This window comes from Streptomyces puniciscabiei (assembly GCF_006715785.1).
Taxonomy (GTDB): domain Bacteria; phylum Actinomycetota; class Actinomycetes; order Streptomycetales; family Streptomycetaceae; genus Streptomyces; species Streptomyces puniciscabiei.
This window is the reverse complement of record NZ_VFNX01000007.1, coordinates 1-113747: the sequence shown is the minus strand read 5'-3', so window position 1 is coordinate 113747 and position 113747 is coordinate 1. Positions and strand designations below refer to the sequence as shown.

Genomic DNA, 113747 nt, shown 5'->3' with positions numbered 1-113747 from the left:
CGCACCCGGCATGGTGCTCAACGCGGCGCTGCTGGACGCCGATCCGTACGCCCTGTGCACGCCCGGCGGCATCGTCGACCTGCGGACCGGGCTCCAGCGCGTGCCGGACCCGAACAAGGACTTCCACTCCCGCTCCACCACCGCGACCCCCGAACCGATGGCGACGCCGCGCTGGGACCGGTTCCTCACCGACACCTTCGGTGAGGGGACCGAGGGCGCGGAGATGATCGGCTTCCTGCAGCTGCTCCTCGGCTACTCCATCACCGGCGACGTCGGCGCCCAGGTGATGCCCTTCCTGTTCGGCTCCGGCAAGAACGGCAAGTCGGTGCTGCTGGACGTGGTGATGAAGCTCGTCGGCGACTACGCGGACGCGGCGCCGCCCGGGTTCCTCATGGCCCGCCCCTACGAGGGCCACCCCACCGACCTGGCCGAGCTGCACGGGCGCCGGGTCATCGTGTGCAGCGAGGTCAAGCCGGGGGACCGGTTCGACGAGGCCCGGGTGAAGCTGCTGACCGGCGGCGACCGCATCAAGGCCAGGCGGATGCGGCAGGACTTCTTCAGCTTCCAGCCGACCCACAAGCTGTGGCTGCTGGGCAACCACCGGCCCGAGGTGGGGACGGGCGGCTTCGCGTTCTGGCGGCGGATGCGGCTGATCCCGTTCGAGCGGGTCGTGCCGGACCACCGGAAGGTCGACAACCTGGCGGACGTCCTCGTGACGGAGGAGGGGCCGGGGATCCTCAACTGGCTTGTCCTGGGCGCCCGTCGCTATCTGGGCGGACAGAAGGACCTCGTGGGACCGGAGCGCGTACGCATCGCCACCACGGCCTACGCGGAAACCGAGGACCACACCGGGCGCTTCCTCGGGGAGTCCTGCCAACTGGCCCCGGCGCTGCGCACGGAGCAGGCACGGCTGTACGCCGTCTACAAGGCGTGGTGTCAGGATGAAGGGGTCCCGGCCCTGTCGTCCCGGGCCTTCGCGGCAAGGGTCCGCGAGCTGGTGGGACTGGCGTCGCCCAAGGAAATGTTCCTGTCCAACCAGCGGAAGTACTACCCAGGCATCGGACTGCTTGCCGACGAGGAGACAGTATGAGCGCCCTCATCGCCGAGGACGAGATCGTCCACGAGGTCGACTTCGTCTGGCTCGAGGACATCAGCGGGCTGGATTACGTCCGTCAGAGCCTGGACCGGCTGCCGACCCGTCGCGGCAGGCCCGCCTACCATCGTGACGGGCGCATGATCGGCTACGCGATCCTGGGGCCGGAGGCCAAGCCGTCCCGGTCCTCGGGCACGTTCCGGCGGCGGGTCTTCTGGCTGCTGCCGCACGACCGGGACACCGCCCCTGACGGTCTGTACGCCATCGGGGCACCGGCGGAGGCCGTCGATCCGCGCACGCTGGCGCCGCGCGCCAAAGGACGCAAGACGGAGCGGTCCGAGGGGGCGGCGGGCCTGTCGCAGCCGCGGCAGCGGGGATTCAGGCTTTCGCTGTAGGCGGCGGACGCGCGCAGGGGTGTCCGGACGGGTGCGCCGGCCGGACAGGTACGGCCGACACGTCACGCGGCTCCGGCAGGCGCAGGCTCTCGGACAGCCGAGTGCGCCGGCGGCCCACCGGCGTTCCGCTCCCGCACGGCAGCGCCGGCGCGTTGGTGATGAGGGTGGCCGTCGTGTGCCGGCCACCGGCGATCACCGGTGATGACGTCAGGTCGCCGCCGGGCTGCTGCCGCTTCGCCGCCACGTGTACGGTGCCGCGGGCAGGCGGTGGTGTTCACGGCTGCGCTCCGGGCCCCGGCGCCCTCACCGGTCAGCCGACCGCTTCGACCGGCTCCGCTGCCCGGCGCAGTCGCATGATCTCCTTGTGGACGCGTTCCCCCCGGTCCGGGGCCATGTCAAGCCGCACGAGCACCGCCGGGACCGCGATGCTCGCCATCAGATGCCGCTGCAGGTCCGCCACCCGGTCCATCAGATCGGCGTGGCCGGTCATGACCTTGGACAGCACCTGCACCCCGGTGAACGCGCCCACGAACATCCGCGCGACCGCCTCCACATCCGCCTGGGGCAGCAGTTCGCCGTTCTGTTTCGCCTGCGCGAGCATGGCGGTGTTGTGCTCGACCCATCCCGCCATCGGCACCCGCCGGTCCAGTCCGTCCCGCGGGCTTCCCTGCTCGACGGTGAGCCGGATGCTGCCCTGCACCAGCGAATCGCCCTCCTGGAGCAGGTGGGCGAGGAGGAATGCCTCGTCCAGGCACTGCTGGAGCTTCAGTTCGCGCGGCGGGGTCTGCGGCATGCCGGTGAGCTGGTTGGCCAGCACCGCCTGGGCCAGCTCCTCCTTGGAGGGGAAGTGGAAGTACAGGGCTCCTTTGGTGACGTCGGCCCGGCGCAGGATCTCGACGATGGTGGCCGCCTGATATCCGACCTCGGCGAACACCTGCGCAGCCGCGACCAGGATGGCCTGTCTCGTCCTGATCGCTCGTTCCTGCTGTGCCACCGGCCACCTCCGCCACCCGGCCCTTACGGGCGGTTCCGGCGCTCCCCGAACCGAAGGACGGGCCTGGGGAGATCGCCGACCAGACCGTAAAACCAGCTCCCTGGTATGTCAATCCGCTGCTCCAGGGGCGCCTGCCCAGCGAATGGGGGACCTCCAAGTGGTCGAACCAGCTTGGCTTTTGACCTCGGCGCACCTGAAAAAGCTGATGAAACAGGACTTGTTGGTGGCACGGTCCACGGATCGGGGCCGACAAGAAAACCGGCGAGCTGGTCGGAGTCGGCGATCCGCCGACCGCGCGCTGTCCGCGGCACGCGCACCGGTCGAGCGCGGCGCCGCGCGGCTGAGGACGTGGCGGATCTTCCCCGGGTCCCCGGGCCCGGCCGGAGCAGTGGGCGCAGACCTCGGGCCGCGGTCGGCAGGGCGGTCAGGCGGCGGGATCCTGTCCCTGCTCCTGACCGCCCTGGGGTGGGTGGACGTGTTCCATGTGCGGTTATGTGGTTGACGGGCAGGAACCTCCGTCGGCCGTCCGTCAGTTGCAGAAGTTGAGGAGGTTCAGGAGACCGTTGCCGCACCGGTTCTCGTCGCCCTCACCGCCGCCGCCGCCGTGGCCGTAGGCGGCCGTGGCCTTTGTGACGGCGTGCGTGGCGGGCGTCGCGGCCACCGCGGACGTGGCAGTGGCCGTCCCCGCCGCACAGGCGATGCCCACGGCGGCGCTCACCGCGAATGCTCGTGGAATCCAGGAAACGGTCTTCTTGGAGCGAGGTGTAGTGTTCATGCACTCACCATGCACAGCCTCGCAACCGGTTGCTCGCCGAGCGCATCCGAGCGGGTGAGCCACCCTCAGGGCCGGCCGGAATCCGTTTCCGGGGAAGCCCGTTGGCAGGCGGGCGCACCCCGGTGTGGAGGTCGACGGCCCCTTGGTGACAGCGGGGCTCCCTTTCAGAGGCCGGCGGCGGTGATGTTGCCGTAGGCGGTGGTGGCGTGGATGTCGAGGCCGGCCGCGGCGCCGTCGCTGTTCTTGAGGGAGTTCTTGATCCGGCCGTAGGAGGTGCCGGCGTCGAGGGTGGCGGAGACTCCCTGGGCGGCGCCGACCGTGATGTCGCCGTGCTGGGTGGTCAGGGTGACGGTGCCGTGATGGGCCTCGGTGATGGTGAGGTCGCCCTTGTCGGTGGTGATCTCGGCGGGGCCGTTCAGGCGGCCGACGGTGATGTCGCCGGTGGCGAGGGTGAGGCGGGCGCTCGCGGTCTCGTCGAACTCGACCGTGCACTGGGCGCCTTCGAAGGTGACGTCGCCGAGGCGTCCGACGCCGCGGACCTCGGCGACGGCGGCCTTGGCCTCGACCCGGGAGCCGGCCGGCAGCTCGACGGTGACCTCGAGGGTTCCGGGGTGGCCGAGCATCTGCTTGCGCTCCGCCGGGCTCTCGACCCGCAGGACGCCGTTGTCGTAGGCGACCGTGACCAGCTCCGCGGCCTTGACGTCGCGACTCCTGGAGGGGTGGGCGGGCAGGACCTCGACGGTGGTGTCGGCGCGGTCGGCGGCGACGAGCCGGATGTGCCCGATGGGGATGTCCAGGACGGCGGCGATGGGGGCGGGGGTGTCGAACTTCTGGATGGTGCCCTGGTTCTTCTGCATGGTGCGCTCCTTCGACTCGTTGTTTCCAGTGATGGAAACGCTACGTTGCTTTCACTGGATGGGCAACATGCTTATTGCGTGAAGATGCCATATCTGCAGGTAGAGTTGGGGAAATCGTTGCAATGGTGATGAGCATAATGCAACGTCCCCACTCATATTCGTTGCAATGATTTGAGGGTGAACGCTACCTTGCGACTCGGGACACTAGGGTGCGCGCATGGACATCGGAAGCGAGGAAATCGCGGGCGGAGTGATACTGCGGCTCGCCGGACCGGCGGACGCCCCGGCGCTCTGCACCGCCTATGCCGAGAACCGGAAACACCTCGAACCCTGGCAACCGCGCCGCCCGGAATCCTTCTTCACCGTGGCCGGTCAGGCACAGCGCCTGGAAGAACAGGAACGGCACCGCGCGGACGGCCGGCTCGTGCCGTGGCTCCTCGAAGCCGACGGGCGGGTCGTGGGGGCCATCACGCTGTCCGGAATCGTCATGGGCGCGTTCTGCAGTTCCTATCTGGGTTACTGGGTCACCGAGGATCAGCAGGGCCGGGGGCTCGCGACCGCCGCCGTGGAGCGGGTCTGCCGGATCGCCCGGGACAGGGTCGGGCTGCACCGGATCGAGGCGACCACCCTTCCGGAGAACACCGGCTCCCAACGCGTGCTGGAGAAGTGCGGGTTCGAGGCGATCGGCATGGCCCCGCGCTATCTGCACATCGACGGACAGTGGCGGGACCACCGGATGTACCAGCGGGTGCTGCACGACGACCACCCGGCTCTGTGACCCGGACGGCGCGCACCGCCACCGTGCGCGCGCCCAGCCCCGCGGCCGCGAACAGCACGCCCGGCACCGTCCGTCCGGCCACCCGCGACCGGCGACGGCCCGACCACGCCCCCGGCGGCCGGGCCCAGGCTGGAGTCGGGCGGCGCAGCTCCTGTGCTCGGCCTCGGCGGACAGCGTGAACCGCGGCCCCAGCGGCGTGCCGCACAGCAGGGCGAGGGGCATCCGGCGCGGGCGTGGTGACGGACAGGCCGCTCCGCGGTGCCGAGGCCGCGGCCTCGTGCAGGGCCGTGGCCTGCGGGTCTCAGGCGGACGGAGCCGGGTGCCGGCGTCGCATGCGGGAGACGCCGTCCGACCGCGCGGATGCTGTCAGCGGCGTCTCAGCGTCCGGTCAGCGGCTCCTGCCACCATGGTTCCTGTGACCGGCAGGGGAGACCGAGAGCCGGGAACAGGGAGAGGTGCCCGGAGTGGTTGATCGGGGACCAGCGAGCACGGCTCACGGTCGGGCCCTTCGGGGCCCACGCAGGTTCGAATCCTGCCCTCTCCGCAGACGGTGCTCGCCCTTGGGCCCGCACCCGCCGGTGGGCACACGCTGCGGGCGTCGCCCGACCACCCTGTGGCCGGCCAGGTGCGCGACAGCGGGGGCTGTGCGGCCGGAGTGTTCCTTCCGGCCCGCCTGACCGGGCCGGTCCGGCCCGCTGCCGAGCCTGTCCTCAGATCTTCCAGGAGCGCAGCGTCTCGGCGACGGCATAGACACCGAGGCGGGCGTCCCGGACCTTCCGGACGAGATCGGACAGGGCGCCGTACGGCGGGTCGATGCCCTCACCGCACTGGTCCATGTACTGGGCGGCCACGAAAGCGGCAAAAAGGCTGTTGCGGTGCGGAAGCGGTTCGAGACGCACGATCGTGTGCAGCAGTGCGGCCGCGCGCCAGGCGGCATCCGGATCGGCCGTCGCCAGCGTCGGCATCTTGGTCCTGTGCCGCGCGACGGCCGCCACCAGCGCCGAGTAGTCGGCCACCGTCACGTCCTCGTGCCCGAGGGCCGCCTCCTGGACGTCGAGCAGCCAGGAGACGTCGATGTGCAGAACCATCAGGCGGCCGCAGCCCCGCCGTCACCCCGGGAGGGGGGAACCTCCTCGGGGAACGCATCGTCGAACTCGCCGCGCAGCCGGTCGGCCCAGGCGGCGGCGCCGGCGACGAACCGCTTGCGGTGCATCTCCCGCACGCCGAGATCGTGCAGGTACTGCTTGAGGCTCTTGCCCTCGGCGGCGGCGGCGGCGCGGACGCCTTCCATTTCCTCGTCGGAGAAGGACACGTTCAGTGACGGCATGCCCCGATGGTACCTAGTTGGTACCGGACCCGCCAGGCGAGAACGAGAACGCGGCGATGTCCGCCAGAACCCGGGCCGCCGGGGCCGGGTCGACCAGCCACTTCAGGTGGCTGCTGGTGAGCGTACGGACGTCGTAGGGGTTCTCCGGCGTCAGTGCGTCGCCTTCACGGATCATCCGGTCCTGCATGGCGAGCGGCACGCTGGTGTCCTCGGTCAGCCGGATGTACGTCCTGGGGATCCGCCCCCAGGTGTCGGCCCGTGCCCGGTCCTCGGGTGTGCCGACGTCAAGGTTCTCGTCGGGCTGGAAGGTGTTGAGGAAGACCATGAACTCATCGTCCGTCCCGTCGGCGAGGAAGGCCGCCTTCAAGGCCGCGAGGACGCCGGGGTCGGCGGTACGGAAGTTGGCGCGCAGCAGCCCGAGTTCGGCGGGGTTGCCCACCATCGCCGAGGCCAGCCCTGTGGCGTCCACCGTGGCCATCTCGGGCTCGGCGTAGTAGGCGCTGACGTCGAGATCGACGGGGCACCAGGCGGAGACATAGACGATGCGGTCGATCAGGTCGGGCCGCTGGTTCGCCGCGACGGTGGCCGTCATGCCGCCTCGGCTGTGGGAGACGAGGATGACGGGCCCGTTCCGCTTGGCCCGCTCCAGTATGCCGATGAGGTGCGCGGCGTTGTCGGCGAGCGTGACGCCCTTGATGGCGCCGGGTGCGGTGGCGAGCCCTTCGAGGTCCTGCGGCGCCTGGTAGGCGCGCGGGTACGTCGCCGCGAACCCGTGCCCCGGAAGGTCGACGGCGACGGAGCGGTGTCCGAGGAGGCCCAGTTCGGCTTGGAGCGGCGCGAAGGAGAAGGAGTTCGCGAAAGCTCCGTGCACCAGGACGAACGTCGGTTGCATCTGTCTGCTCACTTTCTGGCCTCTACGGCATCGGCGGCACGCGTATCGCCCCTTCCGGCGCCGGAACCACCGGGGCGGCGACCTACGGTAATCGAACTGACACCCGTCGGCGGGGAAAAGCCTTGGCCGCAGGGCCCGATGAGCAGCCCGTCGGGGCGCGGTGGGGCCGGGAGCTTGGTCGCGGAAACCGCGGCGTCGGGCAGGCGCACCTCGGCCGTCGCCGCCCTGAGGTGATCCCGGCGGCAGTCGAACGCAGCCGTGAGTATGGGCGCGCAGCGCGCAGTGCAAGGCCGCCGCAGGTGCGGGCGGTTGGCGTCGGCCGAGCACGGTGTCGGGAACCGCCGCGGTGGTGCCGGTCGCGCCCGGGCGGGCTGCACAGGCGTCGGCCGGCCGCCGGACGCGGCCGCCCGCCTCGCGGGCGAGGGAGAGAAGGACCGGGCCGGCGCAGCCGCGGTGACGTGGATGCCGAAGACAGCCCTCGGCACGGCACCGGCAGATCCGCGGATGCGCCGGCAGCGCGCCGGCCCGGGCGTGACAGGCCGGACGGGTCAGCGCGTCCTACCTCGCCGACGCGATGCCGACATCATGGTGACCGGCGAACCCGGCCGCCTCCGGACGGATCGGGACTGTCTCGCCGCGAGCGACATGCCCCAGGTGTCCCCGGCGGCCGTCCGGAGGTGGCCGAGCCGCAGGAGGATCCGGTGCTGCGGGAGCCCCAAGAAGGCCCAGCACGACCCGGACGGGATCACGGCGATCGTCACCGCGCGGCCGGGCGGCTGGCGCCCGGCGGCCGTCACAGGCCCAGCAGCGGCGGCAGCTCCTCGCTGACCAGTTCGATGTTCCGGGCCGTCAGGTCGTCCGGCATGCCGGCGATGCTCGCCCAGAAGATCAGGTGTTCCACCGGCAGCCCCTCGGTCGTCTCCTTGATCTGGGCGGCGGCGTCCTCGGGGGTGAGGATCTTCAGAGCCCCCCAGGGGGCGTTGGAGGTCCGGTTGCGGAACTCGTCGGGGTGGATGATCGGCGGCCGGGGCTTGTCGGTGCCCTCCACGGACGACTGCCGGTAGCTGTTCATCTGGTGGGCGAGGTAGGGCGCGACACGCGCCCAGGCCTCGTCCGGGTCGTCGGCGAGGATGATCGGCAGCAGGCCGGAGACCCGGGCGGTCGCCGGGTCGTGGCCGCTCTCGACCAGTCCCTCGCGGTAGTGCGGGAACAGCTCGTGGGAGATGTGCAGCAGCCCGATGCCGAGCCGGCCGGCGATCCGCGCGCCGCGGGGACCGTAGAAGCCGCCCCACAGCGGAACGGAGTCCTGGACCGGGCCCGGGGTGACGCCGCCCTCCTCCCAGAGCCGGCGCACCTCGCGTATGTGCTCCTCGGTCCGCCGGAAACGCCGCGTGAAGTCCGCGCCCATCAGGGTGTATTCGGGAACCCGGTAGCCGGCGCCCATGCCCAGCTCGAGGCGTCCGCCGCTCACGAGGTCGACGATCGCCGCCTCCTCCGCGAGCTGGGCGGGCTTGCGCAGCGCGGGCAGCACCACCGCGGTGCCGATCCGGGCGTGGCGGGTGCGGGCCGCGACGGCGGCGGCGAAGGTCAGCGGCTGCGGCAGATAGCCGTCCTCGAAGAGGTGGTGCTCGGTGAACCACAGCCCGCCCGCGCCCCGCCGGTCCGCCTCCTCGCAGAATTCCAGGCTGCGCGCATAGTGGTCGGCCCACGGGCGCTTCCAGCCCTCCGGGTTCCGCAGGTCGAAGAGAAGTCCTACATCCATGCTGAAGTCCCCATCCGTGACAGTGAGTTTGCCGGGTCGCAGCTGCTGTGGACGTACGGCACCTCCCCCCATGGACACGGAGGGGAGCCGAGAATGCCGTCCCCGCTTGCACCAGCGATGAAAAAGCGGTCCCGGCACCTCCGGCGGGAGGTGCCGGGACCGCCGGTGTTTCCGCGGAACGTGATCCCCGGGTCAGGCTTCGCAGAGGCCCTCGACGGCGATCTTCTCGAAGATGTGCGCATACGACACGATGTCGTCGGGGACCTGGGCGGACATGGCCTGGAACTGCGGGTTGCCGAGCGCCTTGGCGAGGGCCTCGGTCGACTCCCAGATCGCGACGTTCATGAACAGCTGGCTGCCCGCCGTGCCCTGGTGCATCTGCAGGGAGACGAATCCCGGCTGCGCCTGCATGAACTCGGCCTGCTTCTTCCAGTGGGCCAGGAACGACTCGGACCTCTCCTTCGGGACGACGAAGGTGTTGGCCAGGACGATGGGCCCGGTCTTCTGGCCGAACTGCGCGAACAGCGGCGTGGTCGGGTCCAGGTTCTCCAGCTTGGCCATTCTTGACTCTTCCTTTCGATCCTTGTTCACAGACGCCCCGTCAGGACGCGCGTATGCCTTGCGCAAAGCTGAACAGGCCGTTCGGGTCGTAGCTGTTCTTGATCTTCACCAACCGCGGGTGGTTCTCGGCGTAATAGGAGGTCTTCCAATCCGTCAGTTCCGGGTCGATGAAGTTCTGGTAGGACTCGCCCGAGGAGAGCGGGTCGATGGCCGCGAAGCCCGCGTCGACCCAGGCCTTCGCGGCGGTCCGGAGCTCGTCGGTGACCGGCCCCTGCGCCATGAAGCCCTGGAAGTTCACGGAGAAGCGGCTGTCGCGGTGCACGAACGCCGTCGCGGCGCGGTCCAGGTCCCAGGCGGCGCCGTCGATCGGCAGCACCTGGAGCCCGTGCGTCTGGCCGCCGGACACCCGCGCGTCGTCGAAGAGCGCCAGGACGCGCGCCCAGCCGTCCCGCGGCACGGCATCACGGACCAGGCGGCTGCGCTCCAGCGCGAACGCGGTCCGGGGAAGCTGCCCCCGCGGGAAGGCGCCCGACCGGTGGCATTCCTCGGTGGTCTTCCCCGCGCAGCCGAAGATCCCCGTCATCAGGTCACGGTAGGGCAGCACCGAGGTCTGCCGCGAGGCCGGCCTGCCGGTCAGGGAGTCCAATCGGGCCAGCTCCGCGTCGAGTTCGGCCGGAGTCCCGGTGGAGACCACGATGACGGCCGGGGTCGGGACCTGGCCCGGTGCCGCGTCGGCGAGGGTGACCACCGCCGCCGAGCCGATCGTGCGGGGGCACTCGGCCAGCCATCGGGAGTAGCCGTCGAGCATGTCGAGCGCCTGGTCGTAGGCATAGGTGAGGTGCGCCGTGGCCACCTGCGACAGCGCGGTCGGCGTCAGCGTGTAGGACGTGACGATGCCGAAGTTGCCGCCTCCGCCCCCGCGCAGCGCCCAGAACAGGTCCGGGTGCTCCCGCGCGGAGGCCGTGACGATCTGTCCGCTCGCCAGCACCACCGTCGCTGAGGTCAGTGCGTCGCAGGTCATACCGAGCGTCCGGGTGAGGAACCCCAGCCCGCCGCCCTGGACGAACCCGCCGGCGGCGACGGTCGGGCACGCCCCGCCGGTGAGGGCCAGACCCGAGTCGGCCAGCGTGTTGAGCACGTCGACGTTCTGCGCGCCCGGGCCCAGCGTCACCGAGCCGCCGCCGACCCGCACCGAGTCGAGCCGGGACACGTCGACCACCAGGCCGGTGCCGGTGGAGTATCCCGCGGCGCTGTGGCCGCCGCTGCGCACCGCCGGAGCCAGTCCGTGCTGCTGGGCGAAGGCGAGGCACAGCGCCGCGTCGCGCGCGTTCGCGCAGTAGGCGACGGCCTGCGGGGCGATGGCGTCGAACTGCATCAGGTCCAGCTGCTTGGCGGTCGCGTACCGGGCGTCCGAGGGGAGCACCAGGTCCCCGGTCAGGTGCTCGCGCAGCCGGCTCCAGGGAACGGCGCCCAGACCCAGGGCACGGGTGGCGGGGGCCGCCGCCGCGGCGGCCCCCGCCGCGCCGGCCCCGAGCAGGGCCCGACGGGTGATCACGAGGGGACCTCCGCGCCGCGGTTCAGGCCCCTGGTGCCGGCGTCCAGACCGCCCAGCCGGGAGGCCAGCAGCTCTCGCACCGCCCGGTGGCCGAGGAGTTCGCCGAACAAGGAGCGCACCGGCTCGATCTCCGGACCGCCGAGCATGACGAGAGCCTGGGCGTCGATGACTGCCATGGCGCGGCGGCCGGCCCGGTGCCGCTCCTCGTGGTACGAGTCGAGGAGCCCGGCCGGCGCGGTGCCCGCGACCTCGGCGGCGAGCTTCCAGCCCAGGTCGAAGGCGTCCTGCAGGCCGAGGTTGATGGCCTGTCCGCCGACCGGCAGGTGGCGGTGGGCGGCATCCCCGGCGAGCAGTACCCGCCCCCGGCGGTACTGCGCGGCCTGGCGGCTGACATCGCCGAAGGCGTTCACCCACACCGGGGTGCCGCCGCTGATGTCCTCCCCGGTCACCCGCGACCATGCCGCCACGACCTCGTCGAAGCCGGGCGCGGCGGTACGCACCGCGGGCGCGCGACCGTACTCGTGCACCATGACCCGGGTCAGTCCCTCCCGGGTCGCGGCGACCGCGAAGCCGCCGGGCAGCCGCTGGAAGCGGCGGTCGGGGATGTCCACCCCGCGGACGTCGCAGCGCAGCAGCTCGCGGCGGGCGTCCCGGCCGGGGAACTCGAAGCCGGCCAGGGCGCCGACGGTGCTCTCCTCGCCGTCGCAGCCGACCACGTACTCGGCGGTCAGCCGCACCCGCCGCCCGTCACGCACGACGGCTTCGACGCCCACGCCGTCCGCAGCCGGATGCAGTGCGCAGACCTCGTGCTCCCGGCGGATGTCCGCGCCGAGCTCGCGCGCCCGGCCGCCGAGCAGTGCCTCGACCCGCGCCTGCGGCACCTTCCACTGGCCCGCGAACGGGGAGGGCTGGCCGCCCAGGTCGAGGGGCAGGCCGCCGAAGTGCCCCCGGGGTTCGCGGGGCACGGTGCCGAGCGGCGCCAGCAGGCCACGCTCGTCCAGGAGTTCCATGGTGCGGGCGTCCAGGGTGGTGGCCCTGGACTCCGTCGTCGGTGCGGCCAGCCGCTCCAGCACCGTCACCTCGGCCCCGCCGACGCGCAGTTCACCGGCGAGCGCCAGCCCGACGGGCCCGGCACCGACGACGATGACCCGACTGCCCATGTCAGCACCGGCCTTCGGCGTAGGTCTCGGCGTGCCCCGGGGCGGCGCGGCTGTCGCCCAGCGCGACGGCACCGATGCCGCTGATCACGGCCCGCCGCTCGTTCACCGGGCGTTCCAGTGGTAGAAACGCTGCGCCATCGCGTCGGCGGGCGACCGCCAGGTGGCCGGGTCGTAGGCGTCGATGAACGGCTTCAGGTCGGCGCTGACGTTCACGAAGAGCGGGTGGTTCTTGGCCTCCTCGATGGCCTCGCCGCCGTGCTCGGAGTCGAAGTCCTGAAGGTGGAAGTAGAGGCCGCGATAGCTGAACAGCTGACGGCGGCGGGTGCCCATCAGCGCCGGCATCTCGGTGCTGTCGAACTCCCCGAAGATGCGGGAGACCTCGCCCTGCGACGCCGGGTCCATACGAGCAACGATCAAGGTGCTGTGCATCGGTCTCTCCTCATTCGAATGCGATTACTGACGGGAGGTCGCGAGACGACTCGCCCCGAACCAGCGGTCCAGCGCGTCGGGCAGCGGCCCGCATCCGGGGTCCGCCCAGGCGACATGGCCGTCGGGGCGCAGCAGCACGGCGGACGTCCCGGCGAGCGGGCACCCGTCCGGGAGGCGGTGCGGGGCCGCCGTCACCACGTCGACGCGGTCGGCCCAGGGTTCGGCGGCTCGGCGCAGCTCCGGATCGTCCGCCAGGTCCAGCAGCACGCCGCGGCCGGTGCTCAGGCCCGCGATGGTGGTCGTCGCTCCGGACGGCCCGTGCAGGTCCCGCTTGGGGATGCGGGCACCGAGCAGCGGGTGCGCGCCGGGGCCGACGTCGTAGCGGATGTCCAGCCCGCTGACCATCCCGGCCAGATGGCGGCGGACCTCGGGAAGCTCCATCAGGTCCGCGACCACCTCGCGCAGCGGCTCGACCTCCGCTCCGCTCAGGAAGAGCACGCCCTGGGCCAGCGTGTTGAGCAGCAGCCGGGCGCCGACGGGATGGCGTTCGGCGTGGTAGGAGTCGAGCAGGTCCGGCGGCGCCGACCCGCGTACCACCGCGGCGAGCTTCCAGCCGAGGTTGACGGCGTCCTGCACGCCGACGCTCAGGCCCTGGCCGCCCACCGGGAGATGGGTGTGGGCGGCGTCGCCGGCCAGCAGCACCGAGCCCCGCCGGTACTCGGTGACCTGACGCGTCGCATCGCCGAAGGAGCTGATCCAGTGCGCGGTGCCGCCATGCATGTCCTCCCCCGTCAGGCGCTCCCAGGCGTCCGCCACCTCGGCGAACTCCGGGGGCCGGGTGCGCCGCCGGGGCGGGACGCCGTGCTCGACGACGATGATGCGGTCGACGTCGTCGCCGAGCGGGGTGGCCATCACCATGCCGGTCGGCAGCCGTTCGCCGATCGGACGCGGCCTGAGCGCGCATCCGCCGATGTCGGCGACGAACATCTCGCGGGTCGACGGGGTCCCGGGGAACTCGAACCCGGCGGCACCGCGCACAAAGCTGTGCCCGCCGTCGCAGCCGACCAGGTAGCGGCAGCGCAGCAGGCGCGGCCCGCCGGGGGTCTCGGCCTCGACCCGCACGCTGTCGCCGTCGTCGTGCAGGCCGACCACGGTCCAGCCGCGCCTGATCTCGGCGCCGAGCTCCGCCGCCCGCTCCCCGAGCACCCGCTCGGTGGTGGCCTGCGGGATGCTCCGCGCCCCGAAGTGGGCGTCCATCAGGACGCTGTAGTCCAGCGGCAGCCCGCCGAAGTGCCCTGCGGTGCTGATCCCCAGCTCGCCGAAGCGGGGCAGCAGCCCGCGCTGGTCGAACAGCTCCACCGCGCGGGCGGTGAAGCCGAGGCTCCGCGACTCCTGCGAGGGCTTCTCGAGCCGGTCGAGGACGAGGACCTCCACACCGCCGAGGCGCAGTTCCGCGGCCAGCATGAGCCCCGCGGGGCCCGCGCCGACGATGATCACCGGAGCGTCCATGGGGCCTCCTTGGCAGGCGGGAACCGCGGCAGGCAGCCGCGGACAGGAAGGGCGGTGGTGTGGGTGGCGACCGGCGGGGAATTACCGAAGAACAGGGTCGTCCATGAGCGGAATTCGAAGATATCGGGCACAGTTCTTTTGCTGCGAATTACGGTGCCACCGAGCCTGTCGTGATGTCAACTCCCCATTTCCGTCAGGCAATTCTCCACTACGGCTCCATTTCGCCTCTAGCGTGCCACTACCGCCACCGGGCATCATGGGCGGCCGAATTGCGGAATGCGCGCAACTCCATTCCTTCCCCGCCGCTGCTCGAATACACGAATACCCGAAGACGCGAAGAGGGGCCTCCGGGTGACCGTGTTATTCGAAACGACCCGAGAAGATGCGGAACCCGCGCTCGACTCCGCCCTCCTCGACGTCCGCCGACGATCCACCACCACACCAGAGGAGGCCCGGTGACCCGCCCGACCACCTTCCCTCAGGACCGCTCCTGCCCCTACGAACCGCCCGCCGGCTACCAGTCCCTGCGGCGGGAGGGCCCGCTGGCCCGCGTCACGCTCTACGACGGCAGCACCGCGTGGGCGGTGACCGGCCACGCCGAGGCCCGGAAGCTGCTCGGCGACCCGCGGCTGTCGGCCGACCGGCGCAAGCCCGGGTTCCCCATGACGAGCCATGTGCTGACGGCGCTGCGCCACTTGCCCCCCCTGCTGTTCAACGCGGACGAACCGGAGCACGGCCGGCAGCGCCGGATGCTGATCCCCGGATTCGGCGTGCCGCGCATCAAGGCGCTGCGGCCCCGGATCCAGCAGATCGTCGACCAGCTGCTGGACGCGATGATCGAGCAGGGCCCGCCCGCCGAACTGGTCTCGGCGTTCGCGCTGCCCGTGCCGTCGATGGCGATCAGCCTGCTGCTCGGGGTGCCGTACGCGGACCACACCTCCTTCGAGGAGCTGTCGCGGCTGGTCATGCGCGGGTCCGGGCCGGAAGAGTCCGCGGCCGCCCGGGACAAGATGCTGGGATATCTGGAGGGGCTTCTCCTCGACAAGCAGCAGCAACAGCGTCGGGGGTCCGAACCCGGCCCGCACTCCGGGCTGTTGGACGAGCTCGTGCGGGACCGGCTGCTCACCGGCCAGACGGATCGCGAGGAGATAGCCAGGCTGGCGTTCAACCTGCTGGTGGCCGGGCATGAGACCACCACCAACATGATCTCGCTCGGGACGCTGCTGCTCCTGGATCGTCCGGACCAGCTGGCCGCACTGCGCGCCGATCCGGGCCTGCTGCCGCAGACGGTCGACGAGCTGCTGCGCCATCTGTCGGTCGTGGACGAGCTGTTGCGGGTGGCCACCGAGGACATCCCCTGCGGCGAGCAGGTGATCCGGGCGGGCGAGGGCGTGGTCTTCAACACCTCGATGATCAACCGGGACGAGAGCCACTTCTCGGAGCCGGACGCGCTGCGCCTGGACCGCAGTGGGCAGCACCATCTGGCGTTCGGCTTCGGGGTACACCAGTGCCTGGGGCAGAACCTGGCGCGGCTGGAACTCGAGGTGGCACTCGGAACCCTGTTCCGGCGGCTGCCGCGGCTGCGGTCCGCCGTCGACGCGGGCGAGCTGCCGATCAAGCCGGGGGACACCATCCAGGGCCTGATCGAGTTTCCGGTCGAATGGTGACGGATCCCGGCGAAGGCCGACGGCGAGGAGGGGTGAGGGAGATGACGAGGATCGAGGTCGATCGCGAGGTGTGCATCGGCGCGGGGCTCTGCGCCTGGAACGCACCCGAGGTCTTCGAACAGGACGAGGAGGGGCTGAGCCGGGTCCGGGCCGGCGCCGGATCCGGGGAGGGACTGGACGAGGGCGCCCTCGAGGAGGCCCGGTCGGCCTGCCCGGCCCAGGCCATCCGCCTCGCAGACGACTGACCTGCCGGCGGCCGTGGCAAGCGGTTCCGAGGTGTGGAGTGGCCGATGCCAACCGCCCTTCAGGGCGCTGACCCGGCCCCGGGGCGGGTGACCTGCCGGCGGTCGAAGTCGATGGGGAGCCGTACCGGCCGAAGCCTCCGTGTCCGCGGTGCCGGCGGGTGGGGGTGCCCGGCATCGGCCCGCCGAGGGTGACGTGGTGTTCCCGGGCGGCGCGTGCCAGGTGGACCAGGGAGTGCGGCCGCCGCCGACCAGGGTGCTCGGCGGGCAGACAGCCCGCGACGCGTCAGGCGGGTGTGGATGCCGGGCAGGGGCCTGGGCGTCGTTCGTGGCGGCCGGGGCGGCGGCCACGTCCGCGATCACGTCGACGCCGTCGGAGGCACCGTCCCGGTGACCTGCGCGGCGAATCCCTTCCAGCGGATGATGCGCCCGTGACGGGCGTGGCGCGCCGTGGTGTCGCAGGGGAAGACGATCGCCGGGCATACGCGCCGACCGTCGCGAACCCGGCGCCACCGCGCGCCCGCGCGAGCCGTGCCGGCCTTCGTCCTGGTCGGGGTCGCCCCTCAGGGTTCGGTGTCGTCCCCAGGTATGACGTGGCTTCGCGCGGTCCGACCGAGGGTGCCCATCGGAACGGGAACTGCGGCTGACTTCACGGCCGGCTTGCGCCGGGACGATGGAACGGTCCCCGGAAAGCAGTACCCGTGCGAGAGGAAGTACCGAAGATGGCCAAGCTGCAGAGCCTGGACCCGATGACGCCGATGTTCGCGCAGTTCAAGGAGAAGAGCGGGCCCATCGTCCTGGCCAACACCTTCTTCGTTCCGAAGGAGAGGACTGAAGCGTTCCTTCCCCTCTTCCGGAGGCAGGCGGAGTACATGAAGGCTCAGCCGGGATTCGTCTCCCTGCGGATGCACAAGGGAACGGCGGGCAGTCAACTCATGATGAACGTCGCGGTCTGGGAGTCGACCGAGGCGCTCGCCACGGCGTTCGGCAGCCCGGAGTTCCAGCGCATGGCCGCCGAGTTCCCCGACGACATCGTGTCGTACCCGCACATCTTCGAGCCGGTCGACGTGTGACACAGCGTGGAGGCCGAGGCCCTCGCCCGCGCACACCGGCTCGACGCCCGGCTGGGCGGCTGCCGCTGTGCTGAGGGGTGAGTGTCCCGACAGCGTGGCGCGGGCGACATCGGCAAGGATCCGGCTCTGTCGCGGGAACGCCCTGGTGCCCAGGCTGTCCGCGCCGGCTTGGGGCGGGGTCGACCGGGCGCCCCGGGTGGTCGATCGGTGGTCGAGGGGCGCACGAGGGACCGCCTGGAAGGTGGGGAGCGGGCCCGGGCCCCGGGTCAGGACCGACGCCAGGAAGCGATGAGGAGTCCCGATGAGCGTGCAGGAGACCCCCCTGCGGGGACAGCAGTCCTCGGTGGAGCTGTACCAGCAGGTCCAGCAGTTCTACGCGCGGCAGATGCAACTGCTGGACAACGGCGAGGTGGACGCCTGGATGCACACCTTCACCGAGGACGGCGTCTTCGCGACGAACGCGCAGCCCGAGCCGACGGTCGGCCGCGAGGCGATCGGGGCGGGCGCGCGCCAGGCGATGGACCACTTCGCCGCGCAGGGCGTCCAGCGCCGCCACCTGCTGGGCACGGTGGCGGTGACCGGGCAGCAGGGGACCACGGTGACCGCACGCTCCTACGTCCTGCTCATGGAGACCCCACGCGGTGGCCGGACGACGATCCTGTGCAGCGCCACGTGCGAGGACGTCCTGGAACTCGGCCCGGACGGGCCGGCCGTGCGGCGGCGTGAGGTCAGCCGCGACGACCTGGTGTGACGGCACGGGACACGGGACACGGCATGCCGGAGGGCCTCTGCGGGCGTCGCCCGCAGAGGCCCTCCGGCATGTGCCGGGGCCGCGCCCCGGCGCGGCTCACAGAGCCGTCACCACGGTGGCCGCGTTGAAGCCGCCCTGCCCCCGGGCCAGCACCAGCGCGGTGCGCAGCGGCAGTTCGCGGGGGGCGTCCGTGACGAGGTCCAGGGCGAGGTGCTCCGGCAGGCCGTCGCCGGTGATGTGCACCGAGGGCGGGATCACGCCGTCGCGCAGCGCCAGCAGGGCGGCGGCCAGATCCAGTGAACCGCCGCCCGCGGCGAGCCGGCCCGTCATGGTCTTGGGCACGGAGACGGGCACGCCGCGCGGCCCGAACAGCGCGCAGATCGCCTCGGCCTCGGCCCGGTCGAGTTCCGGCACCCCGGCGGCGTCCGCGAACACCACGTCGACCGCGTCCGCGCTCAGGCCCGCGTCGGCGAGCGCGCCCTCCGCGGCCCGCCCGAGGCCCGGTTCGCCCCCGCTGCCGGGCCGCGGGTCGAAGGTGGCCGCGTACCCCGCGAGCGCCCCGTAGGGCCGGGCGCCGCGGTCCCGGGCGGCGGCCGCGTCCTCCAGGACGAGGATCGCACCGCCCTCACCGGCCACCTGGCCGCTGGCGGCCGCGTCGAACGGCAGGAACGCGCGGGCGGGGTCGCAGACGATGCTCATGTGGCCGCCGGCCAGCAGCGCGGCCCAGCCCCAGGGGCAGATCGCCCCGTCCACCCCGCCGGTGACGATGTGCCGGCTGCCCTTGCGCAGCTGCCGGCGGGCCTGGGCGACCGCGTCGAGCCCCCCGGCCTGTTCGCTGACGATGACGCCGCTGGGCCCGCGCAGACCGTGCCTGATGGATATCTGGCCGGTGTTGACGGCGTAGAACCAGGCGAAGGACTGGTAGGCGCTGACGTAGCGGCTGCCCTTGCCCCACAGGGCCTCCAGCTCCCGCTGGCCGAACTCGAACCCGCCCGCGGACGCGGCGGTGACCACTCCGGATGCGAACTCCGGCTCGCCGGCCGGGTCGAGTCCGCTGTCGGCGATCGCCTCGTCCGCGGCGGTGAGCGCGAGCCGTGTCATGTGGTCGGTCTGCGGCAGCAGCCGGCTGGGGATGTGCTCGGCCGGGTCGAAGCCGGGGACCTCCCCGGCGAGCTGTGCCGGATACCCGCGGGCGTCGAACCGTGACACCGGCCCGATGCCGCTCTGTCCGGCCAGGGTGGCCTGCCACCAGCGGTCGCGGCCGAGGCCGTTGGGCGCGGCGACGCCCACCCCGGTGAACACCGGGTGGGCGGGGCCTGCGGACGGCTGCGGGGGAGTCGTCCCGGTCGCCCGGGTGCTCGTCGGCGTGCTCATCGGACACTGCCTTTCCGTGTGCCGTCGGGCCTGGTCAGCACCATCGCGCTCTGGAAGCCGCCGAAGCCGCTCCCGACGGTGAGGACCCGTTCGGTGTTCATTTCGCGTGCCGTCAGCGGCGTGTAGTCCAGGTCGCATTCGGGGTCGGGTTCGTGCAGGTTGGCCGTGGGCGGGATCACCCCGTGCTCGATGGCGAGCGTGCTCGCGGCTATCTCCAGCGAGCCGATGGCCCCCAGGGAGTGGCCGATCATCGACTTGATGGAGCTGACCGGGGTGTCGTAGGCGTGCGCGCCGAGGCTCTTCTTGAACGCGGCGGTCTCGTGGCGGTCGTTCTGCTTGGTTCCCGAACCGTGCGCGTTGACGTAGTCGATGGCCGTCGGATCGAGGCGGGCCTGGTCCAGGGCGACCCGGATGGCCTCCGCCATCTCCTTGCCGTCGGGCCGCAGGCCCGTCATGTGGTACGCGTTGCAGCGCGAGGCGAAGCCGGAGATCTCGGCGTACAGATGGGCGTCGCGGGCCCTGGCCCGGCCCAGTTCCTCCAGGACGAACACGGCGGCACCCTCGCCGAGCACGAAGCCGTTGCGGGAGGCGTCGAAGGGGCGCGAGGCGTGCTCGGGGTCGTCGTTGCGCGGCGAGGTCGCCTTGATGGCGTCGAAGCAGGCCACGGTGATGGGGGAGATGGGGGCCTCGGTGGCTCCGGCCACCATGATGTCGGCCGAGCCCTCACGGATCAGCTCGGCGGCATGCCCGACGGCGTCCAGGCCCGAGGTGCAGCCGGTGGAGACCACGGCGGCCGGGCCCTGGGCGCCCACAGCCCAGGCCACCTCGGAGGCGAACGAGCTCGGCACGAAGTGACCGAAGAGGTGCCTGCTGGTGTACTGGTGGTCGACCAGCCACTTACGGCCGCCGTCGCTGACCACGTTGTACTCGGTGTCCAGGGACGTCGTGGCCCCCACCGCACTGCCGACGGTGACGCCGACGCGGTACGGGTCGAGCCCCGCGAAGTCCAGGCCGCTGTCGGCCATGGCCTCCCGGGCGCACACGACCGCGAACTGCGCCGCGCGGTCCATCCGGCTCGTCTCCTGGGGCGACAGGCCCGCCTGCTCGGGGTCGAAGTCGGCCTCGGCGGCGATCCGCGAGCGGAACTGGGACGTGTCGAAGCGGGTGATCGACCGGGTGGCCGTGCGGCCGGACGTCAGCAGTGACCAGAACTCCTTCAGCCCGATGCCGCCCGGCGCGATCACCCCGATCCCGGTGATGACTACGCGTCGTTCCATGTGGCTCCTCCGTTTGCCGGGATGGGCGTGCGGGCGCGGAGTCCTGGGTGTGCCCCCGGCGGATCCCGCAAGCAACTCGACGGTGCACCGGGGGACTCAAACCGTGCTGGAGGGCCGACCCAGCCGGGCCTCGCCGTCACCGGCGCGGGGTTGCGCCGCTGCCTGGAGGAGGGCGGCGTGATGGCCTGCCTGCCGCACCGGACGGGCGGGCGGGGCGGCCGGGGCCGGCGTCTTCCGGGGCGCACGGCGACGGCCCGCGCCGCCTGCGGGCGGGCGGGCCGGAGCGCGGCCGTCAGCGCCTGGCCTCCGCGTAGGCCTTGGCGTGGCCCAGCGTGGCGAGGCTGTTGGTGCTGAGCGCCTCGTGCACGTAGGAGCGCGCGCCGGCGACGGTGGCCCCGGGGCCGAGGACCCGCTCGATGTTGGCCGTGTTGAGGGTCACGGTGTGCTGCGAGGCGGCCCGCACCCCGTCCGGGGTCTCGGTGAACGTCCAGATGCCGGTGTGCACGGTCATCAGCGCGGGCAGGGTGACCTGCTTGTAGGCGATCTTGCCCGGCGGGAAGGTCACCCGGTACGACTTGGTGGTGTGCGTCGAGCCGTCCTTGGCCCTGGTGTCCATCTCCAGGGTCTGCAGGCCCGGCGTGTCCTCGTCGAGCCGGACGCTCGCCACGTGCGGCAGGCGCTCGCTCCACAGGTGAGCCTCGTTGACGAAGTCGTAGACGTCCTTGGCGGCGCCCTGGACGAGTACGGCGTCCTCGAAGGAGAACGTCACGTCCTCGGTCGAGTAGGCCAGTTCGACGTTCTCCTTGAGGGCGGCCAGTTCGGAGCGGGAGTTGCGGTCGACCGCCTCGTCGATCCACCGCAGGCCGGCCGGGTCGTCGTCGATCGCCCGGTAGTCGTGCAGCAGCCGGATGCGGGCCTGGGACGCGGACAGCTCCTCGATGATCCAGGTGCCGCCCATGGCGGCGACCGGAGGCGCGGTGACCTCCTGGCGGAAGGTGATGCGGCGCGCCCCGGGGTCCAGGGTGCGGTGCGAGGTCCAGTTCTTGGCCTCGCCGTTGGCGGTGGCCCAGATCCGGATGCGCTCCTCGCGCTCGCCGCGTTCGACGTGGTCGACGTAAATGGTGGGCGGGAAGATCCGGGGCCAGTTCTCCACCTCGGCGAGCAGCCGGTAGACCACATCGGCCGGCGCCGAGACCGTGATCTCGTGCGCCACTTCACGGATGGTCATCGTCGTCTCTCCTGTCGGGGGTGCGGGTCAGAAGTTGCCGAGGCCGCCGCAGACGTTGAGGGCCTGCGCGGTGATGGAGGCGGCAGTGTCGGAGGCGAGATAGCCGACGAGACCCGCGACCTCCTCGGGGGTGGAGTAGCGGCCGAGCGGGATCTTCGCCTGGAACTTCTCCAGGATCTTGTCCTCGGTGGTGTCGTACGCCGCCGCGTATCCGGCCCGCACCCGCTGGGCCATCGGGGTCTCGACGTAGCCGGGGCAGACCGCGTTCACGGTGATGCCGGTCGGCGCCAGCTCGTTGCCGAGCGCCTTGGTGAAACCGACCACGCCGTGCTTCGAGGCGGAGTACGGGGCGCCGAGGACCACGCCCTGCTTGCCCGCGGTGGACGCGATGTTGATGATCCGTCCGCGCGACTTGTGCCGCATGCCACCGGTGTTCAGCACCGCACGGGTCATCCGGAAGACGCTGTTCAGGTTGGTGTCGATCACGTCCTCCCAGAGCTCGTCGGTCAGGTCGGCGGTGACGCCGCCGCCGGACCGGCCCGCGTTGTTGACCAGGACGTCGACGGTGCCGAACCGGTCCACGGCCGCCTGCACGAACGCCGTCACGCTGTCCGCGGACCGCACGTCGAGCGTCGAGCCGTCCACGTCCAGGCCCTGCTGCTGGAGTTCCTTGACCGTCGCGGCCACGTTCTGGGCGTCGCGCGCACCGATGTACACCCGGTGCCCCTGGGTCGCCAGCAGCCGCGCGACGGCAAGTCCGATGCCGCTCGTCGCGCCTGTGACCAGCGCGGTACGGCTCTCCTGTGTCGTGTGCTGAGTCATGCTCGCCTCCTCGGGCGTCCGTCAGCGGGTGGCGGCCACGGCCTGCTCGCCGAGGTACCGGTTCACGGCCTCGACCAGCAGACGCGGGGTGACCGCCTCGGCGAGCGTGTGGTCGGCGAGCGCGACGCCGTACTCGCGCTCGATGCGGCCGCAGGTCTCCAGGAGCGCGAGCGACTCGTAGCCGAGCACCTGGAACTCGGTGTCGGAGAAGTCGCCGTCGGCGACGCCCTCCTCCTCGGTGCCTGCCGCGGCGTACAGGATGCGTTTGAGGTCGTCCTCGGTGAACTGGAGCTCGGGCATGGGTCCCCCTCCTGGCGGGTTGTTCGGCACGGTCCGTGAATTCGTCACGGGTGCCCGGACGCCGACCATTGGGCCAGAACGGCCTCAAGAAGGACTGGATCGCGCCGAGCGAGCCGGAGCACAACTCGGACGGGTGCGGTGAAAGACCCGTGATTTCCTCATGCTTTCGATGTGATCTGTTCGCTGCCGGAACCGCCGTACGCGGCTCCATACTCAAGGACGCGAGCGGGCCGGTGGGCGGGGCCGCACCTCCGCCGGTACCGCCGCATTCAGGAGGTGGTTGACCGTGACTTTCCACGCGGAAGACGCCCCCCTGCGCATCCACCACCTGTGGTCCCTGCGCGAGGACACGGTGGTCGGCTGGGACGAGGAAGGGCGGACGCTGGTGCTCAGCGGTCCGCAGGGCACGGAGCGGGTCGAGGACCCCGGTCCCGTGGTGGCCGAGGCGCTGCGCCGGATGGAACTCGGTCCCGTGCTGCTCGCCAACCTGCCGCCGCCGGAGGGCCGGACGGTCCCCGGGCACGAGACCTTCGCGGTGGTCCTGTCGGCGCTCCGCGGAATCTCCCACGTGGTGATCAGGACACTGTCCCTGGACGATCTCAGGGGGCCGGTGCTCTCCGTGGTGCCGGTGGGCCGGAGCGCCCGCTTCGCCACCGTCCGGCTGCCGGCGTGGCGCAGGGTGCGGCTGCGGCCCACCGCGACGATCACCGTGCGGGGGGACACCTTCCTGGTGCAGTGCCACACCCTGGGGCACCGGGTGGAGATCCACCGCCCGGAGGCGATGTGGGTGGTGTCGCTGCTGGCCTGGCCCATGACGCCGGAGGCGATGGTCGAGGTGCTTCCGCTGCCCGCCGAGTTGACCCTGGAGATCCTCGGCTATCTGGCGGGGGCCGGGCTGACGGTGGCCGCGCCCTGACGGTATGGCCGCGGGGCGTGCGGCGAGGCGGCGGCGGGGCCGGTCACAGCAGCCAGCCCGAGTCGCGGGCGATGCGGATCGCGTCGACGCGGTTACGCGCGTTGAGCTTGGTCACGGCGGTCGTGAGGTAGTTGCGCACCGTGCCCACGGAGAGCCGGAGGTGTGCGGCGATCTCCTGCGGTTCCGTGCCCTGCGCGGCCAGTTGCAGCACCTCGGTCTCGCGGGTGGTCAGCGGGCTCTCCGCGCCGCCCCAGGCGGCCAGGGCCAGCTGGGGGTCGACCACCCGCTGGCCGGCGACGACACGGCGCACGGCCTGGGCGAGTTCGCCGGGCGGGGCGTCCTTGAGGAGGAATCCCGCGACGTGCGCGGACATCGCCCGGCGCAGGGTGCCGGGGCGGCCCAGGCTGGTGAGGATCAGGGCCCGGCACTCGGGGAGACGCTCGTGCAGGAGTTCGGCCGCGCTGAGGCCGTCGAGGCCGGGCAGGTCGATGTCGATGATGGCCACGTCCGGCCGGTGTTCGCGCGCCGCGCTCAGGATCTCGTCGCCGCGTTCGAGCTCGGAGACCACCTTCAGGTCTTCCTCCAGATCGAGCAGAGCCACCAGCGCGCCGCGGACCATGTGCATGTCCTCGGCCAGCAGGATCCGTATCATCGTCGCTTTTCCCCGTTCCCCCGTCGACTGCATGTGCTGGATGCCACCCAAGCGCATCCGCCGTCGATTTTTTGTCAATACGTCAAGACCGAGCCGTGGTTGCTCACGCGATATTGCCGGCCCGGCCGTACGCCTCCTTGCCGGACGTGCTCCGGCCCGGCAACGGCTCGTCGGCCCGCGCCTCCTGGAGCGGTGCCTCGGCGGTGATCCGGAAGACGTCCGTGCCGGAACCGTCGAGCAGGCGCCGCACGATCAGACGTCCCCCGATGTCCTCCAGCCGCCGCTGGAGGTTGCCCAGGCCGCTGCCGCTGTGCGGCGAGGGGACCTGGTGGCCGGTCACCAGACCGTCGTTGACGATCGTGAGGCGGACCAGACCGTCCTCGACCCGCGCGGAGATCCGGCAGTACGACGCCTTGGAGTGCCGCAGCAGGTTGGTGACGCCCTCCCGCAGCACCGTGGCCAGCACGGTGGACGTCGCCGGTCCCAGCCGCCCGATGGCGTCATGGGTCTCGACGGTGACCGAGACCCTGGCGGCGGCAAGCACCGACTCGGCGGAGGGGAGTTCGGAGTCGAGGTACATCTCCCGGTAACCGCGGGCGACCCGGCGCACATCGGCCAGTGCCTGGCGGGAGATGACGAGTACCTCGTCGACCTCCTCGCGGGCCCTGAGGGGGTTGGCCGGGATGAGGCGGTGGATCAGCTCGTTCTTGAGGGTGATCGCCGAGAGGCTGTACCCGAGCAGGTCGTGCAGGTCCCTGGAGAACCTCAGCTGCTCGTTGCTGACGGCGAGTCGGGCGAGGTCGGTGCGGGCCCGGTGCAACTGGTCGACCAGGCCGGTCAGCCGGCTCAGGCCGTACACCACGAGACCGGTGAGCGCGGTGGTCTGGCACATGTACACCATGTCGACGACCGCCAGGTCGTGCAGGAAGCCGGGGACGAGCAGGCTGAGCGTCGTCAGCCCGTACACCGTCCAGCCCGCCCTGGCCGGCAGGAGCAGCAGCACGGATCCGGCGAAGAAGCCCGCCATCGCCCCCCAGGACACCCCGAACCAGATCAGCGGCAGGTACGACAGGATGCCCTGCGCGGCCAGGGTGAGCAGCTTGGTGCGCGGCCGTGCCGCGGAGGCGCCGGGTGCCGAGTGCACGAGCTGCAGCAGGAACACCAGTATCAGGCAGACCACGGCGAGGGCCAGTTTGTAGGGGCCGAGCCGCTGCGAAAGGATATTGAGAAAGGTGATGCCCAGATAACACGCGAGCGCAGCCACCAGAACGCCGCGGGCGGTTCTGGTGGCTGCGCTGCCGTGGTCCTGGGGCTGGGCGGAATGCGCTGCGCGTTTGGTCGGGTCCGTGCCGTCCATGCCTCGTCCGAGCCCCCCGTCCGTCTCTCAATTCCGGTTCAGATGAAACCGGTGTCATTCTAGGCGGAGTACGGTCAACGGCTGGCGCATTTTGTCTACTCGGTTCTCGTCCAACTGTCCGAAAATATGCGGTCACACGAAGAGAGGGATCGGATTCAGCTGCTCGTACGGTGTAGGGCCGGAGAGGCGTCCGAGCGTGACCGGTACGTCGAAGAGCCTGCCCGGCGCGTACCGGGCCCAGAAGTGCCTGAGCCCCGGCACCATCACCTTGACCACCGGCATTCCGATGTCCGGCCGGGTCTGGTCCAGGACGAGCAGTTCCATGCCCTTGGCGCGGACGAGTTCGGTGACGGCCCGGACGTCGTCGAGCAGGTCGGTGCGCACCACGTAGGTCCAGTGGCCCGGAGTACGCGGCCGGGTGGCCGGATCGGGCGCCAGATACGGCTGGTTGGCGAGCGTCGCCTCGCGCCACCAGCGGACCGGGAGGGGGTCCGTGATGCCGTACCCCTCGCCGGGGCGGCCCGCGCCCACGGCCGGCAGCAGCTGCCCCATCTCGGTGAGCGCCCTGCGCAGCGCGATGGCGGGATCGAAGTGGGCGCCGAAGCCGAAGACGATGTCCTCGGTGGGCCCGTCGGTGCGCCGGGAGAGGGCCACCATCGCGGGGATGCCGAGATCCGAGGTGAGGTCCAGTGCCCACAGCTCCCGGCCCAGCTTCCGGTATCCCTCGCGCAGCCGCCCGATGTACGGCTCGTCGAACGCGTCCAGGTCGATTGCCGGCTGCCGGGTGCGGTTGTACCACCACAGGGCCACCGCGTCCCGCTCCACCAGCTCCAGGAAACCCTGCAGCAGGGCGTCCTCCGGACTGCTGCCCGCCGCGTTGCCGTTGGAGTCGGCGTAGGGCCCGTGCGGGGCCGGGGTGCCGGACGGGAAGTAGAGCATCGACGTGGGCAGGAGCCGCCTGCGCCGCTCGGTCAGGGACCACACGGGGGTCCACTCCACCGGCCGGTTCTCGTCGAAGGGCTCGGGCACGTGGTGGAAGGGCGATCCCGAGCGGTTCCAGCGGTCCCGCTCGCGGAACTGCCGGTCCGCGTACAGCTGGCAGGAGTTGGGGTGGACGGCCTCGTCGCCGAGAGCGCGCAGGGTGTCCACCACGACCGGTTCGTCGCCGTGCCGTGTGCCGCTGTAGCGCTCCACCGCCTCGCACAGCGCACTCGTGCGGGCCTCGGTGTCGGTCAGGCCCTTGCCGCCGCTGAGCGAGCGCAGCCCGGCCAGGCCGTTCTGCCGCATCGCGAGGTTGCGCCCCGAGACGTAGGTGGTGGCGAACTCCGGTGCGCCGGGGGAGGGTTCGAGCACCGGGACGATGCCGGTGACCGGGCTCACCAGGTGCCCGTAGCGCTTCAGCAGCTGGTCGGGACTGAGTGCCCGGTGGCCGCTGCCGCCCTGTCCCGCCTTGGGCCGCGACACGGGGACGAAGGGTGCGGACACGCGCCGCGCCGTCAGCCCGGGGTCCCCGCAGGAGGGGCACTGGGGGACACGGGACACGGCGTGGACCCGGGTCTGCAGGTGGAGGGTGTCGACCGTACGGACGGACCCCTGGTCGGCGTAGCGCAGCCCGGCCAGCCACTTGGCGGCCTCGAGGACCACGCTCTGTGCGGCCAGGGCGCGTCCCGCCGGCAGCGAGGCGGCCGGCCGGCCGAGCGGGCCGTCGAGCCCCAGCGCCTGCTGGAGCGGTGCCTCGTAGCCGCGGTGCTGTGCGAGCCGGGCGGCCAGACACGACCAGCACGGTCCCTCGTCCGCCTGGAAGAACGGGCCGATCCACGGTTCGTAGCCGCACAGCCGGGCGAGCAGCCACGGCTTGCCCGCCGCCCGGTGCTCGACGTCGACCCGCTTCAGCTCCGGGGAGAGGTAGTCGTCGCACAGCACCAGCGTGAGGTCCGCGTCCGTCTCGGTCACCGTGATGCCGGACCCGGCGCCGGCGGCGAGCACCGGTCCTGCGTCCACACCGGCGAGCGGCAGGACGCGGAGCCGGGAGCCGGCGAGCCCCGCCGCCGCCCGGGCGCCGTCGAGGCCCGCCAGGTCCCAGTACGCCTCGGCGACCGGGTCGGTGTCCGTCGCGGCCGGGGCGAGGCGCTCGAAGCGGAGCAGCCCGGCCTCGCTGAGCAGGTGCAGCCCGTGCTGTGTCTCCTCGGCGGTCAGCGCGGGCGCGGCGGCACGCAGGATCTCGGCGAGTGACCGGGTGCCGTCGAGCAGCGGGACGAGCACCTCGGCGAGGGCGCCGCGCAGGGCGGTAACGCCCCGGCGAGAGACCAGGTAGGTCGCCTCGCCGGGGACGTTCGCGGGACGTAGGTGGTGCCTGAACCCCACGAGAGCGGAGCCGTCCTGTAGGGCGGCCGGTCCGGATCGCCGGGGGTGCAGCGATCCGGAAGTCATATCCAGGCCCCCGCGACCGCGTTCCCCTCGACGGCCGCGGGAGCCGCGGTCCATGCACCGGAGGCGTCGGCGGACGCGGCCTGGGCGCAGAACGTGAACAGGGGGTTGTCGGTCGCAGCGGCCTGGGCGCAGAACGTGAACTGGGGGGTGTCGGCCGGAGCGGCCTGGGCGCAGAACGTGAACAGGGGAGTGCCGCCATCGGGTCCGGGGTCCATGGCGTAGGTGTAGGTGAACTGCACGGTGGAGCCGGCGGAGTGGTCGAGGGTCTCGACCACCAGGAGCGGGCGGTTGGTGGCCGTTCCGGTGACGCGCGTCGAGCGCGGGGCGACGAGATCGACGGAAGCGATGGTGGCGTGGCTCATCGGAGAGATCCTGACTGACGTGGTCGGCTGGTGCTCCAATGGCCGGAATTCTTCGCGGGCGCGGCGCCTGACGGACAGTGTCCGGATCATCGGCGACAGGTGAAGTTCTCACTCAAGTGGAGGCTCCACCTCCATCGTCCGCTGCCTGAGGGGTTCCCACCAGGTCCGGTTCTCCCGGTACCAGCGCACGGTTTCGGCCAGGCCCTCCTCGAAGCTCCTGCGGGGTGCGTAGCCCAGCTCCTCGCGGATCTTCGTGCAGTCGACGGAGTAGCGGCGGTCGTGTCCCTTGCGGTCCTCGACGTATGCGACGCTGTCCTCCCAGGTGCCGCCGCACGCCGCGAGCAGCGCGCCGGTCAGCTCCCGGTTGGAGAGTTCGGTGCCGCCCCCGATGTTGTAGGTCTCGCCCGCGCGGCCCCGGGTGCGGACCAGTTCGATGCCCTGCACGTGGTCGTCGATGTGCAGCCAGTCGCGGACGTTGCCGCCGTCGCCGTACAGCGGGACCTTCCTGCCGTCGAGGAGGTTGGTCACGAACAGCGGGATGACCTTCTCGGGGAACTGGTGGTGGCCGTAATTGTTGGAACAGCGCGTCACACGGACGTCGAGACCGTGGGTGCGGTGGTACGACAGCGCGATCAGGTCGCTGGAGGCCTTCGTCGAGGAGTACGGCGAGTTGGGCTGCAGCGGGTGGCTCTCGGGCCAGGAGCCCTCGTCGATCGAGCCGTACACCTCGTCGGTGGAGATGTGCACGAAGACCTCGATGCCGGCCCGGTGCGCCGCGTCCACGAGCGTGTGCGTGCCGACCACGTTCGTGCGCACGAACTCGGCGCCGCCGTCGATCGACCGGTCGACGTGCGACTCGGCGGCGAAGTGCACCACCTGGTCGTGCTCGGCCATCAGCTTCCCGACCAGCTCGGGGTCGCAGATGTCCCCCTGCACGAAGGAGAACCCCGGGTGCTCCCGTACCTCGTCGAGGTTGGCAGGACTGCCCGCGTACGTCAGCTTGTCCAGGACGGTGACCGCGACGTCGCCGGGGCCCTCGGGGCCGAGCAGCGTACGGACGTAGTGGGAGCCGATGAAGCCGGCGCCGCCGGTCACCAGGATGCGGGTCGTGGCCGGTGCGGCCGGTCGGGTCGGGTGCATGGAGCGGGCTCCTCGGTCGGCAGGGGACTCTGGTCAGGCGGCGCGGACGGCCGGCCGCGGCAGGCGGCGGGAGGCCACCTCGGTGACATAGGCGCCGTAGTCCGTACCCCGCATCTCCTCGCCGAGGCTCAGGCACTGCTCGGGGGTGATGAAGCCGAGGTTGAGCGCCAGTTCCTCGACGCAGGCGATGAACTCGCCCTGCCGCTGCTCGACCAGCTGGACGTACTGCGCCGCCTGCAGCAGCGAGTCGTGGGTGCCCATGTCCAGCCAGGCGAAGCCGCGGCCGAGCGGGGTGAGCCGGGCCCGGCCCTGCGCCAGGTAGGCCCGGTTGACGTCGGTGATCTCCAGCTCGCCCCGTGCCGAGGGGGAGAGGTTCTTGGCGATCCCGACCACGTCGCTGTCGTAGAAGTACAGCCCGGTCACCGCGAGGCTGGAGCGCGGGTGGCGCGGCTTCTCCTCCAGCGACAGCAGCCGGCCCTCCTCGTCGATCTCCCCGATCCCGTAGCGCTGCGGGTCGCGCACGCGGTAGCCGAACAGCTCCGCGCCGTCGAGCCGGCGCACCGCGTCGTCGAGGAGCAGCGAGAAACGCGGCCCGTGGAAGATGTTGTCGCCGAGCACCAGCGCGACCTGGTCGCCGTCGATGAAGTCGGCGCCGATGAGCAGCGCTTCGGCGATACCGCGCGGCTGGTCCTGCTCGGCGTAGGAGATGTTCAGGCCGAGCCGGGAGCCGTCCCCGAGGAGCGTGCGGAAGCTGTCCGAGTGGTCCTTGGACGAGATCAGCAGGATGTCCCGCACGCCGGCCAGCATCAGCACGGAGAGCGGGTAGTAGATCATGGGCTTGTCGTAGACCGGCAGGATCTGTTTGGACAGCGCACCGGTGAGCGGGCGCAGCCGGGTGCCGCTGCCGCCGGCGAGGATGATGCCCTTCATCTCAGCTCTCCCTCCACTGCCGTTCGAGCCGGGTGCTCACCTCGTACTGCGGCAGCAGGCCCCGTTCCGCGGCCTCGGCCAGCGTGGGCGCCACGGTGTCGCGTTCGGAGTAGACCGGCGTGATGTCCTCGGGGATCGGCAGGCCCAGCGCCGGGTCGGTGACCGAGATCGCCAGCTCGTGCTCGGGCACATAGCTGGCGGTGACCATGTACGACATCACCGTGTCGTCCTCCAGCGCGATGAACGCGTGGCCCAGGCCGACCGGGAAGTACATGGCCCGGAAGTCGTTCTGGTCCATCAGCACCGCGTCCCACTTGCCGAAGGTGGGCGAGCCGACCCTGAGGTCCACCACGATGTCCAGGGCCGAACCCTTCGGGCAGTAGACGTACTTGGCACATCCGGGCGGGGTCAGCGTGTAGTGCACGCCGCGCACCACACCGCGCTTGGAGCGGCTGTGGTTGGTCTGGGCCACCGGGAAGTGCGTGTTGCCGGTGGCCTCGGCCCAGGCCGGTCCCTGGAAGGGGGACAGGAACAGCCCGCGCCCGTCGGGGAAGACGGTGGGGGTGAACTCCAGTGCCCCGGCGACGGCCAGTTCGCGGACCTTCATCACAGCACCTCCTTCAGGGCGGCGATGACCTTGTCCTGCAGGCCGGTCGAGAGCGACGGGTACATCGGCAGCGAGAAGATCTCGCCCGCCAGCTTCTCCGTCACCGGCAGCGAGCCCTTGGCGTACCCGAGATGGGCGAAGCCGGTCATGGTGTGCACCGGCCACGGGTAGCTGATGTTGAGGCTGATGTCGTGGGCCTTGAGAGCCTCGATGATCCGGTCGCGCTCGGGGTGGCGGACCACGTAGACGTAGTAGACGTGCGTGTTGCCCTCGTTGACCTTCGGCAGGATCAGCTCGGTGTCGCCCAGGGCCTCCTGGTAGCGGCGGGCGACCTCCTGGCGGCCGGCCACGTAGGCGTCGAGCCGGGTCAGCTTGCGGCGCAGGATCTCGGCCTGCACCTCGTCCAGGCGGCTGTTGTGGGCCGGCGTCTGGACCGTGTAGTAGACCTTCTCCATGCCGTAGTAGCGCAGCTTGCGCAGCTCGGCCTCGACGTCCCCGCGCGAGGTGACCACGGCGCCGCCGTCGCCGTACGCGCCGAGCACCTTCGTCGGGTAGAAGGAGAACGCGGCGGCGTCGCCGGTGGTACCCGCGAGCCTGCCCCGCTGGGTGGCGCCGTGCGCCTGCGCGCAGTCCTCCAGGAGCGCCAGGCCGTACCGGTCGGCCAGCGCCTTCAGCGGGTCCAGGTCCACGCACTGGCCGTAGAGGTGGACCGGCAGCAGGGCCTTGGTGCGCTCGGTGATCGCCGCCTCGACCTGCCCGACGTCCATCAGGAAGTCGTCCTCGTTGACGTCGACGAAGACCGGCGTGGCGCCGGTGCCGTCGATCGCGACGACCGTGGGCGCCGCGGTGTTGGACACCGTGATCACCTCGTCGCCCGGGCCGATCCCCAGGGCCTGCAGGGCGAGCTTGAGCGCGTTGGTGCCGTTGTCGACACCGACGCAGTGCTCCACGCCGTGGTACGCGGCGAACTCCTCCTCGAAGCCCTTGACGCTGTCGCCGAGCACCAGCGTGCCGGAGGAGAAGACCTTCTCGACGGCGTCGAGTATGTCCTCGCGCTCGCTGTGGTACTCGGGCAGGTAGTCCCATACGTAGGTGGTCATGCGCGTTCCTTCTCCTGTCGTCGTTCTGGTCCTGCGGGCGCGGGGGGTTCAGCGGTGGTCGTGCGGTACGGCGTGACTCAGGGCGGCCACCGTGCGCTCCAGTCCCTCGTCGAGCGGGACCTGCGGACGCCAGCCGGTCACCGAGCGGAACGCGGTGGAGTCGATGGTCACGCTCAGGAAGTCGGTCTTCGGGGCGTGCGCGGGCGGCTCCACCGAGACGACCGGGACGGCGGGGGCACCGGTACGGGCCGCCGCGTGCCGGGCCACCGTGCGGAAGACGTCGCCGAGCGCGTCGCCGCGTCCGGCGCCCAGGAGCCAGGCGCGGCCGGCCAGTTCGCCGGGACGGTCCAGGGCGGCGACGAACGCGGCGGCGATGTCGGCGATGTGGACCAGATCGCGGCGGACGGTGCCGTCGTGCCACAGGGTGATCTCCTGGCCGGCCAGCGCCCGGCGGGCCATCGCGGCGACCACCCCGCGGTCGGCGGTACCCGGCACGGTTCCCTCGCCGTACACCGTGGGCAGTCTCAGGCAGACGCCGCGGACCAGGCCGGCCTCGCTCGCCTCGAGCAACAGCCGTTCCGCGGCCAGCTTCTGCTCGTCGTACACCGTGCCCGGCCGGTCCGCTTCGCTGCCGTCGAGCGGCTCCCGCGGCGGGGCGCCGACCTGTGAGGCGGCACCCGCGTAGATCACCAGCGGTGGCCGGCCGGGGGCGGCGACCACGTCCAGCAGGTCACGCATCACCCCGACGTTGACCCGCTCGCCGCCCGGCTCGGCTGCGGCCCGCCAGCCGCCCTCGCACAGCAGCGTGTGGATCACCACGTCCGCATCCTCGACGGCGCGGGCCAGGGCCTCCCGGTCGGTGAGGTCGGCGGTGACCACCTCGACCTCCGCGCGGGCGCCGTCCGGCACGGCGGCGGGGCGCCGGGCCACTGCGCGCAGGCGCACCTCGCGGCCGGCCAGCGCGGCGAGCACGGCCGAACCCACGAAGCCGGTGGCGCCGAGCACGGTCACCAGGGGCCGGGCGGTCGGTTCCGTTGTCATGCGGGTGCCTCCCAGGGCGGGCGGATGGATGCGGGGCGGCCGGGACGCGAGGGCGCGCCTGTGGCGGTGCGGGCCCGGGGCCTGCCCGGGTTCCGCTGGCCCGATGCTGCTGCCGTCCGATCGGGCGCGGGCGGAGAAGCGCTGGAGGCGGCCGTGGCCCGGGCGACGCGGACCGCGGTTCGACCGGTGCTTGAGTCCGACTGCCTAGCCTCGGCGCGACGTCTTGCGCCGTCCGCATCGGGCCGGCGTCCCGTCACCGACCGCGCGATGCAAACCGTTGCCCCCCTGGTGAAGTCGGAAGGAAATCCCTGAATGAGTACTGACAAAGCCGCCGTCGGCGGCGGTGCGGCCGGGGCGGGGAAGTCGCCGGGCGCAGCCACGCTGATCACGGGCCTGATCGCCTTCATGGCGGGGCTCGACAATCTGGTGGTCGTCACCGCGCTGCCCACCATCAGGGAGAAGCTCGGTGGCAGCCTGGAGCAACTGGAATGGACGGTGAACGCCTACACGCTGACGTTCGCCGTGCTGATGTTGACCGGTGCCGCTCTCGGCGACCGGTTCGGCCGCCGCCGGGTGTTCGTCGCAGGTCTGCTGCTGTTCACGGCGGCATCGGCCGCGGCCGCCGTGGCACCGGGCATCGGTGAGCTGATCGCCGCCCGCGCGGTCCAGGGCGCCGGTGCCGCCGTCATCATGCCGCTCTCCCTCACCCTGCTCACCCACGCGGTGCCCGCCGAGAAGCGGGGCGCCGCCCTCGGGATCTACGGTGCGCTCAACGGACTGGCCATCGCGGGCGGCCCGCTGGTCGGCGGCGTCGTGGTGGAACACATGTCCTGGCAGTGGGTCTTCTGGATCAACGTGCCGGTGGGCCTGCTGCTCGCCCCGGCCGCCTGGCGCGGCCTGGCCGAGAGCCGTGGGCCCAACAACCGCCTGGACGTTCAGGGCACGCTCCTGGCCAGCCTCGGCATCCTCGGCCTCGTCTACGGCCTGATCCGGGCGGGCGGCAACGGAGGCTGGGGCGCCCCGCAGGTCGTGGGCTCCCTGGCGGCCGGCGCCGTGGTGCTTGCCGCGTTCGTCCTGTGGGAGCGGCGCAGCAGCGCGCCGATGCTGCCCATGGGCATGTTCCGCAACCGGGCCTTCAGCGCCGTCAACGCCGGCGGTCTGCTGATGTCCGTCGGCATGTACGGCGTGGTCTTCCTCATCACGCAGTTCATGCAGACCATCCAGCACATGCCGCCGACGGAGGCGGGCGTGCGGATGCTGGCGTGGACGGCGATGCCGCTGCTGGTGGCGCCCGTCGCGGGCATCCTGTCGGACCGGATCGGCGGACGGCCCGTGGTGGCCTTCGGACTCGCGCTGATGGCGGCCGCGTTCGCCTACTGGGCGCTGGTGATGAGCCCGGACGTGTCCTACGTCGGGCAACTGCCCGGCTTTCTCCTGGGCGGCGTGGGCGTCGCCTGCTTCTTCGCCCCGCTCCTCAACCTGACGATGAGCTCCGTCGCCGTCTCCGAGCAGGGCATCGCCTCCGGCGCGACGTCGGCCACCCAGGAACTGGGCGCGGCGCTCGGCGTGGCCCTGCTCGCCGGCGTCTTCAGCCACAACGGCGGATACGCCTCGAGCCGGAACTTCGTCGACGGCTTCGTGCCCGCCCTGTGGGTCGGTGCGGCGGCCGTGGCACTCGGCGCGGTCGTGATGCTCTTCGCCACCCCGCCCGACGGCGTGGCGAAACAGCACAGTGCCGAACCGGTCCGGGACACGGCCGAACCGACCCCGGCGGCCAGCCGCTGACACCTCACAGGCCGCGGCGACCCCGTCACCGCCCCACCACCATCCGCCATCACGCCACCGGCAGAAAGGCCGTGCACGACATGAGGGTTCTCTTCGCAAGCCTCGGAAACTACGGACACATATTCCCCCTGGTGCCGCTCGCCCGGGCGGCACAGGAAGCCGGGCACGAGGTCTGGTTCGCCACCAGTGAGCCGTTCCACCCGATCCTCGAGAAGGCGGGCCTGCGGCCGGTCGCCGCAGCGCTCACCGTCCCCGAGGCGTTCATCGAGGCGGCCGGCGGCCAGGCCTTCCTGGAGGCCAACGGCGGTGACGTACAGGCCAATGACGTTCCGCCCGAGGTACTGGCGGCCCTGGGCGTGAAGGCGTTCGGCTCGGTGCTGCCGCGCAGCGTGGCCGCGGACCTCGCCCCTGTCCTCGACTCGGTCCGGCCCGACCTGGTCGTGTACGAGATCACCGACGTGGGCGCGGCCTTCGCGGCCGTGGCGGCGGGCGTGCCGGCCGTGTGCCACGGCATCGGCCGGGTCTCCTACGACGCCACCCTGGACCCGATGATCCAGCAGGAGCTGTACGCCACGGCGAGCGACCTGGGGGTGGCCGACAAGATCGGCCAGAGCCGGACTCTGGGCAACCCGTACATCGACATCTGCCCTCCCGCCCTGCAGAACCAGGACTTCCTGGCCTCGGGTGTCGAGCGGATCCCGCAGCGGTCCGTCCCCTTCACCGAACCGGGCGAACTGCCCGCGCGTGTCACCCAGGGCGAGGGCCCGCTGATCTATCTCAGCCTCGGCACCGTGCTCGGCTCCGCGGAGCTGCTGCGCACCGCGATCGAGGGCCTGCTGCCCCTGGATGTGCGGGTCCTCGTGGCGACGGGCCCCGTGGTGGACCCGGCCGCGCTGGGCGAGCTGCCGGACCGGGTCGTCGTGCTTCCCTGGGTGCCGCAGGCCGAGGCGCTGCGGTACGCCACCGCCGTCATCCACCATGGCGGCGACGGCACCACGCTGGCCTCGCTGGCCGCGGGGCTGCCCGCGCTGGTCCTGCCGCATTCGGGGGACGACGGCCCCGACAAGGCGGCCGCGGTGCGTGACTCCGGGGCGGGCAGCCTGCTGCTTGCCCCGGATGTGTCCGCCGAGGCGGTGGAGGCCGAGATGCGCACCCTGCTGAGCGACGGTGCCCACCGGGAGGCCGCCCGTCGTATCGCCCGCGAGATGGCGGCCATGCCCGAGCCGGCCGAGACGGTCGCGAGGTTCCCCGAGTTCGTCCGCTGACCGGCCCCGGTACGCACCGCGCCCCGCGCTCGTCAGGTGAGCTCGGGGCGCGGTGCGTACGGGACGGGATTCTGCCCAGCTCCAGGGCGGCTCGACCGCATGTGGCGATGCTCTGACCGACCGTTCTTCTCCGACCCAGCCGAAAGAGGCCACCATGCCGAAGAGCCACCACGCTCTGATCCAGCACTTCGTCGACATGATCAACAGCCATGACGTCAGCACCATGCCGGAGCACACGGCGCCCGGCCACATCGACCACAACCCGGTGGTGGCCGACGGCATCGAGGCCAACCAGGCCTTCTGGACCGAGGTGTTCACCGCCTTCCCCGACATGAAGGCCGTGGCGCACGACATCGTCGCGGAAGGGGACAGGGTGGCCGGCCGCTTCGAGTACACCGCGACCCACCAGGGCACCTTCCTCGGCATACCGGCGACCGGGCGCACCGTGAGCTTCCAGTCCATCGACATCTGGAGGGTGGAGGACGGGCTGCTCGCCGAGCACTGGGACCAGCTGGACATGGGCGACATCTTCCGGCAGCTGGGCGTCGACCCGGCGACCGTCGCGCAGTCCTAGGCCCTGTCGTCGGGACGACGTGGCCGGCGTGGTCGGGCGGACCGGCGGAGGGCCGGCGCGCCCGACCGTGCGGCTACAGTGCGAGCTCTCCCCGTACCGCCCCGGTCGCGCGCAGGGCGGTGAGCAGGGTGCGCGCCTCGATGTTCACGTAGTTGCCGTGCAGCAGCAGGCCGCCGAGCTGTTCCTCGGTCATCCAGATGAACTCCTCCGGCACCTCGAGCGGGAACTCGTCGCCGACCTCCACCAGCACGTAGCGGGTGTCGGCATGGTGGAAGCGGCCGCCCTCCTCGGACTGCACCGAGTCGAACAGGATCCGTTCCCGCGGCGTGCCGAGGACCAGGTCCAGATAGCGCGGCCGGGCCTCGGCCGGCAGCGACCGCGCGCGGCCCGGCTGGCACTGCACCGTCGGCGCGAGCTCCGCCACGTTCAGCACCCCGGCCTCCGACCTGGCGTGCGCCAGCAGATGCGGCACGCCGGCGACACGGCGCACCAGGAACGCGGCCAGGCCCTGCTCGGCGGGGGCGAGCAGCGGCTGGGACCAGTGGGTCACCTCACGGTTGGTGGCTCGTATGTCCGCGGCGAGCAGCGTGAAGTGATGTCCGGACTCGTGGGCGATCTCGTCGTCGGTGCGCCGCCAGTGGGAGACCTCCGCCAACGGTATGGAGCGCTGGACCAGTTCGCGTCGTGACTTCACCTCGGTGAGCCGGCCCAGGACCTCCTGCAGCGAGTGCAGCGCAGGCCCGCCGCCGACGAACGAGGGGATCTGCGACAGCACGGTGCGGGCGTCCATGTTCAGCACGTTGTCCTCGTGCAGCAGTCCGTACAGCTGCCCGAGGGTCAGCCACACGAAGTCCTCGTGCCCGGGCACCTCGCCGACCGCCTCCACGACCACGTTCCGGTTGCGCTTGCGCAGGAACCAGGCGCCCTGCTCCGACTGCAGCGAGTCGAACAGCACCCGGCTGCCCCGGCCGCCCTGGCGCGGCGGCACGAAGTACTCGAGGTAGCGGACCGCCGAACCCCCGTGCACCCCCGTGTAATTGCTGCGGGTGGCCTGGACGGTCGGCGACAGCTGCACCGTGTCGATGTTGCCCGGCTCCATCTTGGCCTGCATCAGGCAGTGCAGGACGCCGTCGAACTCCTTGACCACGATGCCCAGGATGCCGATCTCGGGCTGGTTGATGATCGGCTGGGTCCAGCTGCTCTCCTGCCCGTTCCAGGAGGTGCGCACGTGCAGCCCCTCGATCGAGAAGAACCGCCCGCTCTGGTGCACGAGGTTGCCGGTGTCGTCCTCGAAGTGCCATCCGGCGAGCCCGGAGAACGGGATGCGCCGTACGTCGTAGCGCTTGGCGCGGCGCTGGGCGGTGAACCAGGCCCGGAACTCGGCGTTGGGCGTGATGGCGCTGTCGTGTGCCTGCGCGGACAGGGCGAAGCGCAGGGCGAGGTCCGCGGTCGTCTCGGAGGTCACCCCTGAGGTCGCGGTGATCGTCATGGACAGGCTCCTTCGCGTGGGCTCGTGCGCGGGGGTCGGAACCACGACCCTCCTGCACCCCGATCGCCTACGGCTGGAGCAAGCCTTGAGACGGGGACGCGGACGGCGCCCGCGGCGCTCCAGCCGGTCTTGAGCAGCGGCGCCTACCGTCGTCGGCATGGACTTGCGCAGCCTGGAGATCAGCGAACTCGCCCTTCCGGACGTGTTCCTGGTCTCGCCCCGGTCCGTCGAGGACGACGTCGTGGTCCGCTACGAGGCGTTCCGCCAGGACTACCTCGAGGAAGCGATCGGACGGCCCTTCGCGATCCGGTACAGCGATCTGTCGGTCGCGCGGCGCCGGGTCCTGCGCGGCATCCACGGCACCGCGGGCCCGGACGGCCGTGCCAGGCTGTTCGGCTGTGTGCGGGGCGCCGCCGTCCACGTCGTGGTGGACCTGCGCGTCGGGTCCCCGGACTACGGCCGGTACGAGACGGTCTGGCTGGACCACCGCAACGCGTGCGGGGTGTTCGTCCCGGAGGGTTTCGGCCACGCCTGGCTCGCCCTCCAGGACGACACGGTCGTCGCCTGTCACAGCTCCCGGCCGCACACGGAGGGCGCCGCCTACACGGTCAGCGCACTCGACCCGGCTCTCGCGCTGCCCTGGGGACTCACCGACGCGCCGGTGATGACCGACGAGGACCTGGCCGCGCCCACCGCGCAGGAGGCGCTCGCCAGAGGGATCCTGCCGACCTACGAGGACTGCCTCGCTCTGTACGGCCGTTCGTTGAGCGCCATCGACTGAAATCACCGAGTGTCCGGCTCCCCCCTGCCGGACCGGAGGCACCGCGTGCCGTGCGGGACACGCGGTGCCTCCGCCATGTCCGGGACCCTTTCGGCCGGCCGGGCGGCCCGTCCCGCGGACGGGCATGAATCGGTCACACCCCGAGCAGGACGAAAACACCTGGCAGAGGGGGAGTGACGCACTGTCCGTCGAGCGGGCCGCATGGGAGGTTCGAGGTCCTACGACAGAGACAAGGGGGGCCGCATGCGAATCTTCGTTCTGGGGTCTTTGGACGCCGAGCTGAGGGGCGTTTCGATACTGCCCACAGCGGCGAAGCCGCGGCAGATCCTGACACTGCTCGCCATCTACGCCAACCAGGTCCTGCCGGTGTCCGCGCTGATGGAGGAGATCTGGGGCGACGCCCCGCCGCGCAGCGCGCTCACCACGCTGCAGACGTACATCCTCCAGCTCCGGCGCTGCATGGACAAAGCGCTGCAGGGCGAACCCGGTGGCTCCAAGGAAGTGCTGCTGACCCGGCAGGGGGGATACCTCCTGCACGCGGAGCCCGGCAGCATCGACGTACACGAGTACGACCGGCTGTCCTCCCTCGGTCAGCGCGCCTACGACCGCGGCGACAACCAGAAGGCCGCGGATCTCTTCCGGCAGGCCCTCGGCCTCTGGCGGGGCCCCGCCCTGGTCGACGTGCGCACCGGGCCGCTGCTCGAGATCGAGGCGATGCGCCTGGAGGAGAGCCGCCTCGGGGTGCTGGAGCGGCGCAACGACGTCGAACTGCGGCTCGGCCGCCACGCCGAACTGCTCACCGAACTCACGGCGCTGACCGCCCGGCACCCGTTCCACGAGGGTCTGCACGCCCAGTCCATGGTGGCCTTCTACCGGGCGGGGCGCGCCTCCGCCGCTCTGGAGGTCTTCCAGAACCTGCGCGGCCACCTGGTGAAGGAGCTGGGCATCGAACCCTCGCAGCGTCTGCAGCGTCTGCAACGGGCCGTGCTCGGCGGCGATCCGGCGCTGGACATCGACCCCGGGACCGGGCGGGTGCTCGACCGCTTCACCGGGTGACTCCGCAAGGAGGAACCGTGCGCGTGCTGTTCTCAGGAGGCCTCGGCATGCCGGCCGTGCTGCGACTCGTCCTGCTCGCCAGGGCGGTCCAGGCGGCCGGCAACGAGGTCCGCTTCTGCTGTCCGGCCCGGGCCCGCCACCGTGTGGCCCGGGCCGGACTCGTACCGGTCCTCGCCGGGCCGGAGCAGTTCGGCCGGGCCTGGCGGCCCGACCTGGTGGTCCACGATCCGCTGTGCCCCGACTCGACCGCCATGGCGGCCATGTCCGGGGTGCCCACCATCGGCTATCTCCCGTACGCCCACCCGCCGTTGTCGCCGCGGCCGACCGTCTGGATCGACCCCTGCCCGCCGCCGCTGCGGGAGCGGCCGGAGCCCGGCGCCTGGCAGGTGCGCTGCGACGCCTACGAACTGCCGGGGAAGCCGGTGCCCCGGCTCACGGGTCCTGCGCTGATCCCGCGCGTCTGCGTCATCGGGGTGCCGGCCGGGACCCGGCCGCAGGACCGGCGCCGCGCGCGGCTCTTCCAGCGGGTCGCCGAGGGCGTCGAGAGCCTCGGACTGCAACTTCTCGTACTGACCGGCGACGACCACCCCTGGAGCCTGCTGCTGCCCGGCTGCGCCGCCGTAGTGCACGGCGGCGACGAGGGCGTCGTGTACGCGGCGGCCCGGTTCGGCATCTCCCAGCTGGTGCTGCCCGCGGGGGAGAACGAGCGGCGGGCCGGGGAGCGCCTGGAGGAGGCCGGCATCGGCCGTTGTCTCTCCGAGGACGAGCTGGCGGGCGACCCCAGCATGCTGCGGCTGCGCTTCCACATCGCCGAACTGGTCAACGGCGGCCGTGTGCTGCCCCAGGCGGCCCGTCTGGGCCTGACCATCGCCCGCATGCCGCAGCCCGCGGACCTCGTCCCGGACATCGAGGCGCTCGTGCGCTGACGCCGGGCCGGGGGGGCAACAGCTGCGACGGGCCCGCGCCGCCGGGGGATGTACGGCGCGGACCCGTCGGTCCGGATGCCCTGCGGGCGCGCCCAGTCTGCCGACCGGCTCTGGAAAACGGCTCGAACAGCGGTCGGCGGACCGTGCCCCGCTCAGCGGGACCCGTCGGGGCGGTCCGGGACGAGCCCCTGCGGCGCCGTCCAGGTGAGGCCGATGGACTCGCAGGGACTGGCGGGTCCGGCCCAGGGGTCCTCGCCGTGGATGTCGAGGATCTGCTCGCGCAGCCACAGGTCGAAGGGGTGCTTCGACTCCGTCCAGCGCTTCCTGGTCCGCTCCGGGTCCGCGGTCTCGAACTCCACGATCACGTAGTCCCGGTTCGGCCGCGGGTCGATGCGCAGCACCTCGTGGGTGATGCCCAGCCGCCGCCGGGAGGCCTCGTACTCGCGCAGGCGCGGCCCCTGCAGCTCCTGGGTGAGCCGGTGCCAGGCCATGGGCTTGCCGTTGCGCAGCGGCACGGTGCGCACCACGGACTGGCTGCCCTTCTCGCTGCGCCGGCCGCCCTTGCGGGGCGCCAGCATCCGCATGCCGAGTGCGGAGAACAGGTTGGACGCCACCCCGTGCGCCCAGCGCTCGGCGATCCTGCCCTCCTCGTCGAACCGCCAGATGACGATGCCGACGGAGACGAACGAGCGGCCGGTGGGCGCGACGCCCAGCAGGTCGCCGAGGTGGGTGCCGCGCCAGGTGTTGTGGATGACGACCATGTCGTCGTGTGCGCTGATGTCCTCGATGGTGACGTGGAAGTCGGGGAACGCCTCACGCAGTCCGGCGATGGTGTACTTCACGCCCTCGAGGCCCTCGGGCGCCCCGGGCAGGCCCTCGTGGTCGACGACGTCGGGCCGGTAGAGCTCGTCCGCGACCGAGAAGTCGCCCCGGTTGACGAACTCGGCGAAGACGCGCCGGATGGTCGCCTTGTTGCGTTCCTCTGTGCTCTCCCACGCCGTCAGCGCGGGGTCCGTGGTGGTCGCAGTGGTCACAGCAGCAGTCCTCTCATCATCGTGCGTCCACGAGCGCTCACGCCGCGGTGGCGGCGTTCGAGGCCCACCGCGTGGCATAGGCGACGTGTTCCTGTTCCGTGGTGCGCAAGGTGCGGGCCCAGCCGAGTTTCAGCACCCGGTCGCGGAGCCAGATGGCGGCCGGGTTCTGCAACGCGCCCATCACGCCGATGCGGTGGGCGAGCAGCTGCATCGGCCGGGTGCGCCGCTGCCGCTCGGCCTCGTAGCCGCGCAGCGCCTCGGTGACGGTGGCACCGGGCGCGGCGAGGTGTTCGGCCAGCACGAGGGCGTCCTCGACGGCCAGGCAGGCGCCCTGCCCGATGTTGAAGCTGACGGCGTGCGCGGCGTCGCCGAGCAGGGTGACCCGGCCCCGTCCCCAGACCGGGTCGGGCTTGCGGTCCACCACGTCGCTGCGGATGATGCTCTCCGGCACGGTGGCGTCGAGGATCCGCTGCACCGGGTCGACCCAGCCGGCGTGCCGGGCACGCAGCATGTCCAGGGTCTGCTCGGGCGTGCCCTCGTCGCGGCCGCCCGCGGGGCCGTTGGCGACGCTCATCCAGTGCACGACGCCGGGGGCGATGTCGTAGTACGTGAAGCGGGTCCCGGGGCCGAACAGGGCCTGGAAGCTGCCGGGTTCGAACTCCTCGGGGGTCATCTTCGCGTGACCGCGCCAGGCGATGTAGCCGGTGTAGTCGGGCGGCTGGGGGCCGAGCAGTCCGGCGCGTACGGCGGAGTGGACGCCGTCGGCGCCGATCAACAGGTCCCCGTCCTCGGAGGTGCCGTCGGCGAAGTGCAGGGTCACCCCGTCGGCGTGCTCGGTGAACCCGGTGACCTCGGCGCCGGTGACGAGGGGCGCGTCGACGGCGTCGCGCAGGATGCCGTGCAGGTCGGAGCGGCCGATGGCGACCGTGGGCTGCCCGTAGCGCTCGATGAACTCGCCCACCGGGTAGGTGCCGATGCTCCGGCCGGTCGAGGTCGCGAAGCGGCACACGGACTGGATCGGGGCGATCCTGGTGACCTGCTCGGCGAGCCCGAGGTGGGCCAGGGCGAGCATGCCGTTGGTGAAGATGTGCAGTCCCGCGCCGCCGTCGCGCAGTTCGGGCGCGCGCTCGAAGACGACGGACTCGATGCCCTGCTGCTGGAGGGCCAGCGCGGTGGCGAGACCGCCGAGCCCGCCGCCGGCGATGAGGGCCCGGCGGATGGGCCGGGGTGATTCCTGGGACATGTCCTTCTCCGGGGAGTCGGGGCGGATGGCTTGCGTGCGAACGGGCGTCAGCGGTTCAGCTGGGGCATCTCGGCGGCCGGGTAGCGCTCGCCGGCCGTGATGCCGTACGGGGCGATGGAGTCGATCGCCGCCAGGACGTCGTCGGTGAGCCGCAGGTCGCTCGCGGAGACGTTCTCCTCCAGGTAGGTGCGGCGCTTGGTGCCGGGGATGGCGACCACGTCCTGGCCACGGGAGAGCACCCAGGCGAGCGCCAGGCGGGTGACGGTGGTGTCGGCCGCGGCGGCGAGGTCGCCGAGCTGGTCGACCACGGGCAGGTTCCGGCGGATGTTGTCGTCCTCGAAGCGGGGCGCGATGCGCCGGAAGTCGAAGCCGCCGTCGGGGATGTCTGAGGTGCCGCGGATGGTGCCGGTCAGGAAGCCGCGGCCGAGCGGGCTGTAGGCCACGAAGCCGATGCCCAGCTCACGCGTGGTCTCCAGCACGCCGTTGACCTCGACGTCGCGGGTGAACAGCGAGTACTCGGTCTGTACGGCGGTCAGCGGGTGCACCGCGTGGGCGCGCCGGATGGTCTGCGGTCCCGCCTCGGAGATCCCCAGGTGCCGGACGAGTCCGGCCTCGACGAGTTCGGCGAGCGCGCCGAAGGACTCCTCCACGGGGACCTCGGGGTCGACCCGGTGCAGGTAGTAGAGGTCGAGGTGGTCGGTGCCCAGGCGGCGCAGGGTGCCCTCGATCGACCGGCGGATGTACTCGGGGCGGTTGTTGACCCGCCACGTCAGGCGGCCGTTGTCGATCTCGCTGCCCACCTTGGAGGAGAGCACGACCTCGTCGCGGCGCCCGGCGACGGCGCGGCCGATCAGTTCCTCGTTGGCGTACGGGCCGTACATGTCGGCGGTGTCGAGCAGGGTGACGCCGAGCTCCAGCGCCCGGTGGATGGTGGCGAGTGCTTCCGTCTCGTCCGCTTCCCCGTAGCCGATTGTCATGCCCATGCAGCCGAGCCCCTGGGCGGAGACGTCAAGGCCGGGCTTTCCCAGCGTGCGGTGTCCGATTGCCATTGCGACGTGTCTCCTTGGAATCACGTGTTGCTTCTGATGTCTGGGCGAGGGCTGTGGGGGCCGTGGTGGCTTGCGGGGGACCGTTCAGGCCGGGAACGGCGCCTGCCAGGTCACCGAGAGGCCGGTGTAGACGTACCGGCTGGCCTCGATGCCGAGCAGCACGACGCGGTGGCCCGGGCGGATGCGCCCCGAGGTCCAGCCCGCGTCCAGCGACAGCGGCACCGCGGCGGAACCGGTGGCCCCCACATCGGCCAGGTTCTCCACGATCCGCCCGGTGAGCGCCTGGTTCTCCTCGGCGGACAGACCGGCGCTCTCGTACTCGCCGGCGAAGTAGTCGGCGTTGCCCTCCGGCAGCACGATCGCGTCGAACTCCTCGAGCGGGCGGCCCTCCTTGCGCGTCAGCTCCTGGATCGCGCGGACGAACACCTGCGGTCCGAAGGACGAGGTGCCCGGCACGTCGATCTTCATCTGGATCAGCTGGCGGCGGCGCAGCTGCTCCGCCTGCGACACGTCCGTACCGCCGCCGATGATCTCCATCCCCGGCTTGCGCAGGCCGCCCACACAGGCATTGACGAAGGTGGACGCGTCCGCCTGAGCGCCGGTGGAGTCCGCCACGGGCTCGGCCCGCAGCACCACGGCCCCCGCGCCGTCGCCGAACGTGTACAGCGTCAGCCGGTCCCGCATCCGCACGCGCGCCGGATCCTTGTCCAGGAAGAGCGGCGCCATCAGCGGCGAGACGGACTCGCTGCCCACCACGAGAGCGGTGCGCGCCGTCCCGTCGGACAGCTGCCGCCTGGCCAGGTCGAGTGCCTGCACCCAGCCCGCGCAGGCGCCGCGGATCTCGATCGCGGCGATGCTCTCCAGGCCCAGGTAGTGCTGCAGGGTGGTGGCGACATTGGGCAGCGTGTACTCCGGCGTCGCCGTGCAGACCACGATCAGGTCGACCTCTTCGGGCTCCACCCCGGCCCGCTCAAGGGCCTGCCGGGAGGCGCGCTCGGCCATCCGGCTGTTGTTGATCACGTGCTCGCCCGTGGCCGGGTCGATCATCCAGTACCGGGTCTTGACCTGGATGCCGTCGAGGACGTCGTCCGGCAGCGGCCCGACGAACTTCTCCAGCGCGGCGTTGTCCAGCGGATCACCGGGCACATAGCCGCCGGTGGAGAGGATCTTCACGTCGTACGCGGTGGTCATCGGCCGGACTCCGTTCCGTGCAGGGGGGTGGGGGCAAGGACGAGCGAGGTGTGGGTGCCGCCGAGGGACGAGCTGTTGACCACGACGGGGCGGCGTGCGCGGCCGTCGCGCCAGGCGCCGACGGCGAGGACCGCCGACAGGTGGGCACCCGCGCCGGCCGGCTCGCCGAGCACCCGCTTGGGGGTCTCGAACCGCACCCGGTCCAGGTCGAACACCCGCTCCACGGCGGCCCGTTCGGGACGGTCGGCGGCGGCGAGACCCGCCGCGTTCGCCCAGACGGCCGCGACGTGCCCGGGGCGCAGCCCGGCGCCGTCCAGCGCCGCGCGCATCGCCCGCTCCACGCCCTCGCCCGACGGGTCCCAGCGGCCGATGCCGCAGGCGTCCGAGGCGGTCGCGTGGCCCAGGACCACGGCGTGGATCGGGGCACCGCGCCGCTCGGCGCTCTCCCGGCGCTCCAGCACCAGCGTGATGCCGGCCTCGGCGAGCGTGTACCGGCGCCCGGCCGCCGTACCGAACAGCGGAATGGAGCGGTACGCGTCCAGCGCGCCCGGCGAGAAGGCCTCCACCGCGGGCACCAGCAGGCGCTCGGCGCGACCGGTGCGCAGCATGTCGTACGCGACGCCCAGGGCGGCGGCGCCCGCCGCGTGGCCCGACGTCAGCGTCGACGTCGGTCCCTTGGTACCGAGGGCCATGGCGACCTGACCGGCCGCACCGTTGTACACGGTGGCCGGGAACACGGCCGGGTTCGCGGCCTGCGCGCCCGCGGACAGCACCGGGGCGGTGAACCGCTCGCTGCTCTCCATCGGACCGATCCCGGTGCCGAGCACCACGCCGGTCGCGGCCATGGCAGCCGCGTCGTCGTGCGCGTCCGCGTGTCCCAGGGCGGCCCGGCAGGCGGCGACGGCGAGCTGGGAGACCCGGTCCATGCGCCGGCGCTCCCGGGCGGTGCCCGCGGCCGCGGGATCGAACTCGACCCGGGCCAGGCGCAGTCCGTCCTCGGCAACACCCTGCCGCCGCCCGGCCGCGTACGCGTCCCAGAGCGCCTCGGCGCCCTCGCCCGCCGAGGTGATCACACCGAACCCGGTGACCACGATGTCGTCGGGAGCGGAGTCGGCGGTAGGCACACCGGGGCCGCCGGGGCGGCCGAAGGCGACCGTGGCGTTGGCCCCGGCGAACCCGAAGTTGTTGGACAGCGCGGTGTCCAGCACCATCGGGCGGCCCGTGCCCGCCACCGGGTCGAGACCGCAACTCGGATCCACCCCGGCGAAGGAGGCGGTGGGCGGCGCCACCTGGTCGCGCAGCGCCAGCACCGTGACGATGCCCTCCACCGCCCCGGCCCCGCCGAGCAGATGACCGATCAGCGACTTGGTGCTGGACAGCGAGGTCTTCTCGGCGGCGTCGCCGAACGCGGCACGCACCGCGTTGCTCTCCGCCGAGTCGTTCTTCTGCGTGCCGGTGCCGTGCCCGTTGACGTACCGGACGTCGTCGGGGGTCAGGCCCGAGGAGGCCAGGGCCGCGCGGATCGCCCGCGCCGCGCCCTCCCCCTCGGGGTGCGGCGCCGTCGGGTGGTGGCCGTCCGCGGACAGGCCGTAGCCCAGCACCTCGGCGAGGACCGGGGCGCCGGTCCGCTCGGCCGCCGCCTGCGACAGCAGCACGAGCATGCCGCCGCCCTCGCCCAGCGACAGGCCCGACCGGCCCTTGGAGTAAGGGGCCGCGGGCTGCACGGAGAGCGACTCCAGACTGCTGAACCCGGCGAACGCCGACTCGGTGAAGGCGTCGCTGCCGCCCACGAGCATCGCGTCCGCGCGGCCCGCCCTGATCACGTCCAGGGCGTGGGCGAGCGCGTGCGCGCTGGAGGCGCAGGCCGTATTGGCGCTGAGCACCGGGCCCTTGAGCCCGAAGGCGGCAGACAGCGCCTCCGCGGCGGCCTGCGGCGGTACGAAGGTGTACCGGTGCCAGTCGGGAGTGCGGCCCTCCTGCACCTCGCGCAGGGCGAGTTCGGCGCTGCGCCAGCCGCCGTGGCAGGTGCCGTACGCGACGCCCCAGCGTTCGGCCGGGACGTCCGTGCCGACCGTCAGGCCCGAGGCGGCCATGGCCTCCTCGGCGGCGGTCAGCGCGAAGTCCACGGAGGAGTCGCGGACGCCGGAGCCCGGGGCGTAGTCGTAGGCGGGCAGGGGGTGTTCGGTGATCTCGCCGCCCACGGCGGTCTGGTAGCCGTCCATGGGCAGGCCGCGCACGGGCGAGATCGCGACCCGTCCCGCGCGCACCCCGTCCCACAGGGCTTCGGCAGAACCGCCCTGCGAGGTGATCGCGCCCACGCCGGCGATCACGACGCGGACGGCCTGCTCAGGAACGTCACTCATGCGTCTGCTTCCCTTTCCGGACAGGCCGGTCCGGCCGCTCACGCGGGCCTGGACAGGCTGAGGGCCACGGCCTGGCCCTCGATGCCCCGGGCCAGCGCCATCGCGTGTGCGGGCCTGGCCTCCCGCGCGCTGCCGCGGACATGGTCCAGTGCGCACACCGGGTCGGGGTCGTCGAGGTTGAGCGTCGCGGGCAGCGCCCCGTGGTGCAGGGCCAGCGCGCACACGGCGGCGTTCAGCGCACCGCCACCGCCGACGAGGTGACCCGTCTGCGGCTTCACGGTGCTCACCGGCACGGACGCGGCGGCCGCGCCCAGCGCGGTGCGCAGTCCCGCGCTCTCCGAGGCGTCACCGAGCCGGGTGCCCGAGCCGTCGGCGGCGATGTAGCCGAGGTCGCCGGCGGACAGCCGGGCGTCGCGCAGCGCGTGCCGCACCGCCCGCGACAGGCCCCGGCCCTGGGCGTCCGGCGCCGGCGGCGTACCGCAGTCGTGGCCGGCGCCGTAGCCGGTCAGCTCGGCGTAGATGCGGGCGCCGCGGCGCAGCGCGGCCTGCTTCTCCTCCAGCACCAGCAGCGCGGCACCCTCGCCGGGGACCGCTCCGCTGCGCTCCCGGTCGAAGGGCCGGTACGCCGCCTGACCGCGGTCGTTGCGCGTGGTGAGCACGCCGAGCCGGTCGAGCAGCGTCATCGCCCACCAGTCGGTGGCGTCCTCGTAGCCGCCCGCGATCACCACGTCCGCGTCCCCGCGGCGCACCGCGCGCATGCCCCGGCCGATCGCGGTGGCCCCCGCGTCCGCGCCGCCCGCGAAGAACGCGCTGGCGCCCCGGATGCCGTACGTCTGCGAGATGTTGAACACCGCGCCGGGCTGCAGGCCTTCGACGAAGAACAGCGGCGGCATGATGACGTCCGCGTGCCGGCCGAGGTGCGCCAGGTCGGCCCGGCCGTCCGGGCGGCGGATGACCTTCAGCTCCTCGATCAGCTGGTCCATGCGGCCGATCGACTTGTTGCCCCCCAGGTAGAGGCCGGCCCGGTGGCCGAGCTCCTCGCCCCCGGCCTGGTTGTGCGGCAGGCCCGCGTCGTCGAGGGCGAGCCGGGCGGCGGCCAGCGCGAGGCGGTCGCCGCGGTTGATGGTGCGCAGCTGGCGCCTGCTGGCGAACCGGGTGGCGTCGAAGCCGGCTATCTCGCCGCCCAGCCGGGTCTGCAGCGGCGACGGGTCGTAGGCACGGATCGGGCCGATCCCGCACTCGCCCGCCACCATCGCCTTCCAGTTGGCCTCGGGGCCTTCCCCCAGGGCGGTCAGCAGGCCGATGCCGCTGACGACGACCTGACGTCCGGTGCCGCTCATCGCTGTTCCTCCGTTTCGGCGCCTTCGTTCTCGTAACGCCCCACGACCAGCCCGACGTTGGTGCCGCCGAAGGCGAAGGCGTTGATGAGGGCGTGCCGCACGTCGTGCTTGCGCGCCGTGTTGGGGACGAAGTCGAGGTCGAGCTTGCGGTCGGGGGTCTCCTGGTTGATGGTCGGCGGCACGAGACCGTGGTTGATCGCCCCGATCGCGGCGAACACGCTGAGCGCGGCACCCGCCGAGGTGAGGTGACCGGCCATCGACTTGGGCGAGCTGACCAGCAGCCGGTAGGCGTGGTCGCCGAACACCTTCTTGATCGCCGTGGTCTCCGACAGGTCGTTCCCGTGGGTGCTGGTGCCGTGTGCCGCGACGTAGTCGATGTCGGACGGTTCGAGACCGGCGTCCGCGATCGCGGCCTGCATGGACTCGATGGCCCCGCTGCCGTCCGGCGGCGAGTCGGTGACCCGCCAGGCGTTGAGGCTGGTGCCGTAGCCCAGGATCTCGGCGAAGATGTGCGCCCCGCGGGCGCGGGCCGCCTCCAGGTCCTCCAGGACGAAGGCGACGCCGCCCTCCCCGAGGACGAACCCGGACCGCTTGCCGTCGAAGGGGCGGCTGGCCCGGGTCGGGTCGTCGTTGTACTCCTTGGTGAGCGCCCCCAGCAGGCTGAAGCCCACCAGGTCGAGCCAGGACGTCAGCGAGTCGTAGCCGCCCGCGAGCATGAGCTGCGCGTCACCCTCCTGAAGGGTGCGGAAGGCCTCTCCGATGGCGTGCGCCGAGCCCGAGCAGGCGGTGGACACGCCCAGCATCGGGCCGGTCGCGTCCAGCATCCTGGCCATCGCGGCGGTGGGGATGCTCTGGCTGTAGGACAGCGAGTCCGAGGGCGCGTACGGGAAGAACGCGTCGCTGCGGCCGGTCTCCTCGCGCAGCGCCCCGACGTCCACCAGCCACTGCAGGTCCGGGCGGTCCACGCTGCCACCCATGGACACGCCCATGTCCGCGCCGTCGTAGGTGTCCTTGCCGACACCCGCGTTGCGCAGCGCCTCCCAGGCCGCGCCCACGCCGAAGGTGCCCGGCCGCAGCAGACGGCGCAGGCCGACCCAGGCGGGCACGGCGTCGGCGAGGTCGAAGTCCTTGACCTCGCCGGCGATGGTCACGTCGTGTCCGGTGGTGTCGATCGAGGTCAACTGCCCGACCCCGCTGCGTCCTTCGGCCAGGCCCTGCCAGGTGCTCTCGGCGTCGTTGCCGAGCGGCGTGACGGCGCCCATGCCGGTGACGACCACTCTGCGGTTCATCGCAGCGCCTCCGTCCCCGGCACCCGCCGGCTGCCGGTGCGGTCGGTCAGGTGGGACCGCATCATCGGCCTCCCTCGGTCGTGGACCGCCCCAGGCCGAGCTGCGGGGTCCGGCCGTCAAGCCTCATGCGGATCGTCTCCTTCTGCCGTGTGTGTGCTGTGGGGTGCCGTGTCCGGCGTCGTGCGGGTGGGCGGCCCGGAGCCGGGGGCCGTGCCGGGCGGGTCGGCCAGGCACACCAGGACGGCCTGGGCCACGGCGAGACCTCCGCTGTGGCTCAGGGAGATGTCGATGTGGTGCATGCCGAGGTCCTGGGCGACGGCCTCCACCTCGCCGTGCAGCCGTACCCGGGGGCGTCCACCGCGGTCGTTGACGACCTCGATGTCCGTCCACTCCATGTGCGGGGTCATCCCGGTCCCGAGGCATTTGATGACGGCCTCCTTGACGGCCCAGCGGCCCGCGAGGTGTTCCCCGGTCCGTCTGCGGCGGTCGCAGTAGGCCAGCTCGCGGGGGGTGAACACCCGCTCGCGCAGCCCGGGTTGCGAGGCCATCAGCTCCTCGACCCGGCCCACCTCGGCCAGGTCCACGCCGGTCCGCACCCGCAGCTGCGGTGGGTCCGGGGGGCCGGGTGACCGCCCCGCGCCCGGCTCACGCAGCGGCTGCTGCGAGTGAGGCACGCTCGGCCACCAGGTCCGTCAGGTTCTGCACGGTGAACAGGGTCAGTACCTCGTCCGCCGTGAGCTTGCCGGCCAGTTCCTGCACGTCGATCTGCGGCAGGGACTTCTTCAGCTGCGCCAGGCCGACCTCGTTGATGATGTCGTCCTCGTCGGCGAACTCCTCGTCGGGGATGCCGCCCTGGAGCAGTTCGGCGATGTCCGCGACCTTGATCTTCACGTCCGAGGCCCGCTCGATGCGGAACAGGACGTCGAGCAGGTCTATGGACTCGGCGTCCAGGTCGCCCAGCAGGGTGGCCTCGGGCACGACCTCCTCGATGTCGATGCCCAGCGCGTCGGCGACGGCGTCCTGGACGATGGCGGAGAAGTCTTTCTCCTGGTACGACATGTGTTCTTACCCTTCGTGAACAGTTGTTGCTGATGGACGGTCCGGGATGGTGCGGCCGGCCGGCGGCTGCCGGGGCGTCAGGACGCCAACGGCTCCTGCCAGGCGTCCGAGGTCAGGGAGGAGTGGAGCGCCGTCAGGCGGCGCGGATCCCCGCTGGAGCGGGTGTGGACCTCGTCGAGCGTCTGGCGGGCGAGCCCGCTGAGCACCCGGCCGGGGCCGATCTCGGTGTACGCGCTCACCGGGTGCCGTGCGGCCGTGCGCAGCACCTCGACCCAGCGGACGGGACCGGTGAGCTGGCGCCGCAGCAGTTGCCTGGCCTCCTCGCCCGAGCGGACGTAGGTGCCGGAGACCGAGCTGATCACCGGCAGGAGGGGATCGGCGAACGGCCGGGCGGCGAGCGCCTCGGTGAACTCCTCCTCCACCGCCTGCATCAGCGAGCAGTGGAAGGGGGCGCTCACCTTCAGCGGCACGACCCGCTCGGCGCCGGCGTCCAGCGCGACCCGGCCGGCCTCCTCGACGGCGCGGACGTGTCCCGAGATGACGGTCTGCAGCGGCTCGTTGTAGTTCGCGACCTGGACCAGGCCGAAGCCGTCGGCGCTCTCGCAGGCGGCCAGCACCTTGTCCGCGGGCAGGCCGAGGACGGCCGCCATCGCGCCGGGCACCTCGTCGGCGACCTCGCCCATCAGCCGGCCCCGCAACTGCACCAGTTCCAGGGCCGATTCCAGGGACAGCACCCCCGCGGCCACCAGAGCCGGGTACTCGCCCAGGCTGTGGCCCGCGGTCGCCTCGGGCCGGTAGCCGGCCGTCCGCAGCACTTCCCACACGGCGAGGCTGGTCGTGGCGATCGCGGGCTGGGTGATCTCGGTGCGGGCGAGTTCCGCGGCGCTTCCGCTCACGCAGATCTGCGACAGCGGCAGGCCCAGGATCTCGTCGGCACGGGCGAACAGCCGCCGGGCCGAGGGGTAGGTCTCCAGCAGGTGCGCGGCCATGCCGGGCCGTTGCGAGCCCTGTCCGGGGAACATGGCCAGGCAGCCGGGCTGCGTGCCGTGGCTGTCGAAGCCGGTCCGACCGGTCATCAGGTACTCCTTCCGTGGGTCGGTGCGGGGGTGCGCTGCCAGCCGGCCGCGTCGGGTGCGGTGGCCGGCTCGGGACGGTTCCAGGCGGTGGGCCCGCCCCAGCCGCGACGGGCGGCCTGCGGCGTCTGCTGCGGGTCGGGGGCACGGAGCACCGCGGTGAGCACGACCAGCAGCGCGGCCAGTTCCTCCGGTGTCGGGTTGCCCCGCAGCACCGACAGCGGGGTGGCCGGTGGCGTGCTCACAGCGGCTCGTTTCCGTGCTTGCGCAGCGGCTGCCTGGCCCGCTTGGTGCGCAGCATGTCCAGGGACTTGATCAGCACCCGCCGGGTGTCCGCCGGGTCGATGACGTCGTCCACATGACCGCGCCGGGCGGCGACGAAGGGGTTCATCAGCTGCTCGGTGTACTCGGCGACCAGATCGCGGCGCACCTTCTCCTTGTCCGATTCCGCCGCCGCGTTGATCTGCCGGCGGAAGATGATGTTGGCCGCGCCGTCGGCGCCCATCACGGCCGTCTGGTTGGACGGCCAGGCGAACGACAGGTCGGAGCCGATCGACTTGGAGTCCATGACGATGTACGCGCCGCCGAACGCCTTGCGCAGGATGACCTGCACGCGCGGCACCGTCGCCTCGCAGTACGCGTACAGCAGCTTCGCGCCGCGCCGGATGATCGCGTTGTGCTCCTGGTCGGTCCCCGGCATGAACCCCGGCACGTCGACCAGCGTCACGAGCGGGATGTTGAACGCGTCGCAGGTGCGCACGAACCGTGCGGCCTTCTCCGAGGAGTCGATGTCGAGCACCCCCGCCATGGCGGCGGGCTGGTTGCCGACGATGCCCACCGTGTGGCCGTCCAGGCGGGCCAGGGCGCACACGATGTTCGGCGCCCAGCTCTCCTGGACCTCCAGGTAGTCGCCGTCGTCGACGATGTGGCCGATGACCGTCCTGATGTCGTACGGCGTGCGGTCGTCGACCGGCACCAGGCGCAGCAGCTCCTCGCAGCGCCGGTCCGGTTCGTCCAGGGGCCTCGTGTACGGCGGCATCTCGGCGTTGTTCGACGGCAGGTAGGAGAGCAGTTCCCTGACGCCCTCGAAGCAGGACTCCTCGTCCGGGGCCACGAAGCTCGCCACGCCGGTTCGCGTGCCGTGCGTGTAGGCGCCGCCGAGCTCCTCCTGCGTGATCTTCTCGCCGGTCACGGCCTGCACCACGTCGGGCCCGGTGATGAACATGTTGGCCATGCCCTCGACCATGAACGTGTAGTCGGTGAGCGCGGGGGAGTAGACCGCGCCACCCGCGCAGGAACCGAGCACGACGCTGATCTGCGGCACCACGCCCGAGGCGCGGACGTTGCGGGCGAAGAGCTTGCCGAAGCCCGCCAGGGCGTCGATGCCCTCCTGGATGCGGGCGCCGCCGCCGTCGTTGAGTCCGATGACCGGGGCGCCGACGGAGTCGGCGAGGTCGAGGAGCTGGTGGATCTTCGCGGCGAACGTCGCGCCCAGCGCGCCGCCGCGTACCCGGGCGTCATGGGCGAAGACGAAGACCGTACGGCCGTCGACCTCGCCCCAGCCCGTGATCACTCCGTCGCCCTCGGGGTGGGAGTCCTCCATGCCGAAGCCCGTCGCCCGGTGCTCGGCGAACAGGCCGAGTTCGGTGAACGTGCCCGGGTCGAGCAGCATGTCGATGCGCTGACGGGCCAGCAGCTTGCCCTTGGAGAGATGGCGCGCGTCGGCCTCCGGGTCGTGACCGAAGTGGGCCTCGGCCCGGCGGGCGGTGAGCTCGTCGGTCAGATCCGTCAGCGTCGCGGTGCGTACCGGTGCCTTCGTCGTGATCCCAGGGGCGATCTCGTCGTCAGGCAGCACGGCCTGGGGAGCGTCCGGAAGAGCCATTGCGGTCCCTCTCTGTCCTGCCCTGTCGCTTCGGGGCCTTCGCAGCAACCCTCGGACACGGGGATGGGCGCAGGCCTTGAGCGCGTCTTGACGGGACTGGAGCGGCTCTTGACCGGGGGTGTAATCCCAGGCCGACGCCCATGAACCGGGCGTGGTGACGGGTCCCGGGCGGTGCGCGACGAGCCCTGGACGGACGCCCCCGCAAGGACCTAGGCGGAGGGCTGGACGGCCTCGGGCGCCTCCTCGGGGCGGCCCGTCCTGAGTCCGGCCGCGAAGCTGCGCTGCAGGCCGTCCAGCCGGTAGCGGGTGGGCAGGTCGGCCACGGCGGGCTCGGCCACGGTCAGGAAGTGGGCCTCCACCAGCTGCTCGCAGGCGTCCTCGATCGTGGCGAAGTCCTTGCCCAGCACCGGGCACGCCAGACGGGCGTCGAACTCGGACACCGTCAGGTCGGCCAGGCAGCGCAGCACCTCGCGGGCGTCCTCGGGCAGCGCGTTGTAGGACGCGGTGAAGCTGGCGCGCACGCTCAGCGAGCTGTGCGCCAGCTCGTCGAGCCGCCGCCCCTCGTCGCTCAGCCGGTCCGCGTAGCGGCGCAGCGACCAGTGGGGCCGGGCGTTGAGCCGTACCGCGGCGGCGCGCAGGGCGAGCGGCAGCCCGCCGCAGTACCGGGCGATCGCGGCGGCCGCGGCCGGCTCCTGGGTGATCCGCTCGTTGCCCAGCAGCCGGGCCAGGAGCCGCACACTGTGCCCGTGCGGCAGTTCGGCCAGGTGCAGGACGCGGGCACCGAGCGGCGTGCTGAGCCGGCCTCTGCTGGTGAGCAGCACCGCACAGTCCCCGCTGCCCGGCAGCAGCGGCTGCACCTGCTCGTCGTCGAAGGCGTCGTCGAGCGTGATCAGCAGCCGGCGCCCGGTGAGGGCGAGCCGGTAGACCTCGGCGCGCTCGTCGGGATCGGCCGGGATCTCGTCCGGGTCCGTCCCGAGCGCGCGCAGCAGCCGTCCCAGTACCGCGTGCGGATCCGCGGGCCGTGCGCCGCTGCCGCGCAGCGCCGCGTACAACTGCCCCTCCGGGAAGGCGGACCGGAGCCGGTGCCCCAGGCGCACGGCCAGCGCGGTCTTGCCGACCCCGCCGCCGCCGACGACCAGCACGGCGGGCGGCTGGGTGGCCGAGGGGTGCGTCAGGGTCCGCTGGGCCAGCTCGAGTTCGCGCTCGCGGCCGGTGAAGTCGGGGAGGTCCAGCGGCAGCATGTGCGGTACGGCGGACGGGGGCCGGGCGGGGACGGAAGGCGTCCCACCGCCGTGCGGTTCCGCGCTCCGCTCGGGCATCGGGGCGGGAGCGGCGGTCTCGCCGCGCAGGATCGTCTCGTAGAGCTGCTGCACTCGCGGCGAGGGATCGGTGCCGAGTTCCTTGGCGATCAGCTCGCGCATCGACTGGTAGTGCTCGAGGGCGTCGACGCTGCGCCCCTCCAGATACAGGGCGAGCATCAGGCGTTCGCCGAGCTGCTCGGAGAGCGGGTCGGTCAGCAGGGCGGCGCGCAGCTCCGCGAGGACGGCGGCGGGGCGCTCCAGCCGGATCTCGGTGTCCGCCCATTGGCTGAGTGCCTCGTGGTGCAGCTGACGCAGCGTCTCCCGGACCCGGGCCGCCCAGTCGCTGTGCATGCCGCCCAGGGCATCGCCCCGCCACAGGGCCAGGGCCTGCTGGAGCAGCACGCTGCGTTCCAGGTCGCCGAGGGTCTCCTGCTGGGCGTCCTTGAGCAGGCGGCGGAACCGCACCAGGTCCACCACGCCGGGATCGGTCGAGACCAGGTAGCCGGCCGGCGACCTGACCAGGCTGATCGGCTCGGGCAGTTCCGCCGAGGCACGGGCGAGCGCACGGCGCAGCCGGGTGACGTAGGTGTGGACGACGTTGCGGACCCCGGCGGGCGGCCGGTCCCCCCACACGCGGTCGACGAGGGACTCCAGCGGCACCGGCCGCTCGGGATCGACCAGCAGGGCGCCGAGGATGCTGCGTTGCCGTGCGGGGCCGAGGTCGGCCAGGGCGCTGCCCGTCCACAGTTCTATCGATCCCAGTATCCGGATCTCCATCGAAGACCACCCGTCCCTTCCGTGGCCGGAAAACTAACTCCGGCCGGTGCAGCGCCCCTCGATTCCTGCTCTGCCCCGTCGGAACGGTTCATTCCGCTTCTCCTCCGGTCCGGAGCCGTCGGACCTGCGCCGATCACGGGCCGCGCACGAGCGGCGCTCGCGCTCCAGCGGAGCGCGAGGGACAGGCGAGGGGAGCGGCCTAGCGTCACCTTCCGAACCGAACCAGCCACTGTCTCAAGGAGTCCCCATGGCCACCGAGGAGCACGAGTTCACTCTGCCCGGCGCGGACCTGCCGCAGCCCGACGAGGAGCTGCGCAAGCGGCGCGAGGCGGTCGTCATCGAGCACACCGTCGCCGAGGGCGCCTGGGACATCGACGGAGTGATCGCGACGTTCCCGCGCGGCGGCGTCTACCGGGTCATCCCGTTCGAGGAGTCCCCGCTGATCGGTGAAGAGGCCATCAAGAAGGGCTACTTCGCCGAACTGCAGAAGGCCTTCCCGGTCGCCGACCACAGCCTGTTCCACGTCCACCACACGCCGACCGCCGTGATCGTGGAGGCGCAGTTCCGCGCCAAGCAGGAGGCGGACTGGCGCGGCATCCCCAACCGCGGCAAGACCGTCGACGCCCCTGTGGCGATCTTCTTCCACTTCGACGGCGACGTGCTGATCGACGAGACGCTCTACTTCGACATGGCCACCTTCGCCCGTCAGCTCGCCTGACCCCTCCCGCCGGGGCGCCTGCGCCGGCGCCCCGGAGGCCCGGGCCCCGCCCACCGCCGACCGACAAGGACCACCCATGAGCGTGTCCAGCACGGACCGGAAGACGAAGCCGCTGCCGACCCACTCGGCCGGGGTACGCCCGATCCTCCTCGAGGCCGCGGGCCTCACTCTGTCCGGCCTGCTGGCCGAGCCGCCCGACGGCCCGCCGCGGGCCACCGTCGTCGCCGTGCACGGCGGCGGCATGCTCGCGGGCTACTTCGACGGGCAGGTCCACTCCGACCTGTCCCTGCTCACCCTCGGCGCCCGCCTCGGCTTCACCGTGCTGGCCCTCGACCGGCCCGGCTACGGCAGGTCCGCTCAGCAGATACCCGCCGGCATGACCCTCGGCGAGCAGTCCGCCGTGCTCTCCGCGGCGCTCGACGCCTTCGCCGCACGGCATGCCGTCGGGCGGGGCTATCTGCTGCTCGCCCACTCCTACGGCGGCAAGCTCGCCCTCACGACCGTCGCGGACACCCCCGGTCTGCTCGCCCTCGACGCCTCCGGTGTCGGCCACCGTTTCAGCGTCGCCCCCACCGGCCGCCGGCTTCGCCGCAACCTCGACTGGGAGCGCAACTGGGGCCCGCTGAGCCTGTATCCGGAGGGGACCTTCCGCGCGGCCGAGGCCCTGGTCGCGCCCATGCCCGAGCGTGAGGCCTGCGAAGTGGACCTGTGGCCGGAGATGTTCGAGGACCTGGCCCCCCGGATCGACATCCCGCTGCGGCTGACCTTCGCCGAGCACGAGGGCTGGTGGGTGCACGAGGAGCAGGACCTCGCCCATCTGGCCTCCCGGCTGGCCAAGGCACCCGTGCTGCGGATCGGACACCAGCCCCGCGCGGGCCACAACATCAGCCTCGGCCTGGCCGCACGCTCCTACCACCTGAGCGCGTTCGCCTTCTTCGAGGAGTGCCTGCAGGCCGCCGCGGAGACATGAACCCGGGCGCGTGTCCGAGCCGTACGCACCGGTGCGGGAGGCCTGGTAGCGCGTGCTGTGGGTCGCCGCGTACCCCGATGGACCGCGCGGGGCAGGTGCTCGCCCACACTCCGGTGGGCCGCCGGCGGGGCCGGGAGCGCCAGTTCTTCGAGGAGTGGCTGCAGGCCGGCGCGGAGACATGAACGCGGGCGCGTGTCCCGAAGAGGTGACATGAGCGAGCCGTACGCAGCGCGTGCTGTGTGTTGCGGCGCATCCCGGCGGCCTGGAGGAGGGGCCCGCGGGCGCGTTCACCCTGGTGAGCCGGGGCGGGGCCGGGAGCGCCAGTTCTTCGAGGAGCGCCAGCAGGCCGGCGCGCAGACATGAACGCGTACCCCGGCGGCCTGGAGCAGGGCCCGTGAGCGCGGTCGCGGGGTGGACCGTGCGGGGCAGGTGTGTCGCCCACAGCCCGGTGGGCCGCGGCGGGGCCGGGAGCGTCACCGTGGACCCGGAGGCCACCGCCGTGATGTGCAGCGAGGAGCAGGTGCGCCCCGCGGTCGGGGTGCGGGACGTGGACTTCCTCGACCACCCGGACGGCACGATCGAGTGAGGTCTGCCGTTGCGCCGTGAAAGGGTGCGCTCGATCCGCAGATACCGCCCCGGACGCGCCGGCCCAGCATCGACTTCTACGACCGCCGGCGCAGCGGCGACCGGAACACCGCCGACCACCGCAACGCCGGCGTCGCCCCGCTCGACGCGGCGACCGGCGCCGGCAATCCCCTGGGCCGTGGCCCGAACCGGTCGACGAGGGCTTTGCGGGCACCGGGCCCGAGCCCGGTCGACAGCCCCGTCACCCCGAACCGGGCTAGAAGACCGGTCCGGGCAGCGACAACGCGGCCGACGGCAACGCGGCCGACGGCAACGCGGCGTCCAGGCGCACCGGTTCGGTGGCCACCGCCGAGACCAGGGCGCCCAGGCGGGTGTCCGTCAGGTCCGTGACGTAGAGGTCCTCGAAGCGCACAGGCGCCCCGTCGGCCCGGCCGTCGAGCGGAAGCTCCGAGAGGTCGAGACGGCCGAGCGCGTCCATGTCCGTCCTGCCGATCTTGATCAGCGCCTCCTTGCGCACCCATTGACGCAGGAAGGCGCGGCCGGGGTCCGCGTCCGCGCTCACCAGGGCACGCTCGGCGGCGGTGAGCGCACGGTCCACGACCCCGGGGTCGTAGGCGCGCCCCAGCCGCTCCACGTCGATGCCCACCGGGACACGACCGGCGGCCGCGGCCACCACGCCGTCGGTGTGGGAGAGGCTCAGATGCACGTCAGGACGGCCCGCGAGCAGCGGCCTGCCGTGGTCGGTCCGCCGGCACGTCGGGCAGCGCTGGCCGAAGGGCACCTCGGCCGGGGCGACGCCCAGCAGCCACCCCGCGCAGAACCGGACCAGGACGTGCGCGGCGAGGAAGTCCCGGCGGGCCGGCTCCCGGCGGAACCGCGCGAGGCGCCCCCGTTCCCGGTCGTTCAGCAGGTGCGTCCCCGCCGCCGGATGCCGCAGCACCTCGTCGGTGCCCGCGGCCACGGCCACCGTGACGTCCGTGTCAGCCATCTTCGCGGCGCGGGTCGCCGTCAGCGGCCGTCGGCGCCGGCGAGGACGCGGTCCACCAGCCCGCCGACGGTGACCCCGGCCAGGTCGGCGCGCCGGATGTTCACGCCGTACTCACGTTGCACCGTGACCAGCAGGTCGGCGAGGTCGAGCGAGTCGATCTCCAGCGTGTCGATGACGGTCTCCGCGGAGGTGTCCTCCTCCGGAATTCCGAGGGCGATGAGTTCGGTGCGGATCAGCCCGTGCACGGACTCCGCGGTCACCTCAGTGGACTGGGACATGGAGTTACTCCTCAGGGTTGCGCGGAAAGCGAGCCGCAGGCGATGTGGGTGCGCTTTCACACTCTCTGCAGTCGCACTCGATAAATCCTTGAAAGGTACTGGAAGCATCCTTGATGAATTCGCAAAGAAAACTGGAATTTCGCTGACGGTCGGAGGGGTGGAAACGCGTGGAGCCGATTCCGTTCCGTAGCCGTTGAAGGAGGCTCTGACCTGCATCAACATCGCCGTGTCCAGGGTTCGGGCAGGCCCTGACGGGCATCGAGAAAGGCCCGGAAGGCGGCGGTTGTGGCAAGGCGCAGGTCTTTTCTTGATCTGTGCGATTTCCCACTGTCGCACCGGCTCGCCACGGTGTCCAGATTCGGTCCTGCGGCCCGGAGGATGCCCGTTGGAAGAGTATTGCCCGCGTCGATCGGCCCGCGTATTGTCGGTGCAATGCATGATGACGTCGTAATCACAGGCATAGGCGCGCTGACGCCGGTCGGAAATGACCGGGAGAGCAGCTGGGAAGCGATCGTGGCGGGCCGGTCGGGCATCGCGCCCATCACCGTTTTCGATCCCACGGGACTGGACACCCGGATCGCCGGCGAAGTGAAGTCGTTCCGGCCTTCCGAGCATTTTGACGCCAAACGCACCCGGCGCATCTCCCGGTTCACGGCGTTCGCCGTCGTGGCGGCGCGCGAGGCGGTGGCCGACGCGAAGCTCGACATCGACGACGACAACCGGGACCGGGTGTCGGTCGTGGTGAACGCCGGGGCGGCGGGCTTCGACACCATCGAGGCGGCCACCCGGCTGCTGGTCGACGGCCGGGAGCCGAGCTCCTACTTCGTGCCCTACTCGCTGACGAACATGCCCAGTTGCGAGGTGGCGATCGACCTCGGCATCCACGGCCCCGTCAACGCCAACGCGCTGGCCTGTGCGAGCGGCCTGTACGCGCTGCTGGACGCGCGGCGCCTGATCCTGTCCGGTGAGGCGGACGTGGTGGTCTGCGGCGGCACCGACGCGCAGATCACACGGTCGTTCATGAACGGTCTGTCCACCCTGGGTGCGCTCTCCCGGCGCAACGACGACCCCACCCGGGCGAGCCGTCCCTTCGACGTCGACCGGGAGGGCTTCGTGCTGGGCGAGGGGGCGGTGATCATGGTCCTGGAGTCCGCCGAGCACGCCCGCCGACGCGGGGCCACCCCGTACGCCGCCGTCAGCGGTGGCGCGTTGACCTGCGACGCCTTCCACGTCACCGCCCCGCACCCGGAGGGCGAGTACGCCTCGGCCGCGATCAGCACCGCCGTCCAGCGGGCCGGGATCGCGCCCGAGGACCTCGATTACATCTGCGCCCACGGCACGTCCACCAAGGCCAACGACCGCACCGAGTCCGCGGCCATCCGCGCGGCGCTCGGCGCGGCGGCGGACCGGGTGGCCGTGAGCAGCCCGAAGTCGAGCGTCGGCCATCTGCTCGGCGGCGCGGGCGCCCTGGGCGCGATGGTGTGCGCCATGGCCATCCGTGACGGCGTCGTGCCGCCCACGATCAATCTGGACTCGCCCGACCCCGAGTGCGACCTGGACCATGTGGCCAACGTCGCCCGGCGGATGCCCGTGCGGACGGCGATGGCGAACGCCTTCGGGTTCGGCGGCCAGAACTGCGTCGCGGTGTTCAGCGCACCCGAGCCCGCCTGAGTACTTCCCGGCGCCCGGGTCCGGCAACGCCCACAAGGCCTGCCGGGCCTCGTCCGGTTCGGCCGGCCACCGGCGCCCTGCTGACCGTGGGCCTGATCCCGCCCCCCGATCACCTTCCTCCTGGACTCGGCGCAGGGCGCGGGGCGGGGGCGGAGGGAGGCGTGGGGACGTGCGAGTTCTGGGCGCTCGCCGAGGCGGAGGAGCCGCGGGCCCCGGCCGCGCTGGTCCGGCCCGGCACTCAAGGCCCCCGTACCGGCACGGTCGGCGGCGACCGTCCTCGGGGACCTGCTCGTCGCCGACGTCGCAGCCCGCGCCGCTGAGTTGGCTCGACGATCGCGCTTGCGGAAGGCGCGTGTCTCCGCCACCTCGCGTGCGCCATGCGGCTGAGCAATATCAGAGATGGATGAACGGCCCGGATCGAACACCCTTGTAGTCATGTCTTACAGGAGCACCGACAATCCGGCGGGCCTGGCGGTGCGGCCATGACGGCCAAGCGATTCACCGCGACCGTCGTGGGTGGCGGCATCGGCGGCCTGGCCGCAGCGGCCGCACTCGCACGTTGTGGCCTCGAGGTGACGGTCGTCGAACGCGCACAGAGCTTCGAGCCCGCGGGCTCGGGCCTGATGCTCTACCCGAACGGCGTTGCCGCCGCGGACGCCATCAGCCGTCGGCTCGGCCGGCGCATCCGCGAATCCGGGCACGTGATAGGGCCGGAGGAGGAGCGGCTGCTGCTCAGCGCCTCCGGCCGGATCCTCGCGCGAGAGAAGATCGGCCGACTGGGCTGGCCCGACGGAACCCCGCCGATCTCCATCCTGCGCACGGCCGCACAGGAATCGCTGATCGCCGCCGTCTCCTCCGCCGGTGCCGAGGTCCGGATGGGCACGGTGGTGTCCGACTACACGACGACGGATCGCGGCCCGATCTCCGTGCACCTGTCCGACGGCAGCACCCACACCGCGGACCTGCTGGTGGCCGCGGACGGGATCTGGTCGTCGGTGCGCGAGCGGATGCTCGCGGACGGACCGCCCCGGTACTGCGGCTACACATCGGTACGCAGCCACACGCCGGGCAACTGGCCATGGCCCCAGGGCTTCGTGGCCAACGGCAACGGCGTGCAGATATTCGCCGCTCCGGTCGCCGATGGCACGCTGTACTGGACGGCCAAGATCACCGCTCCTCCCGGAACCTGGCGGCAGCTCGGCCCGGAGGCGGCGCAACGACGGTTGGCGGAGCTGATCGCCGGATGGCCCGACCCGATCGTGCGGCTGATCACCGGCAGCGACCCCGCCGATGTCGCGGTCACGGACGTCCACGACCGTGACCCCGTATCGCGGTGGGTGGACGGCCGCGTGGTCCTGCTCGGCGACGCGGCGCATCCCATGGCCCCGGCCCTCGGACAAGCGGCGAACATGGCGCTCGAAGACGCCGTCGTCCTCGCCTCGGAACTGCGCACGCACGTCGTGAACGGCGGTCGCGGCGACTTCGGTACCGCGCTTCGCGCGTACCAGCGGCAGCGCGTGGAACGCACCACTCGGGTGGTGCTCCTCTCCCGCCGCCAGGGTCTGCTGGACCAGGGAACGGGCACGGTCCGGTCGCTCGTACGCAATACCGCCATGAGCCTGCGCGGGCGCAAGGACGCAGCGCTCCACGAGGTCACTCGGTGGGCCGTCCCCGCTCTTGCGGCGTAACCCCGTCGACGTTTCCAGACACACGGCCGGGAGGACACGATGAACAGGCGACGACGATCCAGCCGAGATCCGTCCCGGCACGATGCCGACTCACCGGCGGGGAATGTCCTGTCCACCAGGCTCCTGGCCGAACGCGGGCGGCAGGAACCGACCCGGGAGCCCGACCCGCCGGAGCGGTACGGACCGGCGGACCTGATCCGGCTTTTCATCGAGGACATCCGCACCATTGTCGAGCGTGACCCGTCCATACGAACGGTCGCGGAAGCCCTGCTGCATCCGGCACTGCCCGCCCTGTGCGTCCACCGCGTGGCGCACCTGCTCCACAAGCGAGGCTCCCGGCTGACCGCGCGTGCCCTGATGGCAGGTGCCCGGGCGCTCACCGGTACGGAGATCCATCCGGGTGCCACGCTGGGCCGCAGAGTATTCATCGATCACGGTGCGGCCGTTGTCATCGGCGAGACAGCAGTGGTGGGCGATGACGTCACCATCTATCACCAGGTCACCCTCGGAGCGGTCGGCTGGCGGCGGGACAACCGCAGGCTGCCCGGAGAACGGCGGCACCCGGTGGTCGGCAGCGGTTGCGTGCTCGGTGCCGGCGCCACCGTACTCGGACCGGTGAACATCGGCCACAGAGCGGTCATCGGGGCACAAGCCGTCGTCCTCACGGACATACCCGATGACACCCATGTGCTACCTGAAAAAGCATTACGCACATCGCATGACGCACTGCCCAAAATAGCGTGGATGCCCTGATCGGCCGGCCTGTCCCTCGCCATCTCGTCCTCGCCCCGGAAAAAGCGGAGGAAGCGTGCAAGCGGATTCGACGGTGCTCCTCGTCGGCGCCACTGAAGGTACGGTGAGAAAGGCGAAGGACCTGGGCCTGCGCGTCCTCGTGCTCCAGCATCCCCAGAAACTTGCGGAGGCGCCGTGCGAACTGGCCGACGTCGTCCGGGCCGTGGACTACACGGATCTGACCGCGCTGGAAACAGCGGCCCGTGAGCTGTGGAAGACAACGGGATTCACCGCCGTTGTCTCCCTCACGGAGCCCGGCCTGGAAGGCGCGGGCCTGCTCAATGATCTCTTCGGCCTGGGCGGCACGGGGCTCGAGGCGGCCAGGCGCTTCAGGGACAAACTGGCCATGCGCCGTCGCCTGGTCGCGGCCGGCAACGGAGCGGCCACCGCCGCCGCGGCGCCGCTGGCGAAGCGACGTGACCTCGACGAGTTCGCCGACGAACACGGCTATCCGTTCGTCATCAAGCCGACGAACGGCACGGGAAGTTACGGGGTGTCCCTGGTCACCGGCCCTGAAGCGGCGGACACGGCATGGCACACGGTGAGTGCGCTGAGCGGGCATCCCATGGCCCGTACGACCATGCCGTTCTCCGTTGATGGCTTCATGATGGAAGAATATGTCGACGGACCTCAATTCAGCGCGGAATCCTTCAGCTTCGACGGCCGTCATGTGCTGATCGGAATCACCGAGACGCAGCTCGCCGCCGACAGTTTCGCGGCTTTCTCCCACGTCATGCCCACCCGGCTGGATGACGCCGCCCAGGCCGGCGTGCTGGACGCCGTGAGTCGTTTCCTCGATGCCATGGAGCTGCGGGACGGGCCCGCGCACACCGAGTTCAGGCTCGGTGAGCGGGGGCCGGTGGTCATAGAGTCGCACAACCGTTTCGGTGGCGGCGCCATCAACCAACTCGTGCGCGGTGCCTACGGAATCGATCTGGAAACCTACGCGCTCGGCTGGCCGTTCAGGCTGGTGCCCGAAATTTCCCGGCCGCCGCGGGCGCGTGGCGCCGCCGCCGTTCGATTCCTGGTCAGCGGCCCGGGACAGGTGGAATCGATAACAGGGGTAGAGGATGCGCGAGCGGAGCCGGGTGTCCTGGCGGCCCAGATGTGGGTGAAGCCGGGCGACACGGTCCGCGCGGTCGAGGATTCCTGGGACCGTCTGGGGCTGGTGGCCGCTGCTGCGGCTACCGGCGACATGGCGGTCCGCCGTGCCGAGGAGGTCCTGCGGGACACCATCCGGATCCAGGTGCGAGGTGAGGACGGCGTGGTGCGGCCCGCACGTATTGCCCTCCCGGACCGTCCTCAGCGTCATCCGGCCCACGGTGAGTCCGCCGTCGCCATGGCCACAGCGGACTGATGCAGGCGACCACCGGACGCGCAGACCCGGGACCGCCCACCTCCTGACCCTGGTCACAGCGGCGTCTCGGCACCAGCGCAATGAAGCTCCGGTGACCGGGTGACCTCGACAAGTCGCCCCGGAGCACCGGAGCTTCGAAGTGCCGCCGGCCCGCCGTCGTCTGCCTGATCAAGTCGCCGCGATCGGAGGGCCGAGACCGGCTGGGGCTGGAGGAACCGGCCGCTCGGCCCGCCGGATCCGCACCCGGCCCGGGCCCCGCACCGCCCCGGCGTTCGCCGTGCGGACCGCGCCGGGGACAGCGACGATCCGCCGGGTTGTTCGGCGCGTCTGCCCCGGTGGGCCGGCCGGTATGCCGCGCGCCTGCCGGCCGCGGTGACCGGCGGGCGGCCAGGTGATCGGCCGGCTGTGGGTGCCGGACAGGACCAACGAAACGGGCCCGGACGCTCTCGGAGAGGGCGGACTCGATTCCCCTCACGCCACCGCAGCGTTCCCCCGGCCTTCACCGCAAGGGAACTGCACCCGTCCTAATCCGCCCCGACCGAGAGATAGCGTTCACCGGAATCGGGAAACACCGAGACGATCGTCGCCTCAGACCATTGCGGCTGCCTGGACACGATACGGGCGGCATGTGCCGCCGCCCCCGACGATATGCCGGCGAGCAGTCCGGTGGCCTGGGTGATCTCCCGGCTCGTGGTGGCCGCGTCGTCGTCCGACACCGCGATCACCTCGTCGATGAGCGAAACGTCCATGATTTCCGAGACGTACCCCGCCCCGATTCCGGGGATGCAATGGGGTCCCGCTTCGCCTCCCGAAAGGACGGCGGACCTGGTGGGCTCGACCGCGACCACATGGACATCGCGTCGTTCCTTGAGGAAACGTGCGACCCCGGTCAGCGTCCCGCCCGTGCCGACGCCGCAGACCAGCACATCAATGTCGCCCGCGGTATCCCGCCACAGCTCGGGGCCGGTGGTCTCATAATGCGCCAGCACATTGGCGGGGTTGGTGTCCTGGTGCGGCAGCCAGGAGCCGGGTATGGACTTCTGCAGCCGCTCCGCGTATTCCCATGCGGCCGGCAATCCGTCGCCATGGGGCACGAACTTGATCTCAGCCCCCAGCTTGCGCAGGATCAGCTGCCGTTCCACCGTGGCGTTGTCCGGCATGACGATGATGCAGCGGTGGCCATGCAGGAGGCACAGCGCGGCAAGGGAGATGCCGGTGCTCCCGGACGAGCACTCGATGACCGTCCCCCCTGGCGGCAGCTCCCCCGACTGCTGGGCGGCACGGAACATGTAGAGCACCGCCCGGTCCTTGACGTTGGCGAGCGGGTTCAGCATCTCGAGCTTCGCCAGGGTCCGCGCACCGGCCGGGACACCCGGCAGCCGATACCGCAGCAGGGGAGTGCCGCCGACCAGTTCCTCCATGGACTGGTAGATCCGGCCTTCCGGGCTCATGAGACTCCCGCCCCCCGGGCCGCTGCCAGGTGCGCGGCCGCGACCTGTTCCAGGTGGGTGATATCGCTGGAAATGGTGGCGAAGGTGTAACCGTCCGACAGCCAGCGGGCCGCGCTCTCCCCGTCCAGGCAGTGGATGCCGCTTGCGATACCCGCGTGTCGTGCGGCTTCGGCGATGGCGGTCGTCGCTTCCAGCAGCGCCGGCTGCACCGCGGGATCACCGAAGTACCGTCCGCCCAGAGCCACGGACAGGTCGGCCGGTCCCAGGTAGACGGCGTCCAGGCCCGGAGTCGCGCAGATCTTCTCCAGGTTGTCCAGGGCGGCCTTCGTCTCGATCATGACGATGCAGACCACGCCCTCGTCGATCTCGGCCGGGACGTCACCGAGCCGGAACTGTGCCCGCACGGGGCCGGCCAGACTGCGGCTTCCGGCAGGCCAGTGCCTGGTGGCCCGCACCGCCGCCGCGGCCTGCTCCGGTGTTTCGACCATGGGCACGATCACGCCACGCGCACCGGTGTCCAGAGCGGCGCCGATGGCCACAGGATCCACGGAGGGAACCCGGATGAGGCCCGCCGCGCGTTGTCCCGCGTCCACCGCCATCATCGCGGCGCTCCAGCCCGGCTGCGACAGCACCCCGTGCTGCCCGTCGACCCCGATGTAGTCATAGCCGAGCCGGGCGATGCGTTCGACCGCGACCGGGTTGTCACACGCGATCCAGTAACCGGCAAGCTGCTCGCGGGCGCGAAGCCGCCGGGCGAACGAATCCGGTGTCGCCATGTCTATTGCCCTTCCTCGTCCCCGTCGCCGGCATGGATCACGTAGCTGCGTTTGCCGTCCAGGCCGACAGGCACATCGCCGGTGACCGAGACCCGGTGCAGCAGCCGCCGGTGGCCGTCGTAGTCGTCGACGCCGTAATGCTGCGTGCAGCGATTGTCGAAAATGAGCACGTCCCCCGGCCGCCAGTTCCAGCGCACCTGGTTTTCCGGACGCAGTGCGTAGGATTGCAGCACATCGATGATCGGCCGCGATTCCCGCAGACTCATTCCCACCAGTCGCTGTGCGAAGCCGCCGAGGAACAGGGACGGTTCGCCCGTCTCCGGGTGGACCCGGACGACCGGGTGCGCGGTCTCGAACCGCTTGGCCAGGAACGCCCGGCGCACTTCGTCACCACGCCTGGTGCCCAGGCGCGGCTGTTCCGCCCGGTTGGTGTGCACCGCCCACAGCCGATCGGCGATCTCCCGCAACTCGGCGGGGAGATCCCGGTAGCCGGCCTCGCCACTTGCCACCAGCGTGTCTCCGCCGTAGGGCGGCAGCACCACACTCCGCAGCGAGGTTCCCAGGGACGGCGTCTCGGTGAAGCTGATGTCGCAGTGCCAGTGGTTGGCGCGTTGATCCTCCCCGTCCACGACGAGGACCTGCGGGCTCTGCTCGGCGGTCCGCATCAGCGGATGCCGGTGGGTGAGCGGGCCGAACCGGCCGGCGAAGGCCAACTGCTGTTCGTCACTGATGTCCTGGTCACGGAAGAACAGCACCTTGTAGTCGAGGAATGCCTTCTTGATCTCGGAGAACAGCTGATCCGAGATCGTGGCGCCCAGGTCGATACCGGTGATCTCGGCCCCTATTCGGCCGCCGATGCGCCGGATGTCGATGCCGCTCATGTGCTCAACCCCCCATTTCCTTCCGGAATCACGGGTGCGGTCCGCTCATGCCAGCCTTGCGCCAGCGCATCCTCCAGGCCGTTCAGAACCGCGTACGCGTCGTGCACGAGCGTCCCGGAATCCGCCGACGTCATGTAGAGGACTCCGCCGAGCCCCATCTTCCCGCCGCTGGGCTCGTATTTCGGCATGGGCGTCCCGTCCGGGATCGTCAGTCCCGGCGCGGTCTCGATGCTCGTGCCGGGAGTCACCAAGGACTGCCAATCGACCACGCGACTGTCCCAGACCAGGTCCTTCGACCACGGGTCCCCCGCGGCGTTCGTGGCGAGGAGGGACAGCGTGCTTGCGGCCCCCTTCGCGTCATGCTGGGTCAGCATGGAATCCGGCGGGCCGGCCGGGAGCCCGAGCAGCGCATCCGCCAGCATCCCGACCAGATCGAGGCCGTAGACATGCTCTATTTGCGCGAGGATCGTGGCGCCGCCGAACCGCGCGGCGGACTCGACCAGCGCGAGGCCCCCGTCCTCCATCAGCTTGATCTCCGTGTGCGTACCACACGTCCGCAGCCCGAGAGCATCGACCGCGGCGCGAGCCACCGATTCGATCGCACGCTGCAGCCGTACCGGGAGTTCGCACGGCGCTATGTTGCACAGCTCCATGAAGGGCGGGATCGTCGGCAGCCTCGACGTGATGCAGACCGGGTGATACACACCCTCGACGACTATTCCCTCCACGCTCAGATAGTCACCGTAGCCGCTTCCGTCCTCCCACCAGGACCGCGTCGTCCCCGGGATGATCTCCTCGGCGAGGAAGTCGTTCTCCGCGCCCGGCACCTCCAGCATCAGGACGTTCGTCGCATCCGCCGTCCTCATCACCGACGTCGCCTCCTCCCACGCCGGCCCGATCTGCTCCTCGGAGGAGATGACGAGCTGCGCGGTCGAGCCGGCGCCCCACGCCGACTTCAGCAACAGCGGCGGCCGCAACTCGCGGAACGCCTGGCGCAGGTCCGCCGCCGAAGCCACCGTCCGGTACGCCGGTTGCGGCACCCCGGCCTTCGCCCACGCGGCCCGCATCAGTCGCTTGTCGCGCGATGACGCCGCCCCCCGACCCGGGCCGGGAAGGCCCAGCCGGTCGGCCGCCAGGGCCACCGGAACCACCGTGTACTCCGACAGGCCGCACAGCGCGTCCGCACCGACCTGGCCGGCCGCCTCCACGATCGCGTCGACCAGCTCGTCCCCCTTCAGCCGCCGCTCGTGGGCGGGGATGACCGAGGCGCAGTACTCCTCCGTCCCGGCCGGCAGCGGCTGGAACGCGAGCACGTGGATCTCCGCCCGGGCGGCCAGCCGGGGCAGCGCGAAATCAAGGGGCGGACCGGACCGGCTGTGCACCAGCAGGATGCGCTTTTTCACCGACTATTCCTTTACTCCGCAGAGAATGCTATGCACATGGATCATCTCGGGCGGCCGCAGGTCCGACTCGTGAGTGATCGTCTCTATGGCGGTGAAACCGCATTCCTCCATCCACTGCTTGTAGGTGGAGACCTTCTGCGGACCGCCCTCGGCCGTGCTGCAGCCGAGGAAATACGCCGGGAAGAAATCTGCCTGGCTCGAGTCCTTCACGTCCTCCGGGTAGGTCGGGACCAGGGCGTAGATCCGGCCGCCGGGTTCCAGGCACTCGTACACGGCGCGCAGCACCCGGAATACGTTTTCCTTGCCGAGCTGATCCAGGAAATGCTTCACCAGGACAACTCCGAAGCCTTCGGGGAGGCCGTCGAACACATCGCCGCCGATGAAGGAGCAGGATTCCTCGACACCGTGCGCGCGGAAATTCTCCAGCGCGTCATCCCGCTTCTCCGGGAAATCGAAGCAGGCTACCTGCAGATTCTTTTCCGGATTGTACTTGCACGTCAGGATCGCGCCCAGTCCGGTATGCCCCGCCAGGTCCAGCACCCTGCTGCCGTGCTCGATGTCGACGTTCTCGAAGAACCATGGGTCGATGAGGGACGTCGTCTGATCCATCATCGCGGACCATGCGGTACGGAGCTCATCGTGTTCGGCACACGCCTCGTAGAGGTTGCCATGGAACCCGAAGATCTTTTCCAGGCCCACCACCGTTCCCGTCCGCACGCTGTCGGCCAGGTGGTAGAGCTGCCGGAGGCAGACCTCCTTGATCATGGTCATCAGGCGCATGGCCCGGGCGAACTCGTCGTCGGAGAGGCGGGCGAGGCCGCCGGCCCGGTAGCCGCCGGTGCTCTCGTCGTAGACGACGAAGTCCTCCTTGACGAGCAGGTGCAGCAGTTGCTCGACGGCGTCCGGCCGGATGCCGGCCACCGCGGCCATCTGCGCGGCCGACACCCCGGTACCGTCGTTCTTCCGGAGATGGTCCAGGACCCCGAGCTCGTAGCAGGCGTACACGGTCATGAACCTGGTCGGGCCGACCGCAAGATCCCGGAACTGCTCCAGGACGTGCTCGGGCCTCGCCAGTGGTCCCGTGGGTGTCGTGGTCATGTGCCCACCGCCTCCCACTGCTCGGGATTCCCGGCGTCGGCGAACAGGGTGACCACCACCTCGTCGGGGGGCAGCTGTGCGGCGATCTCGCGCGCGACCAGCCAGTTCGCCGAGGCGGACGTACCGATGCGCGTGCCGGTCAGGCTGAAGAACTCCGCGGCACCCTCAAGTGCTTCCGGATAGGAGACCTGGCGGTGCGCGGCGACGTCGTTCTCGTACGCCTTCACGAACGGCTGTTTGAGGCCGTATCCGAGTCCACCGGTGCCGCACAGTCCCCGGGGAGTCGCCGGAGCCCCGCCGTGCCCGTACGGGGATTCCGCCGGCGTCACGCCCACCGCCCGCACACCGGGATTGACGGTGCGCAGCATGTTCAGAACTCCGATGAGGGTCCCGCCCGTACCGATGGCGGCGACCCAGGTGTGCGGCTTGCGGCCGTTCAGCTGCCGTACGATCTCCGTGCCCGTGGTCGCCTGATGCATGGTCAGGTTGGCGGGGTTGAGGTGCTGGAACAGAAGCTGCCAGGAGCCGTCTCCGTCCGCGATCCGCATCGCCTGCCTGATCGTGCCGAGGAAGCCCTCCTCCTGCGGAGCGATGTCCACCGCGGTCCCGCGGGACCGCAATGTGTCCAACACGCTCTCCGACGTGAACGACGCCACGACCAGACGCAGGGGGATTTCCGCTTCCGCGCACAGATAGGACAGCGCCAGACCCAGGTTCCCACCCGAGTACTCGACCAGCCGAAGATCCTCCGCCGGCCGGTTCCCGTGGCGTCTGATGGCCTCGCACACCAGCGCGTAGGCTACGCGGTCCTTGACCGAGCCCGCCGGGTTTCCCCATTCGCACTTCGCGAGAATGGTCGCGCCGCCGGGCTTCGACGGGACCTCGATGAGCGGCGTATCCCCGAGACGCTCACGAAATCTGGCCAGCCCCGGATACCGTTCATGGATGGCGGTCACGCTCGGCAGCTCGGCTTCGGCGACATGGCTGAAAGGCTTCAGCAGTTGATCCACCACCGGAGCCAAAATCTTCCGGACCTCGTCCATTGGAATTCCTCTCCGCCGTCTCGTTCACGCTGGCAGCTTCCGCTAGCGGGGATGACGGGCCCTCGCATTGGTTCACAGCATGCGCGGGGCGGAAAGTCCAAGCCATATCCCATATTGCTGACCCCGGATTGCGGCAGCCGTTCCACCCCGGTTCGAGCGCTGCTCGAGCCGTGCTCGACCGGGGCGATACGACGGCCGCGCAGAATGCTGGTCGTGACAGCAGACGGACGCCAAGCAGTGCCCGAGGCCCACGACGGCGCCACCCGTGAATGCATAGAGCGTGCCATCGAGTACATCTGGGAGAGGTACAGCGAGCCGGTCTCGCTGGACGAGCTCTCCAAGTGCGCCCTGCTCAGCCGCTTCCACTTCGCTCGAACATTTCGGGACGTCACCGGCATCACTCCTGGCCGGTTTCTTTCTGCGGTACGCATCCATCAGGCAAAACGTCTGCTGATCAACACCTCGAGGACGATCACGGACATCTCATCCGCGGTGGGATATCAGAGCCTGGGGTCGTTCACGAATTACTTCACGCAGAGCGTCGGCATGCCACCGAGCCAGTTCCGTCACCTCGGGGAGGGCGCCGTACTCAATCCCGCCCCGCCGAAGAACAACGCGCGTTCGCCACGCGGCACGGCGGCCGTGACGATTTCCTTTCCCAGCGGGTGCCCGGCCCTGCGGGTGTACGTGGGGATCTTCCCGTCCCCCATCCTCCAGAGCCCGCCAGTCGCCGCGAGGATTGTCGAGGCGGCCGACGACCGCCCGTTGCGCTGCGTGTTGCCGAACGTCCCGCACGGCACGTGGTTCATCCACGCCGTCGCGGCCGCGCGCGCCACCGGCCTGGACCAACGCACCCGCCGGCTGCTGTTCGTGGACCGGCGCGATGCGGTAAGGGTCGGCGCCCCTACGGCACTTCGCGTATCGATGCGCCTGCGGCCCAGCAGGCCGACCGATCCCCCGATCCTGCTCGCGCTACCGGATCTGCGTGCGCTTCCCACTCCCCGTCCGGCCGCGGGCCAGGCCGGCTGAACGGCATGTCCGGTCGGCCGACCTCGGAGCCGGATGCCGGCTCCCTTCGCCGTCCCCCCAGGATTTCGAGGCATACATGATCACCGCCGACGTACACCGGAACTTGAAGCTGCGCATCGGAGTCGGGTTCGTCCGGAAATTCCTGGACATCATGCTCGCCCCGCTGATGGTGATCCACTTCTCGCACCTGTACGGCGCGGCGACGGCGGGACTCATGACCCTCGCGATCGCCGTCGCCGTCGTCGGGTGCGCGTTCGTCGGCGGCCACATGTCCGACACCCTCGGCCGGCGCCCCACCCTCCTGCTCGGCGAGATCGGCAGCGCCGCGGCCCTCGTGCTGCTCGCGCTGGCGAACTCCCCATGGTGGCACTCGGGAACCGTGACCTTCTGCTGCTATCTGCTCAGCACCAGCCTCTTCGGCATCGCGGTACCCGCCAACGACGCGATGATGGTGGACATATCCACCCCGGAGACGCGTGCGCAGATCTACACGATCAACTACTGGTCGATCAACGTGGCGTTCCTCCTGGGTTCCCTCACGGGCGGCTTCGCCTTCGGCGGGTACTTCTTCTACCTCCTTGCCGGCGCCGCTGTGCTGGCGAGCCTCATCGCACTCGTCACCCTGGTCGCGATCAGCGAGACCGCGCCGCGCGGCCGCGCCGGTGAGGTGCAGGGCCGTGGATGGCTGAAGACACTGCTGGGCGGCTACATGACGGCGCTGCGCGACAGCGTCCTCGCCCGGCTGGTCCTGTCCGCCCTCCTGATCCGCAGCGTTGAGATCCAGATCTCGTACTACATCGCCGTGCGCCTCAGCAAGGAGTTCGGGCGGCAACAGCTGCTTGACACCGGCCCGTGGCGGCCGACCGTCAACGGCGTCGAGATGCTGGGCATCCTGCGGGCGGCGAACACCCTCATCGTGGTCTGCCTGGCGCTGTTCGCCGCGTGGCTGTTCGGCCGCCTGTCCGACCGGCAGCGCATCTTCGGCGGCATCGCACTCTTCACGGCCGGCTACATGGTGTGGGGGGCGAGCAACGCCCCCTGGCTCCTGCTCGTGGCCGCGGTGGTGCTCACCGTCGGCGAGATCATGTCGGTGCCGATCCGTCAGGTCCTGCTGGCCGATCTGGTGCCCGCCGAGGACCGGAGCAGGTACATGGCCGTGTACCAGATCAACGTACAACTGGGGATGATCGTCGCCTCGCTCTGCCTGGCCGTCGGCGTACTGGTCCCGGCGGTCGGGATGAGCGTGCTGTTCGGCCTCTTCGGAGTCGGCGCGATGGCCCTGTACTGGTCGCTCTTCCGCGAGCGCGACGCGCGCGCAGCGGCCGCCCCGCAGGCCGTCGTCGCCCGGGAAAGCGCGTAGCAGCCATGAGGACCACCGCAGGCCGTACGAGTGAAGGGAGCGCACCGATGACAGACAAGATCCTCATGGTGATGCCGTGGCGGGCGTACGTGCGCAAGGCCACCGAGGAGGGCTTTCGGGTCTTCTCCATCTGGGACCCGGACCGCATCCCGCAGGACCACCGGGACGAGGTCGCGCGGTACTCCGAGGAACTGCTGTACACCGACTTCCGGGACGTCGCCGGGCTGCGCCGGCTGGTGGCCGAGACGGCCACGCGGCTGGGCGTCTCGCATGTCCTGCACCTGGGTAACGAGGACACCCAGCTCCCCGTCTGCGAGGAGGCGCACGCGCTGGGGCTCGCCCCGAACCCACCGCAGGCGCTGCGCGTCATCAACGACAAGACGGCGATGCGGCAGCTGCTGCGCGAGCGCGGTCTCTCGCCGGTGCGGGCCACCGTGGCCGAATCGGCGCGGCAGGCCCGGGCGCTGTTGCCGACGTTCGAGCTGCCCGTCGTGGCCAAGCCGGCCCTTCTCTCCGGCAGCCGCGGGGTACGGCTCATCCACGAGGAGCCGGACATGGACGACTGGGAGGAGCAGCTCGCCGGCCAGCGCTATACGGGTCCGGTGCTGATCGAGGAGTATCTGCGCGGGCCCGAGTTCAGCGTCGAGACGCTGACCGTGCAGGGTTCCCACCACCTCGTGGGCGTCACGGCCAAGCGGAAGACGCCGCCGCCCGGCTTCACCGAGATCGGGCACGTGCACCCCGCGTCCCTGGCCGAACCCGATCGGGCGGCGGTCGCCGACCTGGTCATCCGGTTCCTGGGCGAGACCGGCTACCGGTTCGGCCCGGCACACACGGAGGTCATCCTGACGCCGGACGGTCCAAGGATCGTCGAGTCGCAGACCCGCGCCCCGGGCGACCGGATCCATCGGGCCATCGCGCTCGCCTCCGGGTTCGACATCGAGGCGGCCATCTTCCGCGCGCTCAACGGCAAACCGGTCCAGGTCGACACCGCCCACCGGGTGGGGTGCGTCTCCTTCTTCCAGCTCCGTCCCGGACGCCTCGTGTCCGTGGAGGGGCTGGACGACATCCGCGCGCTTCCCTTCGTGCACGAGCTGAAGTTCCCCTTCACGCCGGGCGACACGGTCCCGGAGATCAGGAACTCCGGAAGCCGGCACGGCCATGTCGTGATCGACGCCGCGTCCGAGCAGGAAGCGGACCACCGGATCGCCCTCGTACGCGACCTGTTGCGCGCCACGACGGCCCCCGGCCCGTCGGACCCCTGCTAGGAACACCCCGCGACCCCGGGCCCTGTCGTCGAACTCCCTCCCCGGCCGTCGGCCGGGGGCACCCAGAGCACTGCTGTCGGCGGCAGCGGCTCGATCATCCGTGCCCGCAACACCACGGCCAGCACCCGCCCCCGAGCAGCCGGACCACCCCCACCCCACCAGGACATCACCCCGGCGAAAGAGGAATCCCGCACCCCGCACCAGGTTCTGCCGTCACCCCGGACACCGAGTGCCTGCCGTCGCGGATCAGCTGAGGCGCAGCCGCAAGACGGTCCGCCGCCGACTCCACCGGTTCAACCGTTGGGGCCCGGCCGGCTTGGGGGACCTGGGCCGGCAGGGCCGCACGCGTCGGATCGCCGAAGCCGAACGCTCCGGGGTCAGCCGGCCTGGTCGAACTGCCACCACCGGGCCGGCTCACGCTGCAGGCGGACGGCGAGTCGGCCGCGGCGGATGAGTCCGCCCAGGAGCCGCTCGCGGGGGGTGCGTCGCCGACCCGCGCCCTCGGCAGGCGACCGCCCACCGAGGTGCGCGACCGCCGTGTCGGCGCGACCATGACCTGCGTGGGATACGCAGGCACGTCCCGGACGGTCCTGATGCCACCCCGGCAGGTCCGTCGTGCCCCGGGACCTCGCGCGACGACCGGCCGGTTCGGACGCGTCCGCCGCGTCGCCGCCGCCCTGCTCACGGCCGTCGTCTGCCAGTCAGCCGCAGCGGGCCCTGGACGCACTGGCTGCTCAGGCACAGCGGCTGGGATCGGAGCCGGCCGCAGCCAGGTCCCGCAGGATGCTGCCGGCCGAAGGGGTGCGCCGCCGGAGCACCCGGTCCTGGACCCGCTCGAACGACCGTGAGTTCGGGGAAAGACGCCGGAGACGACCTGGAGCCACGGCGCGCTGCCGGTGGGAGACGGACAGGAGATCACCATGCCCGCCTCCGCCCGCAACAGCCTTTCCCTCCGCGCCGGCCTGGAACACCGTCCAGGAATCCGGCACGTCTTCATCCCGTCGGGGCCTGCCGGCTCAGCCTGCAGGAGGGCTGGCGGCGCACCCGAGCCCGCCCCTGGACAAGGGCACGTCCCGCACCGCCGACCCGCGTCCTAGGTTTCGACGGTGCGCGTCACGGCCGCGCGCCCTCCGTCGTGAGCGGTCGCCGCGACATCCCGGCCGGAAGCCAGCGTCCGGTGGGGCTGCCGAAGCTCCGGTCGCCCGCGTTCCAGACCACCTCTCCCGCCCTGATCGTGGTCAGCACCTTGCCGGCCATCGTCCATCCCTCATATGCCGACCAGCCGCACTTGGCGTGTACGTCGTGCGCGGAAAGCATCCACTGATCATCCGGGCCGAAGATCGCCATGTCCGCGTCGGCGCCCGGCTCCAGGCGGCCCTTCCCCGGCAGGCGGAAAAGCTCTGCCGGCCTGGCCGCCAGGTGATCAACGAGTCGCATGATCGCCACGTCGGAGGATTCGTCGAGCCACCGTCGGCGCATCCCGGTCCAGACGGCGACGGCGAGTTCCTGCACGCCGGGAATCCCGGGCGGAGCGTCCGGTATCGGCAGGAGCTTCTCCGCCATGGTGTGCGGGGCGTGGTCACTGCCCAGTGTGGCGACCTCACCGCAGCGCAAGGCCGCCCAGAGCCGGTCCTGGTCGGCCGCGGAGCGGATGGCCGGCGCCAGACGGGTACGCGCTCCGGTCCGCAGCGTGTCGCGGTCGGTGAACGACAGGTGGTGCGCGGTCACCTCGAAGGTGAGCGGCAGCCCGTCGGCGTGCGCGGCCGCGAGCAGGTCGACCTCCTCCGCGCTGGACACGTGCAGGATGTGCGCCTGCGTTCCGTACCGGCGCACAAGCCCGATGACATCGGCCACGGCCGCGATTCCACCGCTGCGCGGCCGTGAGCGTTCGTAGGCGGCGTAGTCCCGAAGCCGCCCGCGCGCGTCGTCGAGCAGCGTGAACAGGGTGTCCCGCTCGGCGTGCAGCACCAGCCGCACGCCGCCGGCAGCGGCGGCGGCGAAGATCCTCTCCAGCTGGTCCCGGTCCCGTACGACCGTCGGCGCGGTCTGATGCCCGGCCATGAAGACCTTGGCGCTGGTGGCGATCGCGGGGTCGAGGTCGGCGAGCAGTTCGGGTCGATCCGGGTCGGCACCCAGATGGAACCGGTAGTCGACCAGCGATGACCCCGCCACCAACGCGGCCTTCGCCGCTATCGCGTCCGGCGTCAAGCCCGGAGGCCTCGTGTTCGGCATGTCGATGACAGTGGTGACGCCGCCCGCCACGGCGGCCCGGCCGGCGTGCTCCCAGTCCTCCTTGTGCTCCAGGCCCGGCGTGCGGAAATGCACATGTGAGTCGATCAGCCCGGGCAGGACGTAGGCGTCACCGGCATCGAGCCGTGGCACTCCCGGGGGGGCCTCATCGATGTCGGTGATGGCGCCGATGCGGCCCGCGGACACAACAACCGCGCCCGGCCGCACGCCCGTTGGCGTGACGAGGCGCCCGGTCACCACGAGATCGGCACGTTCCCGGCTCAGCTCTCCCATGACTCCGCCACCAACTCTCGGCACAGCTCATTGGTCGGACCCATCAGAGCGACCGCCCGGGCATCGGCGATCAACCGGTTCAGCCGGTGATCGACGACGTACCCGGCAGACCCGAGCATGCGGGAGACCTCGAGGCATATCTCCTCGGCGGCGGCGGAGGCGTGCAGCTTGGCCTGCAGCGTGGTCCGGCCCGGATCGTCCGACGATCGGTGGCCCGCGCGCACGACGAAGGCACGCGCCGACTCCAGCAGCGTGCTGAGCGCGACCATCTGGTGCCGGACGGTCTGGGCCCGTGCCCCGTCGAGGCGGCCGCGGTGCTGGGCGGCGAGGTCGTACACCGCCTGGGCGATGCCGATCGACACCGCGCCGAGCGTCGCGCCGCTCTCCCGCACGCCGGCAATGATGGCCGTCGCGTGTCCGAGCGGTCCCAAGCGATCGTCGTCGGTGACTTCGCAGTTGCTGAGCTGGACGAAGCCCGTCGCGGATCCGCGCATGCCCACCAGGTCCAGGCTCAGGTCGGGGATCAGCCCGGGGTTGTCGCCCCGCACGAGGAAGAAGGTCTGGCCGGCCGAGCCGTAGCTGCTGCGCGGGTCGTCCTGTGCCTGTGACGTCTGCACGAGCACGAGGTAGAGGTCCGCGACACCGGCGCCGGTGGTGAACGCCTTCGCGCCGCTCAGCAGCCATCGATCGCCCGGGAGCCGCTCGGCGGTGGAAGCCAGCCGCTTCTTGGCGGCACCCGCCCCTGTCTCGCTCCACGCCGAAGCGGCGAGGAACTCGCCCGAGGCCAATGCCGGCAGGTACCTCGCCTTCTGCTCGTCGGTGCCCCATTCGTCGATGCGCGCGCACACCGCGAAATGCTGGAACAGGATGATCGCCACGGACGGGTTCACCGTCGCCACCTGCTCCACCACCCGGTTGACGGCCGCGGCGTCACCCCCGGCGCCTCCGTAGGCCTCCGGGACGGCGGTCGCGAGCAGTCCCGAAGCCCGCAGTCTCGACAGCACCGACGTGTCGGGCTTGCCGGTGACGGCGGTGTGCGCATCGGACTCGCGCAACATGTCCAGGGTCGGCGGCGCGAGGGTCGGCCCGACCGTGCGGACGACGTCCTCTGTGCGAATCAGGCGGGAAGCGACAGACATTCTCCGAACTCCCTGGGTTGGAAACGGGCGAGCGGCTCGGGGAAGAACGGGCCGTGGTACCGGACGGTCTTGTTGCCCACGGCGACCCAGGCGAGTTCGGTCCGGCCATCGCCGGTCCGGGTGGTGGCGGTGACCGCCGTGCTTCCGCCGGTGGTCCGGATGTCCACCTGCCCGCCGAGACATCCCACGTCCCGGGCCGCGAGCCAGGGAATCGTCTCCGGAATGCAACTCGCCGCCCCCAGGCAGACCGCGCCGGTCAGCGCCAGCGTGGGATGCCAGCCGGGCACGGTCACGGCCCGAGCCGCTATCCGGCCGGCTCCGTCGGGGACGACAACGGCGATCTTGGGGAAGGCGCCGTCGGGCGACCAGTCGAGCAACCGGGCCGCCGCCCCGCGAATCCGTTCCAGCCGGTCGAACAGGGCGGGCCCCCCGGCGAACAGTTCCGCGGCGTCGGCCACCCCGGCCTCCCGCGCCCCGACGAAGACGTACGGGTTGCCGGAGGAGACCATGGAGACGGTCACCTTCTCGTCCTGCAGGTCGAGAGTCGTCTGCGGCTCGTCCCGCAGCAGCAGACCTGTCACCGGGACCGGGGGCGTGTGCAGGAAGTACATCGTGCATCTGGCGGTCTCTCGGTCGGCCTCCTCGGTCTCGCACACGAGGTGATCGCCGTTGTTGAGGACGTGCACCCGCACCCGGTCCCCGGGGCCCTGCCGGGGAAGCATCCCCGACCGCCCGGCCGCCATCACGGAGCACAGCACGGAGTGCCCGCACGAGCCACGCAGATCGAACCGCGCCACACCGTCCGGCAGCGCCTGGATGAAGCGGTAGTCGAGATCGAACAGCGGATGCGACGAAGGCTCGATCAGCGCGATCTTGAGTATGTGCGCCCCGCCGGCCAGAACCAGCCGCCGGCGGACCTCGGTGAGGGCCTCGAGGAGCGGCCCCCTCTCGCTCGGAAACTGCCGCGCGTCCAGGACGAGTGTGGGGCAGGGACTCCCGGACGCATAAGCGATGTGACCGATCACGCGACCATCGCTCCCATCGCGGCTCCCGCCCGTGCGCCCGGCCGGAACTGCTCCCGCCAGACTTCGTGCACCAGCAGGGCCCATATCGTCAGCGCCGCGGTGTCGTCCGGACGGTCGGCCTGGGCTTGGAAGAGATTCCGTACGGCGCCGGGCTCGATCTGGCCCGCAGAGCGCAGCCGGCTCGCGCCGAGCATGTCCTGGGCGAAGTCCCACAGCGGCTGCCCAGGGGCGAGCATCGCGGTGAGAGGCAGGGTGAAGGGCTGCTTCGGGCGGTTGAGGACGTCCTTGGGCAGCAGTCCGGAGGCGGCGGCGTACAGCGCCCGCTTGACCCGCCCGCCGCTGATGCGCATGTGGTCGGGCAGCGCCCGCCCGAAGGCGACGATGTCGCGTTGGCAGTACGGCAGCCGCACCTCGACCGAGTGCGCCATGCTCAGGTGATCCACGCGGCGCAGGTGATACGCGGGCAGGCGGTATTCCATCTCGAATGCGGTGATCCGTCCCAACCGGTCGGCGCCGTCGTCGCGAAGGAGACGGCTCGCCCTCTCGGGAAGCGGTGCCGCCAGGCCCATCTCGGCGGCGTAGTCCTTGGTGTAGAGCAGGCCTCTCAGCCGCGCGGGGGCGACGGCGAGGGCATCCGCGTACGCCGCACGCCACGGACCGGGGGCCTGTGCCGCCGCGCGCATCCGGTCGTAGCCGCCGAAGACCTCGTCCGCGCCGTCGCCGGTCAGCGCGACCTTGAAGCCGGCGTCCCGTACGGCGCGGAACAGGGCGTAGGTGCTGAGCGTGATCGGGTCGGCGTTCGGCTGGCCCAGGTGCCACACGACGTCCGCCACCAGGTCGGGGAAGGTGGCCGGATCGATTTCCACTTGGTGGTAGACCGCCCCGGTCCGCTCCGCGATCTGGCGCGCGTACCGCCGCTCGTCCCCGGGCCAGGAGCCCTTGTAGGAGAGATTGAAGGTGTGAAGATCGCGGCCGTCCTCTGCGGCGAATGCCGTGACCAGGCCGGAGTCGAGCCCGCCGGAGGTGATCGAGGCGAGCGGGACGTCGGCCATCCGCAGCCGGCGCACCTCTGTGCGAAGCATCGCGCGCAGCCGGCCGGGTGTGTCGTCGCCGGGCAACGGGCCGGGCCGGGGCGGGTTCCGGCGCAACATACGCAACCCCGAGGCCCGGTCGCAGACCGCGGTGGTCGCCGGCGGCAGCACCTTGATGTCGGCGAACATCGTCTGCTCGCCGAAGGGCGTCTTGGTCGCGAGGTATGCCTCCAGACCCGGCGTCCAGGCGGTGCCCGACACCGCGTCGAACGCGAGCAGGGCGGGGATCTCCGAGGAGAAATGAAGCGCTCCCGATGCCGGATCCCACCGGTAGTACAACGGCTTCATGCCGACGTGATCGGTGGCGAGCACGAGCCGTGGCTCGGCCCGCTGGTCGAGAACGGCGATCGCGTACATGCCGTCCAGGTGCTCGGTGAAGCCGTCGCCGTACACGTCGTACAGCGCCGGGAGGATCGAGCCGTCGCAGCGGTCGGGAAAGGTGTAACCCCGCGCGCGCAGCCGCTGTCGAAGCTCCTCGTGGTTGTAAATCTCTCCGTTGAAGACGATTTTTATTCGACCGTCCAGAAGCTCGTACGGCTGCTGGCCGCCGTCCAGATCCACAATGGCCAACCGGTTGTTCCCGATGGACCACATCGCGTCGTGCACGCTGCCTTGGCCATCGGGGCCACCGTGCCGCTGAAGTGCGCCGACCGTCTGCAGTTCACGTGGAGTCACCACGCCATTAAAGTGACCAAATATCCGACACATCGCCCGACTCTCGCCTGTGTGAATTAATTGGAACTGGACTATCAGTACCGATGCGACGGTAGGTCGAATTCGTCTCCTGGATCAGCGTGAGGCTTCTGCCGGTTTTTGCTCTTACCGCGAAGGGAACCGGTCCTCGTTCCTCCCATGCATTGCCCCAAGTTGACCAGCTCGGCCTAGAAGCGGGCTAGAGCGGCGGTCCGGCAGGAGATGCGTAGAATCCCCCGCGCCTCACCGACACGGGCTGAGAGGCGCCGCGGGCTCACCGCACGGTGAGCCCGGGCACCGAGCGCTGCTCGGCCTCGCGTTCCGCGGTGTACTGGTCGCGGTAGTAGCCCTCCTGAGCGAGGAGTTCGGCGTGGCTGCCGCGCTGGACGACGTGCCCCGCGCGCAGCACCACGATCTCGTCTGCGGACTCGAGGCCGCACAGGCGGTGGCTGACCAGGAGGAGGGACCGGTCGCCCGCCGCGGCCAGGGCGTCACGGAGCAGGGCGTCGGCCGCCCGGGGATCGACGGACTCGGTGGGTTCGTCCAGAACGAGGACGCGGGGATCGGCGAGCAGGGCCGCCGCGAGCGCCAGCCGCTGACGCTGGCCACCCGCCAACTCCGCCGCGTCGTCCCGTACTTCGGTGTCCAGGCCACCCGGCAGGCCACGGACCCACGCGGCGGCACCCGCCTGCTCGAGGGCGGACCACAGCTCCGCGTCCCCGGCGTCCGGTCGGCCGATCCTGAGCACGGAGCGGACCGTGCCGGCGAAGACGTAGTGCTCCTGTGTGAGCCCGCACACGAGACGGGGCCGCAGCTGCCGGCCCGCTGTCCGCTCGACCGGCACACCGTTCAGCGTCACCTGTCCCGCGCTGGGGCGGACGAACCCCAGCGCGGCGGCGAGCACGGTGCTCTTGCCCGCGCCGCTCGGCCCGACCAGGGCGACCTTGCGCCCCGGGGGCAGTGACAGGCCGAATCCGCTCAGCGCCGCCCGGGACGCTCCCGGGGGCACCACGGTGACATCGTCGAACTCCAGGGTGAGAGGACCCGCGGGCACCGGGAGCGGGTGCGCGGGTTCGGGCACGGGCGGGCGGGCGCGCAGTACTTCCCGCAACCGCCGCAGCCCATGGCCCAGCTCACCGAACCGCTCCGCCGCAGCCTGCACGGGAGCGCTCGTCTCCACGGCGGCGAGCGCGGTCAGGGTGAGGACGGCGACGGTGACCGGGCCGAGCCGCCCGGCGTCCTGGGCCCTCGCGGCGAGCACCGCCACCGCGCCGGTCGTCACCAGCCGGACCAGGAGCCCCGCGGCGCCGGCGGTGGCCCCGCGCAGCGCCACGGAGCGTTCCAGCCGGGCGACGGTCCGCGCGGCGGCACGCTCGCGCTCGGTGGCGGCGGCCGACGCCCCGCAGACCGCGAGGTCCTCGGCCCCCTCGATGATGTCCACGCTGCGCACCGCCAGCGTGCCGCGGGCCCGCACCAGGCGTACCCGCGCCTGGTCCAGGGCGACAGCCGACGCCACCGGCAGCAGCACCGAGCCCACCAGCAGGCCGCCGCCCAACGCGGCACCGGCCGCGGGCAGTTGCAGCCAGACCCAGGCGGTGACACCGACGCCGACCGTGAGCGCCGCGAGTCCGGGCAGTATCACCCGGATCACCAGGTCCTGCACCGCCTCCACGTCCGCGAGCAGCCGGGTGAGCAGGTCGCCACGGCGGAACGCGGGCTGCCCGGACGGGGCCAGCGGCTCCAGCGCGCCGAAGAACCGGCCGCGCACCCGCTCCATGATCCGCAGCGCCGCGTCATGCCCGGCCAGCCGCTCGCCGTAGCGCAGCGTGCCGCGCACGATCGCCAGGGCGCGGACCGCGACCACCGCCAACGACAGGGCGGCGAGCGGGGGTTGCTCGAAGGCCCGGCAGATGAGCCAGGCAGCGGTGGCGGTCAGGGCCACCGCCGACACCTCGCACAGTGCCGTCGCGAGGGCCGCGAGGACCAGGCGGGTCCGTAGCAGTGCGGGGGCTGAACGCCTCACCATGTCGGCTGTCCTTCCAGCAGGCGCGGCTGGACGTCGACCGAGCCGTGAGCGGCGTGGAACACCGTGTCCGCGTGTTCCATGACCCGGGGGCGATGGGTGACCACCAGCACGGTGGTGCGCTCGTCCCCGGTCAGGGCGCGCAGGGCGTCGAGCACCCGCTGCTCCGTCTCCCCGTCGAGACGCGCGGTCGGCTCGTCGAGCAGCAGCAGCGCCGGCTTGCGCAGCAGGGCGCGGGCCAGCGCGATCCGTTGCCGTTCACCGGCGCTGAGCACGGCGCCGCCGTCGCCGAGCGGGGTCGCCGGGCCGTCGGGCAGTGCCGCCACGAAGTCGGCGGCCCCCGCCGCGGCCAGCGCCTGCCACACCTCCTCGGGGCCGGCGTCGGGGCGGCCGAGGCGGACGTTGTCCGCGAGGGACATGGCGAACAGGTGCGGCCGCTGCGGCACCACCCCGAGCGCGTCGGTCCAAGCGGCGCCGGGGACGTACGGCAGCGTCCGGGACCCGATGCGGATCTCGCCGCCGAGCGGTGGGAGCTGGCCGGCGAGGGTGCGCAGCAGCGTGCTCTTGCCCGCGCCGCTGGGCCCGGTCAGCGCATGGCAGCGGCCGGGTTCGAGCGTCAGCGACACCTCGGTCAGCGCGGGAGGGCCGCCCGGGAAGCCGACCGTCAGCCGGTCCAGGACGACAGGGGTCCGGGCCGGGCTGGGCACGGTCACCGGGTGCGGCCCCGACGCGGCGGGCCGCATCGGGGCGGGGGCGGCCGCCCTGATCCGGCGGGCCTGGTCGAGTACGGCCCGGCCCTCCTGGCTCGCATGGAAGCGCAGCGCCAGGGAGCGCAGCGGGCGGTACGCCTCCGGTGTGAGCAGCAGCACGGCGAGGCCCGCGGTGAGCGACATGTCCCCGGCGAGCAGCCGGAAGCCGACCGGCACCGCGATCAGGGCGACGGCCAGGGTGGTCATGGTCTCCAGGACGAAGGACGACAGGAACGCCTGCCGCAGGGTGGCCATCGTGACCACCCGGTGCTCGGTACAGGCCGCGCGGATCCGCCGGGCCGCGTCGTCCTGCCGCCCGAACACCCGCAGGGTGGTGAGTCCGCTGACCGCCTGACGGAAGCGCTCGCCCAGGCGCAGCAGTACCTTCCAGTGCCGTTCGGTACGCGCCTTGGTGTGCAGGCCGACGACGGCGAGCACCAGCGGGACGAAGGGGAGGGTGACCAGCACGGTGAGCCCGGAGGGCACATCGAGGAACAGCAGCGCGCACACGACGGCGGGCGGCACCACGACGGCGTGCGGCAGCACGGCCACGGCGCCCGAGACGTAGCCCTCCAGCGCGTCCGCGCCGCGCGTCAGCACGGCCACCACGGCGGCGGGCGGCGGCCCCGCGCCCCGGATCCGGCCCCGGCCCGCGGCCTCGACCAGCTCTCCGCGCAACGCCTGCTGCACCCGCGTCGCCTCCCGCGCCGGATACCAGCGCTCCCACCAGACCAGCCCGCACCGGGCCGCGACGACCCCGGCGATCAGGGGCATCGACACCGTGGCGAAGGCCTCGCGGGAGCTGCCGTGGAAGAGGGCGGCGAGTACCTGGGCGAGCAGCAGCGCCTGGGCGACGACCAGCGCGCCGCCGAGCGCCGCACCGACCGTACACACCAGCAGGAACACCTTCACGCGTGGATGGATCCGCACCAGTTCGGGGTCGAGCGGTCCGTGCTTCATGCGTCCCCCGGGGCGTCAGTGGAAGGCAGGTGCCGTGGACCGGGCCGCGGGAGCGCGCAGCAGCCACCACATCCGCAGTTGTACGGCGATCACCAGCACCAGGACCGGGCCCGCGGTCCATGTGATCAGTGCCAGTGCGGTGCTGTCCGCGGCGAGGTCCTGGACCGCGACGGCGCGCACTCCGGACCGCGCGGGGGTCGCCAGATACGGGTACTTGGCCGCGAACACGGCGACCGGCGCGAGCCCCACCGCGACGGCCGTGGCCGCGTACGCCCGCCAGGGCTGTCCGGCGGACAGCGCGCGGACGGCCGTCGGCAGGGCGAGCACGGCGAGGGCGAGCAGCAGCAGCGCGAGGGCCGGCCGGTGCAGCGCCGCCCCGCCGGTGTGCCCGCCGGCCCAGGAGGCGAGGCCGGTCAGGACGACGAGCAGGCAGCCGACGCCGCACAGCCGCCGGGCGAGCACGGTGGCGCGGGCGGCGACCGCCCCGGTGGTGCGGGCGGCGGTGAAGGCGCAGCCGTGCGCACCGAGCAGCGCGACGGCACTCACCCCGCCGAGCAGGGCGTACGGGGTGAACGCGGCGCCGCTGCCCAGGACATGGCCGCTGCCGTCGAGGTCGAGCGACCCCGCGACGGCGACCAGGAACGCTCCCCAGCCGAACGCCGCCGCCACGCCGGCCGCGCAGATCACGCCGTCCCACCGCCTGCGCACGCCGGTCTCGGGGTGCCGGCTGCGGAGCATCACGGCGCTGATGAGGACCAGTGAGCCGGTCATGGCCAGCAGGGCGAACGGCGCGGCACCGACCAGGAGTTGGCTCTCCAGGCCCGGCACGGTGCCCACCAGGATGCCGAGGGAGACCAGCAGCCAGGACTCGTTGACGAGCAGGAACGGGCCGAGGCCGCCGAGCACCTGACGGCGCTCCCGGTCGCCACGAGCCGTGAACAACAGGGTCGAGCCCACTCCGTAGTTGGTTCCGGCGAGCGTCAGATAGCCGGCGAACAAGGCGATGAACCCGATGGTCCACAAGGTCGGGTAACTCATGGCCGGTGTGCTCCTTTTGCAGCGTGAGATGCGGGACGGGACGAGCCGGGACGAGTCGGCGAGCGCCGGCCGGGCCGGGGGCGCGCCGGGGCTCCTCCTCCAGGGGCTCCAGGGCGGGCGGACGCGGCAGCAGGCGGTACAGCTCCAGCGCGGTCGCAAGACGCGGGCCGCCATGGTGCGACCCGATCCGCCGGACAGGCCCTAGAGCAGGACGCTGTCGCGCTCGTCGTCGAGTGTGCCGCCGGGATCGGGGCGTTCGCCGGAGCCGGACTCCTGTGCCCACAGATCGGCCTGCGCGGGGCCGCGCATCGCCGCTTTGCCGAGCAGCCACCAGTCGAGGACCAGCAGGGTCGTGACGATCCCGCCCAACACCACCAGGGAGACGGTCAGCTGGGTGGCGGTGAGCGAGGGAGTGAGGGCCTGCCGGGTGGTGAGGATGTCGTCGATGACGAACGGCTGCCGGCCGATCTCGCGTAGCAGCCAGCCGGCGATGTTCGCCACGAAGGGCAGCACCATGGCGATCCGCAGCACTCGGTGCAGCGGCTTCGACGTGAGCATCCGGTCGCCGCGCAGTGCGATCAGCGTCCACGTGGAGACGATCAGCAGCACGAACCCGACGGCCATCATCGCGTACGCGCTGTACTGCACCAGTGGCCCCGGCGGCAGCCCGGCGTCCCCGAAACGCTCCGCCAGCGCCCGCTGGAACCCGGCGATCCGGTCACTGTCGCCGTCCAGCAGCGCCTGCTTGATCGGCTGCTGCGCGCCGATCCGGTCGATCTGCACCGCACCGCTGAGGCCGACCAGCCAGGCGCCCCAGAAGCCCGCGTGAGCGCCCATGCGCATCGAGTGCCGTACGAACGCGTCGTCGGCCCGGCCGCGCCCGCGCAGCAGCACCGAGACACCGAGCATGAAGAATCCGCCGACCGCGGCGGCCCCGCCGGTGATGTGCAGGATGGCGATCCACGCGTTGGGGTTGGTGAACAGCGCGAGCGGGTCGGTCAGCTGGAGGGTGCCGTTGCGCATCTCGTACGCCACGGGGTTGTTCATGAAGCCGTTGGCCAGCAGGGCCCAGACGACGGAGAGGTACGCGGCCGCGGCGACGATCCAGATGCAGGCCAGATGCACCTTCGCGGGCAGTCGCTGCCAGCCGAAGATCCACAGCGCGAGAAAGGTCGACTCCACGAAGAACGCGACCACGGTCTCCACGGCGAGCGGCGCGCCGAACACTCCGGCGCCCATGTTCTCCAGGCCCGACCAGTTGGCGCTGAGCTGGTACTCCATGGCGATGCCCGCGCCGATGCCGACCGCGTAGTTGATGACGTAGAGCGTGCCCCAGTACTTCGTCGCCTGCCGGAGCGCCGGGTCGCCCGTGCGGACCCAGCGGGTGTGGCAGATCGCCACCATGACCACGAGCCCGAGGGTCAGTGCGACCAGCAGGTAGTGGACCCCCACCGTTAAGGCGAACTGGGTGCGTGCCAGTCCGACGGTTCCCATGTCCTAGTCACCCCAAAGAGATCGGTTCGGCCGCCAAGGCCCCGTGCACACAAGGAGGTTATCAGCACTCGTTTTGCAATCGATGCTAGATATTCGGTCATTGACAGCGGCATGGGTGACCGGCATGAGCGTCCCTTTCGGGAGCATCGGCAATTTCGTTCATCGAAGCAGCGGGCGGTCGAGCCTCCCTTGAGTCAGTCATTGCTAGAAAGTCAATCAACGAAAGACGTGCTAGCGTCGATTCATGACTCCTCGAGAGCGTCGCTTGCGTGAACTGGCCGAACGCCGGCAGCTGATCCTCTCCACGGCACGGGAACTCGCCGAGGCCGAGGGGTGGGACGCGGTGACCACCCGACGGCTCGCCGATCAGATCGAGTACAGCCAGCCCGTCCTCTACCAGCACTTCAAGAACAAGGACGCCATCGTCCACGCGGTGGCTCTCGAAGGCTTCGCAGAGCTGGCTGACGCACTGCGCCGGGCGCGGCTCGAAGGGGGCGAGGACCCGGTGGTGGCCCTGCGGCTGGCCGCCCGCGCCTACCTGGGCTTCGCCGCCGCCAATCCCATGCTCTACCAGGCGATGTTCACGCTCTCGGCGGGCCTGGAGTTCGCCACGGAGCAGACCCCGCAGGAGATGATCGACGCCTTCACGGAGCTCATGTCGGTGGTGCGCCCCCTCGTCGCGGACCAGGACGCCGAGCTCCACACCGAGGTCGTCTGGAGCGCCTGCCACGGCCTGGCGAGTCTCACCCGGGGCGAGCGGTTGCGGCCCGGGCTGCAGGAGGAGCGGCTCACCGCCCTCGTGGACCGGTTCGTCCGCTCCGCCACACCTGCCTGAGCCGACGCGACCACGCCGACGCCCTCAGGCCGCCCGGCGCGGCCCGGCGCGCCAGGTCATCGAGGGCCTCGTGTACACGTACCGGCCATCACACGGCCGAAGGAGCATCCCGGCTCCGGCGGAATCGGATGCTGGTCTTTTGGTCCCGTCAGTCCCGTGACTGCCGGACGGTGAGCGCTGCCGGTGCTTTCATGGCGCGCTTTCATGGCGCCGGACGTGGATGCGCGGGTCGACCTGCCCTCCCCAAAGGCCAAAACGGCAGTTGAACGCGTCCAGCTCGCTGACCGAGAATGGCCCGACCGGCCTGTGTCGTTTCGGCGGCTGACCGTTTCTTGGGGGGGAAGTGGGCGGTAGTGCCTTTGGGGAGCTTCTGCGTGACTGTCGGCTCTCGGCCGGCTGGACGCAGGACGAATTAGCCGACCGGTCAGGGGTGTCGGCCCACTCGATCAGTGTGTTGGAGGCGGGGCGGCGCCAGCCGCGGCTCTCCTCGGTGAGCCGGCTCGCCGAGGCCCTCGCACTCGATCCGCGCCGCCGGGAAGAGTTGCTCGCGGCGGCGCGCACCGTCTCCGCCCCGGCCCGCGCGGCCGTCGCCTCCGAAACGGGGCGGCCGCGCCCGGGGGCGCCCTGCCAGCTCCCCTACGACACCCGGCTGTTCACTGGCCGGGCCCGGGAGCTCGATCAACTGCTGGCGCTGGCCAGGTCGGCGCCCGCGGGCAGCGCCTCTGGCATGGTGGTGATCTCGGCGATCGACGGCATGGGCGGTGTGGGCAAGTCCGCGCTGGCCATTCGCGCCGGGCACCGGGTGCGTGCGCAGTTCCCTGACGGGCAGCTCTTCGTGGACCTCCACGGCCACACGGCCGGGACCGCCCCGGTCACCCCCGCCGACGCCCTGGACTGGCTGCTGCGTTCGCTGGGCGTGGCGCCGCAGCAGATACCCGAGGAACTGAGCACCCGCGCCGCCCTGTACCGGGAACGGCTCGCCGACACACGCACCCTGATCGTCCTCGACAACGCTGCCAGCAGCGCGCAGGTGCGCCCGCTCCTGCCAGGCACTCCCGGCTGCCTGGTCCTGATCACCAGCCGCAAGCGGCTGACCGGCCTCGACGACGCACACAGCCTGGCCGTCGACCTTCTCCCGGACACTGACGCGGTGGCGCTGCTGCGAGAGGGCGCGGGCCACGGTCGCGTCCCCGCCGGCCATCCGGCGGCCGCCGAGCTCGTCCGGCTCTGCGGCCACCTGCCGCTGGCGATCCGCATCGCCGCTGCGCGGCTGCGCCACCACCGCGGCCTGGGCCTTCAGGACCTGGTGGACAGGCTCCGCGACGAGCACCAGCGCCTGGCCCATCTGACGGACGAGGACCGCAGCCTGACCGCCGTCTTCGCAACCTCCTTCGCCTCCCTCGCCCCCGAGGAACAGGACCTGTTGCGGCTGCTGGGCCGCTTCCCCGGCTACGACGTCGACACCTGTGCCGTCGCCGCCCTGGCCGGCACCGACCACCGCACAGCGGAACGGCTGCTGGAATCCCTGCTCCACCACAACCTGCTGGTCCAGCGCACCCCAGGGCGCTACCTCTTCCACGACCTCGTCGGGCTCTACGCCCGGTCGATGGCCGAGGACCAGACCGGGGAGACGGACCGCGACGCCCCGCTGGCCAGGCTGGCCGGGTACTACCAGCACGCCGCCGCGCGGGCCAACGAACACCTGGCACGCCGTACCCGCCCCGGCCGGCGCCTCGAGTCGGCGGCACCGGCTGCCCTCCCCGCGCTGACGGACCGGGCCGAGGCCCTGGCCTGGATGCGCAGCGAGCACCGGAACCTGCTCGCACTCCTCGGTCACCCCGCCCTCGCGGCCCTCCCCTCGTTCACCGTGTCGGTCTCGGCTGACCTGGCTGCCTTCCTTCTGCTGGAGGGGCGCTGGAGCCAAGCCGCCGCGTTGCACCAGTCCGCAGTGACCGCGGCGGCAACCGCCGGCGACCGCCGCGGCGAGGCGGACGCCCTGTGCGACCTGGGCCGAGCCCGGCACGCGACGGGCGACTACCGGGCCGCCGCGGAGCTGTACGAGAGGGCTCTCGCGATCCACCAGGAGCTGGGCGACCGGCACGGCGAGGCCAACGACCTCCACGAACTCGGCCGCATCCGGCTGCTGACCGGGGAGATCCGGGAGGCCGCCTGGCTGCACGAACGGGCCCTGGCAGCCTTCCGGGCCCTCGGTGACCGGCTCGGCGAGGCCCGCGCGCTGTGCGACCTGGGCCGGGCCCGGCACTCCTCCGGCGACTCCCCCGCCGCGATCGAGCTGACCTCGCAGGTGCTCACCCTCTACCGGACCATGGGAGACCGCCGCGGTGAGGCCGCCGCCCTGCACGACCTGGCCTACATCCTGGACGAGACGGGCGACCGGAACAGCGCCGGGGAGTTCTACCAGGAGGCGCTGACGATCTACGAGGATCTCAACAGCGTGCAAGGCGTGGCCAACACCCTGCGCGGGCTCGGCCGCGTCCGGCACGCCGTCGGCGACCACCGCGGCGCAGCCGAGCTGCACCAGCGCTCCCTGGACGCCTGCCGGGAGGCGGGCAGCCGCCACGGAGAGGCCGACTCGCTGCTCGGCCTGGGCCGGGCTCGCGACGCGCTGGGTGAGGATCGCGACGCCGTCGCGCTGTACCAGCAGGCGCTGGCGCTCTACCGGGAGATCGGCAGCCGTCTCGGCGAGACCAGCGCCCTGCTCGACCTCGCCGCCCTGACCGAGCGGACGGCGGACCCACGCTCGGCGCTGACGCTCCACCAGCAGGCCCTGGCACTCGCCCGCGACACCCGCAGGCTGTTGCACGAGGCACACGCCCTGGAAGGCGCCGCCCGCTGCGCCCTCGCTCTCGGCGACCGCGCCGCCGCCCTGGCCGACCTGGAGGACGCCGTCGCCCTCTACCGCCGGCTCGGCTCACCCTCCGCCGCAGACACCGCTGACTGGCTCTCCGCCCTGCGGACCCATCCCTCTCCGGCAGCCGAGGCCGGGCCGCCGCAGTGGTCCACCAGCACGCCGACGCGATCGAATCCCCTGACTACGATGTCGCGTGGGCGATCGGAAAGACCATCCTGAGAGGGCCGCGGCGTAGGCGGCGTCCGGCGAGCAGCAGCCGGACGGGGGAGTCCAGGCCGATGCTGACTTCAGCACCGGACGGCCTCTTCCAACCCGGAGGCATGGTTTGTCCGACCGGGGCCTCCCGCTCGCTCAGCGTCCAGGCTGAGTGGACCCGTCATAGCCGTACTCGCCCGGGTCCGAACGACAGGCGAACGTCAACCTGCCGTCATGGAGGTGCCGTTCCGGGGCATCGAGGATGTGGTGCAACGCAAGGGCGAGAACAGGGACCATCCCGGCACCCGTCGCCTTCTGCCAGCAGTGCAACTAGCCACTCTGCACGGTGCGTTGACGCGCCCAGGCCGTGATGCAAAGCGCCCCGGGCCCCTGCTCCGGTAGGAGAACCGACATGGTGATCAGTAACAGAGTCAAGGCCGCCGCTGCGGCATTTCCCCTGCCCACCCGCGTCATGTCCATGGGCTCGGTGCAGTCGCCCCATGCCGCTGACCGGTGGAGCAGGAATGCGACGGCCCGATCGGCCTCGGTCCCCCGACGGCACCGACTCGACGCCCTCCACAGGCTGCCCCGCTGTCCTTCCCGGCGGGGCACACCTGCCAGCACCTCGCGGATGTCCGTGGACGCCTGCGGAGTCGCTCCGCTGGGGCAGACGCTGTTTGCCGGCCGGCCCGGCGTGACGGATCAGCAGCGAGGAATATTGGCGTCCCGGTTGACGGAGCGGGCATTGCCGTCGGCGTATCCGGCGAAGACGTAGGCGTTGCCGGTCCAGTACCACCCGCTGCCGTCGTTGTAGTTGACCTCGTTCACCCGGTACCAGGTGTTGCCGTAGTTGCCGATGCTCTGGCCGACGGTCCAGCACTGGGCGTAGACCGAGCCGCCCGGAGGGACATCCGACCACCCGATCTTGCCGCCCGTGGTGTTGGGGTTGTTGTAGAGACCGACCCAGTGGCCGACGTTGATCGGGACGATGTCGTCGGCGGAGGCGCTCCCCGCTGACGTGATGAGCGCGCAGGCGCTCACGGCTGCGGCCGCCGCGAGAGTCGCGGTGCGACGTCCGAATCTGATCCTCATGCGGGTGCTCCTCACGGTGCGGTGTCAGTGGTGCGCCATGACGGCGCGCACTCACCATGGCGCGTCCGTAGCCCGTCGGCCATGTCTTCTCTTCTCACTAAAAGGCTTGCAAACAGGGGGAATTGGGCGTGTTGCGCATTGAGTTGACGACACAAGACCTGGCTCGGATCCGGTTCGCACCGCAGCCGGCGCCGCTCGTCGAGCTCAAGCTCGCACTGATGATGCTGCTGCGCCCGGATTCGGAGCAGGTGTTCGGGCGGTGGCGGCGCGGATTACGCCAGCGCCTGCCCGGCACCACCCGCCCGCTGTGGGACCTGATCTCCGCATACATGGGTCCGGCATTCCTCGACCCGCTGAGCACGGACCTGGCGACCGGCCTGGACGCGGTCCGGGCCGCCCCCATCACCCTGGTGCGGGCAGGTGTCGAACAAGCTTGGGCCAGGCGGAGGGGCCCCATGCCCCCTTGGCTGAGGGATCTGGTCCACGGTGACGTCACCTCCCGAGAGCGGTTGTGCCTGGGCCTGAACGATGCCTTTGACGCTGCGTTCGGCGCGACCTGGCCCCAAGTGACGGCTGGCCACAAGGCCGAGCTCGCTCGCTACGCTCTCGACGCGGCCGAGCGCGGGGTCGTCGGCGCGCTGGCCACACTGTGTCCAGGCTCCCGGCTGGTCGACGGTTGCTGGGAGGTCGACGCGCCCTATTCGCGGCACGTGGCGGCAGCCGGTCGTGGCCTGGTTCTACTGCCCACGTTCCATTGGACCGGTGCGACTCTGGTCGGCGACAACGAGGATCAGCCACTGCTGGTGGTCTATCCGGCCGGTCCGGGCACACCATTCCTGCCCGCCGCTCTGGGTGAGGACGCGCTCGCTCCGGTCCTGGGCAGCACCCGAGCGCGCACACTGCGCCTGCTGAGCGATCCACTGAGCACCAGCGAGCTGGCCGCCAACCTTGCAGTCAGCCCGGGCGCGGCCTCTACCCACGCGGCTGCCCTCCGCGAAGCCGGACTGATCGACACGGTGCGTGACGGCCGTGCGGTCCGGCACGAGCTCACGGCACTGGGCAAGCTCCTGACCAATGCCGCGGGCCAGGGCGATGGTTCGCAAGGAAGGGGCACGGTGACGGCGCCTGCCACCGCACGTGGCCCCCGGTCACCGCGCCCGGTAGAAGGTGCGCCGGTCTCGACGGCGGAGGCGAAGCTGCGGAAAGGAACCGATGCTCTCCTCCCGCATCTTCATCCGGCAGCACATGACCAAGCTCAGAAGCCGTAGTCCAACCGAACGTGATCCCTTGCTCTCCGCTGGTCAGGCATGGTTTCGCCTGGGATGAGGGAGGCATGCCGACGACTTGTGTCCGCTTGATGCGACCAGGTAGCGGATCGCGTCCAGCATCTGGCGGTGGCAGTGGCCCTCGGGCTGCCCGCCCCGCCCCTGGGAGGGCCGGCACCGGCAGCAACAGCCGGATCGCCGCCCACTCCGCATCCGTCATGTCCGACGGATACCGGCGTACCCGATCGGGGTGATCGGCCGCGTTGCCGTACAGCCTTTGTACAGCATGAGTCGAGGTCATCACCGGTTCGGTGGAACCAGGTGCCTGAACCGTTTGTACGGGACGGACCCGGAGATCTTCTTCCCTGCGGCCGGCGCTCCTTGGCAGTCCTGCCGACTGGCACCGCCGGTTCGAGACCACCATCCATGGGAGGGAACATGCGTATCCGTACCACCGTCGCCGCCTGCACCCTGGCTGCGGCAGCCATCCTCGGGGGCTCCGGGGCCGCCTTCGCCGACTCCGGCGCCGAAGGCGCAGCGGTGGGCTCGCCCGGCGTCGTCTCCGGCAATGTGATCCAGGTGCCGGTCCATGTGCCGATCAACGCGTGCGGCAACAGCATCGACATCGTCGGCCTGCTGAACCCGACGTTCGGCAACGTCTGCGTCAACGACTGACGCGAAACCGCCCCGAGTAGCCTCGCGGCGGGCCCTCCCGGCGTGGCGGGGGCCGCCCGCCGGGGGATGCAGGACACAGGCCGGACAAAGGGGCGGCCAAGCCGGACCACGTCCGGCTCCGCAGTGCCGGGGCGTGTCCGGTGGGCAAGGAACCGATCCACCGGACACGCTGTCAGGCGCTGCGCGGTGAGCGGCCCGTCGTCTTCCTCGCGGTCGTCTTCTTCGCCGCGGTCTCGGAACTCGGGGCCCTCCAGCTTGTCCACGGTCATGGTGTCCATGAGGGCGAGCGCGCCGTCGATCTCCGAAGGCGTTGAGAGCCTGGGGTGGTCAGCTGCTCGCTCGACCTGTTGCGCTCAGCCGCTCCTCGGCGGACGTTCCGCTGGGTGGAAGCCGCTGTGTGATCCGGTCGAACAAGTCCGTCAGCGGCTTGCCGACGTCCTGACCGAACTCGGTCAGCCCATAGGTGACTTGGGGCGGCGTCGTGGGCTCGACCTCCCGCCAGACCAGGCCGTCCTGGACCAGTGCGCGCAGTGTCTGAGCGAGCATCTTCTCGCTGATGCCCCGGATGCTGTCGCGCAGCTCGTAAAACCGAAGGTCGTTGCTCCGCAAGGAGATCAGTACCCAGATTCCCCACCTGCTGGTCACGTGGTCGACCACGTCGCGCGCAGGGCAGTCGGTGTGAAACACCTCATACGGTTTGCTCGCCTCGACCTGCGTCGGCTGCGCGCCTTCCGTCATGTCAGGAGCTTACCTCTGGGTATGTTCTTACGGAAAGTAAGCCCGACTCCTAGCGTCAACTGCCACAGCGCACACGGGACTAGGAGCTGAACATGATCGTGGTGACCGGGGCTACCGGGAATGTGGGCCGGCCTTTGACACAGGCCCTGGCCGAAGCGGGCGAGCACGTGACAGCGGTGTCTCGGCACGCGGCGGCGGTGCCGGACGGGGTCCGGCACGTGTCGGCTGACCTGGCCGAGCCGCAGAGCCTCACCCCCGCGTTGGACGGGGCGAAGGCGCTGTTCCTTCTGCTGTCCGGCGACCTGCACGCCCCTGAAGCCAGGCCGACCGACATCATCGAGCTGGCCGCGGCCAGCGGAGTCCGCCGGGCCGTCCTGCTCTCTTCGCAGGGCGTGGCGACCAGGCCGCTCGGCCCGTCGCGGATCGCGATGCGTGCGGTGGAGGAAGCGTTGAGGGAGTCCGGCCTGGACTGGGCCGTCCTGCGACCGGGCGGCTTCGCCTCCAACGCCTTGGCCTGGGCGGAGTCGGTCCGTACGCAAGGGACGGTCGCCGCACCCTTCGGCGACGTCGGGGTTCCGATCGTCGACCCGGCGGACATCGCCGAGGTCGCGGCGGCCTGCCTGCTGGACGACCGGCACACCGGCGGAGTCTTCGAGCTGACCGGGCCCGACGTGATCACGCCGCGTCAGCAGACGGAAGCCATCGCCGCCGCGCTCGGCTCGCCGGTGCGGTTCCACGAACTCACCCGCGAGGAGGCCAAGGCCGCAATGACCCAGTTCGTGCCGCCGGAGCTCGCCGACGACACCCTGGACATCATCGCCGCCCCGAACCCCGCCGAACTGCGGATCAGCCCGGACGTGGAACGAGTCGTCGGCCGCGCCCCGCGCTCCTTCAACGACTGGGTCGCCCGGAGCATCGCCGCTTTTCGCTGAGGCACGACTCAGTTGAAGCGCCGGGCAAACCTCGTGCGGTGCCCCCACAGGGGCACCGGCCATCGCATGTACCGGCGCGAGGGTCGAGCCACCCAGGTCGCGGCAGCGCCTTCGTCGGGGCTGGGGATACCAGCAGCAGCAGTCGTCGGTGCGGCGGGGTGTCGCAGCGCGGTGACCGGTACGGCGCCGGGCTCGGTGCGGGCACTGGTGAAGGGGCAGCATTCCAGGCCTGCGCCATTCCTGGGCTTGACGGCCGCTGGTGGACGCGGAGGACGAGGTCGCCCGGGACGGTCCCGCGCGGGCGACACCTTGCGGCCGGGCGCCGCAAAGGAGAACCACTCGAGCAGCGGTGCCCCCGCCGGGTACGCCGGCCTGGTTGGCGCGCCGCCGCCCCGCTCGTTCATGACGGTGGCAGAGACAGAAGCCCAGGTGGCAGCGGTGATCGGCACCGTCACTCGCAGGGGGCATGCCGTAGCCGGCGTTCCTCAACAATGCACGCGAGCGCCGGCTACCTCGTCGAGCAGCTTGGGATCGCCGAGGCCCCAGTAGTGCTGTCAGTGCCCGTTGATAACGTGCTTCGTCCAGTCATGGGGTTCATGAAGGGGCGGGGTACGTGCGGACTGTGACATGCCATCAGGTCGGCGAGCAGCGGTTGGCCGAGGCGCTCGACGACATCGACGGGCGGGCCTACAGACGGTGGCACTCGCTGCGGTACGGCAGCATCTCGCCGACGCTGATCCGGGCCATGGCGGACGAACTGCTCGACCATCTCGCCGCGCGAACGGTGACGGAGCCGGGGCTCGACGCTGCGACCGGCACGGTCGCGGTCACTGCCGCGGAGTGTGTGCACGGAGTGCTGAGCATCATGTGCTTCCCGAACGGGGACCAGGAACTCCGGTTCCCCCTCATCGGGGAGCGGATCAGCACGGACCCGGACGACGACGAGTTCGGGGACGGGCCCATCACCTTCCGGGACGTCGTCAAGGAAGCGCCCACCGCGCGGACCTGGCTCGACATGTTCGAGATGTGTGTCGTCAGCGGGCATGTGTGGGACTGGGAGCGGGTCACCGGGCTGCTGCTGCGCGGCGACTACGCGCCCGCCATCCGTGACGGCGTGCCCTACAACCGGTACACCTCCGTCTCCGACCCCGCCGACCTCGCCGCCATGGACGCCCTGTGCCCCTATCTCACCGAGGAGGCCGGGCATCTGCCCCGCGACTGGCCTACGGTTCCGCTGCGCAAGCCGGACGCCGGGGAGCGCACGGAGGCCGCCCGGCGGCTCGACGAGGTCGGCGACGCGCTGAGCGCGGACCAGCGGCTGCTCCGCGTACTCCTCGACGACGACCAGCACGCCTTCGAGGACGCCCTCGTCGCCCGGCTGGTCGCGTACCGGGAGAGCGTCGAGGCCGATACGAGTGATCCCGCGCCCCGGTCCCTCCTCCCCCTCGGCACCCTCGCCCTGGCCTGCCTCGCCGTCCAGGTCCATGGGTGGGAACTCGGCGTCCGGTCCGGGTATCTGCCGTACGGTCTGCTGGGATCGCCGGACGCGCCGCGCCGGGCGGCGGAGAGGAACCGGAACAATTTGGGCTGCTGGGCCGCCAAGTAGACCACCCGGGGTGCGGAAGTGGGTCTGGCCCGACATCCAGGACATCGTCGTGGAGACGGACTCGTCCCCACCGAGGCAGCGCGTACGTCTGTGCGATAGCCAAGGACGGAAGACCACCCTGCCCCACGTCGGCGAACGCCATCTGCCGGATCTCCACGCCCTGCGACCCCGGTAGCCCCGACGGCGCCGAGCCTCAGTCCGGTCACGTCAGCGATGACAAGGACTCGGACCAGTTCTCGCCGGCGAGCGTGGCCCAGCGCCGCGGTGGGCGATGAACCCGTCATCGGCCGCGCCATCGGCGCAGGGCGTCCACAGCTGTTCGACTGGGTGCATGGTGCCGTCGTCGCCCTCGCTGGGCTCGATCTCATACAGGGGCGTGGTGGTCAGGCCGCAACGGCGGCGGACTCAGAGCTGCGCGATGCCCAGCGCATCGCGCAGAAGGCGGTCGACGCCAGACGCAAGGCCGAGCAGGACGCGCAGCGGCTGGCCGGCCGGGCCTCCGCGTACAGGGCACAGGAGATCGCTCCGCGCGAGGCAGCGCAAGCTCATGCCCGTGCGGCCGAAAGTGAGGCGCGGGCGAGGCTGGAAGCGGTCAAGGCACGGCGCCAGGAACTCGTTCAGATCGCCGAACTGGAGAAGAAGGCGGTGGCGTCGTCCCAGGGGGCTGACAGCGCGGAGAAAGCGTGGGCCGCCGCCGAAGGGGACGCGCAGGAGCACCGACATCGGACCGCGAAGCACCTGTCGCAGATCTTCGCGGACATCGCCATCCCCATGGCTCCCGACAAGATCCGCAGTGCCGGAATCGGTGGAGGCCGGTGCCCGGACTGCCGGAAGCAGGCGAGGCGCGTACACAGTACGTACCAACGCATCCTGGACGAGCGGCCGTTGGGTCCTCGCCAGGTCGTAGTCCGGCTGCGGGTGCGCCGGTACGTCTGCGACCGGAAGAGCTGTGCCCGCAAGACGTTCGTTGAGCAGGTTCCGGGCCTGTCCGAGCGGCACTGCCGCTCCAGCACCGGGCTGGCTGCGGTCGATCGCGATCGAGCTCGGCGGACGTCCGGCCGCCCGGCTGTGCCGGCGTCTGCGGATGACCGCGGGCCGGACTCGGCTGCTCCGTGAACGGGGCGACGGACCCAGCACCCGAGGTGGCTTTCCGGCTTCTCCGCTGTGCGGACGACACGTCAAGGCTCGGCCGGCAGTCCTTTGTGGAGGGTCGCCATGAGGTTGGAACCGCGAACGCGGAAGGTTCGTGGTAGAACATTCGAAGCTGCGAATAATCTCGTAGAGTTCCTGCGCCGAAGCTTCACCCGACAGAATAGGTGTTTTCGGCAAAATGCAGCAGAAAGGAGTTCGATGCTATGTCAGAAGTGAACGAAGTCGTTTCGGCGTGGCGGCGCATCGCAGGGTGGCTGCGGGAGCACGCTCCGGTCAGCGCGGAGGCGCTTCAGCCAGGGGCTTCGGACGAGGAGATCGCGACCCTGAAGCGGCGTCTGAGATGCGAAATCCCGCAAGCTCTTGAGGCGTGGCTACGTGTGAACAACGGAAGCACCGCAAAGGATGTACGGGAGTCCCTTCCCGGCGGGGGAATCGCCCTCCGTCCTCACCGCGACTCCGTGATCTTCCCCGACGGAATGAGGTTCCTTGGCTGTCAGGAAATAGCTGATCAGTATGCTGATTACCTGCATATCGCTGGAGATATCCAGGATGACGACTACTGGAAGCCGTGGTGGATCCCCGTTGCGGCGAAAAGTGACGGGCCTTACGGAATCATCTTGGATGCGCAGACCTCTTATGATCCGTCACCTCTCCTGAAGTTCAGAGAGGGCGACTACCCGAGCTCTTACTTGCCGTCGCTCACTGATTTTCTCCGTCCCTTTGCTGATTTGCTGGAGAGGGGTGAGGCTCCCGGTACGTCCATGGAGTACAAGCGATTCTTCGTCGCCGATGGACGGATTGCCTGGTCGAGTTGACGGTCGACAGGATAGATCCGGTGAGGCGGAATGCGGCCTCACCGGATCTCTTCGCTGTCAGGATCAGTTCGGCTTGGCTACATCAAGCCAGTAGTCGTCATGGTCAATGATCCGGTTCTTCAGTCGGAAGTCAGGGAACAAGGCCATGGACTGGGTGTTCTGATTGTTGGACATGCTGGAGCGACCGCAGTGTTCCTTCCACGTTGGGAGGGGGTAGCGCAGGTCGACATGGAGTCGCCACAGACCGTCATCGTCCTTCTTTGCGTAGGTCTGAAGGCATTCGTCACCGGAGCCGACAGGATTGGTGCCGCCCAGAGACGGGGGCGTGCCGGCACTCTGGTACGTCTTGGCAAAGGCGAACTCGTCACAGCTCGATGTATCGGTCCCGCTGGAGGCGAGTTCGGGTGAAAGCGTGGCGTCCTGGTTACGCTCGAAGGAGGTCGGACACATTATGACATCTCGATTGTAATCGCTCTGTGTCATATCCGGCCTCACCGGAGACATCACGTCGTCGCCGAGATAGGTCAGCGGATCACCTTGACCCTTGAGCCCGAAGTGGTCAGGAAGCATGTGCTGGACCAGCCATGCATGAGCTGCTGCCGCCGGAAACTTCTGGGAATTCATGACGTACGTCGGCTTGTAGTGGTCGAAGATACAGCCGGGTGTGGTCCTGACTGTGGTGTCGCAGCGCAGTTCGGAGTACCCGTCGGTGCTGATGGCGACGGCGTTGTCGGAGGGAACGTCGGCAACGAGGGCTCCGAGGTCCCATGCCATGCCGAGGACGTCCACTGAACGGGACTGTCCCCAGGTCAGACCCATCTGGATTTCTCCGACGTGTCGATCTCCCGCTGCCCAGTCCCAGGTCGCGGGCGTGTTCCAGATCTGCTTGGTGGTGGTGCAGTCGATGGAGCATGTGCCGGACGAGGTGATGGTGACGGGTGCTGTGGCGCCCACCCCGGTGGCGGCCGTAGGAACGAGTTTCAGCAGGGCGTTTGATATCGCGGAGTTGTAGTAGGCCTTGATTTCGGCCTGCAGGTCGAACTCCATGGTGCCGATGATGGCCTGGTCCTGATTGACGATGAGTACAGTGACGTGGTCCTTGAGGCAGGCTTCCGTTCGATTGATCCACTGTTGCTTGAGGTTGAAGGGCTCGTCGTTGCACCAGGAGACGAAGCCGTCCGGTCGTTCCGTGGAGATCGCCTTGACCGAGGCGGCGGAGGTGGCGGAGGGTCCGGCCGGTCCGGTTCCGTTGATGACGCTCATGCTGAGGTCGGTGGGGGTGGTGACGTCCGGGGGCTGCGCGGCGTTGAGGTCGGGATCGTGGAAGGTCAGGTCGGTTGGCATACCGCTGTAGTCGCCGGGAACGAACGCGACAGCGTCGTAGGCCACGTCCTTGTCGGCACCGTTCGGGGGAGGACCGGAGTTTGACAGCTGCACCTCCGGCGCTTGGTCCTTGAAGTTGTAGGCGCCGAGGAGAACCCAGCTGTTGCTCTGGGAGTTCTGGTCGATGATCTCGGTCTTGGGGCCGAACGGTGTAATGACCGTGTACGTGGCGTCGGAGGTCTGCGCGCCAGTGTCGGGGATGTGCACGTAGACCTTGGCTTGGCTGCCGGGGATGGCCGAGTTCAGCTTCCAGTCACCGAGGATGGTCATGCGCCCGCCGTCGCCGCCCAGGTGGTCGGCGTCGCGTTCGTGGGTGTACCAGAAGTGTCCCTGGTAGCCGCCGCCGATCTGGTGCAGGTCCGCCTTGGCGTCGTACTGTCCCAGGCCCGGGCCGGTCGCGTACGGGTCGGGGTAGAAGGTGAACTGGAACGAGCCGTCTGATGTGGTGGTGCCGCAGTCGCTCCAGGTGTTGGTGCCTGCCGGGACGGAAGGGACGACCTTCGCACCTGAGGGTGCACCGGAGCAGACGGGTGTGCCGTGCTGGAGCCGGTAGCCGCGGCCAGGCTCGTTGATCAGGCTCTGGTACTTGATGTTCTCGAAGCCGCAGGTGGTGGCACAGTCGGACTTCCAGGTGGCGTTGGACTCGTGCCACCAGTACTGGGCGTAGCAGCCGGCGTCGGGGCAGTGGGGCGGGTTGGCCGTGTCGCAGTTGTTCTTCGTGTTGCAGAACGTGTCGAGCGGCGGCGAGACGTGGGCCCGGTTGTAGCGCGCGCTGCCTTGAACGTAATAGGGCAGGTCCGCTCCGTTCCAGTAGGCGGGGCGGAAGCCGGCGGAGGAGAAACCGGACTCGCCCGGCCAGTCCTGCCGGCCGGAGGTGGCGTAGGAGAAGCCGGTGTCGATGGACCAGGCGGACCAGCCCATCACCTTCTCCTCGTACGGCCACTGCTGAGGCTTGGCAGCGTCCTTGGCGGCGAGCGGGTCGATGTCGGTGTTCATGAACGCGTTGCGGGAGGCGGGATAGACGGGGTTGGCGGGGTTGTTGTACCAGCCAAGGCCCCAGTTGCCGTTGGTTCCCGCGTCCGCCTTCTTGTTGAAGCCGAGGTTGTAGTTCCACACGGCGGTGAACCAGTTCTCGGGCTTCGCCGGGTTGTCGTTATTCACCGTGATCGTCTGGTCGGCCTGGTGGACCTCGTTCCACTTGTCGGCGAGGATGTAGAGCGAGGCGGCGATGTTGGTGGCGTAGTCGATAGCGATCGCGCGCTGCGTGCTGACCGGGAGGGACGTTTCGCCCGGCTTCTCGTATCCGGCCTTGCGCATACCGTCGGTGACCTGGCCGACACCGTAGCCGCAGTCCGACTTGTTCCAGTTGATGGTCCAGTAGTCGGCGAGCGTGCCGCCGCTCTGGTGTCCGTAGTAGCCGTCGACGGCCGCGAGCGGGCTGCCCATCTGCCCGGGGATGGAGCCGGATTCGGCCTGCCACAGGTTGGATTCCTGGGCCAGGATGCCCAACTCGATCTGCGCCGGGATGTTTCCGCCGGTGATCAGGTCGGGCTTCTTGAACAGGCCCTGCGGGTCGATGGTGCCGAGCCCGGTCTGCGAGCGCCAGCCGCCCTGGGTGAGGTAGCCGGAGCGCAGGTTGCCCTTGACGGCCATGTCCACGGCCCATTCGACCTGGTTCGGGGTCGGCTGGAGGGCCTGGGTGCCGACGTCGTTACGAGGAACGGAGCACCAGGCGTCCGTGTCGACCGGATCGTGAGCCCGCGGATCGTCGGTGGACGTGGTCAGCATGCTCATCGTCGACATCTGTGGCTTCGAGGAGCCAGTGAGCGCCGGCGACGGCTTGCCGCCTGCGGTGCTGCCGGGCTCGGCGGCCGTCTGCTTCGTTTGCTTGCCCGTGCCCGGCACCATGCTGGTGATGGTCAGCGCATGGCTGGTGCGGCCGGGCGTCACCTCGGCTGCCGGTTCCTTGCTCGTGGACTTGGTGAAGCCACGCCCAGCGTTTTCGATGCGGGCGACACCTGCCTGCACGGCCGGGGAGACGACCGGGTCGACGGCCAGGCGTCCGCGGGTGGAGACATCCGCGTCGGGTGAGACGTCCAGCGCCTTGATGCCGCTGGCCGCGAAGCCCTTGCCGTGGCTGGCCTTGCCGGTGAGGTAGACCGTACCGTCCGTGCCCTGGCGCAGGTTCATCGCGGTGAGCCTGCCGCTCGCCACGGTCATCTTCTTGCCGTGCGCGTACGTCTGTACGTTTGCGTCGGTGTCACCGGTCCGGTCGACATAGCTGATCGTGCCGTCACCTGTCACACGGATGCCGTACGGAGCATGCTTCGTGGCGGTGAGCTTGGCCGTCCTGCCCTTGCGGTCGACGTGGACGAGCCGGTTTCCGGCGGCGGCGACCACACCGTCCTTGGTGGGCACGGCAGAGGTGATCTCGCCCTTCGCCGTGGTGTCCGCGACAGTGGCGCCCTTCGTGCTCACCGTGACCAGACGCGTCTTGGTGTCGCGGAGCGCGGTGAAGACAGCGGTGTGCGTGGCCGGGTTGCACGTCGGGTCGAAGTACGCCAGCGACGCGGTGAACGGCAGTTTGGTGACGCTGCCGTCGTCCAGGTTCACGATCGCCGTAAACCCGCCGCCCATCATCAGGTCCGGCTTGTTGGTGAAGGTGCGGGGAGCGTAGGCGACGGCCGCGTGGTGGTCATCCATGACGCAGCTGTTGCCGATCCATGTGTCGGCCGGAAGCTGAGGTTCGCTCAGCACCGTAACTGTCTTCCAGGCGTAGCCAGTTGTACTGTCGGCGACAAGGAGATGGAATCCGTCGCTGTCGGCGGCCGTAGTCACCGCCCGGTCAGCGGAGGCCTTCCATCCCTTCCCGAGAACCGTGTCACGGTCCTTCAGCGGGACAGCCGAAGACGTGGGCTTCTTCTTGTGTGCGGTGTTCTCATGTGGTGCCGAATTCTTGGGCGGTTTCGGTATAGCCGCCTCTGCGGCGCTGGTGGCGAAGGTAGAAGCGATCAACGCGGTTGCTGCGGCGACAACCACAGCGGATGACCGTCTCCTCCGTCTCTGCCGTGACCGATAGCGCATGATGTGTTGTTTTGTCCTTTCGGGGGATACCAGCCGGCCGATGCCGATCTGCGGCGCCTGCGGAATGGGAATAGACATGGACGGCACCGCTGCAGGTGCCTCTTCCGCTGTGCGCAGGTCGCATCATGGGTGGGCGCATATCAGCCGCGGCCGGAGCTGGCTCACGTCAGCAACAGCGGCGAATCCGACCCTCACGATTCGCTACTGTTAATTCACGCAGAAAGTCACAGGTCTGCGTTCGCCAGCTGTGAGGCGTTTTGGTTGTACGTCGCGCTCAAGTTCCCGAAGAACGTCCCGTATCCTTCTGGGTCCCACTGATCGCGCGGGCCGCTGTAGCCGCTGTTGTAGTACACCCAGTACACCCAGCTGGCCTCGTTGTAGACAGAAGCGGCGTCGTTCTTCATGGGCTTCGACTCGCCGTTTCCGCTGGTCAGAAAGTAGTACTGCGGACACCCCTGCGAACTGCACGCGGGTTCCCATACTGCATAATTCGGAACCTGGCCATAGATCCCAATGCGAGACCCTCCCAGGTTCGAGTTATAGAAAAGGCAGAGTGTGCCGTCGTAGTGAGCGCACGTTGTCGTGTCCCCGTTCCCCCGGGCCTGCGCTGATGGCGCTCCGCCAAGCAGTGCAAACGCGGCCAAGACAACCGCGCTGAAGGCAATTCGAGTACGCAAGGCATTCCTTTCCGTGGTTTTCCGTTCCATGTCCACTCGACGCACACAAAATGGCATACTTGCATGTGCACGTCAAGAGTTTTCGTCCGGCACAATGAGAGTGCCGGTCGGATTTTCGGCACTGCAACGACGATGCGTTACAGTTCGGCATTGGTGAGCTGGCTCTTCGAGACGGAGGCGAACATGAAATGGGACGCGCTGCGCCTGGTTGCCGTAATGGGCATTGCGACAGCAATTATTACGGGGTGTGATAATTCCGATGGCGGGTCCTCTCCGCGCCCCTCGGTCACCTCGCCCACGTCGTCGCGGGAGTCCGTTCCGGCTCAATCCCCCAAGGCGTTGGCTGCCGAGGAGGTCAAGAGCGCCGTCGAGCGCCGCATATCGGCGGTGGAGGAGGAGTTCGGGTCCGGTGTGCACTCCCCTTGCTCGACGTCGTCGTCCAAGCTGTTCACTGCCAAGTGCCAGGCGGCGGCCGACGCCACGTCCGGTGCCGCAGGCCTGGCTCTGCGTGAAATCGACGGGCGCGCCGGTTTTGCGACCCTGACTTCGACCGCACGAAGACTTCAAACGGCGGCTCAGCAATATGACCAACTGGGATGTGCGACCGGTCCCACCGCGGCGGGCACCCGTCACGCGTGCCTTGCCCCGGCGGCCGTCATCGCCCAGGGGCTGGATGATCTGCGGGACGGCGCCAACCTGGGCCTGGCTGGTAAGTAGCTTCCCCATGTCTCCCCCGCTTGCCGTGTTCGTCGTTGGCTGGTGTGGCGTGCTGGCGGCTCAGTGGCGGAGAGCCTCAAGTGGTTCGATCCGTGCGGCTCGCAGGGCGGGATAGAGACCGGCGAGGAACCCGATGACCACACCGATGAGCGGTGCGGGCAAGACGGTGTACGGCTCCAGGACAGCCGTCCAGTTGCGGGCGAGAGACGTGCCGACGACGACCGCGACGCCAGTCACCGTGCCCGTCAGCCCGCCGAGCGCACCCAATGCGGTGGACTCGGTGATGAACTGGGCGGTGATGTGCCGGCGACGGGCCCCCAGCGCCCTGCGTAGACCGATCTCTCCCGTGCGTTCCAGCACAGCCACGAGTGTGGTGTTGGCGATGCCGACCGCCCCTACGACCAGGCAGATCGCGGCCAGGATCAGAAAGAGCCCGGACATGTCCGTGGAGACCTGGTCGCGTAGTGCGTGGGGATCGACGGGCGGGACGGCGCGGAGCAGTCCGGGATGGTCGGGCCGCAGGGCGAGGGGGGCCTGCTTGGCGATGAGCGCGGCCGCCCCGGTCCGGGTACGGATGAGTGCCTGGGCCGGGTCGTCCACCGGAGCGCCGTAGGCGTCCAGTGCCGTGTCCGCGGGGATGATGACCGAGAGCAGGCTCTGGGGCAGACGCTGCGTGTCAGCGACCACGCCCAGCACGGTGTACGCGGCTCCGTTGATGAACACGGCCGGCCGGTTCTCGACCTGAGTGACCCTCAGCAGTCGGGCAACGCTGCTTCCGAGCAGACAGACGCGTTCCTTACGCTGCTGGTGGAAGTCGTTGAACAGTACTCCCGAAGACAGCGTCGGCTGCATGGCATGGAGCGCCCCAGGGGAGGCCGCGAGGACGTGCAGGCCGCTGCGGGCTCCGTCTGCGGCTTCGGACGAGGAGGCCGTGACGTCCGGGCGCGCGGACACGGTCGGGTTACGCAGCGGAACGTTCCACCACACTCCGCCGTCCACGACGCCGTTGAGTCGCTTCAGGCGAACGTCGGTGTCGAGCGGGAAGTCCATGACGGGGTCCTGCTGCGTTCCGGAGCTGGCCGTGCCGGGTCCGGTGTCATCGACAGTCACCGTGGTGTTCTGCAGCATGCTGAAGGAGGCACCGATCTGGCCGGCGGCGGTGGAGGTCAGTCCCAGGACAGCTACGAAGGAACCGACGCCCAGGACGGTTCCGAGCATGGTCAGCACAGAGCGCACCGGCCGTTGCACAATTCCCGCCAGAGCCTCTGCGGCGAGGTCACGCCAGGTGAACCGGGTGGGAGCCACCTCGCGGGGTGAGCGCCGGCTCACCAGAGGCCTCCCGCGGCTCCCGGCGCCGACCCGCCGGCCGGCGCCAGCTCACTCAGGTGGCCGTCTCGGATGGTGACCTGGCGCCGAGCCCGCTCTGCCACCGCGGGGTCGTGAGTGATGATGACGATGGTGGCGCCGGCCCTATTGAGCTCCGCCAGGAGGTCCATCACGGAGCGGGCTGTCGCCGAGTCCAGGTTCCCCGTGGGCTCATCGCACAGCAGTATGTCTGGCGAGTTGACGACGGCACGCGCGATGGCCACCCGCTGCCTCTCGCCGCCCGACAGGCGGGACGGCATGACGTCCAGCCGATGGCCCAGTCCTACGCGGCGCAAGGCGCGCGCCGCGTTCGCGCGACGCGGTTCGCCGTGCCCGGTGACGTAGAGCTGAGCGAGAGCGACGTTCTCCAACGCTGTGCGGTGGGGCAGCAAGTGGAAGGCCTGGAAGACAAATCCCACCCTGCGCCCGCGCAGGGCAGCACGCTCGCGCTCGGTCAGGGACGCCACGTCGATCCCGGAGAGCTGGTAGTTGCCGCTGGTGGGATGGTCCAGCATTCCGAGGATGTTGAGGAGGGTCGACTTGCCGGACCCGGATGGGCCCACCACAGCCAAGAACTCACCGCTGTCGACACGTAGATCAGCCGGAAGTAGGGCGGTGACGGGCGGCGAGCCGGGATATGTCTTGGAGACGCCCTGCAGCTCCAGGACAGGAACCGGCGGCGGGGAGGTCATCTTCCCACCACCACACGATCTCCAGCACGGAGCGTATGGCCGCCAACGGGTGTGACCTGCACCAGTCCGTCAGCTGAGACTCCCACGGTCACCGGCACCACGAGCTGCGTGCCCGACGCGGTTACCACCGTCACGGTGGTGCGAGCGTCTGCCCCTGCCGAGACCGCAGCCTCCGGCACCGCGGTCACAGCGCCGGACGTCGCTGCAGCCGTGATGGTGATTCGGACATCCTGGTCGGCGAACTTCTTGTCCCACCTTCCGCTGCTTTTGATCCTCACCGGTACGTACGCGCTGCCGTTCTGCGGAGTCGTGGTGCCGCTGTCGGGCATCGTCTTATCGGCCCCGGATCCGGGAACCACGACGGCGCCCACGGAATCAACAACGCCCGTGGCCTGGACACCGGTCGCCTCAGCCAAGACGTCCGCCTTCATGCCGGTTCCGATCAGGCGCCGTTCGGAGGGGTCGAGGAAGCCAGTGAGTGTCATGTCTCCGCGGGCCAGCGTGATCACTGGGCCCTTGACCGTGTCACCCACTTGCACGGGTACGGAGACGACCCTGGCCGGCAGGGAGGGCACGAAGACGGCTTCCGAAGCGGGCAGCATCACCGTCGGCTCCGGCACGGTGGGGCGGGGCGCGTCCGATGAGCGGCTCTTCCGGATGTCACCACTGGGCTGCACCGCGGCCGCGTCGGCATCGGCAGTGCCGGATGCGCCGGAAGTGGAGTCGGCAGTGCTGGTGTTGGCGGAGGTGGTCAGCGGCACCGAGTAGCCCATGGCGGTATACATGTGCCGCACCGCGGCTGCCGTGCCGGACCCGAAGGTGCCGGACGGGTCGGAGCCCGTCGGCCAGCCAAGAGAACGAAGTCCCTTCTGCAACTGGGCAACGTCCTTCCCCTTCTCACCGATGGTCAGATCGCGGTACATCGGCAGCGTCCCCGGCAGTGCGAAGACAGGCCGCTCGTCGTACTCCACGAGCGGCCTTCCCGCCTTGATGCTCTGGCCACTGTGGACGAAGACCCCGGTCACCAGCAGCGCGGTAGGCTGCGATCCGTTTCCAGTGGCGGCGACACTCGTGGGCGTGACAGAAATGGTCCGTCCGTTGGAGAAGGTTCCGCGGAAAACCACGGTGTTCTGCAGGACCTGGCGCACGACAGGGGCGGTGATGACGCTGGGTCTGGGCGCCTGGGTACGCGCGGCAGCTTCCGCAGGTGACTGGACCCACTGAGCCGCAAACATGCCGCCGGCCGACAGCACAGCCGCGCAACAGGCGGTCACCACAGTCCAGCGGCGATGACGGTCCAGCCGAGAGCCGCCAGTCACCTCAGCCAACTCGTCCGCCGACTCGCGGGAATGCGTCCGTGAGCGCTTCACGAGACCGAGCTCCCGGCGATGACCTTTGCGGATCGGTCGAGGGTTTTCTGCGCGGTGGCACGCATCTGAGTGAGGGCTTCCTGGTTCTTCTCAATCAACTCTTTCTGGATGGCCGACTCCACCGCGACCCAGGTGCCGATGAGGTTCGTCTTCTGCTTGCACGCCACGTCGGTCTTCGCCATCTGGATCTCAGCGGCCGAAGGTGAGTCGGCCAACCGGCCCCTGAGCGGCTCCAAAGGAGTCTGAAAGCTGTAGCCATGCTTCTTCATGCAGGTGGACCAGGAATGGAACGCCGCGGTCACCTGGGGCGTGGACATGGACTGCTGGAAACTGGCGTCATTGATATTCTCGGGAAGCCGTTCCTGCAATCCCTTGCCAAGTTTCCGCTCCGCCTCTCCGGAACACCCATGAGGGGGGATCTCCTGCCCCTTGTAGCTTTTCGGAGCCGGACCGCTGCTACCGGGCCGCGACGTGTCGCCAAGGAACACGTTCGATTCGGCATCGCTCATCGGCTGCGTGTTTGCGGGTGCCGCCGGTATCGTACCGGCGGCGGGATGATAACCGTAGCGTGCAGCAGTTTCGCTTTCGGATACCCCATAACGACGGATCATGTTTGCTGCGTCACCCTTGGGGTCTGCGGGCGATTTCCACGACGTGCCGACAGCGTAATCGAAACCAAAACGTGCCATACATTGCCGCACGAGAAGTTTTGACGCGTAGAGAATCTGCGAATGCTCGTCGTTCTTCAGTAGGTAGTCCTCGATGGGCAGCGAAATCGACGCTGTTGAAGAAAGAGAGGGAATGACACTAGGTGATACATGGGGTGCCGCCAGGTTATCTCCTGGGCGCTGCTCCGAAGTGGCGGGCGAACCACAGCCGCTGACCGTGGTCAAAAGCACAACACCCAGCGCAAGCACGGCAGTCGAGCGGTACATTCCCTTACTGATCACTCTTGTCCCTTACTTATTCACGCAGCGACGCGGCTGCGGCCACCGCAGCACATCGTTTTACCAGTGCGATTAACCAGAACAGCCTTGCTCCGAGCAAGCCCTTGCAACGAGACACGGGGTTCTCCACCAGACACTGAGGATTGCTTCCCGCCTCGCGGAATCAGAATTTAGCTGTCCGCGCCGATCGCTGGTCAGGCTGCAATTCCTGACACGTCTCGCTTCATGTATGAACGCGAAGTGCCGATGCCTGTACGGGCTTCAAACTCAGCAGCAGACTGAGCCCAGTTCCAGATCTGACGGCCAGTTGAGCAGATCCCGTCGCAGCGCCGACGTGTGAATTGCCCAGCACTGCACAAAAACGACACGGAACACTTTTCCCTCCCCCTGTGCTGCCAATGATCAGCGAGCAGACCCTACGGCACTGCATCAGGTGCGCGTCAATGAATTACAAAAGGGATCTTCAGACGCAAGCGGAACCCTTTGTTCGGGCTCACGTGTGTCAAATACTCACCGAGCGTCACATACTAGACAGTCCAACCGGGTAAAGTTTCCATAAAGGCCGATGCCAAGAAACCCCCTGACCCGTCCCGTACTGTGATCGCAGGCGTCGGTTGGCTCGGTGTGAGGATGGCGTATGGCTGCGGGCTTCAAGCTGGCACCACCAGATCGCCCATGACCAGGGAGTTCGTCGCGACCGTGTGGAGGCGAGCTGCGCCTCCGCAGGCTGGAGGGCGGGCTGGTGACGAGGGTGCGCCATCGGGTGCGGGTGGCTTGTTCGCTGTCCAGCCATTGCAGCGTCGTGTGGTCGGCGGGGAGGGGGAGGCCGGCCATGAAGGAGACGATGTCGATGTAGTAGGCGTAGTCCCCGTTCTGGGTCTGTTCGCGCAACCGGGAAAGGGTGGCGGCGAGTGCGTCGTGGTCGTCGAGGACGGCCTGGTGGAACGCCGCGGCGCGTTCGAGGGTGGGGGTCATGGAGGTGAGGCCGGCGATGTCGAGCTCGGTGCGCAGGGTGTGAATGCGGTCGTCGAGCGCGGGAGTGCCGGCGTCGCGGATCAGAGCGCGATGGCCGCGTTGATCGTGGTGGCGCGCAGGTCAAGGTTGGCGAGGAGCTGGTGGCCAGGTCGATTTCGTCGTCGGCCTGGTGGGGGTCGTAGGAGGCGACGGCGAGTGCGCGCAGGGCTTGCCCCCTGCGTCGACGGTGGCTTCTCCCGCCACTGAGCCTCGCCCGGCGCCTCCGGTGTCAACGCCCCGGCTCCCGCCGCCAGCCCCGCAGTGCCGGAGCCTGACCGAGCGCCCGGTCCGTCACCTGGTGGGCCGTGGTGACAGCCGAACGGTCGTCGGCGGCCCGTAGAAAGTAGGTGATCACCGCGTTTCCGGGGCCGGGGGAGACATGGATGTGCTCGATGCCGTCCCTGGGGCGGGCCGAGGCCCACAGGATGTCCGTTAGGCCCAGCGGCGGCGCCCCGGCCCGGTCCGTGTCGGTGATGGTGACCACGGGAATGCGCATAGCGGCCACCCTGTCCCCCTTTGCCACCGGGCTGTAGAGGCATCGCCTGGCAGGAATCGGCTGGGCAGCAACCTGCACGGTGTGAAAAGATCACTGATGGGCGCGACGTACACCACAGATGGGGGATTCTGTGCTGTCCGCGCTTGGTATCGACGTCACGGCCGAGGCCGTCTACCGCGCCCTTCTCGATCAGCCGGACTGGGGCGTGGCTGAGATCGCCGCTCAGGTGGCCGGGACGGACTCGCAGGTGCACGCGGCACTGGACCGGCTGACCGAACTGGGGCTGCTGCGTCCCAGGTTCTCCGATGCGTCGGTGCTGCGGCCGGTGGGGCTCGATGTCGGCGTCCAAATCCTGCTGGCCCGCCGCGAGGAGGAGGTCCGTCGCGCCCAGGAGGAGTTCGCCGCCGGACAGGCGGCCGCGCTGCAGATCCTGGAGGCCGAGGCCGCGGCGGCCGGCACCGGGCACCGCTACGAGGAGCTGTCCTCGATCGAGCAGGTGCAGGACCGGCTGGAGCGGCTGGCCCGTACGTGCATCCGGCGGCTGCTGTCCTTCCACCCGGGTGGCGCCCAGCCGGCGGCCCAGCTCGCGGCGTCCCGGCCGCTGGATGCCGCGCTGCTGGCACGCGGGGTGGAGATGCGCACGCTGTACCAGGACTCGGTGCGCAACGACCAGGACACCTTCCGGTACGCCCAGTGGCTGACCGAGTCGGGTGGACAGGTGCGGACCGCGCCCGTGCTGCCGATCCGCATGGTGCTGTTCGACGACAGGGCCGCGCTGCTGCCGGTGGACCCGGAGGACTCCGGGGCCGGGGCGGTGCAGTTCTCGGGGCCGGGCGTCATCACGGCGCTGAGCGCGCTGCACGCGGCGGTGTGGGAGCAGGCGGCGCCGTTCGTTGTGGAT

General features: G+C 70.8%; 102 protein-coding genes and 1 pseudogene (1 of these 103 running past the window's edge). 37 read left to right on the top strand and 66 right to left on the bottom strand.

Annotated features, from left to right (window positions below; genetic code table 11):
* Both FB563_RS41705 and FB563_RS41700 read left to right on the top strand, forming a co-directional pair.
* Nucleotides 1-1090 carry the 3' portion of a DNA primase family protein gene (locus FB563_RS41705; protein ID WP_079048988.1) on the top strand. It extends 407 nt beyond the left edge of the window, so only the last 1090 of its 1497 coding nucleotides appear in the window; its start codon lies off the left edge, out of view; its stop codon occupies nt 1088-1090.
* Nucleotides 1087-1488: a DUF6009 family protein gene (locus FB563_RS41700; RefSeq protein ID WP_055708737.1), complete on the top strand. Its 402-nt coding sequence runs from the start codon at nt 1087-1089 to the stop codon at nt 1486-1488. The genes FB563_RS41705 and FB563_RS41700 overlap by 4 nt, the downstream gene beginning before the upstream one ends.
* Before the next feature lie 310 nt (nt 1489-1798).
* On the opposite strand, the gene FB563_RS41695 is transcribed toward FB563_RS41700, so the two are convergent.
* The 3 genes from FB563_RS41695 to FB563_RS41680 form a co-directional block, all read right to left on the bottom strand.
* Nucleotides 1799-2482, bottom strand: a complete 684-nt coding sequence (locus tag FB563_RS41695) for a ScbR family autoregulator-binding transcription factor (RefSeq protein WP_055708738.1) — start codon at nt 2480-2482, stop codon at nt 1799-1801.
* A 529-nt stretch (nt 2483-3011) separates the two neighbouring features.
* Nucleotides 3012-3257: a hypothetical protein gene (locus FB563_RS41685; protein ID WP_142219283.1), complete on the bottom strand. Its 246-nt coding sequence runs from the start codon at nt 3255-3257 to the stop codon at nt 3012-3014.
* 164 nt (nt 3258-3421) lie between these two features.
* Complete coding sequence (locus tag FB563_RS41680) at nt 3422-4093, bottom strand: DUF4097 family beta strand repeat-containing protein (RefSeq protein WP_055708755.1); 672 nt, start codon at nt 4091-4093, stop codon at nt 3422-3424.
* 238 nt (nt 4094-4331) lie between these two features.
* Between FB563_RS41680 and FB563_RS41675 the strand changes: the two genes are divergently transcribed.
* Both FB563_RS41675 and FB563_RS43395 read left to right on the top strand, forming a co-directional pair.
* Nucleotides 4332-4892, top strand: a complete 561-nt coding sequence (locus FB563_RS41675) for a GNAT family N-acetyltransferase (RefSeq protein ID WP_055708740.1) — start codon at nt 4332-4334, stop codon at nt 4890-4892.
* 449 nt (nt 4893-5341) lie between these two features.
* Nucleotides 5342-5436 (top strand): annotated as a pseudogene (locus FB563_RS43395).
* A 166-nt stretch (nt 5437-5602) separates the two neighbouring features.
* Here FB563_RS43395 and FB563_RS41670 read toward each other — a convergent pair.
* The 9 genes from FB563_RS41670 to FB563_RS41630 form a co-directional block, all read right to left on the bottom strand.
* On the bottom strand, nt 5603-5980 hold the full coding sequence (locus FB563_RS41670) for a hypothetical protein (RefSeq protein WP_055708741.1): 378 nt from the start codon (nt 5978-5980) through the stop codon (nt 5603-5605).
* Nucleotides 5980-6219 carry a hypothetical protein gene (locus FB563_RS41665; protein ID WP_055708742.1) on the bottom strand — a complete coding sequence of 80 codons (240 nt, stop codon included), beginning with the start codon at nt 6217-6219 and terminating at the stop codon, nt 5980-5982. Before FB563_RS41665 ends, FB563_RS41670 begins: the two co-directional genes overlap by 1 nt.
* 13 nt (nt 6220-6232) lie before the next feature.
* Nucleotides 6233-7111 carry an alpha/beta fold hydrolase gene (locus FB563_RS41660; RefSeq protein WP_199832950.1) on the bottom strand — a complete coding sequence of 293 codons (879 nt, stop codon included), beginning with the start codon at nt 7109-7111 and terminating at the stop codon, nt 6233-6235.
* 793 nt (nt 7112-7904) lie between these two features.
* Entirely contained in the window at nt 7905-8873 is a 969-nt protein-coding gene (locus tag FB563_RS41655; protein WP_055708745.1) for an LLM class flavin-dependent oxidoreductase, read from the bottom strand.
* A gap of 192 nt (nt 8874-9065) precedes the next feature.
* Nucleotides 9066-9434, bottom strand: a complete 369-nt coding sequence (locus tag FB563_RS41650; RefSeq protein WP_055708746.1) for an antibiotic biosynthesis monooxygenase family protein — start codon at nt 9432-9434, stop codon at nt 9066-9068.
* A 40-nt stretch (nt 9435-9474) separates the two neighbouring features.
* A complete protein-coding gene (locus FB563_RS41645) occupies nt 9475-10989 on the bottom strand; it encodes an FAD-binding oxidoreductase (protein WP_055708747.1) in 1515 nt (504 codons plus the stop codon).
* Nucleotides 10986-12149, bottom strand: coding sequence for an FAD-dependent monooxygenase (locus tag FB563_RS41640; RefSeq protein ID WP_055708748.1), 1164 nt, complete (start codon nt 12147-12149; stop codon nt 10986-10988). The genes FB563_RS41645 and FB563_RS41640 overlap by 4 nt, the downstream gene beginning before the upstream one ends.
* 102 nt (nt 12150-12251) lie before the next feature.
* Entirely contained in the window at nt 12252-12578 is a 327-nt protein-coding gene (locus tag FB563_RS41635) for a TcmI family type II polyketide cyclase (protein WP_055708749.1), read from the bottom strand.
* A gap of 24 nt (nt 12579-12602) precedes the next feature.
* A complete protein-coding gene (locus tag FB563_RS41630; protein ID WP_055708750.1) occupies nt 12603-14087 on the bottom strand; it encodes an FAD-dependent monooxygenase in 1485 nt (494 codons plus the stop codon).
* A 455-nt stretch (nt 14088-14542) separates the two neighbouring features.
* On the opposite strand from FB563_RS41630, the gene FB563_RS41625 reads away from it, so the two are divergent.
* The 4 genes from FB563_RS41625 (at nt 14543) to FB563_RS41610 (ending at nt 17820) form a co-directional block, all read left to right on the top strand.
* A complete protein-coding gene (locus FB563_RS41625) occupies nt 14543-15754 on the top strand; it encodes a cytochrome P450 (protein ID WP_055708751.1) in 1212 nt (403 codons plus the stop codon).
* A 41-nt stretch (nt 15755-15795) separates the two neighbouring features.
* Nucleotides 15796-15999 (top strand): ferredoxin, encoded by a 204-nt coding sequence (locus FB563_RS41620; protein WP_055708752.1) that lies wholly within the window; start codon nt 15796-15798, stop codon nt 15997-15999.
* Nucleotides 16000-16718: 719 nt separating this feature from the next.
* Complete coding sequence (locus FB563_RS41615) at nt 16719-17069, top strand: antibiotic biosynthesis monooxygenase family protein (RefSeq protein ID WP_142219282.1); 351 nt, start codon at nt 16719-16721, stop codon at nt 17067-17069.
* A 301-nt stretch (nt 17070-17370) separates the two neighbouring features.
* Entirely contained in the window at nt 17371-17820 is a 450-nt protein-coding gene (locus FB563_RS41610; RefSeq protein WP_055705677.1) for a nuclear transport factor 2 family protein, read from the top strand.
* Nucleotides 17821-17916: 96 nt separating this feature from the next.
* On the opposite strand, the gene FB563_RS41605 is transcribed toward FB563_RS41610, so the two are convergent.
* The 5 genes from FB563_RS41605 to FB563_RS41585 form a co-directional block, all read right to left on the bottom strand.
* Nucleotides 17917-19194, bottom strand: coding sequence for a ketosynthase chain-length factor (locus FB563_RS41605; protein ID WP_079048716.1), 1278 nt, complete (start codon nt 19192-19194; stop codon nt 17917-17919).
* Nucleotides 19191-20471 carry a beta-ketoacyl-[acyl-carrier-protein] synthase family protein gene (locus tag FB563_RS41600; RefSeq protein WP_055705675.1) on the bottom strand — a complete coding sequence of 427 codons (1281 nt, stop codon included), beginning with the start codon at nt 20469-20471 and terminating at the stop codon, nt 19191-19193. Before FB563_RS41600 ends, FB563_RS41605 begins: the two co-directional genes overlap by 4 nt.
* 292 nt (nt 20472-20763) lie before the next feature.
* Nucleotides 20764-21699 carry an aromatase/cyclase gene (locus tag FB563_RS41595; RefSeq protein ID WP_055705674.1) on the bottom strand — a complete coding sequence of 312 codons (936 nt, stop codon included), beginning with the start codon at nt 21697-21699 and terminating at the stop codon, nt 20764-20766.
* Nucleotides 21700-21726: 27 nt separating this feature from the next.
* Nucleotides 21727-22521: a 3-oxoacyl-ACP reductase FabG gene (gene fabG, locus FB563_RS41590; protein ID WP_055705673.1), complete on the bottom strand. Its 795-nt coding sequence runs from the start codon at nt 22519-22521 to the stop codon at nt 21727-21729.
* A gap of 21 nt (nt 22522-22542) precedes the next feature.
* Nucleotides 22543-22821 (bottom strand): acyl carrier protein, encoded by a 279-nt coding sequence (locus FB563_RS41585; protein WP_055705672.1) that lies wholly within the window; start codon nt 22819-22821, stop codon nt 22543-22545.
* A gap of 286 nt (nt 22822-23107) precedes the next feature.
* Here FB563_RS41585 and FB563_RS41580 point away from each other — a divergent pair, with 286 nt between their 5' ends.
* Nucleotides 23108-23737, top strand: coding sequence for a hypothetical protein (locus FB563_RS41580; RefSeq protein ID WP_063797060.1), 630 nt, complete (start codon nt 23108-23110; stop codon nt 23735-23737).
* Nucleotides 23738-23780: 43 nt separating this feature from the next.
* Here the strand turns inward: FB563_RS41580 and FB563_RS41575 are convergent, their stop codons facing one another.
* The 9 genes from FB563_RS41575 to FB563_RS41535 all read right to left on the bottom strand — a co-directional run bounded on the left by FB563_RS41575 (nt 23781) and on the right by FB563_RS41535 (nt 33356).
* Complete coding sequence (locus FB563_RS41575; RefSeq protein WP_055705671.1) at nt 23781-24389, bottom strand: response regulator transcription factor; 609 nt, start codon at nt 24387-24389, stop codon at nt 23781-23783.
* Nucleotides 24390-24492: 103 nt separating this feature from the next.
* Nucleotides 24493-25746: a sensor histidine kinase gene (locus FB563_RS41570; RefSeq protein WP_063797059.1), complete on the bottom strand. Its 1254-nt coding sequence runs from the start codon at nt 25744-25746 to the stop codon at nt 24493-24495.
* 132 nt (nt 25747-25878) lie between these two features.
* Nucleotides 25879-28176: a TOMM precursor leader peptide-binding protein gene (locus tag FB563_RS41565; protein WP_055705670.1), complete on the bottom strand. Its 2298-nt coding sequence runs from the start codon at nt 28174-28176 to the stop codon at nt 25879-25881.
* Nucleotides 28173-28538 carry a hypothetical protein gene (locus FB563_RS41560; protein ID WP_055705669.1) on the bottom strand — a complete coding sequence of 122 codons (366 nt, stop codon included), beginning with the start codon at nt 28536-28538 and terminating at the stop codon, nt 28173-28175. The genes FB563_RS41565 and FB563_RS41560 overlap by 4 nt, the downstream gene beginning before the upstream one ends.
* Before the next feature lie 108 nt (nt 28539-28646).
* Nucleotides 28647-29678, bottom strand: coding sequence for a dTDP-glucose 4,6-dehydratase (gene rfbB / locus FB563_RS41555; protein ID WP_055705668.1), 1032 nt, complete (start codon nt 29676-29678; stop codon nt 28647-28649).
* Nucleotides 29679-29711: 33 nt separating this feature from the next.
* Nucleotides 29712-30608, bottom strand: a complete 897-nt coding sequence (gene rfbA / locus FB563_RS41550; protein WP_055705667.1) for a glucose-1-phosphate thymidylyltransferase RfbA — start codon at nt 30606-30608, stop codon at nt 29712-29714.
* A gap of 1 nt (nt 30609) precedes the next feature.
* Nucleotides 30610-31215: a dTDP-4-dehydrorhamnose 3,5-epimerase family protein gene (locus tag FB563_RS41545; RefSeq protein WP_055705666.1), complete on the bottom strand. Its 606-nt coding sequence runs from the start codon at nt 31213-31215 to the stop codon at nt 30610-30612.
* On the bottom strand, nt 31215-32315 hold the full coding sequence (locus FB563_RS41540; RefSeq protein WP_055705665.1) for a DegT/DnrJ/EryC1/StrS family aminotransferase: 1101 nt from the start codon (nt 32313-32315) through the stop codon (nt 31215-31217). The genes FB563_RS41545 and FB563_RS41540 overlap by 1 nt, the downstream gene beginning before the upstream one ends.
* Nucleotides 32316-32363: 48 nt before the next feature.
* A complete protein-coding gene (locus FB563_RS41535; RefSeq protein ID WP_055705664.1) occupies nt 32364-33356 on the bottom strand; it encodes an NAD-dependent epimerase/dehydratase family protein in 993 nt (330 codons plus the stop codon).
* Nucleotides 33357-33761: 405 nt separating this feature from the next.
* On the opposite strand from FB563_RS41535, the gene FB563_RS41530 reads away from it, so the two are divergent.
* From FB563_RS41530 to FB563_RS41520, 3 genes are all read left to right on the top strand, one after another.
* A complete protein-coding gene (locus tag FB563_RS41530; protein WP_234357704.1) occupies nt 33762-35141 on the top strand; it encodes an MFS transporter in 1380 nt (459 codons plus the stop codon).
* 131 nt (nt 35142-35272) lie between these two features.
* Entirely contained in the window at nt 35273-36406 is a 1134-nt protein-coding gene (locus tag FB563_RS41525) for a glycosyltransferase (RefSeq protein ID WP_244329078.1), read from the top strand.
* A 154-nt stretch (nt 36407-36560) separates the two neighbouring features.
* Nucleotides 36561-36980, top strand: coding sequence for an ester cyclase (locus tag FB563_RS41520; RefSeq protein ID WP_055705662.1), 420 nt, complete (start codon nt 36561-36563; stop codon nt 36978-36980).
* 73 nt (nt 36981-37053) lie between these two features.
* Here the strand turns inward: FB563_RS41520 and FB563_RS41515 are convergent, their stop codons facing one another.
* The gene (locus FB563_RS41515) at nt 37054-38469 is read right to left on the bottom strand and encodes an NDP-hexose 2,3-dehydratase family protein (RefSeq protein ID WP_055705661.1); all 1416 of its coding nucleotides are present in this window, start codon (nt 38467-38469) and stop codon (nt 37054-37056) included.
* A gap of 157 nt (nt 38470-38626) precedes the next feature.
* Between FB563_RS41515 and FB563_RS41510 the strand changes: the two genes are divergently transcribed.
* The 3 genes from FB563_RS41510 (at nt 38627) to FB563_RS41500 (ending at nt 41232) form a co-directional block, all read left to right on the top strand.
* On the top strand, nt 38627-39250 hold the full coding sequence (locus tag FB563_RS41510; protein WP_055705660.1) for a dTDP-4-dehydrorhamnose 3,5-epimerase family protein: 624 nt from the start codon (nt 38627-38629) through the stop codon (nt 39248-39250).
* 243 nt (nt 39251-39493) lie between these two features.
* Nucleotides 39494-40306 (top strand): AfsR/SARP family transcriptional regulator, encoded by an 813-nt coding sequence (locus FB563_RS41505; protein WP_055705659.1) that lies wholly within the window; start codon nt 39494-39496, stop codon nt 40304-40306.
* Between the two features lie 23 nt (nt 40307-40329).
* Nucleotides 40330-41232 (top strand): glycosyltransferase, encoded by a 903-nt coding sequence (locus FB563_RS41500; protein WP_142219281.1) that lies wholly within the window; start codon nt 40330-40332, stop codon nt 41230-41232.
* A 152-nt stretch (nt 41233-41384) separates the two neighbouring features.
* Here the strand turns inward: FB563_RS41500 and FB563_RS41495 are convergent, their stop codons facing one another.
* The 13 genes from FB563_RS41495 to FB563_RS41435 form a co-directional block, all read right to left on the bottom strand.
* Nucleotides 41385-42266 carry an ester cyclase gene (locus tag FB563_RS41495; protein ID WP_234357703.1) on the bottom strand — a complete coding sequence of 294 codons (882 nt, stop codon included), beginning with the start codon at nt 42264-42266 and terminating at the stop codon, nt 41385-41387.
* A gap of 37 nt (nt 42267-42303) precedes the next feature.
* Nucleotides 42304-43509, bottom strand: coding sequence for an FAD-dependent monooxygenase (locus FB563_RS41490; RefSeq protein WP_055705657.1), 1206 nt, complete (start codon nt 43507-43509; stop codon nt 42304-42306).
* Nucleotides 43510-43556: 47 nt separating this feature from the next.
* Nucleotides 43557-44558 carry an aldo/keto reductase gene (locus tag FB563_RS41485; RefSeq protein WP_055705656.1) on the bottom strand — a complete coding sequence of 334 codons (1002 nt, stop codon included), beginning with the start codon at nt 44556-44558 and terminating at the stop codon, nt 43557-43559.
* 84 nt (nt 44559-44642) lie between these two features.
* The gene (locus FB563_RS41480; protein WP_199832784.1) at nt 44643-45749 is read right to left on the bottom strand and encodes a 3-oxoacyl-ACP synthase III family protein; all 1107 of its coding nucleotides are present in this window, start codon (nt 45747-45749) and stop codon (nt 44643-44645) included.
* Nucleotides 45746-48112 (bottom strand): beta-ketoacyl-[acyl-carrier-protein] synthase family protein, encoded by a 2367-nt coding sequence (locus tag FB563_RS41475; protein WP_079048713.1) that lies wholly within the window; start codon nt 48110-48112, stop codon nt 45746-45748. Before FB563_RS41475 ends, FB563_RS41480 begins: the two co-directional genes overlap by 4 nt.
* 38 nt (nt 48113-48150) lie before the next feature.
* The gene (locus tag FB563_RS41470) at nt 48151-49452 is read right to left on the bottom strand and encodes a beta-ketoacyl-[acyl-carrier-protein] synthase family protein (protein WP_055705655.1); all 1302 of its coding nucleotides are present in this window, start codon (nt 49450-49452) and stop codon (nt 48151-48153) included.
* Nucleotides 49449-50741 (bottom strand): beta-ketoacyl-[acyl-carrier-protein] synthase family protein, encoded by a 1293-nt coding sequence (locus FB563_RS41465; protein WP_055705654.1) that lies wholly within the window; start codon nt 50739-50741, stop codon nt 49449-49451. The genes FB563_RS41470 and FB563_RS41465 overlap by 4 nt, the downstream gene beginning before the upstream one ends.
* 116 nt (nt 50742-50857) lie before the next feature.
* Nucleotides 50858-51415 (bottom strand): holo-ACP synthase, encoded by a 558-nt coding sequence (acpS, locus tag FB563_RS41460; protein ID WP_199832783.1) that lies wholly within the window; start codon nt 51413-51415, stop codon nt 50858-50860.
* On the bottom strand, nt 51387-51800 hold the full coding sequence (locus tag FB563_RS41455) for an acyl carrier protein (protein ID WP_055705653.1): 414 nt from the start codon (nt 51798-51800) through the stop codon (nt 51387-51389). Before FB563_RS41455 ends, acpS begins: the two co-directional genes overlap by 29 nt.
* 77 nt (nt 51801-51877) lie before the next feature.
* Entirely contained in the window at nt 51878-52876 is a 999-nt protein-coding gene (gene fabD / locus FB563_RS41450) for an ACP S-malonyltransferase (protein ID WP_199832782.1), read from the bottom strand.
* Entirely contained in the window at nt 52876-53118 is a 243-nt protein-coding gene (locus FB563_RS41445; protein WP_055705652.1) for an acyl-CoA carboxylase subunit epsilon, read from the bottom strand. Before FB563_RS41445 ends, fabD begins: the two co-directional genes overlap by 1 nt.
* Entirely contained in the window at nt 53115-54755 is a 1641-nt protein-coding gene (locus FB563_RS41440; RefSeq protein WP_055705651.1) for an acyl-CoA carboxylase subunit beta, read from the bottom strand. The genes FB563_RS41445 and FB563_RS41440 overlap by 4 nt, the downstream gene beginning before the upstream one ends.
* A 209-nt stretch (nt 54756-54964) precedes the next feature.
* Complete coding sequence (locus FB563_RS41435) at nt 54965-56833, bottom strand: AfsR/SARP family transcriptional regulator (RefSeq protein ID WP_055705650.1); 1869 nt, start codon at nt 56831-56833, stop codon at nt 54965-54967.
* A gap of 247 nt (nt 56834-57080) precedes the next feature.
* On the opposite strand from FB563_RS41435, the gene FB563_RS41430 reads away from it, so the two are divergent.
* The 3 genes from FB563_RS41430 to FB563_RS41420 all read left to right on the top strand — a co-directional run bounded on the left by FB563_RS41430 (nt 57081) and on the right by FB563_RS41420 (nt 59107).
* A complete protein-coding gene (locus tag FB563_RS41430; protein ID WP_055705649.1) occupies nt 57081-57551 on the top strand; it encodes a nuclear transport factor 2 family protein in 471 nt (156 codons plus the stop codon).
* Nucleotides 57552-57627: 76 nt separating this feature from the next.
* The gene (locus tag FB563_RS41425; RefSeq protein WP_055705648.1) at nt 57628-58521 is read left to right on the top strand and encodes an alpha/beta hydrolase family protein; all 894 of its coding nucleotides are present in this window, start codon (nt 57628-57630) and stop codon (nt 58519-58521) included.
* Nucleotides 58522-58915: 394 nt separating this feature from the next.
* On the top strand, nt 58916-59107 hold the full coding sequence (locus FB563_RS41420) for a hypothetical protein (RefSeq protein ID WP_055705647.1): 192 nt from the start codon (nt 58916-58918) through the stop codon (nt 59105-59107).
* 255 nt (nt 59108-59362) lie between these two features.
* On the opposite strand, the gene FB563_RS41415 is transcribed toward FB563_RS41420, so the two are convergent.
* Nucleotides 59363-60094, bottom strand: coding sequence for a 4'-phosphopantetheinyl transferase family protein (locus FB563_RS41415; RefSeq protein WP_055705646.1), 732 nt, complete (start codon nt 60092-60094; stop codon nt 59363-59365).
* 20 nt (nt 60095-60114) lie between these two features.
* Entirely contained in the window at nt 60115-60372 is a 258-nt protein-coding gene (locus FB563_RS41410; protein WP_055705645.1) for an acyl carrier protein, read from the bottom strand.
* A 432-nt stretch (nt 60373-60804) separates the two neighbouring features.
* Here FB563_RS41410 and fabF point away from each other — a divergent pair, with 432 nt between their 5' ends.
* The 4 genes from fabF (at nt 60805) to FB563_RS41390 (ending at nt 65880) form a co-directional block, all read left to right on the top strand.
* Nucleotides 60805-62043 (top strand): beta-ketoacyl-ACP synthase II, encoded by a 1239-nt coding sequence (fabF, locus tag FB563_RS41405; protein ID WP_055705644.1) that lies wholly within the window; start codon nt 60805-60807, stop codon nt 62041-62043.
* Nucleotides 62044-62525: 482 nt separating this feature from the next.
* Complete coding sequence (locus tag FB563_RS41400; RefSeq protein ID WP_055705643.1) at nt 62526-63731, top strand: FAD-dependent monooxygenase; 1206 nt, start codon at nt 62526-62528, stop codon at nt 63729-63731.
* A gap of 39 nt (nt 63732-63770) precedes the next feature.
* Nucleotides 63771-64484, top strand: coding sequence for a serine O-acetyltransferase EpsC (gene epsC, locus FB563_RS41395; RefSeq protein ID WP_199832781.1), 714 nt, complete (start codon nt 63771-63773; stop codon nt 64482-64484).
* 55 nt (nt 64485-64539) lie between these two features.
* Nucleotides 64540-65880 carry an ATP-grasp domain-containing protein gene (locus tag FB563_RS41390; protein ID WP_142219280.1) on the top strand — a complete coding sequence of 447 codons (1341 nt, stop codon included), beginning with the start codon at nt 64540-64542 and terminating at the stop codon, nt 65878-65880.
* A 524-nt stretch (nt 65881-66404) separates the two neighbouring features.
* Here FB563_RS41390 and FB563_RS41385 read toward each other — a convergent pair.
* The 6 genes from FB563_RS41385 to FB563_RS41360 form a co-directional block, all read right to left on the bottom strand.
* Nucleotides 66405-67331 (bottom strand): PLP-dependent cysteine synthase family protein, encoded by a 927-nt coding sequence (locus tag FB563_RS41385; RefSeq protein ID WP_055705640.1) that lies wholly within the window; start codon nt 67329-67331, stop codon nt 66405-66407.
* Nucleotides 67328-68107, bottom strand: a complete 780-nt coding sequence (locus FB563_RS41380; RefSeq protein WP_055705639.1) for an HpcH/HpaI aldolase family protein — start codon at nt 68105-68107, stop codon at nt 67328-67330. The genes FB563_RS41385 and FB563_RS41380 overlap by 4 nt, the downstream gene beginning before the upstream one ends.
* 2 nt (nt 68108-68109) lie before the next feature.
* The gene (locus tag FB563_RS41375; protein WP_055705638.1) at nt 68110-68988 is read right to left on the bottom strand and encodes a TauD/TfdA dioxygenase family protein; all 879 of its coding nucleotides are present in this window, start codon (nt 68986-68988) and stop codon (nt 68110-68112) included.
* Nucleotides 68985-70301 carry an ATP-grasp domain-containing protein gene (locus FB563_RS41370; RefSeq protein ID WP_142219279.1) on the bottom strand — a complete coding sequence of 439 codons (1317 nt, stop codon included), beginning with the start codon at nt 70299-70301 and terminating at the stop codon, nt 68985-68987. The genes FB563_RS41375 and FB563_RS41370 overlap by 4 nt, the downstream gene beginning before the upstream one ends.
* 93 nt (nt 70302-70394) lie before the next feature.
* On the bottom strand, nt 70395-71489 hold the full coding sequence (locus tag FB563_RS41365) for a methyltransferase (RefSeq protein WP_107100591.1): 1095 nt from the start codon (nt 71487-71489) through the stop codon (nt 70395-70397).
* On the bottom strand, nt 71486-72532 hold the full coding sequence (locus FB563_RS41360; RefSeq protein WP_055705636.1) for a PLP-dependent cysteine synthase family protein: 1047 nt from the start codon (nt 72530-72532) through the stop codon (nt 71486-71488). The genes FB563_RS41365 and FB563_RS41360 overlap by 4 nt, the downstream gene beginning before the upstream one ends.
* Nucleotides 72533-72745: 213 nt before the next feature.
* Here FB563_RS41360 and FB563_RS41355 point away from each other — a divergent pair, with 213 nt between their 5' ends.
* The 4 genes from FB563_RS41355 (at nt 72746) to FB563_RS45360 (ending at nt 76643) form a co-directional block, all read left to right on the top strand.
* A complete protein-coding gene (locus FB563_RS41355) occupies nt 72746-73561 on the top strand; it encodes a helix-turn-helix domain-containing protein (protein WP_159045492.1) in 816 nt (271 codons plus the stop codon).
* Between the two features lie 76 nt (nt 73562-73637).
* Nucleotides 73638-74921, top strand: a complete 1284-nt coding sequence (locus FB563_RS41350) for an MFS transporter (protein WP_055705634.1) — start codon at nt 73638-73640, stop codon at nt 74919-74921.
* 47 nt (nt 74922-74968) lie between these two features.
* The gene (locus tag FB563_RS41345; RefSeq protein ID WP_079048712.1) at nt 74969-76189 is read left to right on the top strand and encodes an ATP-grasp domain-containing protein; all 1221 of its coding nucleotides are present in this window, start codon (nt 74969-74971) and stop codon (nt 76187-76189) included.
* 100 nt (nt 76190-76289) lie between these two features.
* Nucleotides 76290-76643, top strand: coding sequence for a helix-turn-helix domain-containing protein (locus FB563_RS45360; protein ID WP_341874459.1), 354 nt, complete (start codon nt 76290-76292; stop codon nt 76641-76643).
* 659 nt (nt 76644-77302) lie between these two features.
* Here the strand turns inward: FB563_RS45360 and FB563_RS41335 are convergent.
* The 8 genes from FB563_RS41335 to FB563_RS41300 all read right to left on the bottom strand — a co-directional run bounded on the left by FB563_RS41335 (nt 77303) and on the right by FB563_RS41300 (nt 88924).
* The gene (locus FB563_RS41335) at nt 77303-78712 is read right to left on the bottom strand and encodes a dihydroorotase (protein WP_055707075.1); all 1410 of its coding nucleotides are present in this window, start codon (nt 78710-78712) and stop codon (nt 77303-77305) included.
* Nucleotides 78700-79851 carry an acyl-CoA dehydrogenase family protein gene (locus FB563_RS41330; RefSeq protein WP_234357803.1) on the bottom strand — a complete coding sequence of 384 codons (1152 nt, stop codon included), beginning with the start codon at nt 79849-79851 and terminating at the stop codon, nt 78700-78702. Before FB563_RS41330 ends, FB563_RS41335 begins: the two co-directional genes overlap by 13 nt.
* Nucleotides 79830-80876, bottom strand: a complete 1047-nt coding sequence (locus FB563_RS41325; RefSeq protein ID WP_055707076.1) for a PrpF domain-containing protein — start codon at nt 80874-80876, stop codon at nt 79830-79832. Before FB563_RS41325 ends, FB563_RS41330 begins: the two co-directional genes overlap by 22 nt.
* Complete coding sequence (gene asnB / locus FB563_RS41320) at nt 80873-82675, bottom strand: asparagine synthase (glutamine-hydrolyzing) (protein WP_055707077.1); 1803 nt, start codon at nt 82673-82675, stop codon at nt 80873-80875. Before asnB ends, FB563_RS41325 begins: the two co-directional genes overlap by 4 nt.
* 259 nt (nt 82676-82934) lie before the next feature.
* A complete protein-coding gene (gene cydC, locus FB563_RS41315; protein WP_055707078.1) occupies nt 82935-84686 on the bottom strand; it encodes a thiol reductant ABC exporter subunit CydC in 1752 nt (583 codons plus the stop codon).
* Nucleotides 84680-86392 carry a thiol reductant ABC exporter subunit CydD gene (gene cydD, locus FB563_RS41310; RefSeq protein WP_055707079.1) on the bottom strand — a complete coding sequence of 571 codons (1713 nt, stop codon included), beginning with the start codon at nt 86390-86392 and terminating at the stop codon, nt 84680-84682. Before cydD ends, cydC begins: the two co-directional genes overlap by 7 nt.
* 15 nt (nt 86393-86407) lie before the next feature.
* Complete coding sequence (locus tag FB563_RS41305) at nt 86408-87430, bottom strand: cytochrome d ubiquinol oxidase subunit II (RefSeq protein WP_055707080.1); 1023 nt, start codon at nt 87428-87430, stop codon at nt 86408-86410.
* Nucleotides 87431-87631: 201 nt separating this feature from the next.
* Entirely contained in the window at nt 87632-88924 is a 1293-nt protein-coding gene (locus FB563_RS41300; protein ID WP_055707082.1) for a cytochrome ubiquinol oxidase subunit I, read from the bottom strand.
* Between the two features lie 244 nt (nt 88925-89168).
* On the opposite strand from FB563_RS41300, the gene FB563_RS41295 reads away from it, so the two are divergent.
* Nucleotides 89169-89759 (top strand): TetR/AcrR family transcriptional regulator, encoded by a 591-nt coding sequence (locus tag FB563_RS41295; protein WP_055707083.1) that lies wholly within the window; start codon nt 89169-89171, stop codon nt 89757-89759.
* A 343-nt stretch (nt 89760-90102) separates the two neighbouring features.
* Nucleotides 90103-92850, top strand: coding sequence for an ATP-binding protein (locus FB563_RS41290; protein WP_079048845.1), 2748 nt, complete (start codon nt 90103-90105; stop codon nt 92848-92850).
* Between the two features lie 678 nt (nt 92851-93528).
* Here the strand turns inward: FB563_RS41290 and FB563_RS41285 are convergent.
* Nucleotides 93529-93918 carry a hypothetical protein gene (locus tag FB563_RS41285; RefSeq protein ID WP_055707085.1) on the bottom strand — a complete coding sequence of 130 codons (390 nt, stop codon included), beginning with the start codon at nt 93916-93918 and terminating at the stop codon, nt 93529-93531.
* A gap of 128 nt (nt 93919-94046) precedes the next feature.
* Here FB563_RS41285 and FB563_RS41280 point away from each other — a divergent pair, with 128 nt between their 5' ends.
* The 3 genes from FB563_RS41280 (at nt 94047) to FB563_RS43390 (ending at nt 96172) form a co-directional block, all read left to right on the top strand.
* Nucleotides 94047-95186, top strand: coding sequence for an ArsR family transcriptional regulator (locus FB563_RS41280; protein WP_055707086.1), 1140 nt, complete (start codon nt 94047-94049; stop codon nt 95184-95186).
* A gap of 435 nt (nt 95187-95621) precedes the next feature.
* Nucleotides 95622-95858 carry a chaplin gene (locus FB563_RS41270; protein ID WP_055707087.1) on the top strand — a complete coding sequence of 79 codons (237 nt, stop codon included), beginning with the start codon at nt 95622-95624 and terminating at the stop codon, nt 95856-95858.
* Between the two features lie 140 nt (nt 95859-95998).
* A complete protein-coding gene (locus FB563_RS43390; protein WP_159045538.1) occupies nt 95999-96172 on the top strand; it encodes a hypothetical protein in 174 nt (57 codons plus the stop codon).
* Nucleotides 96173-96185: 13 nt separating this feature from the next.
* On the opposite strand, the gene FB563_RS41265 is transcribed toward FB563_RS43390, so the two are convergent.
* A complete protein-coding gene (locus FB563_RS41265; RefSeq protein ID WP_055707088.1) occupies nt 96186-96596 on the bottom strand; it encodes a winged helix-turn-helix transcriptional regulator in 411 nt (136 codons plus the stop codon).
* Between the two features lie 92 nt (nt 96597-96688).
* Here FB563_RS41265 and FB563_RS41260 point away from each other — a divergent pair, with 92 nt between their 5' ends.
* The 4 genes from FB563_RS41260 (at nt 96689) to FB563_RS41240 (ending at nt 101101) form a co-directional block, all read left to right on the top strand.
* The gene (locus tag FB563_RS41260; protein ID WP_055707089.1) at nt 96689-97528 is read left to right on the top strand and encodes an SDR family oxidoreductase; all 840 of its coding nucleotides are present in this window, start codon (nt 96689-96691) and stop codon (nt 97526-97528) included.
* 613 nt (nt 97529-98141) lie between these two features.
* Nucleotides 98142-99134 (top strand): immunity 49 family protein, encoded by a 993-nt coding sequence (locus FB563_RS41250; RefSeq protein ID WP_055707090.1) that lies wholly within the window; start codon nt 98142-98144, stop codon nt 99132-99134.
* A gap of 264 nt (nt 99135-99398) precedes the next feature.
* Nucleotides 99399-100250 carry a hypothetical protein gene (locus FB563_RS41245; protein ID WP_055707091.1) on the top strand — a complete coding sequence of 284 codons (852 nt, stop codon included), beginning with the start codon at nt 99399-99401 and terminating at the stop codon, nt 100248-100250.
* 239 nt (nt 100251-100489) lie between these two features.
* The gene (locus tag FB563_RS41240) at nt 100490-101101 is read left to right on the top strand and encodes an SMI1/KNR4 family protein (protein ID WP_055707092.1); all 612 of its coding nucleotides are present in this window, start codon (nt 100490-100492) and stop codon (nt 101099-101101) included.
* A gap of 63 nt (nt 101102-101164) precedes the next feature.
* Here FB563_RS41240 and FB563_RS41235 read toward each other — a convergent pair whose 3' ends face one another.
* Nucleotides 101165-105646, bottom strand: coding sequence for a golvesin C-terminal-like domain-containing protein (locus FB563_RS41235; RefSeq protein ID WP_234357804.1), 4482 nt, complete (start codon nt 105644-105646; stop codon nt 101165-101167).
* 146 nt (nt 105647-105792) lie between these two features.
* The gene (locus FB563_RS41230) at nt 105793-106275 is read right to left on the bottom strand and encodes a peptidase inhibitor family I36 protein (protein WP_159045539.1); all 483 of its coding nucleotides are present in this window, start codon (nt 106273-106275) and stop codon (nt 105793-105795) included.
* Nucleotides 106276-106398: 123 nt separating this feature from the next.
* Here FB563_RS41230 and FB563_RS41225 point away from each other — a divergent pair, with 123 nt between their 5' ends.
* Nucleotides 106399-106962 (top strand): hypothetical protein, encoded by a 564-nt coding sequence (locus tag FB563_RS41225; protein ID WP_142219278.1) that lies wholly within the window; start codon nt 106399-106401, stop codon nt 106960-106962.
* Between the two features lie 60 nt (nt 106963-107022).
* On the opposite strand, the gene FB563_RS41220 is transcribed toward FB563_RS41225, so the two are convergent.
* The 6 genes from FB563_RS41220 to FB563_RS41195 all read right to left on the bottom strand — a co-directional run bounded on the left by FB563_RS41220 (nt 107023) and on the right by FB563_RS41195 (nt 112846).
* Entirely contained in the window at nt 107023-108180 is a 1158-nt protein-coding gene (locus FB563_RS41220) for an ABC transporter permease (protein ID WP_107100666.1), read from the bottom strand.
* Between the two features lie 107 nt (nt 108181-108287).
* A complete protein-coding gene (locus FB563_RS41215) occupies nt 108288-109019 on the bottom strand; it encodes an ABC transporter ATP-binding protein (protein ID WP_055707097.1) in 732 nt (243 codons plus the stop codon).
* The gene (locus FB563_RS41210; protein ID WP_107100665.1) at nt 109016-110389 is read right to left on the bottom strand and encodes a peptidoglycan-binding protein; all 1374 of its coding nucleotides are present in this window, start codon (nt 110387-110389) and stop codon (nt 109016-109018) included. Before FB563_RS41210 ends, FB563_RS41215 begins: the two co-directional genes overlap by 4 nt.
* Nucleotides 110386-111339, bottom strand: coding sequence for a hypothetical protein (locus FB563_RS41205; RefSeq protein WP_142219277.1), 954 nt, complete (start codon nt 111337-111339; stop codon nt 110386-110388). Before FB563_RS41205 ends, FB563_RS41210 begins: the two co-directional genes overlap by 4 nt.
* Nucleotides 111340-111846: 507 nt before the next feature.
* Nucleotides 111847-112311, bottom strand: coding sequence for a hypothetical protein (locus FB563_RS41200; protein ID WP_142219276.1), 465 nt, complete (start codon nt 112309-112311; stop codon nt 111847-111849).
* 268 nt (nt 112312-112579) lie between these two features.
* Nucleotides 112580-112846: a hypothetical protein gene (locus FB563_RS41195; RefSeq protein WP_055707099.1), complete on the bottom strand. Its 267-nt coding sequence runs from the start codon at nt 112844-112846 to the stop codon at nt 112580-112582.
* Nucleotides 112847-112976: 130 nt separating this feature from the next.
* Between FB563_RS41195 and FB563_RS41190 the strand changes: the two genes are divergently transcribed.
* The coding region (locus tag FB563_RS41190) for a TrmB family transcriptional regulator (RefSeq protein WP_142219275.1) at nt 112977-113747 on the top strand (771 nt) is incomplete at its 3' end.

Coding starts and splice junctions, on each gene's coding strand:
- FB563_RS41660 (WP_199832950.1), bottom strand. CDS start 7,111: ATGCAACCGACGTTCGTCCTGGTGCACGGAGCTTTCGCGAACTCCTTC.
- FB563_RS41665 (WP_055708742.1), bottom strand. CDS start 6,219: ATGCCGTCACTGAACGTGTCCTTCTCCGACGAGGAAATGGAAGGCGTC.
- FB563_RS41475 (WP_079048713.1), bottom strand. CDS start 48,112: ATGAGTGACGTTCCTGAGCAGGCCGTCCGCGTCGTGATCGCCGGCGTG.
- FB563_RS41375 (WP_055705638.1), bottom strand. CDS start 68,988: ATGAGCGGCATCGACATCCGGCGCATCGGCGGCCGAATAGGGGCCGAG.
- FB563_RS41575 (WP_055705671.1), bottom strand. CDS start 24,389: ATGATACGGATCCTGCTGGCCGAGGACATGCACATGGTCCGCGGCGCG.
- rfbA (WP_055705667.1), bottom strand. CDS start 30,608: ATGAAGGGCATCATCCTCGCCGGCGGCAGCGGCACCCGGCTGCGCCCG.
- FB563_RS41195 (WP_055707099.1), bottom strand. CDS start 112,846: ATGCGCATTCCCGTGGTCACCATCACCGACACGGACCGGGCCGGGGCG.
- FB563_RS41400 (WP_055705643.1), top strand. CDS start 62,526: ATGACGGCCAAGCGATTCACCGCGACCGTCGTGGGTGGCGGCATCGGC.
- rfbB (WP_055705668.1), bottom strand. CDS start 29,678: ATGCACCCGACCCGACCGGCCGCACCGGCCACGACCCGCATCCTGGTG.
- FB563_RS41440 (WP_055705651.1), bottom strand. CDS start 54,755: ATGGCTCTTCCGGACGCTCCCCAGGCCGTGCTGCCTGACGACGAGATC.
- FB563_RS41330 (WP_234357803.1), bottom strand. CDS start 79,851: ATGTCTGTCGCTTCCCGCCTGATTCGCACAGAGGACGTCGTCCGCACG.
- fabD (WP_199832782.1), bottom strand. CDS start 52,876: ATGACCGGTCGGACCGGCTTCGACAGCCACGGCACGCAGCCCGGCTGC.
- FB563_RS41685 (WP_142219283.1), bottom strand. CDS start 3,257: ATGAACACTACACCTCGCTCCAAGAAGACCGTTTCCTGGATTCCACGA.
- FB563_RS41615 (WP_142219282.1), top strand. CDS start 16,719: ATGGCCAAGCTGCAGAGCCTGGACCCGATGACGCCGATGTTCGCGCAG.
- FB563_RS41565 (WP_055705670.1), bottom strand. CDS start 28,176: ATGACTTCCGGATCGCTGCACCCCCGGCGATCCGGACCGGCCGCCCTA.
- FB563_RS41540 (WP_055705665.1), bottom strand. CDS start 32,315: ATGACCACCTACGTATGGGACTACCTGCCCGAGTACCACAGCGAGCGC.
- FB563_RS41220 (WP_107100666.1), bottom strand. CDS start 108,180: ATGCTCGGAACCGTCCTGGGCGTCGGTTCCTTCGTAGCTGTCCTGGGA.
- FB563_RS41335 (WP_055707075.1), bottom strand. CDS start 78,712: ATGGGAGAGCTGAGCCGGGAACGTGCCGATCTCGTGGTGACCGGGCGC.
- FB563_RS41345 (WP_079048712.1), top strand. CDS start 74,969: ATGACAGACAAGATCCTCATGGTGATGCCGTGGCGGGCGTACGTGCGC.
- FB563_RS41620 (WP_055708752.1), top strand. CDS start 15,796: ATGACGAGGATCGAGGTCGATCGCGAGGTGTGCATCGGCGCGGGGCTC.
- FB563_RS41650 (WP_055708746.1), bottom strand. CDS start 9,434: ATGGCCAAGCTGGAGAACCTGGACCCGACCACGCCGCTGTTCGCGCAG.
- FB563_RS41215 (WP_055707097.1), bottom strand. CDS start 109,019: ATGACCTCCCCGCCGCCGGTTCCTGTCCTGGAGCTGCAGGGCGTCTCC.
- asnB (WP_055707077.1), bottom strand. CDS start 82,675: ATGTGTCGGATATTTGGTCACTTTAATGGCGTGGTGACTCCACGTGAA.
- FB563_RS41465 (WP_055705654.1), bottom strand. CDS start 50,741: ATGAACCGCAGAGTGGTCGTCACCGGCATGGGCGCCGTCACGCCGCTC.
- fabF (WP_055705644.1), top strand. CDS start 60,805: ATGCATGATGACGTCGTAATCACAGGCATAGGCGCGCTGACGCCGGTC.
- FB563_RS41670 (WP_055708741.1), bottom strand. CDS start 5,980: ATGGTTCTGCACATCGACGTCTCCTGGCTGCTCGACGTCCAGGAGGCG.
- FB563_RS41305 (WP_055707080.1), bottom strand. CDS start 87,430: ATGAGTTACCCGACCTTGTGGACCATCGGGTTCATCGCCTTGTTCGCC.
- FB563_RS41610 (WP_055705677.1), top strand. CDS start 17,371: ATGAGCGTGCAGGAGACCCCCCTGCGGGGACAGCAGTCCTCGGTGGAG.
- FB563_RS41380 (WP_055705639.1), bottom strand. CDS start 68,107: ATGGCGACACCGGATTCGTTCGCCCGGCGGCTTCGCGCCCGCGAGCAG.
- FB563_RS41200 (WP_142219276.1), bottom strand. CDS start 112,311: ATGACCCCCACCCTCGAACGCGCCGCGGCGTTCCACCAGGCCGTCCTC.
- FB563_RS41270 (WP_055707087.1), top strand. CDS start 95,622: ATGCGTATCCGTACCACCGTCGCCGCCTGCACCCTGGCTGCGGCAGCC.
- FB563_RS41655 (WP_055708745.1), bottom strand. CDS start 8,873: ATGGATGTAGGACTTCTCTTCGACCTGCGGAACCCGGAGGGCTGGAAG.
- FB563_RS41265 (WP_055707088.1), bottom strand. CDS start 96,596: ATGACGGAAGGCGCGCAGCCGACGCAGGTCGAGGCGAGCAAACCGTAT.
- FB563_RS41570 (WP_063797059.1), bottom strand. CDS start 25,746: ATGGACGGCACGGACCCGACCAAACGCGCAGCGCATTCCGCCCAGCCC.
- FB563_RS41385 (WP_055705640.1), bottom strand. CDS start 67,331: ATGAGCCCGGAAGGCCGGATCTACCAGTCCATGGAGGAACTGGTCGGC.
- FB563_RS41490 (WP_055705657.1), bottom strand. CDS start 43,509: ATGTCCCAGGAATCACCCCGGCCCATCCGCCGGGCCCTCATCGCCGGC.
- FB563_RS41675 (WP_055708740.1), top strand. CDS start 4,332: ATGGACATCGGAAGCGAGGAAATCGCGGGCGGAGTGATACTGCGGCTC.
- FB563_RS41455 (WP_055705653.1), bottom strand. CDS start 51,800: ATGTCGTACCAGGAGAAAGACTTCTCCGCCATCGTCCAGGACGCCGTC.
- FB563_RS41430 (WP_055705649.1), top strand. CDS start 57,081: ATGGCCACCGAGGAGCACGAGTTCACTCTGCCCGGCGCGGACCTGCCG.
- FB563_RS41285 (WP_055707085.1), bottom strand. CDS start 93,918: ATGAGGATCAGATTCGGACGTCGCACCGCGACTCTCGCGGCGGCCGCA.
- FB563_RS41410 (WP_055705645.1), bottom strand. CDS start 60,372: ATGTCCCAGTCCACTGAGGTGACCGCGGAGTCCGTGCACGGGCTGATC.
- FB563_RS41350 (WP_055705634.1), top strand. CDS start 73,638: ATGATCACCGCCGACGTACACCGGAACTTGAAGCTGCGCATCGGAGTC.
- FB563_RS41425 (WP_055705648.1), top strand. CDS start 57,628: ATGAGCGTGTCCAGCACGGACCGGAAGACGAAGCCGCTGCCGACCCAC.
- FB563_RS41260 (WP_055707089.1), top strand. CDS start 96,689: ATGATCGTGGTGACCGGGGCTACCGGGAATGTGGGCCGGCCTTTGACA.
- FB563_RS41520 (WP_055705662.1), top strand. CDS start 36,561: ATGCCGAAGAGCCACCACGCTCTGATCCAGCACTTCGTCGACATGATC.
- FB563_RS41230 (WP_159045539.1), bottom strand. CDS start 106,275: ATGGAACGGAAAACCACGGAAAGGAATGCCTTGCGTACTCGAATTGCC.
- cydD (WP_055707079.1), bottom strand. CDS start 86,392: ATGAAGCACGGACCGCTCGACCCCGAACTGGTGCGGATCCATCCACGC.
- FB563_RS41435 (WP_055705650.1), bottom strand. CDS start 56,833: ATGGAGATCCGGATACTGGGATCGATAGAACTGTGGACGGGCAGCGCC.
- FB563_RS41510 (WP_055705660.1), top strand. CDS start 38,627: ATGGACTTGCGCAGCCTGGAGATCAGCGAACTCGCCCTTCCGGACGTG.
- FB563_RS41365 (WP_107100591.1), bottom strand. CDS start 71,489: ATGACCACGACACCCACGGGACCACTGGCGAGGCCCGAGCACGTCCTG.
- FB563_RS41530 (WP_234357704.1), top strand. CDS start 33,762: ATGGCGGGGCTCGACAATCTGGTGGTCGTCACCGCGCTGCCCACCATC.
- FB563_RS41300 (WP_055707082.1), bottom strand. CDS start 88,924: ATGGGAACCGTCGGACTGGCACGCACCCAGTTCGCCTTAACGGTGGGG.
- FB563_RS41295 (WP_055707083.1), top strand. CDS start 89,169: ATGACTCCTCGAGAGCGTCGCTTGCGTGAACTGGCCGAACGCCGGCAG.
- epsC (WP_199832781.1), top strand. CDS start 63,771: ATGAACAGGCGACGACGATCCAGCCGAGATCCGTCCCGGCACGATGCC.
- FB563_RS41480 (WP_199832784.1), bottom strand. CDS start 45,749: ATGACCACCGCGTACGACGTGAAGATCCTCTCCACCGGCGGCTATGTG.
- FB563_RS41515 (WP_055705661.1), bottom strand. CDS start 38,469: ATGACGATCACCGCGACCTCAGGGGTGACCTCCGAGACGACCGCGGAC.
- FB563_RS41605 (WP_079048716.1), bottom strand. CDS start 19,194: ATGAGCACGCCGACGAGCACCCGGGCGACCGGGACGACTCCCCCGCAG.
- FB563_RS41470 (WP_055705655.1), bottom strand. CDS start 49,452: ATGAGCGGCACCGGACGTCAGGTCGTCGTCAGCGGCATCGGCCTGCTG.
- FB563_RS41630 (WP_055708750.1), bottom strand. CDS start 14,087: ATGGACGCTCCGGTGATCATCGTCGGCGCGGGCCCCGCGGGGCTCATG.
- FB563_RS41545 (WP_055705666.1), bottom strand. CDS start 31,215: ATGAAGGTCCGCGAACTGGCCGTCGCCGGGGCACTGGAGTTCACCCCC.
- FB563_RS41560 (WP_055705669.1), bottom strand. CDS start 28,538: ATGAGCCACGCCACCATCGCTTCCGTCGATCTCGTCGCCCCGCGCTCG.
- FB563_RS41635 (WP_055708749.1), bottom strand. CDS start 12,578: ATGCACAGCACCTTGATCGTTGCTCGTATGGACCCGGCGTCGCAGGGC.
- FB563_RS41240 (WP_055707092.1), top strand. CDS start 100,490: ATGTCAGAAGTGAACGAAGTCGTTTCGGCGTGGCGGCGCATCGCAGGG.
- FB563_RS41505 (WP_055705659.1), top strand. CDS start 39,494: ATGCGAATCTTCGTTCTGGGGTCTTTGGACGCCGAGCTGAGGGGCGTT.
- fabG (WP_055705673.1), bottom strand. CDS start 22,521: ATGACTCAGCACACGACACAGGAGAGCCGTACCGCGCTGGTCACAGGC.
- FB563_RS41535 (WP_055705664.1), bottom strand. CDS start 33,356: ATGACAACGGAACCGACCGCCCGGCCCCTGGTGACCGTGCTCGGCGCC.
- FB563_RS41585 (WP_055705672.1), bottom strand. CDS start 22,821: ATGCCCGAGCTCCAGTTCACCGAGGACGACCTCAAACGCATCCTGTAC.
- FB563_RS41360 (WP_055705636.1), bottom strand. CDS start 72,532: ATGGACGAGGTCCGGAAGATTTTGGCTCCGGTGGTGGATCAACTGCTG.
- FB563_RS41700 (WP_055708737.1), top strand. CDS start 1,087: ATGAGCGCCCTCATCGCCGAGGACGAGATCGTCCACGAGGTCGACTTC.
- FB563_RS41595 (WP_055705674.1), bottom strand. CDS start 21,699: ATGACCATCCGTGAAGTGGCGCACGAGATCACGGTCTCGGCGCCGGCC.
- FB563_RS41415 (WP_055705646.1), bottom strand. CDS start 60,094: ATGGCTGACACGGACGTCACGGTGGCCGTGGCCGCGGGCACCGACGAG.
- cydC (WP_055707078.1), bottom strand. CDS start 84,686: ATGGTGAGGCGTTCAGCCCCCGCACTGCTACGGACCCGCCTGGTCCTC.
- FB563_RS41600 (WP_055705675.1), bottom strand. CDS start 20,471: ATGGAACGACGCGTAGTCATCACCGGGATCGGGGTGATCGCGCCGGGC.
- FB563_RS41235 (WP_234357804.1), bottom strand. CDS start 105,646: ATGTCTATTCCCATTCCGCAGGCGCCGCAGATCGGCATCGGCCGGCTG.
- FB563_RS41640 (WP_055708748.1), bottom strand. CDS start 12,149: ATGGGCAGTCGGGTCATCGTCGTCGGTGCCGGGCCCGTCGGGCTGGCG.
- FB563_RS41485 (WP_055705656.1), bottom strand. CDS start 44,558: ATGGCAATCGGACACCGCACGCTGGGAAAGCCCGGCCTTGACGTCTCC.